General features: G+C 34.8%; 110 protein-coding genes and 1 other annotated feature (1 of these 111 only partly in view). Of the genes, 10 read left to right on the forward strand and 100 right to left on the reverse strand.

The features are described from left to right. The 17 genes from A9178_RS02945 to A9178_RS03025 all read right to left on the reverse strand — a co-directional run. Positions 1–190, reverse strand: the beginning of a protein-coding gene (locus A9178_RS02945; protein ID WP_068672411.1) for a ribonuclease HII. The gene continues 611 nt to the left of window position 1, outside the view; only the first 190 of its 801 coding nucleotides appear in the window; the start codon lies at positions 188–190; its stop codon lies beyond the left edge, outside the window. A 164-nt stretch (positions 191–354) separates the two neighbouring features. Continuing rightward, positions 355–1,197 carry a ribosome biogenesis GTPase YlqF gene (ylqF, locus tag A9178_RS02950; protein WP_068672412.1) on the reverse strand — a complete coding sequence of 281 codons (843 nt, stop codon included), beginning with the start codon at positions 1,195–1,197 and terminating at the stop codon, positions 355–357. 7 nt (positions 1,198–1,204) lie between these two features. Next, a complete protein-coding gene (gene lepB / locus A9178_RS02955) occupies positions 1,205–1,765 on the reverse strand; it encodes a signal peptidase I (RefSeq protein WP_068672413.1) in 561 nt (186 codons plus the stop codon). A 387-nt stretch (positions 1,766–2,152) separates the two neighbouring features. Beyond that, the gene (gene rplS / locus A9178_RS02960) at positions 2,153–2,497 is read right to left on the reverse strand and encodes a 50S ribosomal protein L19 (RefSeq protein ID WP_068672414.1); all 345 of its coding nucleotides are present in this window, start codon (positions 2,495–2,497) and stop codon (positions 2,153–2,155) included. Between the two features lie 139 nt (positions 2,498–2,636). Then, positions 2,637–3,377: a tRNA (guanosine(37)-N1)-methyltransferase TrmD gene (gene trmD / locus A9178_RS02965; RefSeq protein ID WP_068672415.1), complete on the reverse strand. Its 741-nt coding sequence runs from the start codon at positions 3,375–3,377 to the stop codon at positions 2,637–2,639. Continuing rightward, the gene (gene rimM / locus A9178_RS02970) at positions 3,377–3,892 is read right to left on the reverse strand and encodes a ribosome maturation factor RimM (RefSeq protein WP_068672416.1); all 516 of its coding nucleotides are present in this window, start codon (positions 3,890–3,892) and stop codon (positions 3,377–3,379) included. Before rimM ends, trmD begins: the two co-directional genes overlap by 1 nt. Positions 3,893–3,910: 18 nt before the next feature. Continuing rightward, a complete protein-coding gene (locus A9178_RS02975; protein WP_068672417.1) occupies positions 3,911–4,300 on the reverse strand; it encodes a YlqD family protein in 390 nt (129 codons plus the stop codon). A 246-nt stretch (positions 4,301–4,546) separates the two neighbouring features. After that, positions 4,547–4,774 (reverse strand): KH domain-containing protein, encoded by a 228-nt coding sequence (locus A9178_RS02980; RefSeq protein WP_068672418.1) that lies wholly within the window; start codon positions 4,772–4,774, stop codon positions 4,547–4,549. A 20-nt stretch (positions 4,775–4,794) separates the two neighbouring features. Next, on the reverse strand, positions 4,795–5,061 hold the full coding sequence (gene rpsP, locus A9178_RS02985) for a 30S ribosomal protein S16 (RefSeq protein WP_068672419.1): 267 nt from the start codon (positions 5,059–5,061) through the stop codon (positions 4,795–4,797). 134 nt (positions 5,062–5,195) lie between these two features. Continuing rightward, the gene (gene ffh, locus A9178_RS02990; RefSeq protein ID WP_068672420.1) at positions 5,196–6,539 is read right to left on the reverse strand and encodes a signal recognition particle protein; all 1,344 of its coding nucleotides are present in this window, start codon (positions 6,537–6,539) and stop codon (positions 5,196–5,198) included. A gap of 13 nt (positions 6,540–6,552) precedes the next feature. Beyond that, on the reverse strand, positions 6,553–6,870 hold the full coding sequence (locus A9178_RS02995; RefSeq protein ID WP_068672421.1) for a putative DNA-binding protein: 318 nt from the start codon (positions 6,868–6,870) through the stop codon (positions 6,553–6,555). A gap of 93 nt (positions 6,871–6,963) precedes the next feature. Next, positions 6,964–7,965: a signal recognition particle-docking protein FtsY gene (gene ftsY, locus A9178_RS03000; protein ID WP_068672422.1), complete on the reverse strand. Its 1,002-nt coding sequence runs from the start codon at positions 7,963–7,965 to the stop codon at positions 6,964–6,966. Between the two features lie 14 nt (positions 7,966–7,979). Further along, on the reverse strand, positions 7,980–11,546 hold the full coding sequence (smc, locus tag A9178_RS03005) for a chromosome segregation protein SMC (protein ID WP_068672423.1): 3,567 nt from the start codon (positions 11,544–11,546) through the stop codon (positions 7,980–7,982). A gap of 262 nt (positions 11,547–11,808) precedes the next feature. Next, positions 11,809–12,882 (reverse strand): isocitrate/isopropylmalate dehydrogenase family protein, encoded by a 1,074-nt coding sequence (locus tag A9178_RS03010; protein WP_068672424.1) that lies wholly within the window; start codon positions 12,880–12,882, stop codon positions 11,809–11,811. A 146-nt stretch (positions 12,883–13,028) separates the two neighbouring features. Beyond that, entirely contained in the window at positions 13,029–13,910 is an 882-nt protein-coding gene (locus tag A9178_RS03015) for a LysR family transcriptional regulator (RefSeq protein WP_068672425.1), read from the reverse strand. 20 nt (positions 13,911–13,930) lie between these two features. Further along, on the reverse strand, positions 13,931–16,627 hold the full coding sequence (acnA, locus tag A9178_RS03020; protein ID WP_068672426.1) for an aconitate hydratase AcnA: 2,697 nt from the start codon (positions 16,625–16,627) through the stop codon (positions 13,931–13,933). 148 nt (positions 16,628–16,775) lie between these two features. Beyond that, positions 16,776–17,648, reverse strand: coding sequence for a LysR family transcriptional regulator (locus A9178_RS03025; protein WP_068672427.1), 873 nt, complete (start codon positions 17,646–17,648; stop codon positions 16,776–16,778). A 281-nt stretch (positions 17,649–17,929) separates the two neighbouring features. On the opposite strand from A9178_RS03025, the gene A9178_RS03030 reads away from it, so the two are divergent. Then, positions 17,930–18,154, forward strand: a complete 225-nt coding sequence (locus A9178_RS03030; protein ID WP_068672428.1) for a DUF1128 domain-containing protein — start codon at positions 17,930–17,932, stop codon at positions 18,152–18,154. Positions 18,155–18,291: 137 nt separating this feature from the next. Here the strand turns inward: A9178_RS03030 and rnc are convergent, their stop codons facing one another. The 9 genes from rnc to A9178_RS03075 form a co-directional block, all read right to left on the reverse strand. Next, positions 18,292–18,975 (reverse strand): ribonuclease III, encoded by a 684-nt coding sequence (rnc, locus tag A9178_RS03035; RefSeq protein ID WP_068672429.1) that lies wholly within the window; start codon positions 18,973–18,975, stop codon positions 18,292–18,294. Between the two features lie 396 nt (positions 18,976–19,371). Then, a complete protein-coding gene (gene acpP / locus A9178_RS03040) occupies positions 19,372–19,605 on the reverse strand; it encodes an acyl carrier protein (protein WP_047186015.1) in 234 nt (77 codons plus the stop codon). Between the two features lie 137 nt (positions 19,606–19,742). Continuing rightward, positions 19,743–20,483: a 3-oxoacyl-[acyl-carrier-protein] reductase gene (fabG, locus tag A9178_RS03045; protein ID WP_068672430.1), complete on the reverse strand. Its 741-nt coding sequence runs from the start codon at positions 20,481–20,483 to the stop codon at positions 19,743–19,745. Beyond that, on the reverse strand, positions 20,483–21,421 hold the full coding sequence (gene fabD, locus A9178_RS03050; protein WP_068672431.1) for an ACP S-malonyltransferase: 939 nt from the start codon (positions 21,419–21,421) through the stop codon (positions 20,483–20,485). Before fabD ends, fabG begins: the two co-directional genes overlap by 1 nt. 5 nt (positions 21,422–21,426) lie before the next feature. Next, positions 21,427–22,425 (reverse strand): phosphate acyltransferase PlsX, encoded by a 999-nt coding sequence (gene plsX, locus A9178_RS03055; protein WP_068672432.1) that lies wholly within the window; start codon positions 22,423–22,425, stop codon positions 21,427–21,429. After that, the gene (gene fapR, locus A9178_RS03060; protein WP_068672433.1) at positions 22,409–22,996 is read right to left on the reverse strand and encodes a transcription factor FapR; all 588 of its coding nucleotides are present in this window, start codon (positions 22,994–22,996) and stop codon (positions 22,409–22,411) included. The genes plsX and fapR overlap by 17 nt, the downstream gene beginning before the upstream one ends. Positions 22,997–23,410: 414 nt before the next feature. Then, a complete protein-coding gene (recG, locus tag A9178_RS03065; protein ID WP_068672687.1) occupies positions 23,411–25,444 on the reverse strand; it encodes an ATP-dependent DNA helicase RecG in 2,034 nt (677 codons plus the stop codon). A 152-nt stretch (positions 25,445–25,596) separates the two neighbouring features. Continuing rightward, complete coding sequence (locus A9178_RS03070; protein WP_156520689.1) at positions 25,597–27,258, reverse strand: DAK2 domain-containing protein; 1,662 nt, start codon at positions 27,256–27,258, stop codon at positions 25,597–25,599. A gap of 24 nt (positions 27,259–27,282) precedes the next feature. Beyond that, positions 27,283–27,645: an Asp23/Gls24 family envelope stress response protein gene (locus A9178_RS03075; protein ID WP_068672434.1), complete on the reverse strand. Its 363-nt coding sequence runs from the start codon at positions 27,643–27,645 to the stop codon at positions 27,283–27,285. Between the two features lie 226 nt (positions 27,646–27,871). Here A9178_RS03075 and rpmB point away from each other — a divergent pair, with 226 nt between their 5' ends. After that, entirely contained in the window at positions 27,872–28,060 is a 189-nt protein-coding gene (gene rpmB / locus A9178_RS03080; RefSeq protein WP_047186008.1) for a 50S ribosomal protein L28, read from the forward strand. Positions 28,061–28,553: 493 nt separating this feature from the next. Here rpmB and spoVM read toward each other — a convergent pair whose 3' ends face one another. The 14 genes from spoVM to A9178_RS03155 all read right to left on the reverse strand — a co-directional run bounded on the left by spoVM (position 28,554) and on the right by A9178_RS03155 (position 44,003). Beyond that, positions 28,554–28,634: a stage V sporulation protein SpoVM gene (gene spoVM / locus A9178_RS03090; RefSeq protein WP_068672436.1), complete on the reverse strand. Its 81-nt coding sequence runs from the start codon at positions 28,632–28,634 to the stop codon at positions 28,554–28,556. A 29-nt stretch (positions 28,635–28,663) separates the two neighbouring features. Then, positions 28,664–29,323, reverse strand: a complete 660-nt coding sequence (locus A9178_RS03095; RefSeq protein WP_068672437.1) for a thiamine diphosphokinase — start codon at positions 29,321–29,323, stop codon at positions 28,664–28,666. A gap of 5 nt (positions 29,324–29,328) precedes the next feature. Next, positions 29,329–29,985 (reverse strand): ribulose-phosphate 3-epimerase, encoded by a 657-nt coding sequence (gene rpe / locus A9178_RS03100; protein ID WP_068672438.1) that lies wholly within the window; start codon positions 29,983–29,985, stop codon positions 29,329–29,331. A gap of 2 nt (positions 29,986–29,987) precedes the next feature. After that, positions 29,988–30,869: a ribosome small subunit-dependent GTPase A gene (gene rsgA / locus A9178_RS03105; protein ID WP_068672439.1), complete on the reverse strand. Its 882-nt coding sequence runs from the start codon at positions 30,867–30,869 to the stop codon at positions 29,988–29,990. Then, positions 30,870–32,906, reverse strand: a complete 2,037-nt coding sequence (gene pknB, locus A9178_RS03110) for a Stk1 family PASTA domain-containing Ser/Thr kinase (protein WP_068672440.1) — start codon at positions 32,904–32,906, stop codon at positions 30,870–30,872. Next, positions 32,903–33,661, reverse strand: coding sequence for a Stp1/IreP family PP2C-type Ser/Thr phosphatase (locus A9178_RS03115; protein ID WP_068672441.1), 759 nt, complete (start codon positions 33,659–33,661; stop codon positions 32,903–32,905). The genes pknB and A9178_RS03115 overlap by 4 nt, the downstream gene beginning before the upstream one ends. Positions 33,662–33,735: 74 nt before the next feature. Continuing rightward, positions 33,736–35,085, reverse strand: a complete 1,350-nt coding sequence (gene rsmB, locus A9178_RS03120; RefSeq protein ID WP_068672442.1) for a 16S rRNA (cytosine(967)-C(5))-methyltransferase RsmB — start codon at positions 35,083–35,085, stop codon at positions 33,736–33,738. After that, positions 35,086–36,024: a methionyl-tRNA formyltransferase gene (gene fmt, locus A9178_RS03125; RefSeq protein WP_068672443.1), complete on the reverse strand. Its 939-nt coding sequence runs from the start codon at positions 36,022–36,024 to the stop codon at positions 35,086–35,088. 33 nt (positions 36,025–36,057) lie between these two features. Next, positions 36,058–38,466, reverse strand: coding sequence for a primosomal protein N' (gene priA / locus A9178_RS03130; protein ID WP_068672444.1), 2,409 nt, complete (start codon positions 38,464–38,466; stop codon positions 36,058–36,060). Continuing rightward, complete coding sequence (gene coaBC / locus A9178_RS03135; protein WP_068672445.1) at positions 38,463–39,671, reverse strand: bifunctional phosphopantothenoylcysteine decarboxylase/phosphopantothenate--cysteine ligase CoaBC; 1,209 nt, start codon at positions 39,669–39,671, stop codon at positions 38,463–38,465. The genes priA and coaBC overlap by 4 nt, the downstream gene beginning before the upstream one ends. 127 nt (positions 39,672–39,798) lie before the next feature. Beyond that, positions 39,799–40,002: a DNA-directed RNA polymerase subunit omega gene (gene rpoZ, locus A9178_RS03140; RefSeq protein WP_082918067.1), complete on the reverse strand. Its 204-nt coding sequence runs from the start codon at positions 40,000–40,002 to the stop codon at positions 39,799–39,801. Next, complete coding sequence (gene gmk, locus A9178_RS03145; RefSeq protein ID WP_068672446.1) at positions 39,999–40,619, reverse strand: guanylate kinase; 621 nt, start codon at positions 40,617–40,619, stop codon at positions 39,999–40,001. The genes rpoZ and gmk overlap by 4 nt, the downstream gene beginning before the upstream one ends. Before the next feature lie 257 nt (positions 40,620–40,876). After that, complete coding sequence (gene remA, locus A9178_RS03150; protein WP_068672447.1) at positions 40,877–41,137, reverse strand: extracellular matrix/biofilm regulator RemA; 261 nt, start codon at positions 41,135–41,137, stop codon at positions 40,877–40,879. Positions 41,138–41,342: 205 nt separating this feature from the next. Beyond that, positions 41,343–44,003, reverse strand: coding sequence for a cation-translocating P-type ATPase (locus A9178_RS03155; protein WP_068672448.1), 2,661 nt, complete (start codon positions 44,001–44,003; stop codon positions 41,343–41,345). A gap of 110 nt (positions 44,004–44,113) precedes the next feature. Here A9178_RS03155 and A9178_RS03160 point away from each other — a divergent pair, with 110 nt between their 5' ends. After that, positions 44,114–45,817 carry an Rqc2 family fibronectin-binding protein gene (locus tag A9178_RS03160; protein ID WP_068672449.1) on the forward strand — a complete coding sequence of 568 codons (1,704 nt, stop codon included), beginning with the start codon at positions 44,114–44,116 and terminating at the stop codon, positions 45,815–45,817. A gap of 16 nt (positions 45,818–45,833) precedes the next feature. Here the strand turns inward: A9178_RS03160 and A9178_RS03165 are convergent, their stop codons facing one another. From A9178_RS03165 to A9178_RS03350, 38 genes are all read right to left on the reverse strand, one after another. Further along, positions 45,834–46,709, reverse strand: coding sequence for a LysR family transcriptional regulator (locus A9178_RS03165; RefSeq protein WP_068672450.1), 876 nt, complete (start codon positions 46,707–46,709; stop codon positions 45,834–45,836). 117 nt (positions 46,710–46,826) lie between these two features. Continuing rightward, positions 46,827–47,441 (reverse strand): orotate phosphoribosyltransferase, encoded by a 615-nt coding sequence (pyrE, locus tag A9178_RS03170; RefSeq protein WP_068672451.1) that lies wholly within the window; start codon positions 47,439–47,441, stop codon positions 46,827–46,829. Beyond that, positions 47,438–48,139, reverse strand: coding sequence for an orotidine-5'-phosphate decarboxylase (gene pyrF, locus A9178_RS03175; RefSeq protein WP_068672452.1), 702 nt, complete (start codon positions 48,137–48,139; stop codon positions 47,438–47,440). The genes pyrE and pyrF overlap by 4 nt, the downstream gene beginning before the upstream one ends. Continuing rightward, positions 48,132–49,049: a dihydroorotate dehydrogenase gene (locus A9178_RS03180; RefSeq protein ID WP_068672453.1), complete on the reverse strand. Its 918-nt coding sequence runs from the start codon at positions 49,047–49,049 to the stop codon at positions 48,132–48,134. Before A9178_RS03180 ends, pyrF begins: the two co-directional genes overlap by 8 nt. Then, on the reverse strand, positions 49,046–49,801 hold the full coding sequence (locus tag A9178_RS03185; RefSeq protein WP_068672454.1) for a dihydroorotate dehydrogenase electron transfer subunit: 756 nt from the start codon (positions 49,799–49,801) through the stop codon (positions 49,046–49,048). The genes A9178_RS03180 and A9178_RS03185 overlap by 4 nt, the downstream gene beginning before the upstream one ends. Further along, positions 49,798–52,998 carry a carbamoyl-phosphate synthase large subunit gene (gene carB / locus A9178_RS03190; RefSeq protein WP_068672455.1) on the reverse strand — a complete coding sequence of 1,067 codons (3,201 nt, stop codon included), beginning with the start codon at positions 52,996–52,998 and terminating at the stop codon, positions 49,798–49,800. The genes A9178_RS03185 and carB overlap by 4 nt, the downstream gene beginning before the upstream one ends. Continuing rightward, entirely contained in the window at positions 52,991–54,091 is a 1,101-nt protein-coding gene (locus A9178_RS03195; RefSeq protein WP_068672456.1) for a carbamoyl phosphate synthase small subunit, read from the reverse strand. Before A9178_RS03195 ends, carB begins: the two co-directional genes overlap by 8 nt. Further along, positions 54,084–55,376, reverse strand: coding sequence for a dihydroorotase (locus tag A9178_RS03200; protein WP_068672457.1), 1,293 nt, complete (start codon positions 55,374–55,376; stop codon positions 54,084–54,086). Before A9178_RS03200 ends, A9178_RS03195 begins: the two co-directional genes overlap by 8 nt. Beyond that, on the reverse strand, positions 55,330–56,253 hold the full coding sequence (locus A9178_RS03205; RefSeq protein WP_068672458.1) for an aspartate carbamoyltransferase catalytic subunit: 924 nt from the start codon (positions 56,251–56,253) through the stop codon (positions 55,330–55,332). Before A9178_RS03205 ends, A9178_RS03200 begins: the two co-directional genes overlap by 47 nt. Positions 56,254–56,402: 149 nt before the next feature. Continuing rightward, the gene (pyrR, locus tag A9178_RS03210; RefSeq protein WP_068672459.1) at positions 56,403–56,945 is read right to left on the reverse strand and encodes a bifunctional pyr operon transcriptional regulator/uracil phosphoribosyltransferase PyrR; all 543 of its coding nucleotides are present in this window, start codon (positions 56,943–56,945) and stop codon (positions 56,403–56,405) included. Positions 56,946–57,146: 201 nt separating this feature from the next. Then, positions 57,147–58,058 (reverse strand): RluA family pseudouridine synthase, encoded by a 912-nt coding sequence (locus tag A9178_RS03215; protein WP_068672460.1) that lies wholly within the window; start codon positions 58,056–58,058, stop codon positions 57,147–57,149. After that, entirely contained in the window at positions 58,058–58,525 is a 468-nt protein-coding gene (lspA, locus tag A9178_RS03220) for a signal peptidase II (protein WP_068672461.1), read from the reverse strand. The genes A9178_RS03215 and lspA overlap by 1 nt, the downstream gene beginning before the upstream one ends. Positions 58,526–58,710: 185 nt before the next feature. Then, positions 58,711–61,461 carry an isoleucine--tRNA ligase gene (gene ileS, locus A9178_RS03225; RefSeq protein WP_068672462.1) on the reverse strand — a complete coding sequence of 917 codons (2,751 nt, stop codon included), beginning with the start codon at positions 61,459–61,461 and terminating at the stop codon, positions 58,711–58,713. A 135-nt stretch (positions 61,462–61,596) separates the two neighbouring features. After that, positions 61,597–61,819, reverse strand: a binding site (T-box leader). Between the two features lie 53 nt (positions 61,820–61,872). Continuing rightward, positions 61,873–62,376, reverse strand: a complete 504-nt coding sequence (locus tag A9178_RS03230) for a DivIVA domain-containing protein (protein WP_068672463.1) — start codon at positions 62,374–62,376, stop codon at positions 61,873–61,875. Positions 62,377–62,604: 228 nt separating this feature from the next. Continuing rightward, a complete protein-coding gene (locus tag A9178_RS03235) occupies positions 62,605–63,381 on the reverse strand; it encodes a YlmH family RNA-binding protein (protein ID WP_068672464.1) in 777 nt (258 codons plus the stop codon). A 28-nt stretch (positions 63,382–63,409) separates the two neighbouring features. Continuing rightward, the gene (locus A9178_RS03240) at positions 63,410–63,676 is read right to left on the reverse strand and encodes a YggT family protein (protein ID WP_068672465.1); all 267 of its coding nucleotides are present in this window, start codon (positions 63,674–63,676) and stop codon (positions 63,410–63,412) included. A gap of 6 nt (positions 63,677–63,682) precedes the next feature. Further along, the gene (locus tag A9178_RS03245; protein ID WP_068672466.1) at positions 63,683–64,114 is read right to left on the reverse strand and encodes a cell division protein SepF; all 432 of its coding nucleotides are present in this window, start codon (positions 64,112–64,114) and stop codon (positions 63,683–63,685) included. 21 nt (positions 64,115–64,135) lie between these two features. Beyond that, positions 64,136–64,810, reverse strand: a complete 675-nt coding sequence (locus A9178_RS03250; RefSeq protein ID WP_068672700.1) for a YggS family pyridoxal phosphate-dependent enzyme — start codon at positions 64,808–64,810, stop codon at positions 64,136–64,138. A gap of 29 nt (positions 64,811–64,839) precedes the next feature. Continuing rightward, positions 64,840–65,649: a peptidoglycan editing factor PgeF gene (gene pgeF / locus A9178_RS03255; protein ID WP_068672467.1), complete on the reverse strand. Its 810-nt coding sequence runs from the start codon at positions 65,647–65,649 to the stop codon at positions 64,840–64,842. Positions 65,650–65,705: 56 nt separating this feature from the next. Then, complete coding sequence (locus A9178_RS03260; protein ID WP_068672468.1) at positions 65,706–65,978, reverse strand: YlmC/YmxH family sporulation protein; 273 nt, start codon at positions 65,976–65,978, stop codon at positions 65,706–65,708. A gap of 122 nt (positions 65,979–66,100) precedes the next feature. Continuing rightward, entirely contained in the window at positions 66,101–66,886 is a 786-nt protein-coding gene (gene sigG / locus A9178_RS03265; RefSeq protein ID WP_068672469.1) for an RNA polymerase sporulation sigma factor SigG, read from the reverse strand. A gap of 121 nt (positions 66,887–67,007) precedes the next feature. Then, positions 67,008–67,733, reverse strand: a complete 726-nt coding sequence (sigE, locus tag A9178_RS03270; RefSeq protein WP_369801936.1) for an RNA polymerase sporulation sigma factor SigE — start codon at positions 67,731–67,733, stop codon at positions 67,008–67,010. Positions 67,734–67,748: 15 nt separating this feature from the next. Further along, a complete protein-coding gene (gene spoIIGA / locus A9178_RS03275; RefSeq protein ID WP_068672471.1) occupies positions 67,749–68,669 on the reverse strand; it encodes a sigma-E processing peptidase SpoIIGA in 921 nt (306 codons plus the stop codon). A 272-nt stretch (positions 68,670–68,941) separates the two neighbouring features. Further along, a complete protein-coding gene (ftsZ, locus tag A9178_RS03280) occupies positions 68,942–70,087 on the reverse strand; it encodes a cell division protein FtsZ (RefSeq protein ID WP_068672472.1) in 1,146 nt (381 codons plus the stop codon). A 62-nt stretch (positions 70,088–70,149) separates the two neighbouring features. After that, a complete protein-coding gene (gene ftsA, locus A9178_RS03285) occupies positions 70,150–71,433 on the reverse strand; it encodes a cell division protein FtsA (protein ID WP_068672473.1) in 1,284 nt (427 codons plus the stop codon). Positions 71,434–71,654: 221 nt separating this feature from the next. Continuing rightward, complete coding sequence (locus A9178_RS03290) at positions 71,655–72,422, reverse strand: cell division protein FtsQ/DivIB (protein ID WP_068672474.1); 768 nt, start codon at positions 72,420–72,422, stop codon at positions 71,655–71,657. A gap of 176 nt (positions 72,423–72,598) precedes the next feature. Then, complete coding sequence (spoVE, locus tag A9178_RS03295) at positions 72,599–73,711, reverse strand: stage V sporulation protein E (RefSeq protein ID WP_082918068.1); 1,113 nt, start codon at positions 73,709–73,711, stop codon at positions 72,599–72,601. A gap of 132 nt (positions 73,712–73,843) precedes the next feature. Then, positions 73,844–75,190, reverse strand: coding sequence for a UDP-N-acetylmuramoyl-L-alanine--D-glutamate ligase (gene murD / locus A9178_RS03300; RefSeq protein WP_068672475.1), 1,347 nt, complete (start codon positions 75,188–75,190; stop codon positions 73,844–73,846). Beyond that, a complete protein-coding gene (gene mraY / locus A9178_RS03305) occupies positions 75,187–76,173 on the reverse strand; it encodes a phospho-N-acetylmuramoyl-pentapeptide-transferase (protein ID WP_068672476.1) in 987 nt (328 codons plus the stop codon). Before mraY ends, murD begins: the two co-directional genes overlap by 4 nt. A 76-nt stretch (positions 76,174–76,249) precedes the next feature. Continuing rightward, a complete protein-coding gene (locus A9178_RS03310; RefSeq protein WP_068672477.1) occupies positions 76,250–77,614 on the reverse strand; it encodes a UDP-N-acetylmuramoyl-tripeptide--D-alanyl-D-alanine ligase in 1,365 nt (454 codons plus the stop codon). A gap of 5 nt (positions 77,615–77,619) precedes the next feature. Further along, entirely contained in the window at positions 77,620–79,089 is a 1,470-nt protein-coding gene (locus A9178_RS03315; protein ID WP_068672478.1) for a UDP-N-acetylmuramoyl-L-alanyl-D-glutamate--2,6-diaminopimelate ligase, read from the reverse strand. 379 nt (positions 79,090–79,468) lie between these two features. Continuing rightward, positions 79,469–81,415: a stage V sporulation protein D gene (locus tag A9178_RS03320; protein WP_068672479.1), complete on the reverse strand. Its 1,947-nt coding sequence runs from the start codon at positions 81,413–81,415 to the stop codon at positions 79,469–79,471. A 232-nt stretch (positions 81,416–81,647) separates the two neighbouring features. After that, positions 81,648–83,879, reverse strand: a complete 2,232-nt coding sequence (locus A9178_RS03325; RefSeq protein WP_068672480.1) for a penicillin-binding protein — start codon at positions 83,877–83,879, stop codon at positions 81,648–81,650. 10 nt (positions 83,880–83,889) lie between these two features. Continuing rightward, positions 83,890–84,264, reverse strand: a complete 375-nt coding sequence (gene ftsL / locus A9178_RS03330) for a cell division protein FtsL (RefSeq protein WP_068672481.1) — start codon at positions 84,262–84,264, stop codon at positions 83,890–83,892. A gap of 166 nt (positions 84,265–84,430) precedes the next feature. Beyond that, complete coding sequence (gene rsmH / locus A9178_RS03335; RefSeq protein ID WP_068672482.1) at positions 84,431–85,393, reverse strand: 16S rRNA (cytosine(1402)-N(4))-methyltransferase RsmH; 963 nt, start codon at positions 85,391–85,393, stop codon at positions 84,431–84,433. A gap of 23 nt (positions 85,394–85,416) precedes the next feature. Beyond that, positions 85,417–85,848: a division/cell wall cluster transcriptional repressor MraZ gene (mraZ, locus tag A9178_RS03340; RefSeq protein WP_068672483.1), complete on the reverse strand. Its 432-nt coding sequence runs from the start codon at positions 85,846–85,848 to the stop codon at positions 85,417–85,419. 201 nt (positions 85,849–86,049) lie between these two features. Then, on the reverse strand, positions 86,050–87,666 hold the full coding sequence (gene bshC / locus A9178_RS03345) for a bacillithiol biosynthesis cysteine-adding enzyme BshC (RefSeq protein ID WP_068672484.1): 1,617 nt from the start codon (positions 87,664–87,666) through the stop codon (positions 86,050–86,052). Positions 87,667–87,778: 112 nt separating this feature from the next. Beyond that, complete coding sequence (locus tag A9178_RS03350) at positions 87,779–88,162, reverse strand: DUF3397 domain-containing protein (protein ID WP_082918069.1); 384 nt, start codon at positions 88,160–88,162, stop codon at positions 87,779–87,781. A 305-nt stretch (positions 88,163–88,467) separates the two neighbouring features. Between A9178_RS03350 and A9178_RS03355 the strand changes: the two genes are divergently transcribed. Continuing rightward, positions 88,468–88,950, forward strand: a complete 483-nt coding sequence (locus A9178_RS03355) for an N-acetyltransferase (protein WP_068672485.1) — start codon at positions 88,468–88,470, stop codon at positions 88,948–88,950. A gap of 258 nt (positions 88,951–89,208) precedes the next feature. Here A9178_RS03355 and A9178_RS03360 read toward each other — a convergent pair whose 3' ends face one another. The 4 genes from A9178_RS03360 to A9178_RS03375 all read right to left on the reverse strand — a co-directional run bounded on the left by A9178_RS03360 (position 89,209) and on the right by A9178_RS03375 (position 91,537). Further along, positions 89,209–89,688: an RsfA family transcriptional regulator gene (locus A9178_RS03360; RefSeq protein WP_068672486.1), complete on the reverse strand. Its 480-nt coding sequence runs from the start codon at positions 89,686–89,688 to the stop codon at positions 89,209–89,211. A gap of 68 nt (positions 89,689–89,756) precedes the next feature. Next, entirely contained in the window at positions 89,757–90,509 is a 753-nt protein-coding gene (locus A9178_RS03365; protein ID WP_068672487.1) for an enoyl-CoA hydratase/isomerase family protein, read from the reverse strand. Between the two features lie 296 nt (positions 90,510–90,805). Further along, complete coding sequence (gene rpmF / locus A9178_RS03370; protein WP_068672488.1) at positions 90,806–90,979, reverse strand: 50S ribosomal protein L32; 174 nt, start codon at positions 90,977–90,979, stop codon at positions 90,806–90,808. A gap of 30 nt (positions 90,980–91,009) precedes the next feature. Beyond that, on the reverse strand, positions 91,010–91,537 hold the full coding sequence (locus tag A9178_RS03375) for a YceD family protein (protein ID WP_068672489.1): 528 nt from the start codon (positions 91,535–91,537) through the stop codon (positions 91,010–91,012). A 205-nt stretch (positions 91,538–91,742) separates the two neighbouring features. Here A9178_RS03375 and A9178_RS03380 point away from each other — a divergent pair, with 205 nt between their 5' ends. Continuing rightward, positions 91,743–92,960 carry a nucleotidyltransferase gene (locus A9178_RS03380; RefSeq protein WP_068672490.1) on the forward strand — a complete coding sequence of 406 codons (1,218 nt, stop codon included), beginning with the start codon at positions 91,743–91,745 and terminating at the stop codon, positions 92,958–92,960. A gap of 25 nt (positions 92,961–92,985) precedes the next feature. Here the strand turns inward: A9178_RS03380 and A9178_RS03385 are convergent, their stop codons facing one another. Beyond that, complete coding sequence (locus A9178_RS03385; RefSeq protein ID WP_068672491.1) at positions 92,986–94,002, reverse strand: SepM family pheromone-processing serine protease; 1,017 nt, start codon at positions 94,000–94,002, stop codon at positions 92,986–92,988. A gap of 400 nt (positions 94,003–94,402) precedes the next feature. Between A9178_RS03385 and ylbJ the strand changes: the two genes are divergently transcribed. Then, entirely contained in the window at positions 94,403–95,620 is a 1,218-nt protein-coding gene (gene ylbJ, locus A9178_RS03390; RefSeq protein WP_068672492.1) for a sporulation integral membrane protein YlbJ, read from the forward strand. 13 nt (positions 95,621–95,633) lie between these two features. Here the strand turns inward: ylbJ and coaD are convergent, their stop codons facing one another. The 7 genes from coaD to A9178_RS03425 all read right to left on the reverse strand — a co-directional run bounded on the left by coaD (position 95,634) and on the right by A9178_RS03425 (position 99,707). After that, positions 95,634–96,119 carry a pantetheine-phosphate adenylyltransferase gene (coaD, locus tag A9178_RS03395; RefSeq protein ID WP_068672493.1) on the reverse strand — a complete coding sequence of 162 codons (486 nt, stop codon included), beginning with the start codon at positions 96,117–96,119 and terminating at the stop codon, positions 95,634–95,636. 19 nt (positions 96,120–96,138) lie between these two features. Further along, entirely contained in the window at positions 96,139–96,693 is a 555-nt protein-coding gene (gene rsmD / locus A9178_RS03400; RefSeq protein ID WP_068672494.1) for a 16S rRNA (guanine(966)-N(2))-methyltransferase RsmD, read from the reverse strand. A gap of 333 nt (positions 96,694–97,026) precedes the next feature. Then, positions 97,027–97,302, reverse strand: a complete 276-nt coding sequence (locus A9178_RS03405) for a YlbG family protein (RefSeq protein WP_068672495.1) — start codon at positions 97,300–97,302, stop codon at positions 97,027–97,029. 115 nt (positions 97,303–97,417) lie between these two features. Beyond that, complete coding sequence (locus A9178_RS03410; protein WP_068672496.1) at positions 97,418–97,849, reverse strand: YlbF/YmcA family competence regulator; 432 nt, start codon at positions 97,847–97,849, stop codon at positions 97,418–97,420. Positions 97,850–97,922: 73 nt separating this feature from the next. Beyond that, positions 97,923–98,156, reverse strand: coding sequence for a YlbE-like family protein (locus tag A9178_RS03415; protein WP_068672497.1), 234 nt, complete (start codon positions 98,154–98,156; stop codon positions 97,923–97,925). A gap of 12 nt (positions 98,157–98,168) precedes the next feature. Next, positions 98,169–98,582: a spore coat protein YlbD gene (gene ylbD / locus A9178_RS03420; RefSeq protein WP_068672498.1), complete on the reverse strand. Its 414-nt coding sequence runs from the start codon at positions 98,580–98,582 to the stop codon at positions 98,169–98,171. 75 nt (positions 98,583–98,657) lie between these two features. Further along, positions 98,658–99,707, reverse strand: a complete 1,050-nt coding sequence (locus A9178_RS03425) for a CAP domain-containing protein (protein WP_068672499.1) — start codon at positions 99,705–99,707, stop codon at positions 98,658–98,660. Positions 99,708–99,908: 201 nt separating this feature from the next. On the opposite strand from A9178_RS03425, the gene A9178_RS03430 reads away from it, so the two are divergent. Continuing rightward, entirely contained in the window at positions 99,909–100,277 is a 369-nt protein-coding gene (locus A9178_RS03430) for a YugN family protein (RefSeq protein ID WP_068672500.1), read from the forward strand. Positions 100,278–100,526: 249 nt separating this feature from the next. Here the strand turns inward: A9178_RS03430 and A9178_RS03435 are convergent, their stop codons facing one another. The 7 genes from A9178_RS03435 to cyoE form a co-directional block, all read right to left on the reverse strand. Then, on the reverse strand, positions 100,527–100,982 hold the full coding sequence (locus A9178_RS03435) for a DUF420 domain-containing protein (protein WP_068672501.1): 456 nt from the start codon (positions 100,980–100,982) through the stop codon (positions 100,527–100,529). Positions 100,983–101,015: 33 nt separating this feature from the next. Then, on the reverse strand, positions 101,016–101,927 hold the full coding sequence (gene ctaG, locus A9178_RS03440) for a cytochrome c oxidase assembly factor CtaG (protein ID WP_068672502.1): 912 nt from the start codon (positions 101,925–101,927) through the stop codon (positions 101,016–101,018). A 264-nt stretch (positions 101,928–102,191) separates the two neighbouring features. Beyond that, on the reverse strand, positions 102,192–102,509 hold the full coding sequence (gene ctaF / locus A9178_RS03445; RefSeq protein WP_068672503.1) for a cytochrome c oxidase subunit IVB: 318 nt from the start codon (positions 102,507–102,509) through the stop codon (positions 102,192–102,194). Between the two features lie 3 nt (positions 102,510–102,512). Then, positions 102,513–103,130, reverse strand: coding sequence for a cytochrome (ubi)quinol oxidase subunit III (locus A9178_RS03450; protein ID WP_068672504.1), 618 nt, complete (start codon positions 103,128–103,130; stop codon positions 102,513–102,515). 1 nt (position 103,131) lies between these two features. Beyond that, the gene (ctaD, locus tag A9178_RS03455) at positions 103,132–104,988 is read right to left on the reverse strand and encodes a cytochrome c oxidase subunit I (protein WP_068672505.1); all 1,857 of its coding nucleotides are present in this window, start codon (positions 104,986–104,988) and stop codon (positions 103,132–103,134) included. A gap of 42 nt (positions 104,989–105,030) precedes the next feature. Then, positions 105,031–106,092, reverse strand: coding sequence for a cytochrome c oxidase subunit II (gene coxB / locus A9178_RS03460; RefSeq protein WP_068672506.1), 1,062 nt, complete (start codon positions 106,090–106,092; stop codon positions 105,031–105,033). A 68-nt stretch (positions 106,093–106,160) separates the two neighbouring features. Then, positions 106,161–107,102, reverse strand: coding sequence for a heme o synthase (cyoE, locus tag A9178_RS03465; RefSeq protein ID WP_068672507.1), 942 nt, complete (start codon positions 107,100–107,102; stop codon positions 106,161–106,163). Between the two features lie 425 nt (positions 107,103–107,527). Here cyoE and A9178_RS03470 point away from each other — a divergent pair, with 425 nt between their 5' ends. Then, positions 107,528–108,505, forward strand: a complete 978-nt coding sequence (locus tag A9178_RS03470) for a COX15/CtaA family protein (protein ID WP_068672508.1) — start codon at positions 107,528–107,530, stop codon at positions 108,503–108,505. A gap of 284 nt (positions 108,506–108,789) precedes the next feature. Here the strand turns inward: A9178_RS03470 and pyc are convergent, their stop codons facing one another. From pyc to A9178_RS03485, 3 genes are all read right to left on the reverse strand, one after another. Further along, positions 108,790–112,224: a pyruvate carboxylase gene (pyc, locus tag A9178_RS03475; protein ID WP_068672509.1), complete on the reverse strand. Its 3,435-nt coding sequence runs from the start codon at positions 112,222–112,224 to the stop codon at positions 108,790–108,792. Between the two features lie 14 nt (positions 112,225–112,238). Continuing rightward, on the reverse strand, positions 112,239–113,369 hold the full coding sequence (gene ftsW, locus A9178_RS03480; protein ID WP_068672510.1) for a putative lipid II flippase FtsW: 1,131 nt from the start codon (positions 113,367–113,369) through the stop codon (positions 112,239–112,241). 233 nt (positions 113,370–113,602) lie between these two features. Beyond that, on the reverse strand, positions 113,603–113,884 hold the full coding sequence (locus A9178_RS03485; RefSeq protein WP_047186399.1) for an Fpa/YlaN family protein: 282 nt from the start codon (positions 113,882–113,884) through the stop codon (positions 113,603–113,605). A 154-nt stretch (positions 113,885–114,038) separates the two neighbouring features. Between A9178_RS03485 and A9178_RS03490 the strand changes: the two genes are divergently transcribed. Then, positions 114,039–114,536: a hypothetical protein gene (locus A9178_RS03490; protein ID WP_068672511.1), complete on the forward strand. Its 498-nt coding sequence runs from the start codon at positions 114,039–114,041 to the stop codon at positions 114,534–114,536. 158 nt (positions 114,537–114,694) lie between these two features. Further along, positions 114,695–115,303, forward strand: a complete 609-nt coding sequence (locus tag A9178_RS03495) for a YhcN/YlaJ family sporulation lipoprotein (protein WP_068672512.1) — start codon at positions 114,695–114,697, stop codon at positions 115,301–115,303. Positions 115,304–115,343 lie beyond the last annotated feature (40 nt).

Below are 115,343 nucleotides of genomic sequence, written 5' to 3' on the forward strand. Positions count from 1 at the left end.
TATTTTCTATTTGACACATTTCATGATACTTTACTTCTAATTCTATTTCTTTACGTTTTTGGTTTTCATAGCTCTTTATTAAATTTTGAACGCCTTTACGTTCATCTAGTTTTAGCTCACTAATTAGCTCCGCTGTTATTAATCCCTCTCCAAATAACCTTTTAAGCTCTGAAATAGGTTGCTTTTTCATGAATACACCTAACTCTCTCATTATCTATATTGACTTGATTTTCGCAGTTTTGCTGGGAGAATGCCTTAGTTGCACTATACAAAGAATGATAACTTTCCTCCTGCTAAACAATAAAACATCCATCAATTTTAGATGGATGTCATTATTGAAAAATCACTTGAATATTATAGCCTTTCAAGCGTTATTTTACCAAGTCTTCCGGTTCTTAAATCCCTTAATACAATATCGGCTACTTTGTCAAAATTCACATTCCCTCCACTTTCTAAAGCTCCGCGAAGTTTTCCGATTTTAACAAAGATTTCCCACATATCATCCATATCGTGTTCAATTTGATATCTTTCCACCAATTGATTCGGGTAGTGCTCTTGCATGAAGGAAATAACAAAAGCAACTATATCTTGTAGCGATAATAATTGATCTTTAATTGTTCCAGTTGCTGCTAAACGATAGCCAATTGTTTGATCTTCAAATTTAGGCCAAAGAATTCCCGGTGTGTCTAGAAGTTCAAAGTCTTTTTTAACTTTAATCCATAATTGATGTTTCGTAATACCAGGTCGGTCTCCTGTTTTCGCTACTTTTTTGTTCGCAAGTCGATTTATAAGTGTAGATTTCCCTACATTTGGGATTCCTACAATCATCGCTCTTGCTGGCCTAGGTTTAATACCCCTTTTTTCTAATTTTTTAATTTTTTCTTGTCCTAGTTGCTTTGCTAGTTGAATAACTTTCTTTATATCCTCTTTTTCATTCACATCCACCGCTACTGCGGGTATTCCTTGTTCTTGGAAATAAGCTAAAAATTGCTCCGTGATTTTCGTATCTGCTAAATCCTTTTTCATCATCACAATCATTTTAGATTTAGTTTGTAATACTTGTTGAAGCATTGGGTTCTGTGAAGATAATGGTGCTCTAGCATCAACTAATTCTATTACAAAATCAACTAATTTTAATTTTTCTTCTACTTCCCTTTTCGCCTTTGCCATGTGTCCCGGAAACCATTGTATAGTCATAATGTTTTTACTCTCCTACGATTTGCATTCTATCCAGAGGCCAATAAATTAAACTTGCTTTCCCTACAATTTGATCCATCGAAATAACCCCTAACATTCGACTATCAGTAGAGTTACCTCGATTATCCCCTAACACGAGCACATGACCCTCTGGAATAGTCGTGAATTCACCCGGTAACTCTTCCAATGTAAAATCATTTGTTAAGGTTTCATAAGGTCCCATATTCCTTTTTTGTTCATTTAAGAAGGGTTCTTCAACAGGATTTCCATTTATGTATAAAACCTCATCCCTAACTGCAACGTGTTCACCGGGTAAACCAATTACCCTTTTAATAAAATCTTTTTGAGCAGACGCATGAAATACTACAATGTCAAAACGATCTGGTTCTCCAATGTTATACCCAATTTTATTAACTATCATTTGGTCTTTGTCATGTAAGGTGGGTAACATCGATGGTCCATCGACAACGATTGGAGAGAAAAAAAACATACGTACAACAAGTGCCAAGCCCAATGCAAGTAATAATGCTTTTAACCAATCAAACCATTCTTTCTTTTTATTTGCCATGCGTTCTCCTCCACGTCACGCAATCTCTTTGTATTTTATTTTATCATATCAACCGAATTTAATGAGAACTAATTAATATAATAATCATATACCAAATCAGATACTTAGTTCTTAAGTAATAAAAAAAGAACTTGGTCCATTACGCAAGTTCCTTTTTTATTACTGTTATACAGTTTTTGTGTCTAGCTCAATCGCCCAACGACTAGCGAGACTTCCTTCACCTTCGTACGATAAGTCAACATCGACTCGAGGTACTTAAGGTAGGCCGACTAAAACCGGCCTTTGCGGCCAACGTCGGCACACCTCTATGAAGAGGCGTGTTTCCTTTATCTCCTACGGCTCAGTCCAGTCCGTACGTCGCTAAACGGGCGCTTACGCTTTTCTAAATTATCGGCGTTCTTTAATACGCGCAGCTTTACCACGTAGATTACGTAGGTAGTAAAGTTTAGCACGGCGTACTGCACCACGACGAACTACTTCTAGTTTATCCACACGAGGTGAATGTACTGGGAATGTACGTTCTACACCTACACCGTAAGAAATCTTTCTTACTGTAAATGTTTCACTGATTCCACCGTTTTGACGTTTAATAACAACACCTTCAAAAATCTGGATACGCTCACGAGTACCTTCAACAACTTTAACGTGAACCTTAACAGTATCTCCAGGACGGAAATCAGGATGGTCTGTACGTAATTGATCTTTCGTAATGTCTGCAATTAATTGTTGCATTTTAAACTCTCCTTCCAAACTAATGTTCATCATCCTCTAGGGACAGCGGAACATCGTTTTACGGCTTAAACGAACTTAAGCACAATCATTAATATAGCATAAATCAATTATTTATTCAACTATATTTAAAGTATTGTATTCAATTATTTTCATTCTTTATTTTATTTAATAGTTGCTTATCCTCATTAGACAATTGTGTTGACTGAAGTAAGTCTTGTCTTCGTTCATACGTTCTTTTCAATGATTGTTCTCTACGCCATTCTTCAATCTTTGCATGATTACCAGATAATAAAACAGGTGGGACTTCTATTCCTCGGAAACTTGCTGGACGTGTGTAATGTGGATGTTCCAACAAACCAGTAGAAAATGAATCTTGAACAGCAGACTCTTCATTTCCTAATACTTGAGGTAATAAGCGAACAACACTATCCACCACCACCATAGCACCTAGCTCTCCGCCAGTTAATACATAATCCCCAATCGATATTTCATCTGTGACAAGATGGGTTCTAATTCTTTCATCATAACCTTCATAATGCCCACAAATAAAGATAAGATGTTCCTCTTTAGCAAATTCCTCAGCCTTTTTTTGATTATAAGGTTCGCCTTGTGGACACATTAATATAATTCGTGGTTTTTTACCTTCTATATTTTTAGAGATAGATTCGACCGCATCAAAAACAGGTTGTGGGGATAAGACCATCCCAGCACCACCGCCATATGGATAATCATCCACTTTATTATGCTTGTTTTCTGTATAATCCCTAAAGTTCACTAATTTGTAGCTGAACTGTTCTCTCTCACTTGCCTTTTTAAGAATAGAACTCTGAAATACCCCTGTAAACATTTCTGGAAATAAGGTAAGAATATCTATATGCATTAATCTAGCAATCCTTCCATTGGTTCAATCGTAACGTTTTTTGCATCTATATCGACAGACTTCACTACTTCTTCAATATAAGGTACTAAAATATCCTTCCCTTTCAGCTGCTTCACAACCCATACATCATTTGCTCCAGGAGATAAAACTTCTTTAATTTTACCAATATACCGATCATCGGTAGTATGCACTTCACATCCAATAATTTCATGATAATAAAATTCATTATCATCTAATTCCGTCAATTGTTCTTCCTTTATTTTCAAAAATAATCCCTTAAAGTTCTCCACATCATTGATATTATGATACCCTTCAAATTGCAAAAGATCATACCCTTTATGTATACGGTGTCCATCAATGACTAATTTTAATGGTTCTCCCTTATTGTTATCTAAGTAAAGAATACCACCCGTTTGAAAGCGATCATCAAAATCACTAATCCGTAAAACTTTAACTTCCCCACGGATACCATGTGTATTTATAATTTTTCCAACATTAAACATGTTTATTGTCATATCAACACCAAACTTTCTCTATTTATCGACACGTACGATCATTCCATCTTTTATAACAATGGATTGCTCGCTCATTATTTCTTCCCAATGCATTCCTTCTGTGACCTCAACAAGAGCTTCAACTTCATCTTCTACAATTTCTACCCCTAAATCAAGCATCTCCATTTGTTCTATTTTAAAATCAATAAGATCCATTTTTTCCTTGCGTTTATTAATTTCATTTTGAAACCTACGTGTTACATCTTGTTTGGAAACACCTGATTTATTTTGTAATTTCTTTTTTTCAAACAGAAGTTGTTGACACTCTTGTTCAAGTCGCATTTTTTGATTATGAAACTGATCCATTATTTTTTTTCTACTTTTCTCAGTAACTATTTGTTTGACTAGGATTTTTTTTATTATCTTCATTCCTTTTCCTCACTCTCACAAAATGCACAAAAGCGCAAGCGCCCTTACAGTCTAAGAACGCAACGTCCTGTCGCAACGCCTGTACTCGCTACATCCCGTGCTTCGTAGTGACGTACGGAGGTGAAGGAAGTCTCGCTAGTCGCTGGGCGCCGGAGCTAGACGTGGCTAATATTAAGACTAAATTTTTATACTTATCTTATCAAACAGAAAAGGGAAAGTAAAACCAACCGGTTCCTTTCCCTTTGCTTACATAATATCTAAGTAAATGCGTTTTTTCCCATCTGATTTAGCTGCATATACAACTGTTCGAATCGCCTTTGCAATACGTCCGTTCTTACCAATAACCTTACCAACATCATCTTTATGAACAGTAAGATGATATACAATCTTACTATCTTCTTCTGTTCGATTTACAACAATGTCTTCAGGATTATCAACGAGCGGTGTTACAATCGATTCTATTAGGGCCTTCATGATATCACACTACTTTACTATTAGTTTTTTTGTTCGTGGAATTTTTTCATGATGCCTTGTTGTGAGAATAGGTTGCGAACTGTATCACTTGGTTTAGCACCTTTTTTCATCCAATCAAGTGCTTTTTCCTCATCTATTTTAATTTCAGCAGGGTTAGAAACTGGATTGTAAGTTCCAACCTGTTCAATATTACGTCCGTCACGAGGAGAACGTGAATCTGCTACAACAATACGATAGAATGGGTTTCTTTTAGATCCCATACGTTTTAAACGAATTCTTACTGCCATTTTTCATAGCACCTCCATTAATGTTATTCACAAGATATGATTCTAACAGATATTTTTTTGTCTGTAAAGTGTTTTTCCATTACATTATATAAAGTAGTAATGAATTAGTCAAATTACCGGGCGCTTACGCTTTTTTACATAAACGGAAGGTTAAATCCTTTGCCTTTTTTTCCTTTTTGCATATTGGTCATTTGCTTCATCATTTTCTTCATTTCGTTGAACTGTTTTAAGAGGCGATTAACTTGGGATACGGTAGTTCCGGATCCTTTCGCAATTCTTTTTTTACGGCTAGCATTAATAAGGCCAGGTTCTTGCCTCTCTTTTTTTGTCATCGATTGAATAATTGCTTCTACGTGTGAAAGTTGTTTCTCATCAATTTGGGCATTTTTAAGACCTTTCATCTTATTCGCACCTGGAATCATGTTAATAAGCTCGTCCAATGGCCCCATATTTCTTACTTGTCCCATTTGTTCAAGAAAGTCATCGAATGTAAAGGACATCGTACGCATTTTTTCTTCTAATTCTTTTGCTTGTTTTTCATCAACATTTGCTTGTGCTTTTTCGATAAGGGAAAGTACATCTCCCATACCTAAAATTCTGGAGGCCATACGCTCAGGATGGAATGGTTCTAACTGATCCAATTTTTCACCCATTCCGGCAAATTTAATTGGTTTATCAGTTACAGCTTTAATAGATAAAGCAGCACCACCACGAGTGTCCCCATCTAATTTAGTTAATACAACACCAGTTAAATCTAGCTGTTCATTAAAGCTCTCGGCAACATTAACTGCATCCTGCCCGGTCATAGCATCTACTACTAAGAATATTTCATCTGGTTTGACATTTTCTTTAATTTGCTGCAATTCATCCATTAAATCGGTATCAACATGGAGACGACCAGCGGTATCGATGATTACATAATCATTGTGTTCTTCTTTCGCTTTTTCAATAGCTTTTGTAGCAATATCTACCGGATTAGCTTCTGTTCCCATAGAAAAAACAGGCATACTTAATTGTTGACCAAGCGTTTCTAATTGATTAATAGCCGCTGGGCGGTATACATCGCATGCTACGAGCAATGGAGAGCGGTTATGTTTTTTACGTAGATGGTTAGCTAACTTTCCAGTGGTTGTTGTTTTACCAGCCCCCTGTAAACCTACCATCATAATAACTGTTGGTGGACGGTCCGCAACGGTTATTTTACTTTGCTCTCCACCCATTAAATTCGTTAATTCCTCTTTAACAACTTTAATAACCTGTTGTCCAGGAGTTAAACTTTCCATAACTTCCTGTCCAACAGCACGTTCTTTAATTCGTTTAATTAAGTCTTTAACAACTTTAAAGTTAACGTCTGCTTCTAATAATGCAAGGCGTACTTCACGAGTCATCTCTTTGACATCTTGTTCTGAAACCTTACCTTTACCAGTAATTTTTTTAATTGTACTTTGCAGACGGTCAGCTAATCCTTCAAATGCCATAGAAGGTGTCCCCCTAATCTAATTCTTTTAATTGCTGTATGAAAGATTGAATATTTTCATCTGAAGTGCATTCTTCCATTTTTCCTAATATAGAAGAACGTTTTAAAAAGCGTTCATATAAGTGAAGCTTCTTTTCATAGGACTCAAGCATCGATTCAGTTCGCTTAATATTGTCATAAACAGCTTGTCTAGATACTTGGTATAGTTCAGAAATTTCACCTAGAGAATAATCTTCCAAATAGTATAATTCCATATAGTTTCGTTGTTTTGAAGTTAATAAAGTTTGATAAAAGTCATATAAAAAATTGATCCGGGTTGTTTTCTCTATCAAAACGTCACCCCTTTGTTAAGTGAATCTCCTTTACATAATATCATACTTTAACAAGGTTGTCTGTCAAGGATTAAAGATTATATTGATACCAAATTATTCTTCTTCCTCTTCTTCTAACATATCTGCGAATAACCCGTAGACAAATGCATGAGCATCAAATTGCTGAAGGTCATCCACTTTTTCTCCAAGTCCAACATATTTTACTGGGATATTTAATTCATTACGTATTGCGAGTACAATACCACCTTTAGCAGTACCATCTAATTTCGTTAAAACTATTCCAGTTACATCTGTTGCTTCAGCGAAAGTTTTCGCTTGATTTAATGCGTTTTGACCTGTAGTCGCATCTAATACTAATAACACTTCATGTGGAGCACCTGGAATTTCACGTTCTATTACACGTTTTACTTTAGAAAGCTCATTCATTAAATTGACCTTATTTTGTAGTCTTCCAGCTGTATCACAAATTAAAACATCTGCATTTCTTGATTTGGCAGCTTTTATACCATCAAAAATGACAGCTGCTGGATCACTTCCAGCACTTTGTTTGATAACATCAACACCAGCACGTTCACCCCAAACCTCAAGCTGTTCAATAGCACCTGCTCTAAATGTATCTCCTGCAGCAAGTACAACATTTTTTCCTTGTTGTTTTAATTGATTTGCTAATTTTCCAATAGAAGTTGTTTTCCCTACTCCGTTCACACCAACTACTAGAATAACGGATAAACCTTCTTCTTGAATGTTTAATGTTTTAATTTCTTCCTCATCGGCACCTTGATAAATCTCAACCAACTTTTCCGAAATTACGTTTTTTACTTCACTTGTATCTTTAATATTTTGACGTTTTACTTCCATTTTTAATTCGTCAATCAAGTCCATTACTGTCATAACCCCTACGTCTGCAGTAATAAGTACTTCTTCCAATTCTTCAAAAAAGTCTTCATCAACTTTACGATATCTAGCGATTAGGTCGTTAATCTTTCCGGAAAAAGTATTTCTACTTTTTTTCATACCTTCTTTATATTTTTCACTTACCTCTTTTGTTTCTTTGTTTTGCGTAAACTTGCTTTTCAATTTATCCATAAACCCCATTATGAACTACCTCCTTAAGTATTAATTAATTCCTTCGTATCTTCAAGTCTGACAGAAACTAATCGTGAAACCCCTGATTCCTGCATCGATACTCCATAAAGTACATCCGCTTCTTCCATCGTTCCTTTACGGTGTGTGATAACAATAAATTGTGTGTTTTCACTATACAATTTAATATATTTTGCAAATCGAGCAACATTAGCTTCATCTAATGCGGCTTCAACTTCGTCTAATATACAAAAAGGTACTGGACGTGCTCGTAAAATAGCAAATAGTAAGGCTATAGCAGTTAAAGATCGTTCTCCACCAGATAGAAGTCCTAGGTTTTGCAGTTTTTTCCCAGGTGGCTGGGCGATAATTTCCACACCTGTATCCAATAAGTGTTTTGGATCGGTTAATTTTAATTCCGCATGACCGCCACCAAATAATTGCTTGAAAACAACTACAAATTCTTCTTTAATTTTAGAAAACGTATCATCAAACCGTTTTATCATTTCTTCATCCATTTCCGAAATAACGGAATATAGCGTATCCTTTGCTTCTACAAGATCGTTTCTTTGACCAGTTAAAAACTCATATCGTTCGGAAATTCTGTCGTACTCGTCAATTGCCCCTAAATTAACCATTCCTAATCTTTCAATTTTTGTCTTAATTTGGGTTACAAGGGCTATTGACTTCTCCATATCCGTTACTTTTTCATAAAGTTTTGATGCTTTTTCAAAAGTAATCGTGTATTCCGTTTGTAGATGGGTTAACCTATTTTCCAAATCTACGTCTATTCGATTCGCTTGGACTTCTTTTTGTTGTATCATTTGAACAAAAGCTTGATGTCTTTTATTTTCCTCTTTTAGTTCCCTTTCCTCATCTTGAATAATCTGTGTTAGTTGAGAACGATGTAAGCGTCTTTTTTGAATTAGATTGGTCAACTCTTCTTTTTTCTCACGATTTAATTCCAGCTTCTGATCAATTTCTTCCTCTGTTTCCTCGATATATGCCATTTCATACAAATTATTTAGGTCATTTTTATAGGAAACCAACAGATTATTGGACTCTGCTAATCTTGTTTCAATGGAATTCACCTTTTCCTTCTGGTTTCTAACCCTTTCTACCAGTTCTGCTAAAGAAATTTGAAATTGATGTAGTTCTTGTTGCATTACCTCTCTACTATCTCTAAGTTGCGTTTCTTCTTCACTTAGCCGATCCATTTTCTTTTGAATTTCTTCCAATTCGTGTTTTATATCATGCAATTTTTTTGTTAGTTCTTTATCCCTTTTTTCTAACCGCTCACTCTCTTCAATATATTGCTTATGGTCCTGATCATATATAGAGAGGTTGCTATTTAAGGAATCCAATTTCAGTTCTAATTCTTTGCAATAGGACTGAAGTTTTTGCAATGATTGTTGTTCTTGTACTAATGATTCTTCATTGTTTTTAAATTGAGTTTCTACATTGGAAACTTTTTCTTTTTGATTAGCCATTTTTTGTTCAAATAAGGTAATTTTTTGTTGAAATTGATTTATTTTTTCATTCAATTCTTTTATATCTTTATCTCTAGAAAATAAAGATTGATTCGTTTTCTTTAATGCACCACCAGACATAGACCCTCCAGGATTGACAACATCGCCATCTAACGTTACAACACGAAATCTCCGTTGAATCACTTTAGCAATTTCATTGGCATCCTTTAATGTTTTCGAAATGATTACATGCCCCATTAAATGATTAACGGCTCTATGATAAAGTGGTTCCGCTTGAACGAGGTTAGCAGCAATACCTATAAACCCTGGATGTTTGTTAACTTGTGAAAGTACATCATTCGTTATAAATCGTTCTTGAATAGACTCTAGGGGAAGAAAAGTTGCGCGACCATTATTCGTTTGTTTTAACCACTGGATTGCATTTCTAGCTGCAAGATCATCTTGTACAACAATATGTTGAGCCTGCCCACCAAGCACGGTCTCAATAGCTGTAATAAAATCTTTTGGAACATCAATCAGTTCAATAACTGCTCCATGAATATTTTCTAACTTTTTTTGCCCACGTGCTTTTAAAACAGCCTTAACACCATGGAAAAAACCTTGGAAGTCTTCTCTCATTTCTTCGAGCATTTCTTTTTTTGATTTCAACTTTTCTATATATTGATAACCCTGATAAAGCTTCTTTTGAGATTCTTGATACAGATTTTTCTCTTCTTCCAATTTCAATTTCATACCGGACGCTTCTTCTTTGGTCTTTGTCCATAATTTTTCTTGTTGAATTAATTTGGATTCTACTACTTCTTTTTCTAACGTAAGTTCTTCCCTTTGCCTTAATAGATCTTTATTCCTTGAAGCTTGCCTGTCTTTCTTTCCGGATATTTGTTGCTTTTGTTGTTTCATGGATTGTTTTTCATTTCTGATAGCTGCTTGGTTATTAAGAATTTCAATATAATCAGACTTTAAGCCTTCAATCTGTTCAGAAATAGACTCTTCACTGATTGCCAATTTCTCCTGTAACTCTTGTATTTGTTGCTTGGTTTTTTTTCTAGAATCTAATAAGTTCGTTAATTTTTTTTGCTCATCTAATAATTCATGTTCTAGATTCCTAATAATTTCTGCAGTTTCTTCTTTTAATCGTTCTAACTTTTGCTTATTTTCATCAAAGTGTTTCGACCGTTCGTTAAATAATTGTTTTTTACCATCAAATTTTTCAAGTAATTCCGAAGTCTGAAGTAATTCGTCTTGCCGTTTTTCAATATCACTATCCAATTTATCCATGTGTAATCTTTGTTTTTCAATTTTGGATTCTTTTTGCTGAATGGAGGTTTTGATAGTGATTTCTTCATTTCTTTCCTCATTAATTATATCCAACAATGTTTTCCATTCATTATGAAGCTTTTCAATTTCAGTAATTAAAAGGGATATCTCCTCTTGCTTCAGCTCTTCTTTTAGCTTCGTGTAATTTTTAGCCTTTTCGGCTTGTTCCCCTAAAGGCCCTTTCTGTTGTTCAATTTCATGAATAATATCTTCCACACGATTTAAATTCTCTTGAGTCTCAGCTAATTTATATTCTGCTTTTTTCTTTCTCTGTTTATATTTCAAGACTCCGGCAGCCTCTTCAAAAATCGTTCGTCTTTCTTCCGCTTTGGAACTTAAAATTTCCTCTACTTTTCCTTGACTAATAATTGAAAAGGCATCACGGCCAAGACCGGAATCCATAAATAAATCTATAATATCTTTTAAACGACATGATTGTTTATTAATATAAAATTCACTATCACCAGATCGATATACTCTTCTTGTCACACTTACTTCATCGTAATCTAATGGCAATGAATGACTTTGATTGTCCAAAACTAATGTTACTTCAGCTACATTTAACGGTTTTCTTGAATCACTACCTTGGAAAATAATATCTTCCATTTTGGATCCACGTAACGATTTTGCTGATTGTTCTCCAAGCACCCATCTGATTGCATCTGTTATATTGCTTTTACCACTACCGTTGGGACCAACGACAGCAGTAACACCTGGAACAAAATCAACACTGATACGTTCAGCGAATGATTTGAATCCAACACTTTCTAACCGTTTTAAATACATTTTCATTCTCCTATATCTAAAAAAGAACCATTTTCGTTCTTTCACAAAAGTCATTGGTTTTTTACCGCATTTATTTTACCATAAACATATGAAATAGGCATATTTGTATTGTACTCTAATACCATTATTTAGAACATATAAAACAAAAATTCATTATTCCCTTAAAACAAAGGGAGCCTCTCGTATTTCGAGAGGCCATTTAAACATTCAATATTGATTTTAGTGGTTTTATGGAGATAAAAGTAGAAATAGGGGTTTATCCCTACCGTCCCTCAATCTCATTTATAACGGCTTCAGTAAAAGAAGCCGTTGATTCTTTTCCAGTCAAGTCAACTGTCTTTATTCCTTTTGACATAACACTAAATATACTTTGCTCTACCCGATTAGCAATTTCAATTAATCTGTCATCTTGATGATGACTAGCAAGCCATTGAAGCAACATTACCGTTGATAGTATTATTCCGACAGGGTTGGCTTTATTTTGACCAGCTATATTTGGGGCCGATCCATGAGCAGCTTGAGCCATGACCTGATGATTATTTGTATTGATAGAAGGTGCCAATCCTAAACTTCCTGCAAGTTCTCCTGCTAAATCCGATAAAATATCTCCAAACATATTCTCCGTTACAATAACATCAAAGTGATGAATATTTCTTACAAGGTGCATCGTCATTGCATCGATATGGAAATCATCCACCTGAACATCCGGATAATCTTTAGCAACCTCTAAACAAATATCTTTAAACATACCTGTTCCAAGCTTAATAACATTAGCTTTATGTACAATCGTTACTTTTTTTCTTCTACTCATTGCCACTTCGAAGGCTGCTTTTGCAATTCTTGTAATAGCTTTTCTTGTGAAGACTCCAGTAGACACAGCAACATCCGGCGTTATTTGCCACTCACCAACTCCTAAATACATATTCCGATCCGGATAAAAACCCTCCGTATTTTCTCGATAAATAACAAGGTCTGCATTTTCTACCAGACCCTTTACACCTGGTAGAGATTTTGTAGGTCTAATATTCGCATACAAATCAAAAGTATGACGCAATTCTCCACTCGGGTTTCTTATCTCTTTAAATTTATCGGGATAAGAAGCCGAGTCATGGGGCCCCATAATCCAACCATCAAGCTTAGCTAATGCTTCTTTTGTCGTTGATGGTACCGGGTGATCCAGTTTATCAATAGCCTCCCAGCCAATTGGGAGATTTTTAAAGTCCAAAATGTTGAAATTTAACCGTTCGCAAGCTGCTATAACTATCTCAACAGTTGACTTTACAATTTCCGGGCCAATTCCATCACCATATAGAACACCAATTTTATACTGATTCATTCTCAATCTACTCCTTTTGCAGATTATCTTACCAATAAAAAAGTGTTGCCAAAATAGCGATAAGCGTTAAGAACGCACTTGAACTAGACCAATGATATATTGATCTTTTTTAACGAATAACTTTAATTCCTCAACGTAATTAATAGTCATTTTACTGCTCCCTTCGATTCACTTTCATATTTTTTTACAAATTCAACAAATTTGGATACAATCTTTGTATCTAATAAGGTTTCCGAATAATACATCCAAGTATTGGTATCAATAGGCTTTTTATGCTTATCAAACAAATCAACTCTATTAATATTCTTGTGACCTTCCAGCATAGAAGCAGGTAATATCCCATATCCCAGCCCCTTAATCACCATCTCTTTGCACGCTTCCATACTGTCAACCATCATTCCAACAGTTGGCGGTGTATCGTAATGGTCATTCCACCATGTTTCAATCAGCGAATGGATAACCATTCCTGTCTGATAATCAATTCTTGGCTGTGAGGAAAGCGTCGATAATTTAATCTCACTACTGGAAAACAAGCACATTGGATCCTTAAATAATAAATATTTACTACCAGCCCAGTCATAATCACCTCTAATAAAGCCAATATGAATATTCTCAGTATTTATGAGTTGGGAAATTTCTTTACCCAAGCCACTTTGAATTTTAAATTCTACTTCTGGATATACAGTTTTGAAATTTCGCAAAATAGACGGGAGATGATATTTAGCAAAATGATTGCTAACACCGATATTTAATTTACCTTTCATATGCTCATTCATCGTAGCAGTATTCTCTTTAATTCTATTGAGTTTCAAGTCAATCTCCCTTGCTTTTTGGGCTAGATATTCTCCCTCTCTCGTAAATACAATCCCTCTGCTTTTTCTTTCATAAATTTTTATATGAAACTCTTTTTCTATCTTTTTCACTTTCTTTGTGAGAGAAGGCTGAGATATAAAAAATTTTTCAGCTGTTTGTGTAACATTTTTATTTGTATATAAAGTTTTAATTATTTTCCAATCCGTATCATCCAAGAAAAATCCCTCACTTTAGTTTAAACGGTTGTTTTATTAGCATATGTTTGTACAATAGTTGGCAATATCCCACCATTGGTGTAATAATCTACTTCCACTGCATTATCCAATCTAGCTATTGCCTCAAAATAAAAGGATTTGCCACTTTCCCGAATAGCCTTTATTTTAATTATTTTACCTGGACACAAATTCTCTAATTGATCCTCGAAATAAAACGTTTCACCACCAGATAGATTTAAAGTCTCTTTATTCGTTCCTTTCTTAAATTGCAGTGGCAGTACTCCCATCCCTACTAAATTACTTCGATGGATTCTTTCAAAGCTTTCGGCAATTACTGTCTTAACCCCTAGCAGTAATGTCCCCTTGGCTGCCCAGTCTCGCGAACTTCCTGTCCCATATTCTTTTCCCGCAATGATTGTTAGGGGAGTACCAACCTGTTTATATCGTTCAGACGCCTCAAAAACTGTCATCGTCTCATTCGTTGGAAAATATGTTGTGTATCCACCTTCCATATCTGGTACAATTTGATTTCTTAAGCGTACATTGGCAAAAGCTGCTCGGTGCATGACCTCAAAATTTCCCCGTCTAGAAGGATACGAATTAAAATACCTTGGACTTACTTGATTCTCTTTTAGATAGTCTCCAGCAGGGCCGTGTGTCTTGATCCTTCCGGCTGGAGAAATATGGTCAGTTGTCACTGAATCACCCAGCATTAAAAGTGCTCTTGTTCCTTCCAGACAGGACTTATGAATTAATTCATTATCAATAAATGGAGGTTTTCTTATATAAGTTGATTTTGGATCCCATTTATATAATTGCCCATCAGCAATTTCCAGCTCATTCCAGTCATCGTTAAGTGAAAAAATGTTATCGTATCTCTTTTTAAACATCTCTGACTCTAGTGTACTCATGCGGACAGTCTCAATTTCCTTTGAAGTGGGCCAGATATCTCTTAGGTATACTGGTTCATTTTTATCATCATAGCCCATCGGTTCGTTATGAAAATCAATATCTACTGTTCCTGCTAGTGCATATGCAACAACTAATGGCGGAGAAGCGAGATAATTCGCTTTAACTTTTGGATGGATTCTTCCTTCAAAGTTCCGATTACCTGATAATACCGAGGTAACGGTTAAGTTATTTTCGGTAACTACCTTATCTACGGAATCTAATAATTCTCCTGAGTTGCCAATACATGTCGCACAACCATAGCCTGCAATGTTGAACCCTAGTTGTTCCAAGTAGGCGAGTAGTCCTGACTTTTGCAAGTAATCGGTAACTACCTTGGATCCCGGAGTTAATGATGACTTCACATAGTTTGGCTTTTTAAGTTGCTTCTTAATGGCCTTTTTTGCCACAAGGCCTGCACCAATCATCACGTTGGGGTTGGAAGTATTTGTACAGCTTGTAATTGCCGCAATAACAACACTACCTGCTTTTAATCGTTCCTCATTTACAATAACCTCTTTATTAACTTCATCCACTGTCAGCCCGTATCCACCATCTGAAATTCGTTTACGCAAACTTTTGGAAAAACTTTGCTTCATATCTGTCATATCCACTCGATCTTGAGGTCTTTTTGGGCCAGCTAAAGAGGTAACCACCGATGAAAGGTCCAGTTTTATCGTATCTGAATACGCGGCATTAATAGATTGTCCTTCATGAAACATAGTTTGTTTTTTATAGTAATTCTTGATTAAATTAATTTTATCTTCACTATGACCAATCATACGAAGATAATTCAGCGTTTCATAATCAACAGGGAAATAAGACATGGTCGCTCCAGATTCTGGTGCCATATTAGAAATGGTGGAACGATCAAATACGGTTAGCGACCCTACTCCTTCCCCGTAAAATTCAACGAACTTGCCAATAACATTTTTTTCCCTAAGCATATTTGTAACTGTAAGTGCTAGATCAGTTGCTGTAACACCTTCCGATAATGACCCTGTCAATTTAAAGCCAATTACTTCAGGACTAACAAAATAAAGTGGATCGCCAAGCATGGCCGCTTCTGCTTCGATACCACCGACACCATAACCAACAATTCCTAAACCGTTAATCATTGTCGTATGAGAGTCTGCACCGACCAGGGAATCAGGAAATATGATGGTTTCATTATTTTTTTCTTCCACAACAGCTACTTTAGATAAATATTCTAAATTAATTTGATGCATGATCCCCGATGAAGGTGGGAATACACGGAGATTTCTAAAATTAGACTGAGCCCACTTTAGAAATTGAAATCTTTCTCTATTTCTTTCAAATTCACGTTTTTCATTCATCATTCTTGCATTCTCAGTCCCAGCAAAATCTACCATTACGGAATGATCCACAACTAAGTCTACAGGTATTTTTGGATTCACTTTGCTTACGTCTTCCCCCAATTCATTCACTGCATCTCTTAATAACGCAAGGTCTACAATCGCTGGAATACCTGTCGTGTCATGTAATAAAACTCGATACGGCTTAAATGGCACTTCTTTTTTTGAATGTTTATTCGTAGCCCAGCTCACTAATTGATACACATGCTCTGCCGTAATTCTTTTACCGTCCGCATTCCTAAGTGCGGATTCTAAAATAACTTTGATACTATAAGGTAACTTTGATAAGTTTTCACCTGTTTCATTAGCCAGCTTTTTTAATGAATAGTAATGATAGTCTTTTCCATTAAACGTAAAGCTGTCTTTGCTGTTGGTAAATAGTTGTTCATTCATAAAAAGTTGACTCCTTTATACATTCCTTAAATTGGTTATTTTCAGTTTACTGCGAACGCTACCATAAATGAAATATCGACTTTTTATAAATAAACATAAATAAAAGGAATAACATATATATTTAATTCCTTTTTTAAGGATTCAAGTATTAAATTGGTTCCTGAAAATCGATTGTTTTGATAAAATCTACAAATGCCCTTACGATGTTAAGTTCAAATGACTCCTTTTTGTAAAGCATCCAGGAGGTACGCACAATTGGAACATTATACTTATCTTTCAAATCTACCTTATAGAGATTGGGAATATCATAGACTACCAATTTAGGTAAAATAGCATATCCAAGGCCCTTCTTTAACATTTCTCTACATATATCTGTTTGTCCAACAACCATATTAATATAAGGTGCGTCTCTATAATTTTCCATCCACCACGTATCAATCAATTCTTTTAATTTATAATCCGTTTTATATTCAATTCTAGGTGTACTAGGAAGATCTTCTAAATTAATTTTATTCGTAGAAGCAACACATATTGGTTCCTCGAAAAGTAGATGCTTTTGATCCTGCCAGGCATAATCCCCTCTGACAAAGCTAACGTGAACATCCTGATTCTGCATCATATGGAAGACATCACGGCTAAAACCACTAACAACGTTAAAATTAACCATCGGATGTTTTTCTTTAAATTGCTGTAAAATCTGCGGGATTTTATATCTAGTCATAAAATTAGACACACCAATCTTTAATGTTCCAACAAGTGGTTCCTTCATATTGGATAAGAAACTCCTGATATCTTCCACTTGTTTTAAATAATCGACGGCTTGTTCCGCCAAATATTCTCCCTGTGGTGTTAACTGAGCCCCACGATTCATTCGATATACTATGTTTACGTTTAATTCTATTTCCATTTTTCTAATTCGTACCGTTACAGCTGGCTGTGTCATAAATAATTTTTTTGCTGCTTTTGAAATGTTACCCTCTTTTTTAATCATTGATAAAATTTCCCAGTCTTTTTGATCCATTATGTTGGCCCCCCTTGGAGAATGTGAAATTCTCCAACTCTTACGTTTTACACTGATTCCTAGAGTAAATGTAGCTAAACTCAAATAATTTTGCTACCTCAACAGAAAATTCAAATATATTAAGGTGAATTTTCGTATTTCATTTAAAAATTTTATGATTCTTTCATAAAAGTAATTGGCTTTTTGTCGCATTTATCATATCATAAAATTAGTTACAAAAAGAAATATGGAGCCAGTACATAACGTGGATTAACAATTATATCCAAAATGGGGGATTGAAAATGAGTTTAGATGTCGCATCACAAGAGAATCTTAAAATTCTTCTTGATGAATTAGCAGATAAATTAAATGTAGTAAATCGAGGTTTATTAGATGCTGAGGATTATGATCTAAATAAATATGAGGATCTTAAACTAATGTACGATATTGTTAAAAAGAAAGGGAAACTCAGTACTTTAGAAACACAAGCATTTGTTGAAGAGTTAGGCTCTATTAGAAAGAAATAGCAGAAAAGCTGTTATTCACCAGAATAACAGCTTTTACATAAGATAAAAAAATATAAAATTTAACTCATTAAATTTTGTCAAAGGCAAGGCCATGTCCAGCTTTAGAACAATGCCGTAGCGAGATCGCTTTTGTTCTACTATGCATTAAAGGTATCTAGTGCAATCTTTGCCGCTCTTTGCTCTGCTTCTTTTTTGGTTCTACCAATTCCTTCACCAACAACTTCATCATTAATGAGCACATTTGCAATAAACTCTTTATTATGTGAAGGTCCTTTTTCATTCACTATTTTGTACTCGATAACCCTATGTTTATATTGCTGAATATATTCTTGTAATTGACTTTTATAATCCATCGCATGCGAAAAAGTACCAGCTTTTATTTTCGGAAAAACATGTTCTTTTAGGAAATTTAATGCTATTTCAAACCCTTGATCGACATATAACGCGCCGAGAAAGGCTTCAAAAACATCGGCTAAAATTGCTGGACGCTCTCTTCCACCGGTTTGCTCTTCCCCTTTACCGAGTAGCAAATAATCTCCAAAATGAAGATCCTGTGCAAATCCCACTAACGATGGTTCACAAACAATCGCAGCTCTTAGCTTCGTCATTTCCCCTTCTGGCATTTGTTTCTTATTTCGATACAAATATTGAGAAACACCTAATTCAAGGACAGCATCTCCTAAAAACTCCAACCGTTCATTATCCGAAAAAACTTCCTTCCGATGCTCATTCACATACGATGAATGTGTAAAAGCCTGCTTAATTAAATCATGATCATTAAATGACAGATTTAATTGCTTTTCTAGTTGTTCCATATCCATAATTTCACCTCTATGAAATAGATACGGAAAGTCTCGCAATAATTTGCAAGACTTTCCCCTATTATTGTGTTCAAAAAGAGGATGAAAAGGACCGAGGTCGGCTAAATTCGCAACGTCCTGTTGCAACGCCGACACTAGCACGTCCTGTACGTCGCAGTTCAAGGCGGCTTAGCTTTGAGCAGCGGAACGTATGAAGTTAATACGTGAGCAAACGTTCTTGCACGCGGGAAAAGTGATTTTCTTTTCCAAGGAGCGGAAAAGCAAAGCCAACGAGCTTCCACAGGATGTGGTGACTTCGACGTTCGTCACAGGACGTGACGGAACTTAGTCGAAGGTCCTTTGAACCGAAGTGTCATTTTCACCGGACTTTTTGAACAGCTTCTATTATTAGGATTGTTACTGTTGACTATTTATGTAATTAACAGCATCCCCTACTGTATTAATTTTTTCAGCTTCTTCGTCAGCGATTTCCATATCGAATTCATCTTCAAGTTCCATTACTAACTCAACAACGTCTAGTGAATCAGCTTCTAAGTCATCTTTAAAAGATGCTTCTAGCGTGATTTTTTCTTCATCTACATCAAGACGATCAATAATGATTGCTTTAACTCTGTCAAACACATCTGCCATTACCATTCACCCCCTTTCAAATAGTATCAATTATTTTAGCAAAACCTATTCTTAATTAAATTATTATTTTTCAAAGACTTTCCGAAGCTTTATACTAACATATCCATAAAATGAATGCCTAGTAAAAACTCTAAAATTTACATTACCATTCCGCCATCAATATGAAGGGTTTGTCCTGTCATATAATTTGCATCATCTGAAGCCAGGAATCGAACTACTTTCGCAACATCTTCTGGTTGTCCTAATTTGTGTAAAGGAATTAACCCTAACATTCCTTCTTTTTGATCTTCTGTTAGTTGATCTGTCATATCTGTAGCAATAAATCCTGGTGCCACAGCATTCACTAGAATATTGCGTGAAGCAAATTCTTTCGCTGTAGTTTTTGTTAAACCAATAACTCCTGCTTTAGCAGCTACATAATTAGCTTGTCCAGGATTACCGGATACTCCAACGATAGACGCAACATTAATAATCTTTCCTGCTCTTTGTTTCATCATTTGTCTAGCCACGGCTTTCGTACAAATGAATACCCCTTTTAAGTTTGTAGTAATAACATCATCAAACTCTTCTTCCTTCATTCGCATTAAAAGATTATCTCTTGTTATGCCTGCATTGTTCACAAGTATATCAAGACTACCAAATTGAGTGATAACTTCTTTTACCATGCCTTTAACTTCGGATTCATCCGCAACATTCGCTTGGATTTTGAATGCTTTTACACCATGTTTTTCAATTTCTTGTACAACTTGTTGCGCTTTTTCCTCACTGCCAGCATAATTTACAGCGACATTTGCACCCTTGCTTGCTAATTCCAATGCAATCGCTCGTCCTATACCCCGAGATGCACCAGTTACCAAAGCATTTTTTCCTTTTAACATTAGTTACCCTCCTTATACCATGAGATAAACTTATTCAACGAATCCATATCTTGTACTGCGAAAGTTGGCATTTTCCGATCAATTTTTTTCAAAAGACCGCTTAAAACTTTTCCATTACCAACCTCCACAAATGCATCTAACTCTTCTTCCATCATGTTACGAATGGACTCTTCAAATCTCACAGGAGAATACAATTGTTTAATAAGAAGATCTTTTATTTCAGCTTTTTCTGTAACAGGTTTAGCAGAAACGTTGGCGTAAACTGGAATTTTAGAATCATTAAACTCTATTTGATTTAAATAGTTAGAGAACTCTTCGTTTGCGGATTTCATTAATCTGGAATGGAATGGACCACTAACATTTAAAGGTAAGACTCTTTTCGCACCATTTTCCTTTAATAATTTACTAGCCATTTCGATCCCTTCTTTAGAACCAGAAATAACGATTTGCCCGGGGCAATTTAAATTCGCAATATCTACTACTTCATCTGTAATAGGTTGTATTGCTTTTGCGATTTCTTGTTCACTTAAACCTAATACAGCTGCCATGGTACCCTTTCCTTTTGGAAAAGCATTTTCCATTAATTTCCCCCTAGTGGCTACAAGTGGCAAAGCATTCTCGAAACTTATCGCACCTGCTGCAACTAATGCGCTATATTCACCTAGACTATGTCCAACTGTCATAACCGGTTCAATTTCCTCTTTAATAAGCAGCTGATGAATAGCAATACTTGAAAGTAATAATGAAGGTTGTGCATTTTCCGTTTCAGTTAACGTTTCTTTAGGTCCTTCAAACATTAAGTTTGTAATATCTTTATTTAATAATTCATTTCCTTTATCAAAAAGTTCTTGGACTTCAGTAAATGTATCATAAAATTCTTTTCCCATTCCAATATCTTGGGATCCTTGACCAGGAAACATAAAGGCAACACGTTTCATCCTCTTCACTCCTTCTCAAATTCCGTTGTTTCAACCGTCGTTTTAATAGTACTAGTAACATGATGATCCACCATATGTTTCGCTTGTTTCACAGCACTTACAATCGCTCTGTGTTTGGATGACCCGTGAGCTTTAATCACGGGCGCCGCTAGGCCAAATAAACCCGCGCCACCATATTCAGAGTAATCTAATTTTCCCTTTAAACCGCGTAAATCATTTTTCAGTATAGCTGCACCTAGTTTTGTTTTAAAAGAGGACATCATCGTATCTTTTAATATGGTAAATAAACCACTTGCTGTTCCCTCAATTGTTTTTAGCGCAATATTTCCACTAAATCCATCCGTAACTACAACATCCGCTACCCCATCAAGTAAATCTCGTGCTTCTACGTTTCCAATGAAATTAATAGGCGCGTTTTTTAATTGTTCAAATGTCTTTTTAGTTAAATCATTACCTTTTCCATCTTCGGTGCCAACATTTAATAATCCAACAGTAGGTTTAGTTATAGAACGTACATTTTCAGCATAAATGGAACCCATAATAGCGTATTGTACAAGATGTTGTGGCTTTGCATCTACATTAGCACCAACATCTAATAGTAAAAATCCTTTACCATCTATAGTTGGTAATGTTGGGGAAAGAGCAGGTCTATCAATTCCTGGTATTCTTCCTACAACAAACAACCCTGCACTCATTAACGCACCGGTATTTCCAGCAGAAATACATGCGTCTGCACGTCCTTCTTTTACTTCCTTAGCAGCTAAAACTAGAGAAGCATTTTTTTTACGTCTAACTGCTCTTACTGGTTCGTCATCACCAGTAATTACTTCTTCCGTATGTATAATTTCTATGTTCTTACGATTCGTTAATAGCGGATTAATTTGTTTTTCATCCCCTATTAGTGTGATATGTAGATCCTTTATTTCAGAGACAGCTTCCATAGCCCCTAAAACTATTTCTTTCGGAGCATGATCTCCTCCCATGGCGTCAATTGCTAATCTCATGATTGTCTTCTCCTTTATCTTTAGACCTGTACATATGGAATGTTCCAGTAAATACTTTTTCTTCTCCTACAAAACTATTTACTTTAACCATTGTTAATCCTTTTTGGTTCCCCTTAACCATTGCTTTCGCCACTACACGTTCGCCTTCTTTTACTTGCCTTGTAAATTTTATATCCGCCTTTGCCGTGAGTGCTAGTTCATCATTAATTAGTGCAACAGCAAGAGAATTCGCCTGAGCAAATAAATGATGACCACGAGCTATTTTATTTCGTGAGAATACTAAATCTGTATTTATGTCTAAAATAGATATAGCCCTTCTGTCTAATTCTAAATCAATAACTTCTCCAATGACTTCCTCAAGCGGGAGGGCTTTTACAGTCTCATTCCATTGATTCGTCGCTACATTTTTAATTCTTTCCCTTAATTCGGGAATGGAAAGCTCCATCCGATCAAGGCGAATGGTTTGTATGCTTACTGAAAAGTAATTGGCTAATTGTTCATCTGTTATAAATGGTGTTTTCTCTATTTTTTCTTTTAATAATTTTTGTCGTTCCGATTTTGTTCGCTTCATTGTATCACGCACCGTTCATCTATTAGCTTTGTTACTAGATAAGAAAGTATAAAAATTTACTTAATTTAATCCTATCTTAAAAAAGGCCGCCTCCAGCTACAGCGCCCAGCGACTAGCGAGACTTCCTTCACCTCCGTACGATAAAGAAGACTTGCCGATTGGTGAAACCAGAGGCTTAGTCGCCCTTATACCCCTGTGGTGAAAGTCAACATCGACTCCGGACACTAAGGAAGGCCGACTAAGAACGGCCTTTGCGGCCAACGTTGGCACACCTCTATGAAGAGGCGTGTTTCCTTTATCTCCTACGGCTCAGTCCAGTCCGTACGTCGCTAACCGGGCGCTTGCGCTTTTGTGCTTATGACTTGGTACTAATAGTAATATATTATACCATTAACATTTATGCAAGCAATGTTATTAATCTAATATATTTGCAAATGAAGGGTCATTTTCTAATAATTTTCTTAAATAATAATAATCCTGATCTGCGTAAAGAAGATTATTCTCAATAATTTCTTGTGCATCTGAGCGTGCCGTCTCAAGAGCTTTAAAGTCGTGAACCATATCCGCTACTTTAAATTCAGGCATGCCACTTTGTTTTTTACCAAAAAAGTCACCAGGTCCTCTTAATTTGAGATCTTGCTCAGACAGTTCAAAACCATTCGTTGTCTCGGTCATAATTTTCATTCTTTCCTTACCGACTTCTCCTTTTGGATCAGCAATTAAAATACAATAACTCTGTTTATCTCCCCTACCAACTCTTCCCCGTAATTGATGTAATTGTGACAAACCAAAACGTTCAGCGTCATAAATTACCATGATGGTAGCATTAGGAACGTTAACACCTACTTCAACTACCGTAGTCGATACTAAAACCTGTACTTCATTGTCAGCAAATTGTCTCATCACTTCTTCCTTTTCCACCGATTTTAATCGACCATGCATCAAACCAACTTTGATTTCAGGTGGAAAAATTTCTATTAATTGATGATATAAATCGACTGCATCCTGAATATCTAACGAATCCGACTCCTCAATAAGTGGGCAAATAACATATGCTTGTTCCCCCATAGCTATATGCTTCTCAATCATTCGTAATACACGTTCAAACATATTATCTTTCGCCCAATAGGTCTCTATTTCCTTTCTTCCCTTTGGCATTTCATTAATAGTTGATACATCCATATCTCCAAAAGCAGTTATAGCTAACGTTCGAGGAATTGGTGTGGCAGTCATGAATAGAACGTCAGGTTTCAATCCTTTATCTCGTAACATTCTGCGTTGTTCCACACCAAAACGATGTTGTTCATCAACAATAACAAAACCTAAATCAGAAAAGTTAACATCTTCTTGAATTAATGCATGTGTCCCTATTAAAATATCTACCTTATGCTCCTCTAACGCGGATAAAATCTCCTTCCGTCTTTTACCTTTAATGGAACCCGTTAGCAATGCTATATTAGCTTTATTCTTAAATAATTCAAGTAAGGACTCATAATGCTGTTCCGCTAAAATTTCTGTCGGCACCATAAGTGCTCCCTGTTTTCCCGCCGTTTTCGCTGCGTATAGTCCGATAGCTGCGACGGCCGTTTTTCCTGATCCTACATCCCCTTGTAATAAACGATTCATACGGTACGGGGATTTCATATCTTTCAATATTTCCTTTAAAGATTTCATTTGTGCTTTTGTTAAGGTAAAAGGGAAACCTTGAATAAATTGTTCCACTTCTTTTTCATCGTAAATTTGTGCATTTCCTATGGAAGCTTCACGGTTAATTTTACGTAATAATTGCATTTTTAGTTGAAAAAGTAAAAATTCCTCAAATATAAATCTTCTTCTAGCATGTTTTAATGCTATTCGATTCGAAGGGAAATGCATCGTTTTAATTGCAGTTTTTCGTTCAGGAAGTTTATAGGAGTTCAAATATTTCTCTGGAAGAATTTCAATCATTTCATTCAATGTATCATCCATTGCAGTTTGAATCGTTTTTCTTAATTTTACATTTGTTAACTTTCCTTTTAACGAGTACATAGGTTGAATCGTTGCGTCTTGATTAGCTGGCCCTATTTTATAATTACTGACAGTGATTTGAAGTCGATGGGCATCCCATTTTCCTGTTAAAGTCACTGTAGCATTCGAATGGATTTGTTTCTTAGCAAAAGCCCTATTAAACATAACTGCCTTAATTGCTACACCTTCGACTTCAACAGTAAAAGTAAGTCGTGACTTCTTTCTACCGTAATATTGAAGTGTTGGTTCATGTATGACCGTACCTTCAATCGTTACTTTATCCTCATGAATGAGTTCAATAAGCGGTTTTATTTCAAATACATCATAGCGATAAGGGAAATATTCCAATAAATCACGTATGGTATAAATATTTATTAATGCCAATTCTTCAGCGTACTTTTCACCTATTCCTGTTAATTCTGTGATAGACTCTTCAAGCAAAATAATCACTCTTTCCATTTTACATATCTACCTTAAATTATAACAAAAAGAATAAGAATCACCATTTATAGAACACAAAAACACCAAACTGACGAACCCAAAAGCTTTCATTTTGGGCTCTTTACAAAAATTTGGTGTTTTACTTATTACGATTATTCAACTGAAAAAATATAAGAATATATAGGCTGATCCCCGTTGTGTACTTCTACTTCAACATCTTCATATTCACTTTCAATATATTCCACAAGCTGATCAACTTCAGAAGATTTAACATCTTCACCGTATAATACGGTTAATATTTCATCATCATCTGATATCATTTCTTTTAACAATAATTTTACTGCTTCTTCTTTTTTAGGATGAGAAGATTTAATATCTCCGTCAATGATACCCATAAAGTTATCTTTTTCAATTGTAATACCATTAATTTGTGTATCCCGAACTGCATAGGTAATCTGACCAGTCTTCACTTGCTGTCTAGCCGAATCCATTGATTGTTTATTTGTTTCAATATCTGATTCAGGATGAAATGCAAGAATAGCACTAATCCCTTGTGGAATTGTAGTTGTCGGTACAACCGCAACCACTTCTTCAACCAATTCAGCCGCCTGATCCGCAGCCATTCTAATATTTTTGTTATTCGGTAAGACTATAACATTATCAGCATTTGCCTGTTTAATCGCATCCGCAATATCCTGTGTACTAGGGTTCATCGTTTGTCCACCTTCAATAACAACAGTAGCTCCAAGGCTTTCTAACAATTCCTTAATCCCTTTCCCCATTGCAACAGTTACGATAGCGTACTTTTTCTTTTCTCCCGCCACCTTTTTCTTAGGTGCGTCCCCAACAATTGCACTATGCTGTTCACGCATATTCTCAATTTTCATATTGATGAGGCTGCCATATCGTTGGCCTAATGTAAGACAAGTTCCTGGTGTTTCAGAATGTACATGAACTTTTACAATATCTTCATCGGAAACAACTAATAAAGAGTCACCTATTTCACTTAATTCATTTCGAAATTCATCTTCATTGTATGGATTTTCTTCTAACTTTTCTTCTTCAAACTTCACCATAAATTCCGTACAATAACCAAATTTAATATCAGAAGTATCCATAAAATCTTGAGTCACTTTATGATGTTCCGCATTGACCATTTCTTCCATATTAATGTTAGAAGGTTCATCAGGTAATTCTTCGCCCTTAAGCGCGGCTAAAAATCCCTCGTAAATAGTTACCAAACCTTGCCCACCTGAATCAACAACACCAACTTCTTTTAATACAGGTAAGAGCTCGGGTGTTCTTTTTAAGGAAGCCTTAGCTTCATTTAAAATAACTTCCATCAGTTTTATAATATCTGTTTCTATTTTTGCTGCTTCTACTGCCTTTTTTCCAGCGTCTTTAACTACTGTTAAAATAGTACCTTCAACAGGCTTCATTACCGCCTTATAAGCAGTTTTCACTCCAAAATCAACTGCCACGGCGAAATCCTCAGCAGAAAGGGATTCCTTTTTATCCATCCCTTTTGCAAAACCGCGAAAAATTTGGGACAAAATGACCCCGGAGTTTCCTCTGGCACCCATTAATAGACCCTTAGAAAATGCGTTCGCAACTTCTGAGGCATTGGAACTATTTAGTTTTTTCACCTCATTAGCACCCGAAGTCATGGATAAATTCATATTTGTCCCAGTATCACCATCTGGTACTGGAAAAACATTTAATGCATCAATCATTTTGGCGTTATTAGATAAATGATGTGCTCCCGTTAATATCATGTTTGTTAACATAACGCCATCTATTTTTTCAAACGTCACAATACTTCCTCCTACTAAAAGAACCTAATCTTGAGCTACCCTAACTCCTTGAATATAAATATTCACAGAGTCAATAGATAGACCAAGCGACTGATTCAGTGCGTATTTTACCTGAGACTGTACATTACTAGCAACTTCGGATATTTTTGTTCCGTAGCTAACTATAATATACATATCTATATGTAGTTTTTCGTTTTCTTGACGAACTATTATACCTTTAGAATAATTTTCTTTCCTAAGTATTTCAGCTATTCCGTCTCTAATTTGACTTTTGGAGGCCATACCTACAATACCATAGCATTCTTCAGCAGTGCCACCAGCAATTGTAGCAATTACATCATTTGTAATTGTAACTTGACCATCATTCGTATTTAGCTCTATGGACATAAAAATCCTCCTTAAACCCTGCTAATATATGAAAATTATACTATACATTAGCCTATTTTAAAAGAACGACTCTTTCTTTTACTATTCATATAGGTGTTGCGCCCTCTAAACCAGTATAATATTAAAGATAGTTCCTATTCAAAAATAAGCAATTGCATTCTTTTCTTCCTTATGGTAAATTATATAAGTATTATTGTCACATGTTATAGAGTAAGGAGGGAATAACATGGCTAGAAAATGTGTAGTAACTGGACGTAAAACTAGCACTGGGAACCTACGTTCTCACGCTATGAATTCCAATAAGCGTAAATGGAAAGCTAATGTACAAAAAGTACGTATTATGGTAGATGGAAAACCTAAAAAAGTTTATGTATCTGCTCGCGCACTTAAATCAGGTAAAGTTGAACGCGTTTAATATACGTTTTACATTAGTGAAATAAAAAGCACCCAGCTAATGGGTGCTTTTTATTTTACTTCTATTCCATTTTTACACCTTCTTATCTGCCAAAAAAAGAGCCCTTGCCTTTTTGTGGCAAAAGCAATCTTTTTATTAAATAAGAAAATATAAAAATTTAGCTTATTATATCTTGTCTTAAGGAAGTCCACGTCCGGCTCCAGCGCCCAGCAACTAGCAGGTCTTTTTGATGGGACAAGCTTTAGCGCAGTCCCAAACTTCACCCTCCTCCACTACGATAAAGAAGACTTGCCGATTGGTGAAACCAGAGGCTTAGTCGCACTTATACCCTTGCGGTGAAAGTCAACATCGACTCAAAGTACTAAAGGAAGGCCGACTAAGAACGGCCTTTGCGGCCAACGTCGGCATACCCCTATGAAGGGGCATGTTTCCTTTATCTCCTACAGCAGTGGAATGTCTATACGTTGCTAAACGGGCGCTTACGCCTTTGTTCTTAATCTTTCTTAAAAATACCTATAACTACTTTCACAAATCCACCAATGAATTTCGGGAGTTTTATAGTATAAAATTTCATAAGTGCCCTCCTCTAATGACAATTCCATTTTATTCAGGAATTGCACTGCGACTCTTTACAACTAATAATATGCCTTTCTCATAAAAAAAAGTACCAGAATTTGAAATAAGCTCATTAGAAATACATAGAGTCGAACCCCAGTGAATCGTTTTATCCTGAAGAGGATAGTAGAAATTGGTTAGTGTTAATCCTTCTACTTCTTGGGAAAATGGAATAAAAGATATATATCGATATCTTTGATCCTTTTTTATAATATGTTCTCCCGGAAATGTTAATTCCATTTCATTTAAATAATCAATTAATACCGCCCGAATTCCCTTTTTTCGAATTCTATATAATAATTGAATATTTATTAATTCATGGTCCAATCTTCCACCAGTAAACCCAAATAAATAAATAGTGGATGGATTTTGATCAAAAGCTTTACGTATTGCTAACTCTAAATCTGTTTCATCCTTTTCAATAGGATATTCTTCATAAACAATCGCATTTTCTTTAATTTTTAACTTTTCTTCCATATTAATGGAATCAAAATCACCAACTGCATAAGATACTTTGATATCATGCTTTAATATATAGAGCGCCCCACGGTCAGCACCAATCCACACATCCACTTCGTCCTTAAATTGCTTTAAATCCGGTAATGTGTCGATTGGACCATTTCCTACAATTCCTATCTTAGCAGCCATTTTCATTAACCTTTTGTCGCTTGAATAATATTTTGAATTGCTTCTTTACGGTTTTCGTGATTAAAAACGGCACTTCCTGCTACTAGTACATCTGCACCTGCATCTGTACATAGTTTAGCTGTTTCAACATTGACACCACCATCAACCTCAATTTCAAAATTAAGATTTAATTCAGCTCTCCATTTAGCAATTTGTTCAATTTTACTTAGTGTATTCGTAATAAAGGATTGACCACCAAATCCAGGGTTAACCGTCATAATTAAAACCAAATCCACATCAGGAAGAATAGGATAAAGAACATCAGCTGGGGTTGCTGGATTGATTACAACTCCTGCTTTTACACCTTGATCCTTTATTAATTGGATAGTTCTGTGCAAATGTACACAGGCTTCTTGATGCACAGTAATAATAGATGCACCACTTTTTGCAAAGGATGGAATATACAAATCTGGATTTTCAATCATTAGATGGACATCTAATGGTAAATTTGTTATAGGTTTAATTGCATCTACTACTAATGGACCAATCGTAATATTAGGAACAAAATGACCATCCATTACATCTACATGGATATAGTCAACCCCTCCTTGCTCTACCTCTTTTATTTCTTCTCCTAATTTTGAAAAATCTGCTGATAATATAGATGGTGCAATCTTTGTCATAATTAATACCTCGGCTTTCTCGTTTGTATTTCGTTTAGAAAATCTAAATAATGTTCATATCTAAATTCTTCAATTTCCCCATCGATTAATGCTTCTTTAATTGCACATTTTGGTTCCTTGTGATGCAAGCAACCACGGAATTTGCAATTATTTCTTCGTTCTCTCATCTCCGGAAATAGTTCAGGTAATTCCTCAAGCTCAATTTCATTAAAATCAAGAGCGGAAAATCCTGGGGTATCAGCAACTAATCCACCTTCTACTTCTAATAGTTCCACATGTCTAGTTGTATGTTTACCCCTTCCTAAGCTTTCTGATATTTCACCAGTAGCTAATAATAAACTTGAATCCAATGAATTGATTAAAGATGTTTTACCTACTCCAGATTGTCCTGCTATGACCGTTATATTATTCTTCAAATATAATCCAATGTCTGAAGAATGGGTGGAGTCCTTTGTTGATAATAATTCCACTTTGTAACCTAGATTTTCATAAACTTTTTTATATTTATTTAGTTCTTCCAATTTTTCTTCCGATAATAAATCTATCTTTGTAATAAAAATAACTGGTATTATATTTTTAAATTCAATTAGCACTAGAAACCGATCTAAAAGTGTAGTACTAAACTCCGGTGCTATGGCAGAGCTAACAATGATAGCTTGATTTATGTTTGCAATTGGTGGACGAACAAGTTCATTTTTTCTAGGCCTAATTTCCATTATGTACCCTTCGTTTGGGCCACTTATTTCGAATTGTACAATATCGCCAACCAAAGGAGTGATTTTTTTATTTCTAAATACCCCTCTTCCCCTACATTGGTAAAGATTATCATCCGATTTAACATAGTAAAATCCGCTTAGAGCTTTAATAATTCTTCCTTCTGCCATTTATTCACCATCCTCATAGTTTACTTTTTCTTCTTTAATTAATTGATCCTCCAACATTACTTTATATTCTGCTGAACTATCCGGTGCTATCGTCAATGTAAATGACACTTCTTCATCATCAGTTATTACCTTATCCTCATATAAATCTGAAATATTATGATCCGTATCTCCAATGTAGATTCTTACGACTTTTTCAGCTGGGTCTTCTCCCTCCGATTCAGAATCATCATCCTCCGACTGAGAAGGGCTATACTCTATTGGTACCGTAATGGAAACTGTTTTCGGTGGCTTAGGTTCTGGCCCAGTAGAAATATATACATCTACCGTATCACCATGCTGTAAACTTGTTCCTTTACTAGGATCTTGACTTATTACATAACCTGGTTCAACTGTATCAGAATTACTTTCAATCTTGTTCATTTGTAAGTTATTGTCCTCTAACTCTTTTCTTGCTTCTGTTTCAGTTAAACCTGTTAGATTACTTAAATTTACAGGTTCAGGTCCTAAGCTCACCTCAAATCTTACCGTTGTGTCACTTGGCACAACTTCACTATCTGGACTAGGGAAGATTTGCGTGATTATTTCACCTACTGGAAGATTTGAGTATTCCTCGTATGGAATAAAATCTTCAAATCCAGCAATTTCAAGTTCACGTTTTACCTGACTATAATCTTTTCCAACGTAATCTTCAAAAGTAACCTTCTCTTTACCAGAACTAATAAAAAGTGTAACGGTAGAACCTTCATTCACGATTCTGCCAGCACTAGGGCTTGTTTTTACAATGTGACCTTCATCTATGTCTTCTGAAGTAACCATTTCATCTTCTACTATTAGATTCAAACTCTCTAATAAATCCCTAGCCTCATCCGATTCCATTTCTATAACCTTAGGTACTTCTACCTCTTTTGGTTGAAGCAAACCCGGGACGAAAAACAATGCAATGGCACCAATTAAAAGCACAAATATAAAAAGAAAAATCGGCCATTTTTTCCTCTTTTTCTTTTGTTTCGCCTTTTTCTTTTGTTTGACTTTCTTATCTACCTTTTTTTTATGCTTCTTTGGAGCCTCTTCCGGATGATTCTTCGTTAAGCTATTCGTATGAATAATCGTTTCCTCATTAATATTACCTTGAATTTGATCATCTGTAATGATTGGTATTGCTTTTGTTTCATCCCCTACTTCTACAGGCGGAGTATAAGGTGCTTCATTTATTTTATCCGGATTGAGTGCGGTCTCAACTGCCATTTCCAAGTCGTAAATCGTCTCATAGCGATGAAAGGGATCTTTAGTTGTTGCTTTTAACACTATATTTTCAACACTTTGAGGGATATCTGGATTAAACCTTCTAACGGAAGGAGTGTCACTTTGCAAATGTTTTAATGCTATCGATACTGGAGACTGTCCAGAGAACGGTAATCTCCCTGTTAACATCTCAAACATAACGATTCCTAATGAATAGATATCTGACTTTTTAGTAGCCATCCCCCCCCGTGCTTGCTCGGGAGATAAATAGTGTACTGACCCTAGTATCGAATTAGTCTGAGTAAGTGCAGTCGCGCTTAATGCAATCGCTATTCCGAAATCAGTTACTTTCACTTTACCAAAATTATCTACTAATATATTTTGCGGCTTAATATCCCGATGGACTATATCATTCGCATGGGCATGAGCAATTGCAGACGTAATTTGTTTCATAATATCCAAGGTTTCGGTAACATCGACTGGACCAAAGCGTTGTATGTATTCTTTCAATGTCATCCCATCTACATATTCCATTACCATATATAATAAATGGTCCTCTTCTCCAACATCATAAATACTCACAATATTTTCATGTGAAAGACTGGTGGCAGATTGAGCCTCCCTATCAAAACGAGCGATAAATTCTTGATCATTAGCATATTCCATACGTAAAGCTTTTACTGCAACATCACGTTCCAGAATAGTATCCCTAGCTAAAAATACATCGGCCATTCCACCAGCACCAATTTTATTTTTAATTTCATACCGCTCATTCAAAAGGTGACCACTTCTCATTCATTCTCACCTTCTTTCAAAGAAGTATGATTTGAAAGTAGAATTAGAGAAATATTATCCTCGCCACCTCTATCATTTGCTAAGTCAACTAATTCTTTACCAGCCAAATTGATATCCTCGTGTTTGTTAATAATTTCAAACAACTCTTCATCAAACACCTTATCAGTTAACCCATCTGTTGCAAGTAATACTTTTTCACTTTCATCTATCAAAATCGTTTTAATATCGGCATCTACCTGTAGTTCAGAACCGAGTGCTCTTAACACAACATTTTTTCTCGGATGATGCTTAGCGTCATCTCTCGTTATTTGACCAGACTGAACAAGAGCATTGACTAGTGAATGGTCTTCTGTAACTTGTCTTTGTTTATCCTGATTAAGTAAATAACACCTGCTATCACCAATATGGGCTATCGTTAAAAATTCATCAATATGAACTACAACGACAAGAGTTGTTCCCATTCCTTCACATTCTTTGTTACTCTGTGCATGTTGATAAATAGATTCATTAATTTCTTGAATGGTATTTAACAACCATTCCTCAATTTCATTTGGCTTATCGAATTTTTTTGTACTTTTCCACTTTTCGTCTATTAGGGCTATAGCCATTTTACTAGCGACATCACCAGCAAGGTGCCCTCCCATTCCATCAGCAATGACTGCTAATAGTTGATTTGAAGAATTATAATAAATCCCACCGGCATCTTCATTATGACTTCTTACCCTACCCCTATCAGTTAAGAATGTACCTCTCATCAAATACCCCCAAGCATTAAGAGTCGCTCATATTACTCCAAGTATTACACAAATCCCAACATAAAAGAACAATATTATTGAATTTTTTTAAGACGAGTTAAGAAAAAGCCATCCGTTTGGAAATCTTGTGGAAATAATTGGAATCCATACTTCGAAATTCCGGTTAAGCCTTTTGTTTCATTTGGTAAATCACTGAAAAATGTCTCGTCTACCTTAAAGTTAGAATGACTTTTTAGAAATGCTTGAACAACATTTTCATTTTCACTCGTATCCACTGTACATGTACTGTATATCAATAATCCACCTGTTTTTAACAATGGGGAGACGCTATTTAAAATTTCAAGTTGAACTTTAGAAAGATTGCTTATATCTTCTTCCTTTTTATTATATTTAATTTCTGGTTTACCACGCATAACTCCTAGACCAGAACATGGCGCATCTACTAGAATACGATCAAAATTTTCCGCTTCATGAACTTCACCTAATTTTTTGGCGTCAGCTTGGTTCGCATTAATAATAGAAAGGCCGAGGGTGGATGCTTTCTCTTCTATTAAATTAACTTTTTTCTTATGTAGATCATAAGCATAAACGATTCCTTCATTTTCCATCTTCTCGGCAATATGGGTTGCTTTTCCGCCAGGTGCACTGCAAGAATCCAATACTTTCATATGGGGTTTTACTTGTAACATTTCCCCAACAAGCATCGAGCTTTGATCTTGTATCGTTAAAAACCCATTTTTGAATAAATCGGTAGTTAATACATTACCTTTCTTCACAATGATACCTTGTTCAGATAAGATGGAAGGTTCTACTACAAATCCTAATTCACTTAATGTTTCAATGGCCTTTTCCCGTGTTATTTTTAAAGGTTGTACGCGGATAGATTGTGGGCGTTTAGAAATATTTTCTTCACACATTTTCTTCGTAGTTTCGTAGCCATACTCTGAAATCCAGCGTTTGACAAGCCATTCTGGATGACTTGTTTCAATCGATAACCTTTTTGCATCGTCTTTAATCATAGCAGTATCCGGAATGCCGTTTCTCTGAATACTTCTAAGAATACCATTCACAAAACCAGCTATCCCCTTATGGCCACGCTTTTTAGCGATTTCCACTGCCTCATGTATAACTGCGTGGTCGGGAACTTTATCTAAGTACACCATTTGATAAATAGACATTCGTAAAAGCATTCTTACCCATAGATCCAATTTTTTCTTTGAATTCATATAGTAATCTATAAAATAATCTAAAGTTATTTTTCTTTGTAACGTCCCATATACAATTTCCGTCAGTAACTTCTCATCTTTCGGATTTATTCGATTCGATTTGATCTCATGATCAATTAATAAATGGCTAAATCCTTGATCTTTTTCAGTCCGAATCAATAAGTCTAAAATAGAATTTCTAAGCTGGTAAGTTTTCATTTAATCACCTAAAATTAATCCTGTTTTTATTCGATCACTTGCACCGCGAAGATAGTCTTTCACAAACATACGTTTTTTTCCAGCTGGTTGAATTTCCGTAATTCTAATACCGCAGCCATCACCACTAACAACAGTAAAGGAATCTTCTTCTACTTTCACTATTTCACCAGGTTTACCAGTATATTCAATTTGATCAGGTTCACCCCACCAAATTTTCATATTTTTATTTTCATAAGTAGTAAAGGCAACTGGCCATGGATGTAAACCACGAATTTGATTATATATTTCTATATTTGATTTATTCCAATCAATTTTTTCTTGTTCCCGTTTTACATTGGAAGCGAATGTAGCTTTCGTATCATCTTGTTTAATCGGATGAATACTTCTTGTAAAAATATTTGGTAATGTTTCCATTAATAATTTAGAACCCGCTTCGGAAAGCTTATCATGTAAAGTTCCGACATGATCCTTATTTTCAATAGGTACTTTGACTTGAGAAATAATATCACCGGCGTCCAGTTTCTCCACCATATACATAATGGTTATTCCAGTTTCTTTTTTGCCTTGAATGATGGAGTAATGAATCGGAGCGCCCCCACGTAATTCTGGAAGTAAAGATGCGTGTACATTAATGCAGCCAAATGGTGGTGTTTCTAATAATTCATTTGGCAGTAGCTGACCATATGCTGCTGTCACTATTAAATCCGGTTCATAAGATAAAATCTTCATATATTCGTCTTTTAGTTTTTCTGGTTGAAATACGGGGATACGATGTTTCTCTGCCTCAACCTTCACAGGCGGAGGAGTAATGACTCGCTTTCTACCCTTGGGCCGATCTGGTTGAGTTACGACTAAAACTATTTCATATTCTGATTCAACTAAAGACCTTAATACTGGTACCGAAAAATCAGGAGTTCCCATAAATACTATTCGTTTCATTATTTAACCTTCTTTCTCAAATTCTCTTAGAATCTACATAAAATGATATGGTTCTAAATCCACCGTAATCAAAAGATTTTTTTTTCTTATATCGTCCGAAAAATATTCCAATATTTTATTTAATAACGGTCGTAAATTTGGTTCATTTTTGTATTTTATCATGCATTGATATCGATATCTATCTTTGATACGTGGGATTGGCGATGGTGTTGGTCCTAACACGACTGTATTTCTTTTCACATACTTCATCAACAGTTGAACAATTGTTTGTGTCCTTTGTACTGCTAACACGTTATTTTCATGCGAAACCGTGATTAGCACAAGATAAAAATACGGTGGATACTTGAATTTCCTTCTCATCGACATTTCCTTTTCATAAAAGTCAAGAAAGTTGTAAACACTCGCAAGTTCTATACTATAATGATCTGGAGTATACGTTTGAACAAGAACTTCACCTGTTAATTCATGCCTTCCAGCTCTCCCACTAACTTGAGTTAACAGTTGAAACGTTCTTTCACTAGATCTGAAATCTGGTAGATGAAGCATAGAATCAGCCGTAAGAACACCAACTAATGTAACATTTTCAAAATCTAGTCCCTTAGCAATCATTTGTGTACCTAATAAAATATCAGCTTTTCGATCGCCAAATTCTTTTAAGATTTTTTCATGTGACCCTTTTCTTCTCGTTGTATCAACATCCATCCTTAAAATTCTTGCTTCTGGAAGCAGTTTACCTAACGCTTCCTCTACCCTTTGTGTTCCTGTTCCAAAATAACGGATAGAATCACTTGTACACTCTGGGCAGCTTGTAGGAAGATTCGTCTCATAAGAGCAATAATGACATTTTAGCCGATTGGAATTTTTATGATAGGTCAACGCGATATCACAATGAGGGCATTCCATGACGTGTCCACAATCACGACACATAACAAAAGTAGAATAACCCCTTCTATTCAATAGAAGCACTACTTGTTCCCCTCTTTGAATACATTGTTCCATTTTTTCCATAAGCTTTCTAGAAAACATCGTACGGTTTCCTGCATGAAGCTCTTTACGCATATCAATAATATCAACATGTGGCATCGGTTGATCATTAGTACGTTTACTCAGTGTAGCTAATGTATATACCCCTTTACTCGCTCTAGCATAAGATTCTAATGTCGGTGTTGCACTCCCCAGAACAACTGGACATTGATGATACTTCCCTCTCTCAATTGCTACATCCCTCGCATGATAGCGTGGTTGATCTTCTTGCTTATACGTTGTTTCATGTTCTTCATCGATGATAATTATTCCTAAATTTTCAAAAGGAGCAAAAATCGCGGACCTGGCACCGACTACAACCTGTACTTCTTTCCGATGGATTCTTCGCCATTCATCATATTTTTCCCCTGCGGATAAAGCACTGTGCATGACCGCTACCTTTTTACCAAAACGACCTTTAAAACGTTCTACCATTTGTGGAGTTAACGATATTTCAGGAACAAGTACAATCGCTTCTTTTCCTTTACTTATTACGTTTTGAATAGCTTGTAAATATACTTCTGTTTTTCCACTCCCCGTTACCCCATGCAGTAGAAATACTTCATGTCGATTTTCGTTAATAGTTGTATGAATTGGTTCGATTGCATTTTTTTGCTCTTCTGTTAATGGTAATGGTGTCGTACGTTTAATGGCATTATCATTATATGGATTGCGGAAGATTTCTTGTTTATACGTTTCTAAAATTCCTTTATCAACTAAATTCCTTATCGTACTAGAAGTAGTCTTCGCTTTATTTATTAATTCTTTTTGCGAAATTGGGTTTGGAAATTCTAAAAAATACGAAATTACCTGTTTTTGCTTATTCGCATTTTTGGGAATATCCATTAATGCTTCTTCAAGTAAATAGGATTCCTTGGAGGGTTTTACCATTACTATTTGTTTTTTTGTTATTTTTGACTCAACAAGATATTCAATGGATATTTCCCCTTCTTGAATTGCCTTTTGTAATTGATAATAACTAATATTTGCATTTTCAAATTCTTCATAATCTATAAAGTCTCTACCCGCAAATAAATGTTCCAATTCCTTAGTTAAAACTTCATCAGTTTCCCGAATTAATTGTTTCCTATACTTTGACTTTAAAACCTGTGGCAACATAGCCTGTAATGCAGTAATCGATAAACTTAACGTATTATTAGCAACCCACTTACCTAAATCAAGTAATTCTTTCGTTAAAACAGGAGTAATATCTAATACATCAACAATATCTTTTAACTTATCAAATGATGATTCCGAAATACGGTCAACGACAAAGCCCATAATCTTTCTAGGACCAAATGGTACAATTACTCGCATCCCCGGTTCTACTATCTCTTGAAACCTATTGGGAATGGAGTAGTCAAAAGTTTGATTGATGGCGCTCGATGGTACATCTACTATCACTTTTACTATATTCACTGGCTATCAGCTCGCAAATCACGGTCAATCAAAAGAAATAACTTCCTTGCTATTGCTTTTTTCGAAGCGATACTTAGTTCTTCCTTTTCATGAAACCTATTCACATAGGTAACAATATTGGTATCGGCTCCAAAACCTGCACCTTCCTCAGCTACGTTATTAATAACAATAGCATCTAAATTTTTCTTTTCCAACTTGTCTAAACCATATTCTAATGGATTGTTCGTTTCAGCAGCAAAACCAACTAAAAATTGATTCGTTTTCTTTTCTCCTAATGATTTTAAAATATCTTTCGTTCTTTCCATTTCGATATTCCATTCACCAGGTTGCTTTTTCATTTTTTGATTGTAAATTGTTTTCGGTCTATAGTCTGCAACAGCCGCTGCCTTAATAACGATATCACTTTCTGAAAAAAACTCATTCATCTTTTCATACATTTCTTCTGCAGTTTCGATATCTACTCTTATTATGCGATTATTATTCACTTTTTGTTCAGTAGGTCCAGAGACTAGTATTACTTCTGCACCCATTTCAGCAGCAACATGTGCAAGCGCAAAACCCATTTTTCCTGTTGAACGATTTGTAAAAAAACGAACAGGGTCAATCTTTTCCCTTGTTGGGCCAGCTGACACTAGAACTCTCTTTCCAGACAATAATAAATTATTATTTTGATGTTCTTCCAAAACCTCTATAATCGTTTCTGGCTCTTCTAATCTACCTTTCCCAACATAGCCACAAGCTAAGTAACCAGCACCAGGTTCAATAAAATGATACCCCCATTCTTCTAATTTCCTCATATTCTTTATAACAGCTGGGTGCTGATACATATGTACATTCATTGCTGGTGCAACGTAAACCGGTGCCTGAGAAGCTAATAATGTTGTAGTTAACATACTATCAGCCATTCCATTTGCTACTTTTCCGATTATGTTTGCAGTTGCAGGTGCAATGAGAATCAACTCTGCCCAATCAGCTAAATCAATATGAGCAATTTTTTCCGGATCCTTTTCATCAAAAGTGTCTGTATATACTGGATTTCTAGATAGTGCTTGAAACGTTAACGGTGAAACAAATTTACTTGCGCTTTCCGTCATGATTACCTTCACATTAGCACCCTTTTGCGTTAACTTACTCGTAAGTGCACATGCCTTGTACGCAGCTATTCCACCTGATACACATAATAAAATATTCTTTTGGATCACCACTTTTTCTCCTCTCCAAACGTTCGACATATTCTGCTTTATTTATACTATAAGTGCCAAATAATATTAAGACAAACGAAAAGTCTAGATACAGAAAACCCCCGCAAATTTGCGAGGGCTTTCCTATTATTTATTCATCATCAGCTTCTAAGTATAACTTTCCTGCAACGACTTCCTCAAGTGCCATTCCAACATATTTCTCAGACCTAGGATTTTCCACCTGTAGATCCTTCGTTTCACTCACTTGTCTTGCACGCTTAGCTGATAAAATGACGAGTTTATATTTTGATCTTACTTTTTCTTGTAAAACATCAATGGATGGTTCTAACATCATATTTGATCATCCTCCAGTATTTTTTTGTATTGTTTAGCAATTCGTTCTCTTTTTAAATGCTCACTTTGAATAATTGATTCGATTTTTTCTACAGCATGATCAACCTGGTCGTTCACCACAACATAATCATACGCATCCATCATATCAATCTCTTTCCTAGCTTCCTTTAATCGATTTAACACTAAATCACTCGATTCTGTACCGCGACCAAGTATACGATTCTTCAATTCATCTAGACTCGGTGGGAATAAGAAAATGAAAACACCTTCTGGAAAATTCTTTTTAACTTGCAAGGCACCTTGAACTTCAATTTCAAGAAAAACATCAAAGCCTTTTTCTAAAGTTTCCTCCACGTACTTACGCGGTGTTCCATAATAATTATTAACATACTTAGCATATTCTAAAAGCTCATTTTGTTCAATTAAACTTTCAAATTCTTCTCTTGTTTTATAGAAGTAATCTACACCATCAAATTCTCCTGGTCTTTTTTCTCTTGTCGTCATGGAAATAGAATACTTAAGATCAGTTGCCTTCTCAAATAATCTTTTTCTTACTGTTCCCTTTCCAACTCCAGATGGACCTGAAAGAATAAATAAGATTCCTTTCTCATCTTTCAAAACATTTCCTCCTATTAGTGCGTGTTCAAAAAGGAGGATGAAAAGGACCGAGCAGTTCGAGGCGGCGTAGCTTTGAGCAGCGGAACGTATGCGATTAATACGTGAGCCGCGGAAAAGCAAGCCAACGAACTTCCACAGGATGTGGTGACTTCGACGTTCGTCACAGGACGTGACGGAACTTAGTCGAAGGTCCCCTGTACCGAAGTATCATTTTCACCGGACTTTTTGAACAACCTCTAGTTTATCAAATACAGAATTTACTCCTCTGTAATTTCATCATTGCTTATGACACGTTGTCCAACAGTTTCTGGTTGAACAGCGGATAACACGACATGGTCACTATCAGTAATAATAACTGCTCTCGTTCTACGACCATACGTAGCATCAATTAACTTATTGTTATCTCTTGCTACAGTAATAATTCGTTTGATAGGTGCTGATTCAGGTGAGACAATCGAAATAATTCGATTTGCTGAAACTACATTTCCAAATCCGATATTAATCAAACTTAAACTCAAAATTTTTCCCCCTATATCTTTCTATGTAGATAACCAACCAGTCAAGCGTGATAATTCATTATACAATAGTTAATTAATAAAAAGATAGAATCTTTATCATTCATTATATAAAATTATTATACTGTGCATTATTATAGCATAACGTAGATTAAATATGAAAAAGGTTCGAGAAAATGTATCAATCAATTTCTCGAACCTTCACTATTTACTTATTGGATCTTTTAAAGGCAAATAATACGGTCGGTATTGCACTCAGCGCACCAATTAATAACCAATCTTTTAGCGGCAAGCTTGTAGTATGGAAAATTGGTTGTAATGGTTCCCAATAGATAACGACTAATAATAGTATAATGGAAGATAATACCGCTGCAACAAGGTATATATTTCCAAAGGGATTCCTATCGAAAATAGAATTCTCCGCTCTACAATCAAATACATGAATTAATTGAGCCATGACTAAAGTAGTAAATGCCATCGTTTGCGCATATACAAGATTTTCAGGATTATTTTGATATGCAACCATAAAGGCTATCAATGTAACTAAACCAATTACTATCCCACGGCTAATTATTTTGAACCCTAATCCTCTTGAAAAAACTCCTTCTCTTGGACTTCGTGGCGGTCTTTTCATCGAATTTTCTTCTGCTTTATCTAAACCCAGGGCCATCGCTGGAAGCCCGTCCGTTACTAAATTCACCCATAGAATTTGAACCGGTACTAACGGAAGTGGCAGTGCTAATAACATAGCAAATAGCATCACTAATATTTCTCCAACGTTGGAAGCTAATAAATAACGGATAAATTTCCTTATATTCTCATAAATATTCCTACCCTCTTTAATGGCAGATTTAATAGTAGCAAAGTTGTCATCCATTAAAACAAGGGAGGATGCTTCTTTTGTTACATCCGTACCATTTATTCCCATACTAATACCAATATCACTCGCTTTAATTGCTGGAGCGTCATTTACTCCGTCACCAGTCATAGCAACGATATGCCCTTTTTCTTGAAAGGCTTTAACAATTTTCAATTTATGTTCAGGAGTTACTCTAGCAAAAACATACGTATCATCGATAATGTCTTCTAATTCCTCTACTGACATTTGATTTAATTGGTGCCCTTCTAGAACTAGTCCATTTTCTGGTAACAAATTTAGGTTTCTAGCGATAGCACTTGCTGTATTTACGTGATCCCCAGTAATCATTACTGTCTTAATTCCAGCTTGTCTACATTCTTCTATCGCTGATTTCACTTCTTTTCTTGGTGGATCAATCATTCCATAAAGACCAATAAAGGTTAATTCATTTTCTAAAAACGCATCATCTAATGTATCTTTCGTGGTTAATGGTCGGATACCAACAGCTATTGTTCTTAGTGCTTTATTTGCCATATCTTCCATGGCCTTTTCAATTTTCACTTTATCTTCTTTTTTTAGAATTTCTCTATTCTTTTCTTTTAATTGATAGGACGTTCGAGGAAGCAATACATCTGGGGCACCTTTTGTAATTAATAATCGTTTTCCATTCTCATCTTCTATAATGACACTCATTCTCTTTCTATCGGAATCAAATGGAATCTCTTTTATAATTTTAAATCTTTCCTCATCCATTGGTTTTAAACCTATTTTCCTAGCAGCTACTAATAGCGCCCCATCTGTAGGGTCACCATCGATAAAATATTTACCCTTTTTAACCATTAAGGAAGAATTATTACAAAGCACCCCATATAAAAGCATATTCTTCAAATTCGGATAATCATTTTCTATCTTTTTATTATTTAGAAAAAAGTCCCCATGGATATCGTAACCATCCCCACTTACATATAGATGTTTACCATTTAAGAATATTTCCTTTACAGTCATTTGGTTTTCTGTCATTGTACCTGTTTTGTCGGAACAAATAACGGAAGCTGTACCAAGTGTTTCCACTGCAGATAATTTTCTTACGATAGCTTTTTTCTTAATCATTCTTTGTACACCTAATGATAATGCTACAGTCACAATTGCGGGTAATCCTTCAGGGATAGCTGCAACCGCAAGAGAAACTCCGGCTAAAAACATATCATATGTTGGTTTTCCTTCAAGAATTCCTAATACGACAACTAATGCGGTTAATAATAACGCAACTACAATGAGTATTTTTCCTAATTCAGCTAATCGTCTTTCTAGTGGGGTTGGACTTTTCTTAGTATTGGCCATCAATGAAGCGATTTGGCCCATAACCGTGTTCATACCTATTCCAACAACAACACCAATTCCTGATCCTCTTGTAACAAGTGTTCCCATAAATCCCATATTTACCTGGTCTTGGGCATCTAAATGTTCTTTACGAATGGCACTTGCATGTTTAACTACTGGAAGTGACTCCCCAGTAAGAGCGGATTCTTCTGTTTCCATACTATTCGACTTTGTAATTCGTACATCTGCGGGAACTCGATCCCCACTATTCATTCGAACAATATCTCCAACTACTACCTCTTTTGAAGGAACCTTCTCCCATTTTCCGTCACGAAGAACATTTGCCATTGGTGCAGATAGTTCCTTAAGTTTTTCCAATGACTTTTCTGCCTTTTGCTCTTGAAAATAACCGATAAGCCCATTTACTAATACTATGATCATAATCGCAATGGCATCGACATATTCCCCAAGCAATCCAGCAATCAATGTAGCCGCAAGCAATACTATGACCATAAAATCTTGAAACTGTTTTAAGAAAATAAGCCATTTTGGTGTATGTTTTTGTGATTTAAGCTCGTTTTCACCATATTGTTTCCGACGTTCCTGTACTTGTTTTTCATTCAATCCTTTACTTGATAAAACATGTAACTTTTGTTCTACCTTTTCTACATCTAATTGATACCACTTCATCCTCATTCCTCCGCGATCATTATAGTACATGAAATTCTTCCATAGCTCTATCTGATATCTATGCATACTTGTCCTAAAAAATGCTATAATTGCACATGGAGGTGAATCAAATGCCATTTGATGGTATTGTCACTAGAGCTGTTACAGAAGAATTAAAAAAGGAACTTATACCTGGAAGGATTACGAAAATATATCAACCAACTCCAACTGAACTTGTTTTCACCGTTCGTAGTAAGGGTAAAAATCATTCATTATTGTTATCCATTCACCCTACTTATGCTCGCTTTCATATAACAGAAGATATATACAAAAACCCTAAAGAACCACCTATGTTTTGTATGATATTAAGGAAATATTTATCAGGGGCAATTATTGAAGCGATAGACCAAAAAGGGATGGAACGAATTATAACGTTTACCATACAATCTAAAAATGAAATTGGAGATATTAGTCAAAAATTACTCATTTTTGAGCTAATGGGTAAGCACAGTAATGTAATGCTTGTCGATAAAGAAAAAGGACATATTTTGGACAGTTTCAAACACATCTCTATAGCACAAAATAGACATCGAACTATTTTACCGGGACAAAAATATATATTGCCCCCTAATCAAAATAAATTAAATCCATTAGAAATTAATGGTGAAGATTTTATTAAACGTTTAGATTTTAATGCTGGAAAAATGGAAATGCAGTTTGTTGAAACATTAGAAGGATTTTCGCCTTTTATTGCTAGGGAGCTATTACATCGGATTGATTTAGGTTCCACCTCTGTTTATATGGATACATTTGACAAGATAAAAGAACAATTAATCGATAACAAATATGTACCCGCGATTTATCGAAACAATAAAGAAGACTTTCACGTAATCCCTATCTCATCATTTTCGGGAGATGTAGAGTCATTCGAAGATGTGAATAAAATGCTTGATGCTTTTTACTCAGGTAAAGCAGAGCGAGATCGGGTTAAACAACAAGCAAAGGATTTATACCGATTTATCCATAATGAAAAAAACAAAAATGAAAGAAAATTAAAGAAACACGAAAAAACAATAAAAAAAGCAGAGAATGCCGAGGAGTATCAACGACTAGGGGAATTACTTACAGCTCACATGCACCTAATTTCCAAAGGGGATAAAGAAGTAAAAGTTTTAGATTATTATGATCCAGAACAAAAGGAACGAATGATTTCTATAAATCCTAATAAATCACCTAGTGAAAATGCCCAAAATTACTTTAAAACGTATCACAAATTAAAAACATCAAAACATGTCGTTGAAAAAGAAATAGAAAAAACGAAAGAGGAAATTTCTTATTTTGATCAATTGCTACAACAAATGGATGTTGCGGGAGTAGAGGATATTGAAGATATACGAGAGGAATTAAGGGAAGAAGGTTATTTGAAGAAACAAAGGAAAGATAAAAAGAAAAACAAGCCTTCTAAACCAGTTCTTGAAAAGTATATATCTTCCGATGGTACAGAAATACTTGTTGGGAAAAATAATAAACAAAATGAATACTTAACGATGCGATTAGCACGACGGGATGAAATATGGCTTCACACGAAAGATATCCCAGGTTCACATGTCATTATTCGTTCACCTGAACCAAGTCAAAAAACATTGGAAGAAGCAGCGGTCATTGCAGCATATTTCAGTAAATCCCAGAACTCTTCTACCGTCCCCGTAGATTATACAAAGGTAAGACACGTTAAAAAACCAAATGGAGCAAAACCAGGCTTCGTCATATATGAAAATCAGAAAACGTTATTCGTAACACCTTCCAAGGAAAATGTTGATCGTTTAAGAGCTTAAAAAGCAAGCATTCTAGTTAGGAATGCTTGCTTTTTAAATATTTTGTAGAAGTTAATGCAGTAATAAAATGGTCCACTTGAGGTAATTGTCTTACCCCTTCTTGAAAACAAATCCATGTATCACGTGTAACCGGCTTCCCATCTAATTTTAATGGTACATTCGGATACTCCTCTTTCATTGAATCCGATACACTCTCCGGCAATACTGCCATTCCAATTCCCTGTTTCATAAACTGCTTACACGTCTCAATTTGATCCACCGTCATCATTTTTAATGGCTTAATTTTATCTTGATGAAAATATAGCCAATTATCAACTTGGTCATGCATGCTATCATCACTGCTAAATGAGATTAGCGGGCGTTCCTTTAATTTGTCTTTGGGAAATTCCTCCGTATCAAAAATATATAAAGGGTCAGAAAACAAGTGAATGCAAGTACTGTTTTTTAATTTTTGTCCACGGATAATGCTCACATGGTATTTATTAAAATTTCTCATGATGTCTTCACTAATACCCGTGACTAAGTCAATCGTTACTTTTGGAAACTTTGTTGTATATTCTCCCAAGATACCTGGTAAAAATCGTTGACTTATAAGGGAGGAACAAGCAATCGATAATGTTCCTTGTACATCATGACTCGATTTAGCCAATTCATTTTTTAATTTCTTTTCTTTTTCAACAATTTCTTTCGCATAATTTAATATGATTTCACCACTTGGTGTTGGAATAAGTTCTTTAGATGTACGAATGAATATTTGTTCTCCAAAATATTCTTCCATATATTTTAACCTTTGCGTTACAGCTGGTTGAGAAACTAAAATAACTTTGGCTGTTCCCCTGATTGTTCCAATTTCATTCAACTTTAATAGTAATTCATAATCTTCTATTTTCATAGCGGTCTATCCTTTAATCACATTATTTATAACTAATTATATAGGATATATTTGCTTAATCCAATATCATAATAAAGAAACGTCCATGTGAACACAGTGTCCCATGAACGCTTGTTATTATAGATTATCACGCCACTCCAGTAATTCATTCTTTTGTTGACTATTTAATTTACCATCCTCTAGTAATGCACTAATTAATTCATCAAAATTGGTTATCGTTGAAAAAGAAAGATTTGCAGCTTCAAATTGTTGCGTTGATTTTTCCAAACCATACGTAAAAATAGCAAATACGTCTAAAATCTTAGCACCTACTTTTTCGAGAGCCTTTGCTGATTCAATGGAAGAACCACCAGTTGATATGAGATCTTCAATGACCAACACCTTTTGTCCTTCTTTAATTTCCCCTTCAATTTGGTTACCTTTTCCGTGGCCTTTCGGTTTAGAACGTACATATACCATTGGAAGGTCTAAACTTTCAGCCAACCAAGCAGCATGAGGAATACCCGCCGTAGCACAACCGGCAATAACTTCAGGTTTTTCATCCATTTCTTCTATTTTTTGAACAAATGCCTCCACAATTTTTTTACGTATCGCCGGGTGAGACATCGTTAATCTATTATCACAATAAATTGGTGATTTAATACCTGAAGTCCAAGTAAAGTATTCGTTCGGATTAATTTGTACTGCTTTAATTTCTAATAAATCACGTGCTATTTCATGACTTAATGTCATTTTATTCCACACTCCTTTAATGCTGTTTCATATGCCACACGGGGATTCTGAGCTTTTGTAATACTTCTTCCGATGACTAAAATATCAGCGCCATTTTCCTTTGCGTATGAAGGAGTAGCAACTCGTTTCTGATCATTTACATCTGTATTTTCTAAACGAATTCCTGGTGTCACTGTCAAAAAGTCATTCCCACATTGTTTTTTTATACCCATTGCTTCATGAACCGAACATACCACGCCATCCGCTCCACTCTGTTTAGCTAAACCTGCAAAATGCATTGCATTATTTAATACATCTCCAGGAATGAGAAGTTCATTGTTTAACGAATGTTTATCCATGGAAGTTAAAATAGTTACTGCGATTAATTTAGTCTCTGTGTTGCTACTTAAAAGACCCTCTTTAGCAGCTTTTATCATATCACTTCCACCTAATGCATGAACATTGACTATGTCTACACCTAATTTCCCTAGATTGCGCATAGCTTTCATCACAGTAGTTGGTATATCGTGTAATTTTAAATCAAGAAAAATAGGATGATTATTTTCTTTTAATTTTTCTATTACAGATGGGCCTTCTTGATAGAATAATTCCATTCCTACTTTAACCGGAACTCCTTTTAATTCATTATTTACAAGAAACTTTTCCGCTTCATTCCAATTTTCGAAGTCTAGTGCTATAAAAAACGATGGATTACTCATTCATAACCGCCTTTCCGATTGCATGTTCTACTGAGCCGAAACCATATCGTTCTAATGTTATAGATAATTCATCAATGATTTCCGAACAAATAAGAGGATTAGAAAAATTTGCAGTACCGACAGCAACAGCACTTGCTCCGGCTAATAAAAATTCCAAAACATCTTCTGCATTACTTATGCCACCCATTCCAATGATTGGAATTTGAACATGTTGTTTTACTTCATAAATCATTCGAATGGCGATAGGTTTAATTGCGGCACCAGATAATCCACCTGTTTTATTAGCGATTAATGGTCTTTTAGTTGGAAGATGAATTTGCATACCAGTTAAGGTGTTAATCATTGATAACCCGTCCGCTCCTGCACTTTCTACTGCTTTTGCCATCGTTACGATATCTGTTACATTTGGTGATAATTTAACGTATACAGGTAGATTGCTAGCCTTTTTCACTATTTCCGTCACTTTTGCGGCCATCGAAGGATCTGTTCCAAATTGGATACCACCTTCTTTGACATTTGGGCACGAAATGTTTAATTCAAGCGCATGAACATTATTTGTATGGTTAAAAGTTCTAGCAACATATTCATATTCCTCCACCGTACTACCAGCCACATTTGCAATGACACTCATATCATATTGAGCAAGAAACGGTACTTCATTTTCAATAATTTTTTCTACTCCTGGATTCTGAAGACCGATTGCATTAAGCATACCAGATGCTGTTTCAGCAACACGTGGAGTAGGGTTACCAAATCTCTCACTCCCCGTAGCTGCTTTCATCATAACAGCTCCTAATTTACTTAAATCATAGAATTGGCTATATTCTCGACCGAAACCAAAACAGCCTGACGCTGGCATAATTGGGTTCTTTAAATTAAGTCCGGGTAAGTTCACTTGCAACCGACTCATAATATAACCTCCCTGGCATCAAATACAGGACCGTCACTACAGATTTTTTTATAACCTTTTTCAGTATTAGTTGGTACTACACAAGCAAAACATGCTCCGACTCCACATCCCATACGTTCTTCTAAAGAAATAAATCCTTCTTTTTCGAATAGTTCATTGGTTATCGCTTTTAACATAGGAAGGGGGCCACAAGAGTAAAAACGATCAAATTCTCCTACTTTTGGAATTACATTTGTAACAAATCCTTTATCACCGTATGAACCATCATTTGTTACGACATAAGTTTTTGAAAATTGTTGGAACCTCTCTTCGTAAAACACATGTTCTTTCGATTGAAATCCAAGAACAGAAATGACATTCATATTTTGTTTGGCAAGGGATTTTCCTAAATAATACATGGGAGGGACCCCTATCCCTCCTCCTATTAATAGGACCGTATGAATCCCCTCTAAACTAATTTCAAATCCATTCCCACTAGGTCCGAGAACATTTAGAACGTCTCCCACTTTTGACTCGGATAATTTTTCCGTTCCAAATCCTAACTTTTTAAAAAGAATCGTTACCATTTCGTTTTCTTTATCAACATCTGCAATCGAGATAGGTCTACGAAGTGTATGACCATCTAATAATATATGGAGAAACTGTCCGGGAATTGCATTTTCACTAATGTAGCTGTTCTTTAGAACCATCTCTACCGTTTCTTTTGCGATTTCCTTAGTGGAAACAATTTTCATACTTTCCTTTCTAATCATAGTACCACTACCTCTTTATCTGTCATTGGTTTAGCACTGAAAGTTGTAGAATCAATCACGTTTAAAATTGCATTTGCCGTGTCTAAATTAGTTAAGCAAGGAATGCCGTGTTCTACAGATTGTCTACGTATTAGGAATCCATCCGAACGTGTTTTTTTACCGGAGTTTAATGTATTAATAACAAATTGTACGTGTCCACTTTCAATCGTAGAGAGGACATTTGGCTTAGTAGAACCAACCTTTTCAACTTTTGTTACTGGTATTGCAAATTGTCCTAAATACTCTGCTGTTCCCTTCGTTGCATACAGTTGGAATCCAAGTTGATCAAATCGTTCCGCAATTTCTCTAACTTCTTCCTTATCTTTATCTGCTACCGTTAAAAGAACTCCTCCTTCTTGTGGAATCTTAATCCCAGAAGCAATCAATCCTTTATATAGTGCTTTTTCTAATGTCTTATCATAACCAATCGCTTCACCAGTAGATTTCATTTCAGGCCCTAAGATTGTATCGACACTTCTAAGTTTTTCAAATGAGAAGACAGGAATCTTCACTGATACAAGATCTTGTTCTGGTAGAATACCAGTCTCATATCCCAAATCTACTAACTTAGTGCCTAAGATACATTTAGTAGCAATATTAGCCATCGTTACACCAGTTATTTTACTTAAGAATGGAATGGTTCTACTTGCTCTTGGGTTAACTTCAAGAATATAAACATCCTCATCGCGAATAATGAATTGAATGTTGATAAGCCCTTTTACTGCTAAAGCTTCCGAAATCAATTTCGCTGCAGATAAACATTTTTCTTTCACCGTTTGACTAATTCTTTGCGGTGGGTAGACAGCCATGGAGTCACCAGAGTGGACCCCGGCACGTTCAATATGTTCCATAATACCTGGAATGATAGTTGTCTCACCATCACTGATAGCATCTACTTCCACTTCAATCCCAGTTAAGTATTTATCAATTAAGATAGGATGTTCTGGATCAACCTTATCCGATTTTTGTAAGTAGTTTTGAAGTTCTTCGTCACTGTACACGATTTCCATTTTACTTCCACCAATTACATAGGATGGGCGAACTAATACTGGATATCCAATATTTTTAGCAACGTCAATTGCTTGGTCAAGTTTACGCACTGCTTTACCTGTTGGACGAAGTAAGTCGAGTTCATCAAGAAGTTCCTCAAATTTATCTCGGTCTTCCGCACGGTCAATCGATTCGAGTGAAGTTCCTAATAGTTGAACCCCTCTTCTTTCCAATCCGGCTGCAAGATTAATCGCTGTTTGTCCACCGAACTGAACGATAACTCCTTCAGGTTTTTCCAAATTCACGACATGCATCACATCTTCTAAAGTTAGTGGTTCAAAATATAACTTATCCGAAACACTAAAGTCTGTTGAAACTGTTTCTGGGTTATTGTTCATAATAATCGCTTCATAACCCATTTCCTTAATCGCCAATACGGAATGTACAGTAGCATAGTCAAATTCTATACCTTGTCCAATACGAATAGGCCCAGAACCTAACACAAGAATTTTCTTTCTATCCGATACGATAGATTCATTTTCTTCTTCATAAGTACTATAAAAATAAGGTGTTTCAGATTCAAATTCTGCTGCACACGTATCTACCATTTTATAAACTGGTGTTATTTTTTCTTGCACTCTAAATTCATATACTTCATCAAGCGTAACTCCCCATAATCTTGCAATTTGCGCATCCGCTACACCAAATTCCTTTGCTTTTTCAACGATATCTTTAGAAAATCGATTCACTTTTATTTCCATTTCAAATTCTATAAGATTATGAATTTTTTCTAAGAAAAAGCGATCAATCTTCGTTAAATCAAATAGTTCTTCAACAGTCATTCCACGACGGAAGGCTTCCGCAATAACAAATATTCTCTCATCATCTGCTTTTTTAAGACGTTTCACAAGAACATCTTTTTCTTCTTTCACTAAACTTCTTAACCAAAGCTCTTCTGTACCACTTTCTAATGAACGAATTCCTTTTAATAAAGCTTCTTCAAAGTTACGACCTATCCCCATGACTTCCCCGGTCGCTTTCATTTGTGTTCCCAATGTACGGTCACCTCGGTTGAATTTATCAAATGGAAAGCGAGGAAGTTTTGAAACAACGTAATCTAATGCTGGCTCGAACATGGCGTAAGTTTTGCCGGTAATCGGATTAATAATTTCATCTAGCGTGTAACCAACGGCTATTTTTGAAGCTACTTTTGCAATTGGATAACCTGTAGCTTTCGATGCTAGTGCAGAGGATCTGCTAACCCTTGGGTTTACTTCTATTACATAGTAGTTAAAACTATATGGGTCAAGAGCCAATTGAACATTACATCCACCTTCTATTTGTAGAGCACGAATGATTTTTAATGACGCATTACGTAGAAGATGATATTCGCGATCGCTAAGTGTTTGTGATGGTGCAACAACGATGGAATCTCCAGTATGAATTCCAACAGGATCTACATTTTCCATGTTGCAAATAACGATTGCTTGGTCATTTTTATCCCGTATTACTTCATATTCAATTTCTTTATACCCCGCAATATTTCTTTCGATTAAACACTGGTTAACTGGTGAAAGAGATAATCCATTTTTTGTAATTTCCATTAATTCCTCTTTGTTGTAGCACATTCCCCCACCGGTACCACCTAGTGTATATGCCGGACGAACAATTAGTGGATATCCAATTTCATTTGCAAAATCCACCGCCTCTTCCACCGTATGAACAATGCTACTCTCAGGAACTGGTTCATTAATTTCATTCATTAAGTTCCTGAATTGCTCACGATCTTCGGCTTTTTCAATGGCTTCTAAAGAAGATCCTAATAAAGTGACATTATATTTTTTTAAAACACCTGATTTTTCTAGAGTCATTGCTAAATTTAAACCGGTTTGTCCACCAAGTGTCGGCAGAAGTGCATCTGGTTTTTCTTTACGAATAATTTTCGTCAAAAATTCTACAGTTAGTGGCTCCATGTATACTTTATCCGCAACTGTATTATCTGTCATAATTGTAGCTGGATTAGAGTTTGCCAGGATTACGGTATATCCTTCCTCTTTTAGCGACTGGCAAGCTTGTGTTCCGGAATAATCAAATTCAGCTGCTTGCCCAATCACGATAGGTCCAGATCCGATAACAAGAATTTTTTCGATAGCAGTATTTTTAGGCATTTAACTCAACCTCTTTCTTGCTGTAATTTTCTTTCATCATTTCAACGTATTTATCAAATAAGAAATTTGTATCTTCAGGACCAGGTGATGCTTCAGGATGATACTGAACAGAGAATACAGGATAAAGTTGGTGACGGATACCCTCTACTGATTGATCATTTAATGAAAGTTGAGTTGGTTCTAGTCCTGTACCATCTAATGAATCCAATTTCACTGTATAGCCATGATTTTGTGATGTTAAATACGTCCTATTTTTATGTATATCTTTAACCGGATGACTAGACCCGCGATGTCCTACCTTTAATTTTTCCGTATCTGCTCCATTTGCGAGTGCTATTAATTGATGGCCTAAACCAATTCCGAAAATAGGTGCTTTTCCAAAAACTTCTCTTATCATCTCAATTGCTTCCGGAACATCTTTTGGATTCCCAGGTCCATTTGTCAACATAATTCCATCCGGTTTTAATCTTAAAATATTTTCAGCACTATAGTTATAAGGGACAACCGTTATATGACAATCTCTTTTTGTTAATTCCCTTAAAATGCCATGCTTCACACCAAAATCTACGACAACTACGCGTTCCCCACGCCCTGGTACAACATAAGGTTTAACAGTAGATGTTTGTTTAACTTGATCATTCGGTAATTTCATATTTTTAAGTTCTGAAACAATTTCTTCTATCGAGTATTCTAAATTAGTAATCATAGCTTTCATCGTTCCATTTTCACGGATTACTCTTGTTAACTTTCGTGTATCAATCCCTGAAATCCCAGGAATATGATGAGCTTTTAAGAAATGATCTAAGCTTTCATCACTTCTGAAATTAGATGGTGAGGTACTTACTTCCTTAACAACTAGTCCGTGAATAAAAGGGGTAATGGTTTCAAAATCATCTCTATTGATCCCATAATTTCCAATTAAAGGGTATGTCATAGTAATGATTTGTCCATAATTAGATGGATTTGAAATTAATTCTTGATAACCGGTCATTCCGGTATTAAATACGATTTCTCCAGATTTAGAATGCTCACTTCCAAATCCTTCCCCTACAAAAAATGATCCATCTTCTAAAATTAATTGTCGTTTAGCCATGTTGTATTTCCTCCTCATCTATATAACGAACTTCTCCATCAACCATCGTTAAGATTGGTTGTGCCTTTACTTCCCAATTATGAAATGGAGTGTTTTTTCCTTTAGAATAGAAAGTGTTTTTATCAATTACACTATTTTTATCTAAATTTACTACCGTAATATCTGCTATGGCATTTTCTTCTAGTCTGCCATATGGTAATCCAAAAACTTCCGCAGGCTTAATTGTCATCCAATCTACTAACTGATTAAGAGTAACTTTATTTGTTAAAACTAGATTAGTGTAAAGTAGCGGAAAAGCTGTTTCCAATCCTACAATTCCAAATGGAGCCTTTAACATACCTTGTTCCTTTTCATCAGCCGAGTGTGGTGCATGGTCAGTTGCAATGATATCAATTGTCCCATCGAGTAAGCCTTCTAGTAATGCCTGTTGATCTTCTTTTGCACGAAGTGGAGGGTTCATTTTGAAATCTCCGGAATCTGCTTTAATAGCCTCTTCATTCAATATAAGGTGGTGTGGTGATACTTCAGCTGTTACATGAATTCCAGCTCTCTTCGCGTCACGGATTACGCGTACAGATTCTTTTGTGCTAACATGGCAGACATGGTAATGACAGCCTGTTGCTTCAGCTAATAATACATCACGTGCAATTTGAACGGATTCACTTAACGATGGGATTCCAGGAAGATTAAGAGCTTTACTTACTTTCCCATCATGAACAACTCCACCATAGACGATCGAATTATCTTCACAATGGGCTACAATAGGACGTCCTGCTTTTTTAGCACGTTTCATTGCTTGTAACATGAAATCCGCAGTTTGAATTCCTACACCATCATCCGTAAAGGCGAATACTCCTAACTCGGCAAGTCTTTCAAATTCTACTAACTCTTTACCTTTTAAGCCCTTTGTAATTGCAGCATAAGGTAGTACACGAACTTGTGCATCTTCCTTTATTTTGTCCAATAAAGCTTTAACTGTTTCTACATTATCTGGAACTGGGTTTGTATTAGGCATCGAACAAACAGTAGTATACCCTCCCCGAGCTGCAGCCTTTGTACCAGTTAGGATAGTCTCTTTATGTTCTCCACCTGGTTCTCTTAAGTGTATGTGAACATCGATAAAACCTGGTAATACTAGATTACCCTTCATATCCATTTCACGGTCAGCTATCTCAGTTACAGAGGAATTTATTTCTTTAATTTGTTTATTTTCAATTAAAATTTCGCAGTTCTCTAATTTATTTGATGACAGTAAACGTTTGGCGTTCTTTAAAATGATTTTCATTGATTGTCCCCCACTCTTCTAATAAATGCATAATAATAGCCATTCTTACATATACCCCATTTGTCATTTGCTTGAATATACGAGATTTAGAACACTCTACCAACTCGGTATCTATTTCCACACCCCGATTAACCGGTGCTGGATGCATGATAATGGCATGTTTCTTCAACTTTTGTTCTCGTTCTTTCGTTAAACCATACATATCTAGATAATTTGAAGTTTCTGCTTTATGAAGATGTCTTTCATGTTGAATTCTTAATAACATGATGACATCACAAATTTCTACTGCTTGATCGAGAGAAATATATGGAACTTCCAATTCCTCATCCTCAAAACCGGGTGCAGCACAAAGATAAACTTTCGCTCCCAATTTTCGAAGTGCATGAACATTTGATCTAGCAACTCGACTATGTTTGATATCCCCTACGATAGCAATCCTTAGACCATCGAAGGTTCCATATTCTTGATAAATGGTCAATAGATCCAGCATGCATTGTGTAGGATGGTCTGCTTTCCCTGCACCAGCATTAATCACCGGAATGGAAAGATCTTTTAATTCCCTTGACCAATCATCTGATTGATGTCTTATTACAAGCATATTGGCACCAATCGATTCAAAAGTTTTTGCTGTATCATAGAGCGTCTCACCTTTGAGAACACTAGAAGATTCTGAATGAAAATCTAGTACTTCTAAACCTAATTTTCTTTCAGCAACGGTAAAACTCATTTTTGTTCTTGTGCTTGGTTCGAAGAATAAATTTGCTATAAATAGTTGTTCTTCTAATAAGATATTATTTTCACGATAATACTCTGCTCTTTTTAAAAGGTTATAAATATTATTCTCATCTAAATCTCTGACGGAAATAAAATTTTTCATCATTCCACCTCATTTTTTACTAATAAACAAAAAACCTCTTTGCAAAAAGATTGCAAAGAGGTAAGCATGCTAAAAATCATTCTAAGCACACACACAACTATTCACAACCTTTTAAATCTCTCTGGATTTAATTAAAAGTTGATACTTATTTATTTTTCATAAATCGATACTTGATCATCTTCGTCTATTTCATTTAAATGTACTACAATAATTTCTTTATCCGATGTTGGGATATTTTTTCCCACATAATCAGCGCGAATTGGTAATTCCCGATGTCCACGATCAACTAACACCCCTAATTGAATTAAAGCTGGTCTTCCAATATCCATAACTGCATCCATCGCGGCTCGTACAGTTCTTCCCGTGTATAAAACATCATCAATTAAAATTACATTTTTACCCGATAAATCTTCATCAATTGTTGCTGACTTAATTTCAGGTTCAGAATTCGTTGAAACCTTCTCTAAGTCGTCTCGGTAAAGGGTAATGTCAATTTCACCTACAGGGACTTCAATAGATTCTATTTGTTTAATTTTATCTTGAAGTCGCTTTGCAAGGGGAACCCCCCTCGTTTTAATCCCAACTAATATAATTTCTTCCCCACCCTTATTTTTTTCGAGTATTTCATGGGACATTCTGGTTAATGCTCGATTCATTGCAGCATTGTCTAAGATTTCTGCTTTTTTCTTCAAAATAATTCACTACCTTTCATGCTTTAAGAAACGAAAAAGATCCTTTTACCATGAGGTAAAAGGATCTTCTTAGATAGACTTTTTCAATTTATAATGAAAATACTTCGTCTATTATTCACGATTCCTTTTCTAGCCTCACGGGACTATAGTTAAAAGGGCTTTATTTAACTGTTAATATTATTTCAAACTTTAGTTCCCATGTCAATATATTTTTTCAATATATTGTAATACATTTTTAAAGGATTCTGGTGGCTCAATTTCGAATTCCATCCATTCGTTCTTCCTAGGATGCCGGAACCCAAGAATTTTAGCATGAAGGACTTGACCATCTGTTTCTAATGTCTTTCTAGGACCATATTTTGGATCCCCTACAAGAGGAAAACCTATATATCTCATATGGACCCGTATTTGATGCGTTCTACCGGTTTCTAATTGACATTCAATATGTGTATAATCCGGGTAACTTCTAAGTACCCTAAAATGCGTAACAGCTGGTTTCCCTTTATCTACAATCCCCATTCTCTGACGATCTTTAGGATCTCTGCCAATCGGTGCATCTATTACACCCGTTTCATGGGGAATTTGACCGTGTACGATTGCTTCATATTTTCGCTTAATCGTTTTTGAGGCTAATTGTTCCGATAAATCAGTGTGGGACAGATCATTTTTAGCTACTACTAATAAGCCACTTGTATCCTTATCTATACGATGTACGATACCCGGTCTTTCTACACCATTAATACCTGATAAATCTTTACAATGATAAAGGAGTGCATTAACTAAAGTACCTGTTTGGTGACCAGCTGATGGATGTACAACCATCCCCTTTGGTTTATTAACAACGAGCAAGTCATTATCTTCATAAATAATATCTAACGGAATATCTTCTGGTATTAAGTCCAATGGTTCTGTTTCAGGGATTTCCCATATAATATCATCACCAATTTGGCATTTATAATTCGCTTTAACTGGTTCACCATTTACTAATACGTGACCACTTTGAATCCAAGCTTGTACTTGGGAGCGTGAATTTTCTGCATTAAGTTCCGATAAAATTTTATCTATTCTTTTTTTAGCCTGTTCCTCAGTTATAGTGTGTTGAAAAGAACTCATTATTTTGTTTTTCCTTTCTTTCGTTCATCAATAATCGTAGCAATAATTACAAATATAACACCTATTGTTAGTGCAGAGTCAGCAATATTGAATATAGGAAAGTTGTAATTTAAAATGTAAGAATCAAAAAAATCTACTACTTCTTTTCGAAATAGGCGATCAATAAAATTACCAATCGCTCCACCTAATATAAAGCTTAACCCAAGTGCTAACCATTTATCATTTTTAGCAAATTTATTCATGTAATATACAACACCGATGATTACAATTATCGTAACAATATAGAAAAATAACATTTTCCCTTGTAAGATACCCCAGGCTGCTCCTTGATTTCGATGTGACGTTAAGTAAAACAAGCCATCAATAATCGGTATACTTTCACCAATTTCCATAAACCGAACTACAAGCCATTTCGTTAATTGATCAATTCCAATAAGGAAAAGAGCTATGATGTAATACCAATACATCTCATAATCCCCCGATTCTATACAAAGTTCTTTTTCATCTTATACGTTAATTCATTTATTTTCAAGCGTAAGTGGACAAGCTCTATTAACATGACAGATAAGTGAAACTTCAATCAGTAAGGGTCTTACAGCCAGTTAACCTACGATAAAAAATACTCCCCGCAATGGAGAGTATTTATATCTTTTTATGCACTATAGTTCTCTTTAACAATACTTGCACAACGAGTACATAGATGTGGATGATCTTGGTCCTCGCCAACAGTATTGGAAGAAACCCAGCAACGTTCACAAGTTTCAGCAGGATGCTTCTCAACGAATACATTCGTATAGCGATATTCCTTCGCATTTTCAGCTGATTCTACAACAACTACTTCTGAGACAATTAACAATTGATGTAAATGTTCAATGGAGTTAAGTACTTCTTTTGTTTCATTGTCTTTTGGAACAATCGTTACTTTAGATTCTAAAGATTTACCGATCACTTTGTTGTTACGGGCTTCTTCTAAAGCTTTTAATACATCATCTCTAACCTTCATAAATTGATCCCATTTTTCTTCATTGAAATTAGAAATTTTTCTTGGCTCAGGCATGTCCGTTAATTGAACACTTTCCTCCTCTACGCCAGGAATGAATTCCCAAATCTCATCTGCTGTATGTGGCATGATTGGAGAAAGTAGTTGAACTAAAGACTTAAGAATTTCATAATAACCTGTTTGTAAGCTTCTTCTACGTTTATTATCTTTCGCTTCGATATATAAAATATCTTTAGCAAAGTCTAAATAGAAAGAACTTAATTCAACGGAACAGAAATTATGAATACTATGATAGATTGGAGAAAACTCGAATTTTTCATAGTTTTCACGAACAGAAGCAATTAGTTTTTGTAGTCGATTAAGCATATAACGATCTACTTCTTCTAAATCTTCTTCTTTTACAATATCCGTATTAGGATCAAAGTCCGCCAAATTACCAAGCATAAATCGGAACGTATTACGGATTTTACGATAGCTTTCAGAGATTTGTCTTAAAATGTCATCAGAAATACGTACGTCAGCTTGGTAGTCTACAGATGCTACCCATAGACGTAAAATATCTGCACCGTATTGTTTCAATACTTTAGACGGTAACACAACATTACCAAGTGATTTACTCATCTTCCGTCCATCACCATCAAGAACAAAACCATGACTCACGATATTTTTATATGGTGCTTGTCCAGTAACTGCAACTGCTGTAGAAATAGATGAGTTGAACCAACCACGATACTGGTCACTACCTTCTAAGTAAACATCCGCTGGTCTTCTATGTCCTTCTCTATGAAGTAAAACCGCCTGATGTGATGAACCTGAATCAAACCATACATCCATGATATCTGTTTCTTTCGTAAATTCGCCATTTGGACTATGTTCAGATGTAAACCCTTCTGGAAGTAAATCTTTCGCTTCCCTCTCAAACCAAACATTTGAACCATATTCAGCAAACAAGTCAGAAACATGGTTAATTGTTTCGTCCGTAATAATTGGCGTTCCATCTTCCCCATAAAACACTGGAATTGGCACACCCCATGTACGTTGACGAGAAATACACCAGTCTTCACGGTCACGTACCATGTTATAAAGTCTAGTTTCACCCCAGCTTGGGTACCAATTAATTTTCTTTATTTCATCTAAGATATCTTGTCTGAAATCTTTAATAGATGCAAACCACTGAGAGGTTGCTCGGAAAATAGTAGGTTTCTTCGTACGCCAATCATGAGGATACGAGTGTTTAATGAATCCAAGTTTTAATAGAGCTCCAGCTTCTTCAAGCTTCTCAGTAACAACTTTATTAGCATCATCATAGAATAGTCCTTCAAATCCAGGAGCTTCTTTTGTAAATACACCTTTATCGTCTAATGGTGATAAAGCTTCTAAGCCGTACTCTTTACCAACGTAAAAGTCATCTTCCCCGTGGCCCGGTGCAGTATGAACACATCCTGTACCTGCATCTGTTGTTACGTGTTTTCCTAACATTACGATAGAATCACGATCATAAAACGGATGTCTAGCAACCGCTCTATCTATATCTTTTCCTTTAAAAGTTTTAACAACTTGAGGATTTTCCCAATCAAGTTCTGCCGCAACGGTTTCTAATAATTCCTGTGCAACAACGAAACGTTCTTCCCCAACTTGCACGCTAACATATTCTAAATCAGGATGGATACTAATACCTAAGTTTGCTGGAATAGTCCAAGGTGTAGTTGTCCAGATAATAATTTTATCGCCTTCTTCGAGAACACCTTTTCCATCTTGAACAGTAAAAGCAACATAAATAGAAGGAGATTTTTTATCATAATATTCAATCTCAGCTTCAGCTAAAGCTGATTCTGATGAAGGAGACCAATAAACAGGTTTCAAACCTTTGTAAATATATCCTTTCTTAGCCATTTCCCCAAATACTTGAATTTGAGCCGCTTCGAAGTCTTTGGATAATGTTAGATAAGGATTATCCCAATCACCACGAACACCTAATTGTTTAAATTGTTCACGTTGTCCATCTACTTGACCTAACGCATATTCTGCACATAACTGCCTAAATTCAGCGATACTTAATTTTTTACGATCTACTTTTTTACCCTTACTTAAAGCTACTTCAATAGGTAAACCGTGAGTATCCCATCCAGGTACATATGGTGCATGATAACCAGTCATTGATTTATGACGGATAATAAAATCTTTTAAAATTTTATTTAATGCATGCCCAATATGTAAATTACCATTAGCATATGGTGGGCCATCGTGTAAAACGAATGATGGCCTTCCTTTCGTTCTTTCTTGTACCTTCTCATATATGTTATTTTCTTCCCACTGTTCTTGTCTTTTTGGTTCTTTATTTGGTAAGTTTCCACGCATTTTAAAAGCTGTTTTTGGCATCAATAGCGTTTCTTTATAGTCCATTTTGTTTCCTCCTTATTCAGTTTTATAGAAAACTAAGGTTAAGCTACTAACCTTAAAGTATACCTTACTTTCAATATTGCAGGATAAAAGTTAACTAATACTTCCAACTGCTAAAAAAAGCCCTCTCAAATCCCAAAAAGGGACGAGAAGACTCGCGGTACCACCCTTATAAATTTAAAATACACGTTATTTTAAATTCACTCAATTTCCGTAACGTGGAATAACACGTCCAAAATTACTTTAGTTCATAATGGATACTTTGGAGTGATTTTCTAAAAGCATTACTCTCTAGGCTTTCACCATCCCTAGATCGCTAATCAGCAATTTACTTTTATACTGTCTCCTTCATCGTATTTCGACTTTTTAACCTTTTTTAAGAATTATATGTAAAATATTCTTATTCGTCAAGATTTAAGATTTACTTTCAATTAATTCAAGCTCTTCGCTCATTTCTTCTGAAAAAAGTTCGTCCCAATCATCTGTTTTTATCATTTCCAATTGAGCCTCGACTAACATTTTAAGTCTTGTTCGGAAAACTTTAGCTTGCTTTTTTAATTCTTCTACTTCTATTGAAATTCGTCGTGATTTACTTAATGCTTCGTTGATAATTCGATCCGCATTTTTTTCTGCTTCTTTAATAATTAATTTCGACTCTTTTGTGGCACTACCTTTTACTTCTTCAGCTGTTTCTTGAGCAACTAATATGGATTTATTTAAGGTCTCTTCTATATTAGTAAAATGACCTAATTTCTCTTCTAATTGAGTAAACTTTTCCTGTAAATCTTTTTTCTCTCTAATAACCATCTCATAGTCTTTAATAACTTGATCTAAGAATTCATTGACCTCATCTTCATCATAACCTCGGAAACTTTTTGTAAACTCTTTATTATGAATATCTAGCGGTGTTAATGGCACATTGGCCACCTCCTTAAAGAAAATTAAAAACTTGGCATTCGACACAATACTTTGAGCAAATGCCTTATTGTACTGATACAAATCATAATCATTATGATGGGGCGAGTATTCAGAATCCCTGGAAGAAAGTGTTATACTTTTCTGCCTGCTAAAAATACGTCCCTAAATATTTTAATCTAGTCCTATTATTCGACAAAAGATTCCTTTATCCTGCAAAAACCTAAAAATTTAATTTAGAATGGCAATTGTTATTTTCCATTTATTCTTTTTCGTTTGACCATTTACTTTTACTAATTTGCTTCTCCCTTTACCACGAAGTGAAATTAAGTCACCTTCTTGTAATTGAAAATTAACTTCTTCCACAACTTTATAGTTCACTTTAACAAACTGCTTTTTTATAAATTCAGCTGAATCCTTCCTAGAAATACGATAGATTTCCTTTAAAACTGCATCCAATCTTAATGAGGATATGGTTTTTTCAGATTCAATCCATTCATTTTTCATTTGAATTAGGTGGTCTAGCAGAATTTCCTCGAATGTAATATTCGCTTTTTTGATGGAGTGTAAATTTGTTAGGACATACGTAGATATTTCTTCCGCTACTACTATTTGAATTTTTCCATCCCCAACAAAAATATCACCTAATTTTTTTCTTTTAATACCTAATGATAAAAAAGCTCCCATTACATCGCGATGTTCAAGTGAGATAAATTTTTCATGATAATTAGCTTGAAGTAAACTAAGCTGATAAGATTCTTGTGTAATTTCTTCATAAAAAGGAGCGATAATAGCTCGTTTTCTTTCATTTTGATTTCCGCCACCAAACAGTGATAACTTCAAATCATCCTGTGCCGTTCCGATTAGCATTTCAATAATTTGTTGTTCTCTCGGATCGAGGAAATCCGTTAATTTTGGTATGAATGTTCTTTCAACTTGTTCTTTCCATGACAGAACTTGATCTATAAAACCATGTTCCTCTTTTCGAAAATGCTGATAAATATCCATAGTAAACTCCTAAAAAACACTATACTTATTAAAATAGGAACATTCTAAAGAATTCAAATAACCCTATTCTAGCTAAATGTAAAACAAAAATCGCGATAATTGGTGAAAAATCTATCATTCCTAGTGGCGGTATAAATTTACGAAACAATTCTAGATAAGGTTCACAAATTTTACCTAAGAGTTCTCCAAAAGTAGATTCTCTTGCTCCTGGAAACCAAGACATGAAAATATAAATAATAATTCCCCAACTATATAAATTGAGTGCTAAATCTAAAATTTGTAACAACTGATACATCAACTACTACCATCCTTTATCATAGTCATCTTCATTAATTAAAGTTTCTGTTATCGTGCCAGATACATCAATATTTTCAGGAGTACATAGAAAAGTTTCGGAACCTAGCTTTTGGATATCTCCATTTAAAGCATATACAGTACCACTTAGGAAATCTACAATTCGCTTAGCTTGATTTCGATCAACCCTTTGTAGATTTATAACAACTGCACGTTTACTTACAATATTATCTGCAATTTCTTGTGCTTCGTTATATGTTCTTGGCTCACAAAGAACTACTTTGGAATTCGGTTGCTGAATAGCTGCTAAACTTACGACATTCTGATTTTTCTTTTGTTTTTCCACAAATTTATTTTCCGGAACTTCCTCTTCTTCTACATATTCGTACTCGTAATCTTCTTCTACAAAGAAACTTTTCAGCTTATTTTTTATACTCAAGCCTATCACCCCAATTTATTTTTAGAGACTACCTACTAATTTAGATCCAATTCTTATATGGGTTGCACCTTCTTCAATAGCAATATCATAATCATTACTCATACCCATGGATAAAAATTGACAGGGTGCATAAGAGTAATTTTTTTGACTAATTTGTTCCCGCAATTCTGCCAGTCGTTTAAAAACTTTCCTTATTTCATCCCTATCTTCAATATGAGGTGCCATTGTCATTAAGCCGACAATACGTATTTTTTCATATTTTTCAATTTCCTTAATAAAATCAAAGACGTTTTCAGGTGCTAGTCCATGTTTTGATTCTTCGCCACTTACATTGACCTGAACAAAACAATTCACTGGTTTTTCCGATCTTTTATTTATCTCTTTTGCCAATGATAAACGATCGAGTGAATGAAGATAATCTATCTTTTGAATAATGTCTTTTACTTTTCGGGTTTGTAGTGTTCCAATAAAGTGCCATATTGCATTTTGTCCAATTTCTTTATGTTTTTCTAAAAACCCTTCATTACGATTTTCACCAAGATTTTTAATACCTGCGTCAATTGTCTCTTCTGCTCGTTCTATTGTAACATATTTCGTCACACCAATAACCGTTATTTCATCTATTTTCCGATTACTTTTTTCACAAGCTAATTTCATATTTTCTTGAATTTCTATTAAATTTGAAGCTACATCCATTGTTATCATTACTCCCCCTAGTATTATGATTAAGATATAATCCCAAGGAAGCCTAGCATTCTTCCTGTTTTCCCTTTATCTCTTCGATGAGAGAAAAATAACGATTCATCTTTAAAAGTGCAATAATTTGTCACATCTATATTATGACGTAATACGCCACTTTGTAAAAGGATTTCTACATTTAATTTCTTTAAATCTAACAAATAACGATTATTTTTACTTGGTTTTACACATTTTTGGCGATACTTATCCTTGATGTTATCTATAACCTTTTCATCTACCTCATACATTTCTTGGGAAATAGATGGTCCTATAACAACTAAAAGGTTCGATTCATTGACTCCTTGGTCTTTCATAGCTTGTACCATCGACCCTGCCATTTCATTAACTGTCCCTTTCCATCCGGCATGTGCAATTCCAATTATTTCGGTTACGGGGTCATAAAAGAAGAGCGGAACACAATCAGCAAAAAAAGCGGTGCAAAGGATATTTTTCTCATTAGTAATTAATCCATCAACCCCTTGTACAGAGCTAAAATAATCTCGTGTCCCTTTTCCTTTATCATCTGAGTTTATCATTCGTACTGTAGTCCCATGTACTTGTTCACCAGAAACCCAATTTTCAAGGGGAATGTTCAACCTTTTGGCTAATAGTTCCCTATTTTTAATTATTTTTTCTTGATTATCCGGTACATGCAATCCAAGGTTAAGTGATTGAAATGGAGGATCACTAACTCCTCCATTTCTCGTCGTAAAACCTGCTATTAATTTTTTGTTTAATTGATGCCATTTTTCAATTTGTAAAAAAGATGTGTCCTTTTGGTGGAAAACTTCCGACATTATTATCCTCCTGAAATCTTTTATTGTTATATTATCATATTTTATAGAAAAATTTGCTATTTATTAGTATGGGATTGTGTTAGTAATAATGGACCATTTGCTTCCCTTACTAATATAACATCTGATCCGATTCGAACAATCTGATTCCATCCGATGATCAGTTCATCCGATTTACTAAAAAGATTACCCTTTTTATCTTTTACAAATAAAATGATAGCTTCAATTTTCCCTGTATTAGGATTAATTTCAAGATCCGCTATGTTCCCCAACCGGCGTCCATCTTCCATTAGAATAACTTCTTTCAGTTGTAACTCTGTTAAAGTAACCATATAAATCACCCACCTTATTACACTATATGCACTGACAAGTATTTATATTAGAAAACTTGTCACATGCTTTAAGCCTGACGAAAGTTAAAAACAAAAAAGAAGAGGTATAAACCTCTTCCTTCTTATCCTTCAAACATCTGTTTATTCATTTGACTAATGGCCGCTTTTTCCAATCTTGATACTTGTGCTTGTGAAATACCAATTTCCTCCGCGACTTCCATTTGTGTTTTACCTTGAAAAAAGCGTTTATTTAATATCATTTTTTCTCTTTCATTAAGCTTATACATACCTTCTTTTAGTGAAAGCTTATCAACCCATGAAGAATCTTTGTCTTTATCATCACTTATTTGATCCACGACAAATATTGGATCTCCCCCATCATTATAAATAGGTTCAAATAATGATACAGGGTCTTGAATCGCATCCATAGCAAAAACAATATCTTGATGTGGAATCCCCATTTCTTCCGCAATTTCTGCTGGTGTAGGTTCTTTTGAAGTTTTATTAATTAATTTTTCTCTTACTTGTAAAGCCTTATAAGCAATATCTCTTAATGACCTTGATACCCTTATAGGATTATTATCTCGGAGATATCTTCTAATTTCTCCGATTATCATGGGAACAGCATAGGTGGAAAATCTTACATTATGTCCTAAATCAAAATTATCAATGGATTTCATCAATCCAATACAACCTACTTGGAATAGATCATCTACATATTCCCCACGGTTGTTAAACCGCTGAATTACACTAAGTACTAATCTGAGATTACCATTTACTAGTTCTTCACGTGCAGAAATATCTCCCTTTTGTTGCATTCTGATGAATAATTCTTTCATTTCTTCATTGGTGAGTACTGGTAACTTGGATGTATCAACACCACATATCTCAACTTTATGTCTAGTCATATGTTAACCCTCCCAGATGGTGATGCTGTTCAAGGACAGTATCTCCCCCTAGGAGGGTTTTTATGCAATAACGGATATTTGAAATGAATTCCAATAACTATAAAACCTTTGTAAAATAAGGCTAAACCATTTTATTAAATTCTTTTTTTAATCTCCTAATTATTTTCTTTTCTAGTCGAGAAATATATGATTGTGAAATACCTAACATATCAGCAACATCTTTTTGTGTTTTTTCCTCTTCCCCTATCAATCCAAATCTCAACTCCATAATCTGTTTCTCTCTATCATTCAGTTTGGATAGGGCAGATTTCAATAAAGTCTTATCAACATCTGATTCTAAACCTTTTGTAATAATATCGTCATCTGTTCCTAATACATCAGATAATAATAATTCATTTCCATCCCAATCAATATTTAGAGGTTCATCGAAAGAAACTTCTGATTTTAATTTATTATTTCTACGTAAATACATTAAAATTTCATTTTCTATACACCTAGAAGCATATGTTGCTAATTTTATATTCTTTTCTGGATTAAAAGTATTAACCGCTTTAATCAGTCCTATAGTACCTATACTAATTAAATCCTCAATATTTATACCCGTATTTTCAAACTTTCTAGCAATATATACGACTAAGCGTAAATTTCTTTCTATTAAAATAGAGCGTGCAGATTTATCCCCTTTTGGCAATAACACAAGCAATTCTTGCTCCTCCTGTTTAGATAGCGGTGGAGGTAGTGCTTCACTTCCTCCAATATAATAGATTTCGTCTGATTTAATCCCTAAACGAATTAGTAGATTATACCATTTTAAGCGTATGCGTAATCGTAGCTTCCAAAATTTCAATCTCATCTCCCCTTTTTATGCAGTATTAATAGTGGCTAATTGAATAATTTGAGGATGAAGCAAACAATGATAACTATTATCCTTCGTAAGCTCCGCAAATTGAATCCCGATTAATAGTTTGCGACTTTTAATTTGTTGTTCCCCATAATACACTATTAAGTGTTCGGGGCGTAATGCTAAAAGAAACATATTATTTCCCTGCACCCCTTGATATGGAACAACTTGAATATTACTTTCCCAATCTTTAGGAACCATTTCCATATCAAATGTTTCATATGCATTTTTCAAGCTAAGCCATTCTTCCTCTGTAAACCATTTTTTTAGAAATGTTTGATCACAAATAATTACTGGCTTTTTTGATAATGGATCAACAAGTTGATTACCACTATCGATATATCCCATAGTCGAAAAGCTTTTATCCTTCATTTTAATGGATACAGTATAAAGTTGGTCATAGCGGATTTTTTCAGAAGCGTGCTTGTCCATGCGTTTCTTCGTAAAATACCATACAAAAGGGAATCCAATTAAAACGAACAACCAACTTACCGGATCGCCATAACCATTGTTATACGTAATGAATCCGCTAGAAGACATGGATATTGGATTAGAAAACAGAAAATGTAACCCTACAAGTCCACCTCCAATAGCAAATGTTGTAAAATAAAACAATAAAACTAGTTTAAAGAAACGATAAATCGTTATAAAACCAAAAGAACAAAATATAATAAAAAGAGAATAAATGATTTTTCCAATAAAACTAGTTAAAAAGGAATTCGGATATAATAAAGTTATTGGCACAATTAAAGAAGCAATGAATGCTCCGAAAATAACTTGTCTAATTTTAGTATCTTCTCTTGCTAAGGCTTTCGTTAGTAGAAGTAACATAAAGTCTAAAAAGAAATTAAGTGCCCAAACTGCATCTAAATATATTTCCATTTCACTCTTCCTCCTAGTAGATAGAGGATGGTTTCTCCTTAAAATTTAATATTATATGTGGGTTCTATTGGTTAGATTTACAGAAAAGTATATCTGATATATTAAGCAAAGTCTGTCACTTCTTGTAAGTTGAATAGGGCTAATTTTAACTAGTTATCGAAAAGTTTGTCGGGGGAATGTAATAAGTAGATTCAAAGGAGCATCCTTGTCATAAAAAGAATTGTCGAAAGAAAAAAGCAAACGAGCATATGTCGTTTGCTTTTAAAGGTATATTATCTTCTATTTCGGTTTCGATTTCTTAAGAATGTTGGTATATCTAATTCATCATCTTCTTGAATTCTTGGACGTTGAACTTGCTCTCTTTGTTGTGGTTGTTGTGTTGGTGCTTCTTCTTTAGTTGCTGCATGTTGTTTTTGATTTAATGTTGGACGCTGTTGTTTAGAAGGCATTTCTGGTTTTTTACTCAATTCGTCAAAACCAGTCGCAATTACTGTTACAACAATTTCGTCGTTTAAATTCTCATTAATAACAGAACCAAAAATAACGTTTACTTCCTTATCTGCAGCAGATGTTACTAAATCAGCAGCCTCTTGCACTTCATATAGGCTTAAGTTTGTTCCACCAGTAATATTCATTAAAATACCGTGAGCTCCATCAATAGAAGTCTCTAATAAAGGAGAAGAAATTGCTTTTTTCGCAGCCTCAGTAGCACGGGTCTCTCCTGTAGCGATACCGATACCCATTAATGCTGAACCTTTATCGAACATAATTGTTTTAACGTCAGCAAAGTCAACGTTAATTAAACCTGGTTTTGCAATTAAGTCTGAAATCCCTTGGACACCTTGTCGTAATACATTGTCAGCTTCACGGAATGCCTCTAACATAGGTGTATTTTTATCAACAATTTCAAGCAAACGGTCATTCGGAATGACGATTAATGTATCAACAGCATTTTTTAGCGCTTCAATTCCAGATATTGCTTGTGTCGAACGTCTTCTACCTTCAAATGAAAAAGGTCTTGTTACAACACCAACAGTTAAAGCTCCTAAATCCTTTGCAACTTGTGCAATAACTGGAGCAGCACCAGTACCCGTTCCACCGCCCATACCAGCAGTAACAAATACCATGTCTGCACCTTGTAAAACTTCTTCGATCTGTTCTTTACTTTCTTCAGCAGCCTTCTTACCAACTTCAGGATTCGCACCAGCTCCTAAACCTCTAGTAAGTTTACCACCAATTTGTATTCTTAATTCCGCTTTAGATAAATTAAGTGCTTGAGCATCTGTGTTTACAGCTATAAATTCAACACCTTCAACGCCGTGTTCAATCATTCGGTTAACAGCGTTATTACCTCCGCCACCGACACCGATAACTTTTATCGTCGCTAATTCATCCATATTTGTATCAAACTCTAACATTTTCGTTCCTCCTAATTTCTACGCAAATCTCACGAGTTTTATAGATTTAAACATTCAAGAGTTTAATCAAAAAACCATTTGAATAAACTACTAACTTTTCCATTTTCTTTTTTCACTTTTCTTTTCGGTTGCTCAGGACTTTCTTGCTTCGAATGGCGCTTAGGACTAGGTTCGTCACTGTCATTACGAACAGCTGGATATAATTCTTTACCTTGAATTTTTGCGTTTCGGTATGCAAATTGCAGAATACCCACTCCTGCTGTAAACTGAGGCTCTCTAACACCGATATAATCTGGAATCGCAATACGAACATTAGAATGGAATAAATCCTGAGCTAATTCTAACACTCCTGGCATTGCCATTGTTCCTCCAGTTAACACGTAACCACCCGGTAGTTCTTGATACCCTATTTTACGAATTTCGCGTTCAGCAAAGGCATATATTTCTTCCATTCTTGCTTCTATCATATCAGAAATTTCAAGCTGATTGTATATTTCTCTTTGATTGCTTCCGATTACAGAAACCTCAAAAGTTTCATCCTCTTGTGCATCATCATAAAAAGCATGGCCATAGTTTAATTTAACGTCTTCAGCTTCTTCGGTCGTGGTACGTAAACCAATCGATATGTCCTTTGTAATATTATTTCCACCAAGACTAACAACACTTGTACCTTGCAAATAATCATTTTCAAAAACAGAAATGGTAGAACAACCTCCACCAACATCAATTAAGGCTACACCCATATCTTTTTCATCTGGTGACAGTGCTATCGTACCAGTAGCAAGTGGTTGTAAACAAATATCCAATACTTCTAAATTAGCACGTTCCACACATTTAAGTATGTTATGTAAAATGGTTCTTGAACAGGTAATGATTGTTCCTTCCATTTCTAAGCGAACACCAATCATTCCTCTTGGGTCGGTAATTTCGTCTAATCCATCTACTATAAATTGTTTAGGTATGACATCGATAATCTCGCGCTCTGGTGGAATGGAAATTACTTGTGCACCGTCAATTACTCTTCTGATGTCTTCATCCGTAATTTCACGATCTTCACTTTGAACCGCAACAACACCATGGCACGGTTGTAATTCAACGTGATTTCCATTTATACCAACAATAACCCTTTCTATATGCATGCCGACCATTCGTTCCGCTTGTTCGACAGCACTTCTAATGGATTGTACCGTTTGATCAATATCGACAATTGCTCCCTTTTTCATTCCATTAGATTTTGCTGTACCTACACCAATAATATTTAAAGAATCATTTAATACTTCTCCAATTATTACTTTAATTTTTGATGTTCCTATATCAAGACTTACTAGTATTTCACTATTATTCAAAGAAAGGCACCTCCAAATTCAACACGTCCATACAATATTACTTTCATTCGACTAAAATGATATATATAGGTATTATTTCCACAAAAAAGGCTATATTCCTTTAATTTATTAGAAAAAAGATTCCTATATACAATAAAAGCATATATTTTTAATAGATTGAAAGATTTTTCTCTTAATTAAATTTTCAACATTACCTTGGGTTACAATATAGAATCTCTCAATTATTCCGTTTCTTCAGAGTCATCATTAAAAGATTCAAAATATACCCCCACACCAATATGGATAATCCCATCAACACCTGGTTCTAATTGAGAAACTATTGAAGGATAAACTTCCATTTTCTCAGAAAAATTCCGAATCGTTCCATCAACTATGTATCCATCTGTCATAAAAAGATGAATTTTATTTTTATTATTGTCAGTTGGTTTCCAATGAATTTCAGAGATGAGATTTGTTATATTTTTGGGTAAATTATTTAACTCCTCAGCCATCCGTCGTAAATACTCATCCTCTGTAAAGCCAATTAACATTGGTGAGTTACCATTATATGTATCTTGTCCTCTTTGTTTCAATGATACCCCATTAGCTAAAATTGGATAGTATTTCCTTTCTTCTTTTACATAACCTACAACATTATGTTCTGTTAATTCAATTGAAACAGTCCAAGGAAGATTACGGTTAACTTCTACTTCCTTAACGATAGGATTTGTTTTTATAGCCTTTTCTATAGCATCAAAATTAACCATCCAAATATTCGTTTTAGTAGTAATTTCAGATAAATTTATTATTTCCTCATCCGTAGTATGCACATTCCCTTGAACATTTACTGTTTTAACATGACTTAATGGTGATTGCAAATAAACAATAATTGAAATCAAGAAGAAAAAGATTGATAGATAAAAAATCAAACGTCGATTAGCTTTTTTCTTACGAGCTTGTTTTAATTTAGGAATACGATCCTCAATTGAAACAATATTTTTATTACTCATCCCCATTTCTTCCTTTTTCAGAAATTAAAAGAATAAAACGGCATCAATTATGCCGCTTTTATTCAGTTACATGAATTATATCATAAAATATGGATAAACATATAGTGTCCTAGCATCAGATTAGCAAGTTTTTTCACAAATCTAATGGGTAATATTTTCCATTTTTTCCATTTGCTCTAAATTTTGGAATAAATACTGATGTTTAATAAAATTCCAACTGAACAAAGTGTTAAAGTTAATGAAGAGCCTCCGTAACTAAGGAATGGTAATGTAATACCTGTAACAGGTATTAATCCAATTACTACACTTATGTTAATCATTGCTTGTACAGCTAACATCGATACAATACCAAGAGCCAATAATCTTCCAAAAAGATCTGGAGCTTCTATTGAAACTTTAATTCCTCTCCATAAAAGAAGTAGAAATAAAAGAATGACAAAAGTGCCGCCGATAAACCCTAATTCTTCCCCTACAATCGCAAAAATAAAGTCATTTTGTGGTTCCGGTAAATAGAAATATTTTTGTAAACTATTCCCCAGCCCAAGTCCCATTAAACCACCAGGTCCAATAGCATAGAGAGATTGAATAATTTGGAATCCGTCACCTAATGGATCTTCCCAAGGATTTAAAAATGCTGTTATTCGATCAATTCTATAAGGAGCTGAAGCAATTAATCCAACCAATCCTAATAACCCTAAAGCAGCTAGTCCAAAAAAATGAGATAGTCTAGCACCAGCTACAAAAATCATTATAATGCAGGTTAGAACCAATACCATTCCTGTACCTAAATCTGGTTGAAGCATTATTAAACCGAACGCTGTAAAAACTAATAACAATGATGGTAAGAAACCATTTTTAAAAGATGTAATATACTTTTGTTTTGTAGCAAGCATATTAGCCAAAAATATAATTAATCCTAGTTTCATAAACTCAGATGGCTGTATACTAAAGGCCCCAACTCCTATCCAACTTTGCGCCCCTCCACGAATTAATCCTATTCCTGGAATTAATACAAGTATTAATAAAGTAAAACAGACTATTAATAGGATTTTTGAATAATTTTTCCAAGTGCCATAAGGTATAAACATAAAGAAAAACATAGCAAAAACCCCTACACCAGCAAATAATAACTGACGTTTCAAGTAAAAAAATTCATCACCAAACTTATACTCTGACCATACATGAGACGAACTATAAACCATTACTACACCGACCATTAACAGCGCTATAATTATCCATAATAAAATGTAATCAGGTTTACTTTGATCGTTTAGACGTTTTTTAAACAAAAAAACACCCCTTTGACTAGAATATAGACAGGGGCATTTTCTTCATATTAGAGCTTCTTCAAAAATTCTGGTATTTACCCTCTTTTTTTGAACACACTCTATTACTAAATAGAAACATTCATACAAGCCCCTCTAAACTAGTTTATGCACGGCTTGTATAAACATGTCTCCTCTTTCTTCAAACGTTCGATACTGATCCCAACTTGCACAAGCTGGTGATAGTAATATAACATCTTTTTCATTAGAAATTTCATAAGCCTTAATAACTGCTTCATTTACATCTTCCACTGTAATAGTTGAAATTCCATTTTCTTCGGCTAGTCTTCGTAATTTATCTTTCGTTTGACCAAATACAACCATAGCTTTTACATTTTGTAAATAGGCAGCTAAATCAGCAAACCCATTTCCCCTGTCCAACCCGCCAGCTAGTAAAATAACAGGATTATCAAATGAGGATAAAGCTTTTTGAGTAGCTAATATGTTAGTTGCTTTGGAATCATTATAAAATAAACGACCATGAACATTTTCTACAAATTGTAATCGATGACGAACACCTTGAAATGTAGTTAAAACCTTACTGATCCCTTGATTAGTGGCACCTTTAAGTTTCGCTGCTGCGACTGCCGCTAAGATATTTTCAAGGTTGTGATTACCAACTAAAACTATATCTTTTCGTGAAATTACTTTTTCATTTTTAAAATAAACATATTCATCATCTAGCCATGCCCCATTCTCCATTTTATTTTTTATAGAAAAAGGAACAAGTGTAGACTTAGCGTTTTTTGCTTCTAAAGTAATAATTTCATCATCAGCATTATATACTAAGAAATCATCCTTTGTATGATTTTTAAAAATATTGAATTTCGCTTGTTTATAATTGTCAAATGTTTTGTGATAATCTATATGTGCTTCAAATATATTCAATAAAACTGCAATATTAGGTTTGAATTTTTCAATGCCTTGTAATTGAAATGATGATAATTCTAATACTAATGTTTCATTACTCTTAAGTTGTTCAGCGACTTCACATGCAACAACTCCAATATTTCCAGCTACCTTAACTGGTCTTTCGCTTTCTTCCAACATTTTAGTGATTAAAGTTGTTGTTGTCGTTTTACCATTGGAACCTGTGATCCCAATAATCGAATCTCCCGCGAGTCTATACGCAATTTCTACCTCAGTGATTACGGGAATATTTCTTTCCCTTGCTTCAACAATAATTGGATTTTCATAAGGAATTCCTGGATTTTTTACAACAATCTCTATTTCATCCAAAACTGATAATGGATGTGAACCTACTACTACGTCTGCACCAAGGCTTTTTAATTCCTTTAGTATAGAATCATTTTCTTCTGTTTTCATATCATTAATACGAACATGTTTATTTTGCTTTAATAACAATTTAGCAACTGCCGTTCCACTTTTAGCTAGTCCTAAGACTAAAATAGTTGAATAAGGAAAATCCAATATTTTTTTCAATTTAAGCCCACCTCAATATATACGCCAAGCACAGCAAAAATAAGTCCAACTAACCAAAAAGTTGTTACAACTCTCCATTCTGACCAGCCTAACAGTTCATAATGATGGTGTAACGGACTCATCTTAAATACTCTTTTACCAGTTGTTTTAAATGAAATAACTTGAATAATAACGGATAAAGTTTCTAATACGAAAATTCCACCAATAATAACAAGCAAAATTTCTGTTTTTGTTAATATAGCAACTGCCCCAATAGCTCCGCCCAACGCGAGTGAGCCGGTATCACCCATAAATACTTTTGCTGGATGGGCATTAAAGACTAGAAATCCTAAAAGTGCTCCTACAACTGCTAATGAAAAAATGGAAACTTCTATAAATCCACCTATGAATAATGTAAGTATTGCATAAGCTCCAAATGCTATTGCTGCAGTACCCGCTAATAAACCATCTAATCCATCTGTTAAGTTTACCGCATTAGAAGCTCCAACTAAAATAATTATAATAAAAATGGCATAAAACCAACCAAAATCCCACTGTATGTCTGTACCAGGAATTTGAATGATTGTAGAAAATCCTTGTCCTTTTAGTATAAAGAAAAATACAAGTGCAATAACAATTTGTCCTAACATTTTTTGTTTAGAAGTTAAACCTAAATTACGCTTCATCGCTACTTTTATGAAATCATCTAAAAAACCCAATACTCCGTAGCCAAATAATACAAAAATTAATAGCCAGAACTCATAACCAACATGATTTCCGAGCACTTTGTAAGCCATAATAATAGACGTGATGACAATGCTAAGTACAATCATTGTACCCCCCATTGTTGGCGTACCCGTCTTTATCATGTGAGATTTAGGTCCTTCTTCTCGTATACTTTGGCCAAATTTCAACCTTCTTAATAATGGGATGAAAATGGGAGATAAAAGGACGGTGATTAGAAATGCTATTGCTATTGTTATAATTATCACTGTTAAATCCATTGTGTTTCCTCCTCTTACATGGACCGTCCAAACTAAAAATAGATTATTACCTTAACTTTTTAAAACAAGATAAAGATTAATTGACTAACTCATTTACAAAGGTTTCAAATTTTAATCCTCTAGAAGCTTTAAATAATACTAATGATTGATTATTCAAAAATGGTTGTAATGCTTCTAATAATTTTTCTTTTGAGTCAAAATGGGCGGTTTTGATTTTATTACCTTTGTCTTCTTTCACTTTATTAGAAATCACCTTTGACATAGAACCAAAAGTAAATAATACAGATATTGGAGCTTCAATCACTTCTGCAATTGTCTCGTGTAACGATTCGGAAAGTTGTCCTAGTTCAAGAACATCTCCAAGAATTAAAACTTTGTCCATAAACCCATCCATTTCCTTCACAACTTCAATAGCAGCTTTCATGGAAGTTGGTGATGCATTATAAGCATCGTTGATAATGGATACTTCGTTTTTTCCTTTTAATAATTCAAAACGCATGGATGTGTGTTGTACAGACTGCAATGCTCGTCGTCTTTCTTTTATATCAATTTCTAGACAGTCTGCTAACGCAATAGCAAAACATGCATTTTTCGCATGATGCTTTCCTAATAACGGAATGTGGTAAGTAGCTCCATCCGATAATGTAAAAATGGTATCTTTTAAAGTAACTTTAGCATCTTCAATTATAAAATCATTACTTTCTTTAAAACCACATTTAATAACTTTTGACTTTTGGTGTAACGATTCTAAGAGTTCCTCATCACCATCAATAATGATGGTGCCATCTTTCTCTAAACCGTTAATAATTTCCATCTTTGCATTTGCAATTCCTTCCCTAGAACCAAGGAATTCAATATGAGACTCTCCTATATTCGTTATTATGGCAAAATTAGGTCTAGCTATTTTAGATAATAAATCTATTTCGCCAAAATTACTCATTCCCATTTCTAATATTAATACTTCCGTATCCCTATTCATGGAAAGAATAGTTAACGGAAGACCAATATGATTATTAAAATTTCCTTTTGTAGAATGGGTAATATAGTTAGATTTCACTACAGCTGTCACAAGATCTTTTGTGGTCGTTTTACCATTTGAACCCGTAATACCAATAACAATTGGATTAATTTGATTTCGATAAAAAACCGCTAGTTTCTGTAGGGAATGTAAAGTATCCTCCACTAAAAATACCGGAAGATCCTTAGGCAGGGTTGATGGTAGCTTCTGATCTTTATTCCAAAATAAAGCAACCGCTCCGTTTTTAACCGCCTGTTCAACAAATTGATGACCATCAAAGTTTTCCCCGACAATTGGAATAAACAAAGAGTTTTTTGTTTCTTTTCTACTATCTGTCGTTATTTCTTTAATACCTATTTCTTTATTTATACTACCCTGATTTTTAGGAAACCATTTGGACAAATCTTTTAACGTAAACAACATATACATTACCCCTTAGCAATTATTGCGCTTTTAGCTATAACCCTGTCATCAAAATCATACTTAGTATGACCAATTTGTTGATAGGTTTCATGACCTTTTCCAGCAATTAATATAATATCATCGTCCTTCGCATACTGAACCACTTTATGAATTGCTTCTTTTCTATCCAAGATGACTTCATATCCATTTTCACCGATTAAACCTTCCGTCATATCGTTTAAAATAGAAACAGGATCTTCCGTCCGAGGATTATCAGATGTAAAAATTGCAAAGTCTGAGTATTCCATGGCGACTTTAGCCATTAAAGGGCGCTTCGTTCGGTCACGGTCCCCACCACAACCCACGACAACATATATATCATTTTTTGCAAATTCTTTTACAGTTTGTAACACGTTTTCTAATGAATCTGGTGTATGTGCATAATCAACAATAACCGTAAAATTTTGTCCAGCATCTACTACTTCAAAACGGCCATCGACTCCATTTATACTTTCTAAAGCTTCTTTTATAACTTCTAAAGAAACATTTTTAGCTATCGCTGCCCCAGTGGCCGCTAACATATTATAAACATTAAACATGCCAATTAATTTACTCTTAATTACGACTTCACCAACCGGAGTTTCTAATAAAAATGTTGTACCTGAAGCATCTAACTGAATTTCCTTAGCAACTATATCAGCATCTTGACGACAACTGTACGTTAAAATATGTTGCGCAGTACTTCTTTTTAATAAATCAGCTGAAGAGTCATCCTCATTAATAATCGCAAATTTTTGTTTTTCTTGATTAAAGTTATTTCCTAGTTGACTAAACAAGAGACTTTTCGCACGTAAATAATCATCCATATCTTTATGGTAGTCAAGATGGTCTTGAGATAAATTTGTAAATATGGCAACATCATAATCACAACCATATACTCTTCCTAAATCAAGGGCATGGGAAGATACCTCCATAATCGCTTGATTCACATCTTCATCGACCATTTTCTTGAAGAAACGTTGAAGTTCAAGGGCGTTTGGAGTTGTATTTTGTGTTGGAAAAGTATTTTCACCGATTTTCATTTGAATGGTTCCGATTAAGCCTGTTTTCTTCTTATCTTGATTAAATATTTTTTCTAGTAAATACGTTACAGTTGTTTTACCATTCGTTCCTGTCACACCGATAAGGGAAAGTTCAGTTGTTGGATAATTATAAAACCTAACGGCAAGCATGGACAAAGCCCTTGCAGAATCATTAACTATAATAACCGGTACACTAGTTGTCACTTCTTTTTCGGCAATAATTGCAACCGCACCATTATTAACTGCTTCTTTAACATATTCATGTCCATCCACAGTAAATCCGGAAATACATACAAATAAATTCCCATCCCTTACTTTTCTAGAATCCATTTCTATTTCTGTTATTTCAATATTACTAATATTCGTTTCTGTTTGATAAAACGGTATATTCGTTAGCAAATCTTTTAAATACATTATCGTAACATCCTTTTTTCTTTTATTATCCTACATAGAGATAATAACATCCCAAATATATGTACGTTACTTCATCCATTTTTTTAGAGGGTGTTAACACCCTCTAAAAAAAATATTTTATCACCATTTATTACATTTAAAAAGAATAAATACAAAATCAATGGGAAAGCATATTAATTTATCCCGCATTAACTAGCTGTAAGATCCCCCATTTCCACATCGCAAAATAATAGGAATTTTAAGTCAGGGATCAACAGCCAGTAAAAAACCGATTCGTTTAACTAACAATCAGTGGGGGATAAAAAGGCCGAATAAAACCGCAACGTCCTGTGCATCGCCCCCCACACTGATTGTTAGTTGAACTTTATTATATCAAATATTATTCCTCTTCACGATTTTTTTCTTCATCACTTAAAAAAATCCGAACCGTTGAACCTGGTTCTAATTTTGTTCCCGCTTTTGGCGCTTGATCTATAATTACATCTCCAGAACCACTCGTCTCTATTGATAAATTGGTCATCATTTCCATTAAGTCGCCCTTCGAATGCCCTATTAAGTTTGGAACTTCGACAGCTGGTTCCTCAGGCCACTGGTATTCTTTGTCTAATCCACCAGTACGTGGTTCAATCTCCATAGCTCGTAAACTGTCTCCGATAATAGTTCCAACTATCGGCGCTGCAACTACACCACCAAATTGAATCGTATTTTTTGGATTATCTACTGCTACATAAACTAATATTTCCGGATCGTCAGCTGGAGCAAATCCAACAAAGGATACAATATAATTATTCTCTAAATAGCCACCATTTGGACCTACCTTCTGGGCCGTCCCAGTCTTACCTCCAACCCGGTACCCTTCTACGTATGCCGGCCTACCTGAACCTTTAGCAACAACATTTTCTAAAGCCCGACGCACTTCTTCTGAAGTAGACTTAGAGATAACCTGTTCTTTTAAAGTTGGCTCCATTTTTTCTACAACTTTTCCAGTTTGAGGATCAAGCCATTCATCTGCTATATATGGTTCATATAAATAACCACCATTTACAGCTGCCGCAACAGCCATTACTTGCTGTATAGGTGTGACTGAAACACCTTGACCAAAAGAGGTAGTTGCTAACTCTACAGGTCCAACATTCTCTGGCTTAAATAAAATACCTGATGCTTCCCCTTGCAAGTCGATTCCGGTCTTCTGGCCGAAACCAAAATCTTTAATGTAAGAAAACAATCGTTCTGTTCCTAATTTTTGACCTAAATTTACAAAACCTGGGTTACAAGAATTTTGTACAACCTCTAAATAGGTTTGATGTCCGTGTCCACCACTTTTCCAGCAATGAATAGTAGCCCCTCCGACTTCTACAGAACCACTATCATTGAATTCATCCTTATTTAAATCAACTAACTCTTCTTCTAATGCCGCTGCTAATGTAATAATTTTAAAAGTGGAACCCGGTTCATAAGTAGACCAAACAGGTAGGTTTCTGTTAAATATCGATTGATCTACTTCTTTATAATTTTCAGGATGAAAGTTAGGTCTTGAAGACATGCCCAGGACTCCCCCTGTTTTTGGGTTAACCGCTATGGCAATGGCGGAATCTGGACTATATTTCGTTTCTACGAGATCTAGTTCTCGTTCTATAATTGTTTGCACCTTTGAATTAATAGTTGTCTTCAAGTGCAACCCGTCTGCTGGAGGACTATATATATCAGCTAACGTTTCTAATCTCCTCCCTTTAGCATCTGAGTAAAAAGAAAGGCTACCTTTTTCACCACTAAGCTTATCATCATAATAAAGCTCTAATCCCATAAGCCCCTGATTGTCTATTCCCGCAAACCCTAAAACATGTGATAAATCGTCCCCTAATGGATAGTGTCTTTTTGAATCCTTTGATAGATATACACCACTCAGGTTAAGGTTACGAATTGCTTTTTCTTGCTCGGCTGATATTTTAATACCTTCTGGGCGTAAATTTACACTTGATGCATTTTTTGTTATGGAATCATATACAGTACCTTTGTCCATATTTAAAATGCTTGCTATTTTCCCGGCGGTTGAGTCTGCATCTTCAATTTGTCTAGGAACTACTACAACAGAAGGTGCAGTAACATTTTCAGCCAACACTTCTCCTTCACTATCAAGAATTAATCCTCTTTCCGGTTCAAAAACAATGTCCCTCGTCCATAAATCCGTAGCTTGTCCAACTAATTCATCACCTAAGAAAAATTGAACATACCCTAAACGGATGACAATAATAGTTAAAATGAAAACAGCAAAAAGAAATACAGTGACTATTCGTTTTCTAACTGTTACAGTGGATACACGCTTCATTTTTCTAAATCCCCTTTTCATAGGTAGGCTTGTATCAACTATATGTTTTTAAGAAACTAAATAGAACACTGTACATATTAAAAGAGGATGTTCAAAAAGTCCGGTAAAAATGACATTTCGCATTTCTTCGTTGGCGATTGCGGAACTTCTACTAAGATTGCCCACGTCCTGTGAGCAACGTAGAAGTCCTTTTTATCCTCCTTTTTGAACACGCACTAAAATGGCATTAACATCATTCGGCTTGTTCTTCTGTATCTGTATTTTCATTTTCTTTATTGTTTTCTTCATTTTCATCTTGACCTGGTGGACTCAATTCTACCGCTAAGTATTCACCTTTACTTATTTCAGCATTCTTTTCAATACTCTGCGATGTTACATAACCATTGCCAAAGGTTTCAACTTTAAGTTCGAGTAAATCTGCCAGTTGTAAAACATCACGTTTGGACCAATTTGCAATATCTGGCATTTTAAGTTGATTCGTAACAAGAATTATTCTTTCTTGGGTAATAACCATATCACCTTCATGTACGTTAGCAGAAATAATTTTATCCCCATCACCAACTACTGTCACGTTCAATCCACTATCAACTAATTTTTGTTTTACATCTTCAGTACTTTTGTCTATTATTTTTGGAATTTCCGTTTTAATTAAGGAGTCTTCCTTTTCTTTATCAGGATTGATATTTAAATAATGCAAACTATTCTGCATGACATTTCGGTAAATGAATGATAAAGGATCAGAACCAACTTCGTGAGGTTCTAATTCTGGTTGTTTCACAGATACATACATTACTAATTGCGGATCATCAATTGGAGCCATACCTAAAAAAGAGAAAATATAGTTGTTTCTTCCCGTTAAGTAACCACCATTAGGATTAGGGATTTCAGCAGTTCCTGATTTCCCACCCGTTGAATAGTCATCCAATTTATATTTTTCTCCTGTACCATGTTCACTGTTTACTACGGAGTCCATTAAAGACAGTACTTTTGTTGCTGTTTCTTCTGATATCGGCTGACCGACAACAGTTGGCTCCTTCTGTTCTAGAATTTGTCCTGTTGTTGAATCTACTATTCTATCAACGACATATGGTTGAAGCATTTTCCCACCATTAGCAATTGCTGTTGCAGCTTTAACTTGTTGTATTGGAGTTAAAGTGGAACCTTGTCCAAATGAAGTTGTAATTTTTTCAAGTGGCCAATTGTATAGAATTTGTCCAGCTACTTCACCTGGTAAATCAATATCTGTCTTCTTATCAAAATCAAATGCATGTAAATACTCCAAAAACTTCTCCGTTCCTAACTTCTCCCATACCAATTTAGATGCAGCAACGTTAGACGAACGAGCAAATCCTTCATCAAAAGAAATGGTACCCCACCCTTTTCCTTTATTATGATCATGAATAGGTGTGATTTTTTCATTTACTTGATAACTACCGGAAGCAAATCCTTCGTCTCCATTATAAACGCCTTCCTCAATGGCAGAAGCCCAGGTAAATATTTTCATAGTAGATCCTGGTTCAAACGGTGTTGAAACTGCATCGTTGTACCAGTTCTTAACATTAGCAGGATTGTTTGGATTGTAGCTTGGCCTATTCCCCATTGCTAGTACTTCACCCGTTTTTGGATTCATTACTATTGCAGTGATTCGCTCTGGGTTATACTCTTCTTCTACTTGCGTTAATACATCTTCTACTAATGTTTGTATTTTTTGATCGATAGTAAGGTAAACATTATCACCATTTTCAGGTTGCTTAATGATTTCATTGGGATTTAGTAACTTTTTATTATATTTATCACGCTGATAGGAAATGTATCCATCTTTCCCCTCCAATAAATCATTCATTTCATGCTCCATTCCAGCAATCCCTTTTATTTCATTGATAAATTGTCCATCTTTTTCAATTTCTTCTTCTCTAGCGAAACCTATAATATGGGAAGCAAATGTACCATTGGGATAATAACGTCTCGAATGTTCCGCGAAATTTATTCCAGGTAAGTCTAACTCTTCAATTTGTTCTTTTACGTGCTGTGATACTTCATTACCGACTTTACCAAATTCTACTTGGAATCTATCATTTTCTATTCCGCTCTTAATTGGTTTAAGTATGGTGCTTTCATCAACATCTAAAATTGGCGCCAGAATTTCTGCTGTTTTCTTAGGGTCTACAACATGTTTAGGATCGTCAGAGTTCTCGGAGTACTCCTCACGAACAATTGCATACATTCGATAGACTGGCATGTCATAAGCAAGTGTCATTCCATTTTTATCAAATATTTTTCCTCTTTCTGCTTTTAACGTATAAGAAGAAGTGCGTTTTTGTTCAGCAAACTCTTTTAATGACACACCATCAATTTCACCTGTTGCCTGAATATACATAAATCTTCCAGCCAGGATAATAAATATAGTCGAAAAGAAAATAATTAATATGCCGGTCATGAAGTGTGTCGTTTTATTCTTCCTCATAAAAATCCCCTTAGTTGTTTAAAGCTTGGGCTTGTTTCACGTCTGCATCTTGGATTTTTAATCCTTTTTCTTTAGCGATTTGTAGAATTCTTTCTGGACGACTAAGTTCTTTTTTCTCAAATACTAATCCCTCATTTGTTACTTGTTGATTCTTCACTGTTTGTTCTAACGCTATTAACTCTCGGTTTAACGAATCAGTAGAGGATGAAAAAGAAACCATAAAAATACCAGAGACGATAAAACATAGGAAAACAATCGAATAAATAACTTTTTCTCCCTTTGTAATCCAACTCTTTTTATGAACTTTCACATGGGCTTTTTGTTCTTTTTTAGGAGTTTGCTGCGGGTTAAATTGTTGCCAATTACGAGCATGATTTGCACTCATTTTTATTTCTTCCACCCTTCTTCATATATAAAGTGATACTCATTCAGTGGGGTGTTCTTCCATCCCCACCGAATGTTAGTTGAACTTATCAGGGCGCTACTGGCTGTTGTCCCTACCTGGATTTCTTGGTTTAACTCGATTTCTCAAAGTGGGGGCTTACAGCCAGTTAAGACGTGATAAATTCTTCATTCCATGGATTAACCTTTTCCACAACTCTTAGTTTCGCTGAACGTGATCTTCTATTCTCTTCTAATTCATCATTGCCCGCTATAATTGGTTTCCTAGTAATAAGTTTAAATGGAGCTTCGAATTCTTTCGGTATAATAGGTAAATTCCTAGGTGTCGGTTTCGGAGTACTCCATTTCTTAAACGCTTGTTTACACAACCTATCCTCTAATGAATGGAACGTAATAACTGCAATACGTCCCTCTATATCCACTACTTTTGCAGCCTGATAAATCGCACTGTTAAACGCTTCCAGCTCATCATTAACCGCTATTCGCAAAGCTTGAAAAATCCTTTTCGCTGGATGACCACCTTTTCTCCGCGCTGGTGCAGGGATTGCATCTTTTATAATTTCAACTAGTTCATATGTTGTTTCAATGGTTTTTATATTACGAGATTCCTCTATTTTACGAGCGATCTGTTTAGAAAACTTTTCTTCACCATAGCGAAAGAAAATAGAGACTAATTGATTATAAGACCAATTATTAACAATATCATAAGCAGTAAGTTCAGCGGATTGATTCATTCTCATGTCTAACCTTGCATCTTGCTGATAACTGAACCCTCTATCTCCCCTGTCTAATTGGGGGGATGATACACCTAAATCAAATAAAATACCATCAACATGTTCGATGCGATGCTCTCTTAACTTTTCTTCCATTTCTCTGAAATTAGCATGGATGAATAATATTCTGTCTTGATATTTCTCTAATCGTTGTTTAGCAGCTTCTAAAGCATCCTGATCTTGATCAAATGCAATTAATAAGCCTTCCTCACTTAATTTTGATGCTATTTGTTCTGAATGGCCTCCGCCACCTAATGTACAATCTATGTATGTACCATTTTCTTTAATCGCTAACCCTTTAATCGATTCATCTCTTAGTACACTATAATGTTCAAACATAGTAACCCCCGCTTTTTTTAAACTTAGATATCAAAGTCCATAAGATTTTCGGCTATTTCACCAAATGATTCTTCGGAATTAGTAACATATTCTTCCCAATTATCATTTGACCAAAATTCAATACGGTTTGATACGCCTATGACTACACATTCCTTTTCTAAGGTTGCATATTTCCGTAAAGACTGTGGAATGTTTATTCTTCCCTGTTTATCAACTTCGCATTCAACCGCACCAGAAAAGAAAAAACGAGTGAAAGCCCTAGCATCTTTTTTTGTTAATGGGAGTTTTTTTAACTTTTCTTCCAAAACCTTCCATTCTTCCATAGGGTACGCAAATAAACATTTATCAAGTCCACGGGTTACAACAAACGATTCTCCAAGATCCTCACGGAATTTAGATGGGACGATAATTCTCCCTTTTGGATCGATGTTATGTTGGAATTCACCCATGAACATATAGTACGCCCCACTTTCTTATTTTTCATATTACCACATCCCCCCACAATTCACCACATAATTTCTATAAAATCATAAAGATTTTTTTTCCTTCTTGTTATTGCAGATAAATCAACAATAAAAAAGCCTGCCATTTCAATAAATGACAGGGCTTAAGTGATTTTTATAGTTTTAGTGGTGGATAGTGGGGGGATTTTCCCACTATAGGTAAACTAAGTAATGATCATTTGAAAAAGAATAGGGATTGTCTATTGTTTTCTTAATAAAATCTGCACCAAACTTATTTATAAACGGTAGCGGATTCCAAATACGTTCCTGTAAACCATCCGGATAAAGATTCACCTTAATCAAATCCATTTCCGTAAGTTCTTTATTATATTTTTCTTCAATCGCTTTTACCATTCTACCCTCTATAAACGAAATCTCTTTCTGTAAATAATAAAGATTTTTATCTGCCAGATCTCCAATATCTGCCCGAATTTCTTTTGCTAAGTCCCTTAGGGGTTTATGTGCCTTTTCTATTGTCTCTTTCATTTCCACCGCTAACTCATGAATGGGAGGTTTTGTTTTCGAATTAATCCAGTTCCTCTTATAATCTTGTATTCCATTATTCACCACTTCTTCAGTAGTAATAGTTAAACGCCCCATCAGTTTGCTTACTTTAGATTCAATATAAGTAAATGATAACCGCGGAAATATGGGTGGCATTTTAATTCCGAAAACATGGAATACTGGTTTTAGCGCTGACCAGTAACTAATTTCCCCGGGACCACCGATAAATGCTAAAGATGGAAATAGTAGTTCTTGCATAAGTGGTCTTGTCACGACATTATTGCTTAGTTTTTCTGGTTGGTTATTCGCTATAGTAATTAATTCCTTGGTTGTTAATTCAACTTCACCTTGTTTTCCGTTCCAACCACCATTTTCATTTCGGTATAATAATATTCGTTCTTTATTATGGTGATAAAATAGATTTCCACTATTCAAATCCGCTTCCAAAGGTACTTGATAATCATTTTTTCTTAATTTATTAAGTATTTCATTGACCCCACTACTAATCTCCCGCTGTTTTAGAATCATTTGTTCAAAATATTCTTTTTCTAGATTTCGAACTAATGGGTGATGCGAATCAATCAATACAAGACCTTCATCTGGAAATAGTTTAAATATTAATCGAGCAAAGAAATCTGTATAAGTTTCTGATTGTTCTAGACAAAGTAAAATTGAATGATATAAGTCTTTCGTATTTTCCGTTTCCTCTAAATAAGAAAACACTTTATCCAACCAATCGCGAATTATGTTTTTCTCCAATTGTATTTCTGACACAGAGCTTTTATTTATATTTTCTTGTCCTACTTTTAATTTTCTTAAGCGGGATTTCTCCTGCATAAATATATGATTAATTTCGTCAAAATCATGATCTTCTCCAGCTATCCAAAATACAGGTATTACTGGTATGTTTAATTTCTCTTCCTGTTGTTTAGCCAACTGTAGAACAGAGATTACTTTATTAATAGTGTACATTGGACCGGTTAATAACCCAGCTTGTTGTCCTGCTATAACTACAACACTATCTTCATTTGAAAAACGATCAATATTATGTAAAGTGGAATTTGGTGCATCCCAACCTTTATTTAGTTTATGTAAAACTTCTTGCAAGGATTCTCTTTGAAAAATTCGTTCGTGTAAATCCTTCACCCTACCTTCCAAATCTCCACTTGGAATGTAATCAAAGAAATCCATAATTTCTTCTTTTTCCAATCGATAATCAGAAATTAACTTATTCTGATTTTCCAGTTTTATTGGATGTATCCGCATAGATTATTGTTCTCCTTTTCGAGTTAGTCCACTTCATACATTCTACCTAATTTTTATCTCTTTTTCATTTAATCTGTTTTATAAAGTACAGTCTCATGAAACTTTATCATTATCATACAATTTCCATTATTATTCCAATAATACTAAAAGTAACATATAAGATAAAAAATAAAAGGAAACAAATCTTCCATAAAATCTTGAATGCTTTTTTTATTTCAATATCGACATTTGCTTTCCATTGATAAAAGATAATAACAGCCAATACAAAAAGCATAAAAATAAGTATAAATCCTGTAATAGAAGTATTAAAAAGATATTGAATAAGAATAATCGTGGATATTATATAGAAAATTGTTGACCAATTAACTGCTATATGAACAGCCTTTTTAGATGATCGGCTTAACTTTAGAACAATGATGTATACAATAACAGTAGCAATAATCGGAACCATAATAAAGAAGGACAGTAAATATATAATAAAATTAATAAAAATCACCCTCTATTCCATTAAACAAAATCCAGTTAAGACATACGTAACGTTTATTTCAACAACCCGATAATACTTTATCATAAAAGTAAAGAAAATAAAGCATTTATATTAACAGTACGGTCATTTAATGAATTTACATATAATTAATTTTATTTAAAAATTAACACTTTTATATTATAATAAAATTATTGGATTAGATAAAGAACTCATACAATTTTGTACTTGTAGGAATGAAGTCTATACCAGTTTCGTTATGTAAACACTATCATTATTTTTGATCTTATAGAACATGACCGGGAGAGTGAAGTTTTATGGAAAATATTAAAGTGGAACGTTTATTAATCAATTACAAGACACTTGACATGTTTAAACGGTTCAAAGCATATGGAAATCAAGAGTTATCCATGCACGAGGAATTACAAAATAATTTTATAGAAAACAATATTGTGTCACCTTTTTATGGCATTTACTATGCGAATAATCTTGCAGCCAGAATGTGTCTATATGAAATGAACAAACAATATGACTACTATTTTGAACCACCGCAGGATTATCTTACACTTTGGAAATTGGAAGTACTTCCAGACTATAGAAAAAAGGGTTATGGTAAAGCTTTAGTTGAATTTGCTAAAAGCTTTCAATTACCAATAAAAACAAACCCATTAATTAATTCCCAAGGTTTTTGGGAGAAGATGGGTTTTCAAAAAGCACACTATGACATGCAACGTGACTTAGGTGAGAATCCACTAATCTGGTTACCAGATGGAGTTAAAGAAAAAGAAACCGAAAATTAATTTTTAAGACATGAATGTAAACCCATTCATGTCTTAATTTATTTTAAGTAAGATAATATAAAATTTTAACGCTGGGTTTGATTTCTTTTTAGGAAAGGCCACGTCCAGCTTCAGTGCCCAGCAACTAGCAAACTTCACACTCCTCCACTACGATAAGTCAACATCGGCTCGTACCCTCGCCATGTTTCCTTTATCTCATTGCGGAGCGCTCCAGTTTGTACGTTGCTAAACGGGCACTTACGCTTTTGTTCTATATATTCATATTTTATTATTTTTAAACGTATTAACTTCAGAAATGATCTTTCCAAATTGGATAAATGTTTCCTCATAGCGTTTAAGATATTCTTTTAGTTGTCTATTTTCATTTTCTAACTGTGTAACAATCTCCTCATGTTTTTCTTTTGTGAAATTATCCTCCGTTTGGAAATTCTCTTTCATTTTTTCTAACAACAAAATAGCTGTTTCGATTGTATCCGTTTCACCCGTGTTAGCTGTTGAAACATCTTTCTTTGAACCATTTTTTCTTTCTTCCTTAGCATGTTCAATCGCCTCATGATATTGCTTACGAATCGTCGCGTTCCACCTGAACCCGCATGCTGCAGGTGTACGCGATAATTGATAAGATACCTCTTTAAAAGCTTCTAGTTGCGTTTTACCTTCCCTAATATAACGAAGTACAGTTTCTGCTAAAATAATATCTTCATTATTTGTCCATGCATCTTGACGTGTATCGTTCATAACACCCCTCCTTATTTCTTTGCTATAAAATGTATGCAAAAAATAGGAGTACTAGAATAACTGTTTGCTTATTTACGTAATAAAAATTTCTCAATAGCTTGTTTATGCTCTTCAGAACCCCATAAATTAGCGGTCCGTTTAACTTCTTCCGTCATTTCAAAAAATAAATTATGATTAGTCCAGCTTTTTATATATTGGGCTTTTAGCAACCCCATTTGTCGATAGGATTTGGAAATGTAGTCCTTTAATAGGACTTCCATATCTTCTATTTCATTTTCACTTACTACTCTATTGATCCATCCTTTCGTCTCTAAAGATTGGCTATCTAATACCTTCGCTTCGGTTAACCATTCTAGCGCAAATGACGAGGGAACTTTGTTATACAATAGGGTTCCTCCTCCCCATCCAGGCAAAATACCTAAATTCGCTTGAACAAATCCAAATTTCGTATTTTCTCTCGCAATCCGAATATCGCAAGCAGTAGCTAGTTCACATCCCCCACCCAAAGCATTTCCATTTAATAGTGCAATAACAGGGACAGGAAATAAAGCAATTTTGTATAATATTTCCTTCATAGGGGTTAACCTTAAATAAGCTTCTTCCGGACTTAAGTTACCGTGAAGGTAGGTTAAATCACCACCTGCACAGAACATCTTATTACCCTTACATGTTAAAACTAAAAATTTAATTTCTTCCTTTTTCGCATTATCAAGTATGGTACCAATCATTGCTCCCATTTCCTTTGATATAGCATTTCTTTTCTCCGGTCTATTAAGATAGATTACACCATAATCTTTCTTTTTTTGATATTCCACAATCATATATATATATCCCCCAAAACAAAGAATATTTATTATGTTTAGAATACCATATAATGTGAAACTTATTTAAAGGAAGTTTTGAGCCATATACAAATTCACAAAGAACAAAGGCGCAAGCGCCCGTTTAGTGACGTATAGACTGGACTGAGCCGTAGGAGGTAAAGGAAGTCTACTAGTCACTGGGCGCCGGAACCGGATGTGGCTATTTCGGTATCTAAGTTATCCATAGCCATACAAATTTTATAATTTCCTAGAGAATAAAAAAACAGACCACCAACGTGATCTGTTTTTATCGTTTAGCTATTAACAACATCTTTTCCATCATAATGTCCACAAGATTTGCAAACATGATGAGGTTTTGTTAATTCACCACAATTTGAGCATTCTACCATGCCAGGTACGTGTAATTTTTTATGAGTACGACGTTGATTCTTCACCTTTTTAGAAGTTCTTCTTTTAGGTACTGCCATGACTTACACCTCCTTTAACGGAAAAAGAAATTAATTTTCTTTCGTTTTTTTATCAAGTAATGATTGCAATTTTTGAAAACGTGGATCAACCTTACTTTTCTTATCATCTTCCGAGAGAAAATCCCATCCTTCTCCACTTAAAGAAGAATCATCTACTTCTTGATCAGAAAACACCCTAAATGGGGTTTCTAGCAAGATATTCTCCTTTATATACGGAGTCAAATCAATCAACTCTCCGGTAACTGGATGGATTTCCAATTCTTCGTCTTCTGCACTAATATATGAGGATGTTGTAAAAATTTCCCTTGCCTTTATATTAAAAGGATAGGTAACATCGACTAATGTACGAGCATCAGGCAAGATCATTTCTCCCTCTATCCTAAAGGTAAAAATGTACTCTTCCCCACCACTTCTCACACATTCTCCATAGACATGAACAGAATCAATATTTCGTATGTCATTATTCATTGTTTTAAGTTCGGAAACATCCACATGATCATCAAATGTGAAAGGTTTTTGATTCGCGTGTTTTCTAATTTCACCTAAAGTAAATTTCATTTTTTTCACCTCAAGGCAACAAGAGTAATTTTAAAAGAAAAAAGGGAATTTGTCAATAAGTTTTTCTTTACACCATCCATATTATTCCCTATTTAAAATGGATGTAATCACTTCACTTTTTTAGAAATAACAAATAAGAGAGCAAAGATGCGTTAATGAATTTTTTTTGTTACAATGTTTATCAAAATATTTGGGAGTGGAATGAATGAAAGCTTGTGGTCTAATTGTTGAATACAACCCCTTTCATAACGGTCATGTCTATCACATGAATCAAGCAAAAAAAATAACGAAAGCCGACTGTATGATTACTATAATGAGTGGTTCTTTTCTTCAGCGTGGAGAACCTGCGATTATTGACAAATTTCATCGAACAAAAGCTGCTCTACGAACCGGGATTGATATCGTCATCGAACTTCCTTATGTCTACGCTGTACAGAATAGTGACATTTTTGCGAGTGGTGCGGTACAAATACTAAATCAGATAGGTGTTTCTACTATTTGTTTTGGAAGTGAATCTGGTAATGTATCCTATTTTATAAAAGGCTATGAAAACTATAAGGAAAAAGAACCACTATTTAAACAGGAACTAAAATTCGGCCTGGCAGCTGGGCTATCATTTCCAGAAGCTAGTAAATTAGCTTATCAACGTATTGGTTTAACAACTGATGCGTTGGATTTAGCGCGGCCAAATAATATTTTAGGATTTAGTTATGTAAAAGCCATTATGGATCAGAATCTGGCTATCAAACCATTCACTATTCAACGAACAAAAAATGACTTTCATGATCAAGTAATTACCGATAAAATCGCCAGTGCTACTAGTATACGAAAGAATCTTATAGAAAACAATGAAATCGACCTTTCTGTTAAAGATACAATGCCTAAAGCAACAATCGAACAACTTCATCTATATAAGGAAAGTTCTGGTTTATGGCATACTTGGGAACATTACTTCCAACTTCTACAATACCGGGTTCTAACTATGTCATTGGAAGAATTAAGAGAAATCCATGGTGTCAATGAAGGCATAGAGCACCGCATTATAAAAACAGCTACTAAGGCTTCCTCTATTCATCATTGGATTGAGTTAATTAAAACTAAACGCTATACATGGACCAGAATTCAGCGGATTTTTACACATATTTTAACAAATACGACAAAAAAAGAAGTACAAAGGTCCTTAAATAACCCTCCCCCTTATATCCGAATTCTTGGATTATCTAAGAACGGACAAGCTTATTTAAATAAGAAAAGAAAAGAAATCACTGCGCCAATTATTTTCGGATTAAAAAGAAATACAAATCCTATGCTCGTAATGGAGGAAAGAGCTACAAAAGCCTATTATAGTGTTTTAAACCCAAATACTCGAAACCGGTTGTTCCACCAAGAAATTACTGGACCAATTATTTCCCATAAAAAGTAGGCTAACTGTTACGTTAGCCTACTTTTTATCTTAATTGCTCTAGATAGGATAATGCGTCATCGAACGTATCAACGGGAATAATCTTCATATCTGTCCCAATTTCTTCTGCCTTTTTCTTAGCAATCTCATAATTAGAATCTTTTGCTCCATTTTCATTTGGGGCAAAGAAGATGTCAATCCCTTCTCTCTCTGCTGCAACTATTTTCTTATCAATTCCACCTATTCGATGGACAATACCATCATAGTCAATTTCCCCCGTCCCAGCAATTTGGTATCCTTTCGTTAAATCTGTTTCCGTAAGTTGGTCGTAAATTTCCAAAGAAAACATTAACCCTGCACTAGGACCACCTATGTTTCCACTTGAAAATTCTACATCAGGTTCTACTGTTACACTTCGGTCTGTAACCAAACTAATCCCTACTCCAACCTTATCATTCAAATCATCAAAGGTTTTCAAAGTTATGTCTTTCGTTAATGTTTTATCATCCCTAACAAATTCTAAAGATACTACATCATTCTCCTGTTTTTGCTCCACGTAATGGATTAAATCATTTGCCTCCTTAACCGGCTTATCATCTATTCCGATAATACGATCTCCCATTTGTAAAATTCCATCTGCTGGCATTCCTTCTACAACAGTGACAACATATACCCCGTTATATTCTATCGCAATCTCATCTCCAGATGCTGTGTAAGCAACAACCGTAGCCGCTTCTTGAGAACTTTCCATTACTTGTAACTGGGCTTTCATGTATTCTTTTTGTGAAACTCCTTCTGGAAAAACATGATCTAATGGAAGAATTTCATTATGTGGCATAATTTTTGCAAGTGCATATTGAATTGGGGTAGCTTGAAGACCACTAACAGTAACTAAATGCATGTCCCCCATACTTTCATAACCATCCTCGACTTTAACGACTGGATTTAATGCATCCGCCCCGCCTGGTCTTTGAATATAGTAAGGTAATTGATAAGAAGCTAAAAAATAAGCTATTAAAATCACGAGGATGAAACTAATAACATTCTTTTTAGAAAAATTCATTATAACGGCTGTCTCCTTCCATTCGATTCCCAAGTATGTAAAACAAATACCTCCATATGCTATTAAACTTGGCAAAAACCCTAGTTACGCTTATGCAAGTAAGAAAGTTTACATGATCCTATTTACTAAATAATCTATTTATAAAAGTGTATGGCATAAATAAGATATGTATGTGCGTATATTGATATAGACTTGTACAAAATTAATTCTTGATCTAAAAGCCGTAAAGTTTTCATTTAGGATTATTCTACTACTATCAACTTCTTATGTACAGAAAAGAGAAAGTTAGAAAACTCAGTGTCCGCTATCAGGCTGGACGATTGTATAAGTTGTATTAATGGGGGGAGAGAGTTTTATTCCATCTGCCAACAAAAAGGAAAGTAACTAGGGGGCATTATACTTGAAATCAATCTTTAAAACTTTATTATTTTCTGGAATAACGGTCTTTATAACTTTTTCGTTAATCAAATTTCCTGATCCCGCTTTAGAAGCCAGTATCCGTGGTCTTAATCTATGGTGGGAAGTGGTTTTCCCTTCTCTTTTACCGTTTTTTATTGCCGCAGAATTACTTATTTCATTTGGTGTAGTTAAATTTGTCGGAGTATTATTTGAACCAATTATGCGCCCACTGTTTAACATTCCAGGTGTAGGAAGTTTTGGTTGGATGATGGGGATGGCAAGTGGTTATCCAACAGGCGCTAAAATAGCAGCACGCCTAAGAGAAGAAAATCAAATAAGTAAGGTGGAAGCGGAACGACTCGTGTCATTCACTAATAACTCAAGTCCTTTATTTATTTTTGGTGCGCTATCTGTCGGTTTTTTTCATGATCCAAAAATAGGCATATTACTAGCAACTTGTCACTATGTAGGTAATGCTATCGTTGGGTTTGTCATGCGATTTTACAAGAGAAACGATAAACATCACACAAGGGATAAGAAAAAACCAGTATCGCTTAAAAGAGCTTTTAGAGAAATGCATGAAACAAGATTGAGGGACAAGCGTCCATTCGGAGAAGTCCTAGGGGATGCAGTTTTAAATTCTATTAAAACATTAGTAATGGTCGGAGGCTTTATAGTTTTGTTCTCTGTACTCATTAAAATTCTATTTCTTGTTGGAGTCTCATCTGTTATTGCGGGTATTTTAGGTAGCTTGCTAAGCATAATTACTTTGCCAGCAGATTATGGATTACCCTTGTTATCGGGTTTATTTGAAATTACAATTGGTGCAGATATGATTTCTAAGATAACAACAGATTCTCTGTTTCAACAAGCAATTCTTATCAGTTTTATTCTGGGGTTCAACGGATTTTCCATACAAGCACAAGTAGCCAGTATTTTAGCAAAAACAGATATTGATTTCACTCCGTATTTTTTCGCGCGTATCCTCCATGGAACTATTGCCAGTTTACTAGCTATCATTCTGTATAAACCTTTATATCTTGATAGACAAGTTGCGGAGTTGAAAGATATGCCTGTATCCGGAGCAGTGTCAGATAATATCTGGATTACTATTTATAGTACAATACAAAACACCGGACCTCTAATTACATTTGTATTCTTAGGTATTGCAATATTAATCCTATTCAAAAAGTATGATAAAAGGATGTTGCGTAAATGAACGCAACATCCCTTTATACGGTTTTGTATTTTTCTCTTAGTGCTGATTGTACAATATCAGGTACTAAACCCGAAATATCCCCATGGTATTTCGCAATTTCCTTAACCATACTGGAACTTAAGAAGGAATATTGATTATTTGTCATCACAAATAAAGTTTCTACCTCAGGATTTAACTTTCTGTTCATCGATGTAATTTGCATTTCATATTCAAAATCACTTACTGCGCGTAAGCCTCTAATAACTGCATCTGCATTTATTTCTTTTGCATAGTCCATCAAGAGACGATTAGAAGAATCAACGGATATATTAGGTAAATAACTGGTTGATTCTTTTATCAAAGCCTTTCTTTCTTCAACTGAAAACAACGGTGATTTTGCTTCATTATTAAATACTGCAACAATGACTTGATCAAAAATCCCAGATGCTCGTTCAATTATGTCCAAATGACCATTTGTTACCGGATCAAAGCTCCCTGGACAAATAGCTAACTTTCCCATCATATAACCCCCTAATTTATCAGCTTTTTTTATAAATAGTTAATCCTATAGTTCCGCCAAAATTATCTTGTTTTATCATTTCTAAAGAGGAATCCATATCAGATAAATCCTCATTCCATTCATGTTCACAATAAATAATTCCATTTTCATTTATTAAATTGGATTCCAATAACTGATTTATTAATTTTACATAATCCATTTTTCCATAGGGAGGATCAAGTAGAACTAGGTCAAATACTAATTCTCTTTTCGCAGCCGCTTTCACCGCCCTAAATGCATCTGCGCGGTAAATCTCAACCTTATCTTCTATCTTTAGTAATTTTATATTTTCTTTAATCGTATGTATTGCTTTAGGATGCTTATCAACGAAAACCCCATTTGTCATCCCTCTACTTAAAGCCTCTATCCCTAACGATCCACTTCCTGCAAATAAATCTAACACACTACCACCATCAAAAAAAGGACCTATCATTTGAAAAACAGCCTCTTTTACTTTGTCTGTAGTTGGTCTTGTAGATTTACCCGGAACGGCTTTTAATTGTCTTCCTTTAAAACTCCCAGCAACGACTCTCATTAGCACACACCTCAATTAGAACAACCTAGTAACTCGTTTTAATCCTATCATAAAAATACCACACTGAAAACAAATAATAAATTTATATTTAAAATGTATATTATAAAATCAAAACGTACATAATACATACTGATACAACTAATAATTGGTTGTTTCAAACACGGAGAAGACTTAAACTTCCCCATAAGTTCTTCCTCCGGTTTCTCCTCTCCCTTTGCCTATTTGTTTTTCTTAGAAAAACAAAGGGAACCTGCAGAACAGAGTTTCTGCAGGTTTATTTTTTGAGTAAGTAGGGAGTATAGGCCTTACTTTATGATTTAATTTTCTAAAAAACTAAATTCCCATCTTGTAATCATATTGTTTAGCTTTATCAGGTTTTGCATTTTCGTAATCGGTTCGAACAAATGGCTTATAAGACCTTTCAACCTTTGATATAAAGGGTAGTTTTGTTAATTTTGTTTCAACATACGCCACATCAGTTTGATCTACATAGATTACCGCATATTTTAACCTTTTTGAAGCATAAATTAAATTGCCATGTCTCTTAATTTGTTTTAAATTCTTCATATGTTGAAACCAAACAATTAAACCTTGTCGATTAATCCTCATGTTCTAATCCTCACTAAATATTATTATAATCTTATGTATATCATTTTTACCAGACTTTCTATAATCGTAATAAATAACTAACCCTCAGTATAACTGAAGGCTAGCAATATATAATTTATGAGTTACACCCACATGCTCCTCCGTGTCCACAACCACTGTCTGTAAATACAGCACCATCTTGTGGTGCTTTGATTTGTACACTAACACTTTGCGCAACGAAAAGACTTATTTCATCTAGTAACTTTTGTAGGTTGCGTTCGGCAATTTTAAACGTGGCAACTTTATCATTCATATCCATTTCACGTTTCGTGGATCTAACTTTTTTCATTATTTCATTGTAATCTGGGTGATATCTTCCAAAACGCTGAATATCGTCGTAATGTATTTTCATATCATTAAAGGCTTTAATAAGCACTTGCGCTTCTTTGTCTTCATCAAGAGCAACTCGTGATTTCTTATAATCCTCCATCACTTCAGAATCTAGTACCATTTTTCCAAGTTTTTCGGAATGATCTAGAATATCTACGTATTCTAAAGTTGCTATCATCAAAACACCTCCAGACTTATTTTAGCATTTATTTATCGTTCTGAAAACATATTCGAAATTTTCCACCTATTATTTAGTCCTTCATTAAACCAACAAATTGGGCAAGCATATTTATCATTTGAACATTATTTCCAATTTTTTCAACCCGTTGAGGAAACGTTTTTCCATAAAACATTTTCGCTTCTTTTTCCATTTCTCCTAGACGATTCGGATTCCTTGATAAATATCGGTACCAAATTGGATTATATCTTAAAAAACGAAGTAAATCATCCCTAGTTGAAAGATATTGATAAAGAGTCGGATCCATATCTATTCCCTCCTAATCTTGAAACCAGTTAAATGGCTGAGATTTTTGAGGTTGTTGTTTTTTCGATTGTTGAAATTGATCCACCAATTCTTGGACTGCTCCAATTGTTTTACTTAAATTCGCTACTTGTCCTTGAATTTTATTAATATCAATATTCTCAGTTAGCTTCATTATTTGATTTATTAATTCAAAGTTTTTCGACTCTGATTTATCTTTTGGCTCCTTACTATTTGAACCGTTATCTGTATCTTCCTTATCATACTTTTGCCAGTAGGGGTCTTCTTCACCTAGTAAAACCCATTTCTCATAATAATCTTGCCATGACCTGCCATTTTTTCTTATCTCTCTTAGTAGTAACGGTTTTTCATTAATAAAGTTTTTAAAAGAAGTAACAGATGGATGCAATTTATGTTCTTCTTTCTCCAACGATTTCACCCCCGGTATAGTCTTTTATACTATAAATTATGCTTTGTTCTTTTATCTGTGCGAAAGCGAAATCTTTTATGACGCTTGTGCTAAGAAGTTCTGTGTATAGTATAATCGATATACTCCGACCCCAATATGCGTATAATCATCACTTAATAAAGCTTCACGATGCCCTTTACTGTTCAACCAACCTTCCATCGCTGCCGGAGCATCGGTATATTGCGCTGCTATATTTTCACCTGCTGATAAATAAAATACCTCTTTATCTGCTAATCTTTCCTTTAAACCTTCACCATCTAACCCAAAATGCGAAAAGTAATTATTTTCTGCCATATCTTTACTATGATCATATGCTACATCTCTTACTGTATGTTCCCACTCTAGTGGTTTACTTCCCTGCCTGACCCTCATAACATTCGTTATATCAAATATCTGTTTCTCCATACCACTTTCCACTTCTTCCCATTGCTGTTCATCTAATTTTGGGGCTTCTGGTAGACTTCCACGATAAACAATTTCGTATGGTTGGTGCATTAATAACACATTCGCCGCCAAAATCCTTATAGATGATAATTCTTCAGTAAAGGTATCAAAATATAATTGCATGAACGTATCAGATGAAAGTTTTATTAATGGTCTTGTTTTTAAATCCTCTTCGGTTAAACGAAATGTATAGGAAGACATGGACTCATTGTATTCTACTTCATTTGCAAAATCATATTTACTAGATAATTCTTTATAGGATTCACCAATAGATATAGAATCATATTCCAATTGATTGCCTATTACATAAACTGTAATAATTTCTTCATTTAATATACCAAACTGTAGATAATCTGAATAACCTTTTTGATAAACCCACCATTCATAACCATAAGCACTTGGATCTTTACGTTCGGGTTCACCGAACTCATTTAACAGCTCACTTTTTGATTGCCCTATCCAACGAGTCATATTTTTCTTAAAATAATTCTCTAAATTTGACTTTGATTTAAGTTCTACAATTTTACTAGAATATTCGCTTACTAGATCCCTTTTTTGATTCGAAATATCGTATGGTTTAACAAAGAATATAATGAATAACACCAAAACCGAAATGATAAGCATTCCCTTCAAAACCCGCACTGGTTGAGCCCCCTCTTCTAACCAAATACATTTATATTTCATTCTATGTTAATGGAAGGGGATTCATTCTATATTCTCTATCATTTTTACTATAATCCTTTTTAACATTCCAATATTCTATTATTAAAAATATTATCAATTGCATCTTAAGCGTTTTCGTACTATTATAAGTTAATGAGGACTATTATGGAGGTGGATAATATGAGAATTGAGAACACTGGTATTGATGATATGGTTCTAGATTTAAAACCTTTAGATCATCTTACAGGTAAAAATGCCTTTATTCGCGCTGGTCAATGGGATTATGAACGTGTAACGTATGATTACAAAATTGGTTCAAATGAAAAGAATATTACATACTATATTCGCATTCAAGGTTATGCACTAGAAGGTGATGTTGACAGTGGAAATGCAGTAATTAAATTACTTACTCCTTTATTAGGTAAACATTATTACCCTCATGGTATCGAATATGGAGAAGAAGAAAACTTCCCGGCTGACATTGTAGAGCGTGCAAACACATTACTTACTAAAGTAGCTTCTGATTTAGTACCTTATAAAAAGGATTAATAGAAAAGGTGAGAACTTAAACTAAGTTCTCACCTTTTTTCTAATTCAGGAAATTATAAAAATAACTCCTTTGTTTATAACTTATTCGCGGGATAGCCACGTCCGGCTCCAGCGCCCAGCGACTAGCGAGACTTCCTTCACCTCCGTGCGATAAGTCAACATCGACTCACTCCGTTCGTCGTGTTTCCTTTATCTCCTACGGCTCAGTCCAGTCCGTACGTCGCTAAACGGGCGCTTACGCCTTTGTTTTTAAAACCCCCAAATTGCTCTAAATAGATTTGTAGTTTCTCCTACACCCCAAAAAACATATAGAAATAGGTAAACCATTATTCCTGTAACAGCCGTTCCAAACCAAATAATAGCGGTATATGGTCCAATTTTTCTATGTTTGGTAATATTACGCTTAAAAGCAAGTGTCAAAGAAATGATCCCAAAAACCGCTCCAGTCGTTGCTAGTATAATGTGAAAAACCAAGAAGATTGTATAATATATCTCTAATTCCTTAGGCCCTCCAAATGCGGTATTCCCCATAAAAATCGTTCGAGACATATAAATAATAAAAAATAGCAATGCACTAATTGAAGCTGCAATCATAGCATTTTTGTGTGCTTTTTCTTTCCCTTTAGCTATAAAGTTCCAACCAAAGGCCATAAAAATCGCACTTAATAGAATAAAAAGTGTACTTATCGTTGGTAAAAAAGGCATATTTTACTGATTTCCTCTCTTAGAATTAGTTGATTAATGTGTTTCAATAGTCGTTTCGTTACTCGGCAAAGGATCAATTTTAGTTCCTTCTGATTTAAACCAATTTGAAAGTATGCTAACTAAAACTGAACCATATACAATTTCCTGAATCACCTTCATAATGATTCCACCAAATTGTTGATCAAGTATAGTGGATAATGGAGAGAACATCTCCGGTCCAGATAATGTGGAAGAAATCCCATTTAACACATCTGTCGGAACGCATAAGCTTAACGCTGTTAACCAAGCTCCTTCACTCGTATATGCTGCATACAATGGCGATGACGCAAAAATAATTAAAGCACAAGCGGGTGTAATTAATACGCTATTTGCAAAAATATACCCTATCTTAAGTAATGGTTTTAACTGATCATATTTTTTAACAGGATTTAAAAGTGGTAACCACATGATAAACGCTGCAAAAAATAAAACTAAATGAATCAGTGTATGGGCAATTGGTGTTGATTTAGAAAAATTAAATACGATTGGAATATGATAGATACTAAAAAGACCGTTAAAAAATAACATAGAGATAATTGGTCTTGTTAAAAATCGAACAATATTACCAATTACTTTTGCTTCGTAAACTTTTTTCCAAATCCATATCGGTAACCCCTTAATAATTAAAATGGGAACAAATATGATGAATACAGCCATTTGTATCATGTGTGTTAATAACATGATATGTGATAACAAATCAACGGGAGAGCCTTTTGTAATATAAATCAATACTAAACTTAAATAAAAAGAAAATTGCTGATTTACTGTAGGCCTAGTATCTCCTCCAAATCTCTCACGGTACGGTCCTGTAACCAAATAGTAGACTAGGGCTAGACCGACAAGAAACAGTAGAAAATAGGGACTCCATAATGCACGGAATCCAAATATTTGCAGTTCCAACCACATTAGCATTCACTCCATAAAGGATTTTATCTTCATTATACAATATCGATTTCATATAAACCTATTAATATTGTGAAGAAATACAAACAAATAACAAAAACCTGAACCTTAGTCGCCCTTTTTTCGAAGCTTGGGCGCTTATCTCCCGCCTGTAGAGGCGGGAGTTTTAATAACGCCGCGTAAATAAAATTTAGAATATCATTTTGAAATAAGTAGAAAATAATAAAAAGATCGGGACACTTCCCCGATCTTTCTTAAAATATCATTCTACCACCAAATAATTGTTGTGAAAGTAAGAACTGCTAAAATAGCAACCCATACTCCACCATAAATCATAGAAGAAATAACCGCATGCCCTTTATCCTTCATATGCATAAAATAATAAAATTGGAATCCTACTTGTACTACAGCGAGTATCAAAATAAGTGGTAGTACATATGTCTTATTCATTCCTGATCCTACCGCGATAAAAGCAATTAAAGTGAAAATAATCATTAACGCGAAAGTAATTACTTGATGTTTCATTTCTTCTTTTTGCTTTTGCTTTCGGAAGGAATTAATTTTGTTGATATTTGTACCAGTCATAAATTAACTCACCATCCCCATCAAGTATACAACTGTAAAGATAAATACCCAAACAACATCAATGAAGTGCCAGTAGATAGCAAACGTGTTGTATTTTGGTGCGTTGTAAAGACTTAATCCTCTTTTCGCATTTCGTACCATAAGTGCAATTAACCAGCTAAGACCAAATACTACGTGACCACCATGAAATCCTACTAATGTATAGAAAGCTGATCCAAATGCTGAAGAACGGAAAGTAAAACCATAATCAGTAATATAATGTGTAAACTCGTAAATTTCAAAGCCTAAGAATCCTAGACCAAGCAATGCTGTAATCCCAAACCATAATTGCATCTTTTTGAAATCATGGTTTTTCATATGATAAATAGCATATACACTAGTCAAAGAACTTGTTAATAAAAGAATCGTCATAACGAATACAAGTTCTAAACCGAATAGGTCTTGAGACGATGGACCACCAGCGGTTGAGTTTCTTAATGACAAGTATGTTGCAAATAAAGAAGCGAAAAGAACTGTTTCACCACCAAGGAAAAACCATAAACCAATATATTTATTTTTCCCCTCATGAGTGGCTTTAGCCGGATCTTGAATTTCTGGATTCAAGGAAAAATCTTGACTCATATTAGTCAGCCTCCTTTTCTAAATCTTCTTTATGAATATGATGACCGTGATCATCCTTCAAGGATCTGATAAGCATAGAGCCGATTGCAATTACCATACCCGTAAATAAAACAATTAACCATGCTTTATTATCTACTTGGTAAATAAATCCTAATGATGCGATAAAGAATCCAATTGTTATAACCAACGGTAAGATAGAGCCATTCGGCATATGGATATCATTAACAGGCTCAGCTGGAGTCATCTTATCATTTCCATCCATTTTTTCAATCCAATACGGATCTAATCCGCGAACTAACGGTAATTGCTTAAAGTTATATTCAGGTGCTGGTGATGAAATAGCCCATTCTAGTGTACGTCCACTACCCCAAGGATCGTTGGTAGCCTTTTCAGCCTTCGTATGTGTATAAATAATATTAATTACAAACACAATTGAACCAGCAGCCATAAAGAAAGCACCGATTGTACTAATTAAGTTTCCTGTATCTAAGCCTTGATTTTCAAGAAATACCCAGTAACGACGAGGCATCCCCATTAAACCAAGAAAATGTTGGATAAAGAAAGTTAAATGGAAACCAATAAAGAATAACCAGAAAGCAATTTTACCCATACCTTCATGTAAAACTTTCCCAAACATTTTTGGCCACCAGTATTGTAGTCCAGCTAAAATACCAAATACTACCCCACCAACAATTACATAGTGGAAATGAGCAATAACGAAATATGTGTCGTGATATTGGAAGTCCGCAGTTGATGCACCCAACATTACACCTGTCATACCACCAATAGTAAATGATGGAATGAACCCTAAAGCCCATAACATGGAAGCGCTCATGCGTATATTTCCACCCCACATAGTAGCAAGCCAGTTAAAAATCTTGATTCCTGTAGGTACTGCGATAGCCATCGTACCTACAGCAAAAATAGAGTTAGCTACAGGTCCAAGTCCTACTGTAAACATGTGGTGTGCCCATACCATAAATCCTAAAAACGCAATCAGAAATGTTGCAAATACCATAGATGTATAACCAAATAAGCGTTTTTTCGAAAAAGTAGCAAATATTTCACTAAATATACCAAAGGCTGGCAAAATCAAGATATAAACTTCTGGGTGCCCAAAGATCCAAAATAAATGTTGCCAAATAATGGAGTTACCACCTAAAGCAATATCAAAAAATGCTGAGCCAAACATACGGTCGAACTGTAATAAAAATAATGCAACAGTAAATGCCGGAAAGGCAAAAAGTATTAGAATACTTGCAATAAAAGTAGTCCAACTAAATAATGGCATACGCATATATGTCATACCAGGTCCACGCATTGTAACAATAGTAACAAGGAAGTTAATACCCCCCATTAGCGTTCCTGCACCAGATAACTGTAGACCCATTACATAAAAATCCATACCGTGTCCTGGTGACTGAGTCGATAGTGGAGCATAAGCTGTCCAACCTGCATCAGGTGCGCCACCTAAGAACCAACTAAGGTTCATTAATATTCCACCTAGGAAAAATAGCCAAAATCCTAAAGAGTTTAAAAATGGAAATGCAACATCACGCGCTCCTATTTGGAGTGGCATAATAGCATTCATAAATCCTAGTAACATAGGCATGGCCGCAAAGAAAATCATTGTAGTACCATGCATGGTTATCATTTCATTATATAAACCCGCACTAATAAAATCATTCTCGGGTTTAATTAGTTGAATACGAATTATTAGGGCCTCAATACCACCAAGTATGAAGAAAAATGCACCACATGCTAGGTACATATTTCCAATTTTTTTATGGTCAACAGTTGTTAAATAATCCCATAAAATTGCACCGAAGCCCTTTTTCTGAGTAGATGCTATACTCAAAACTTTAACCTCCCTTTTGTAAGTCTTTCATCCCAAATAACATTAGTCAATAATTCCGCCTGCACTTTCAGGAGTAACATCTGAATGATTTAATTGCATTAAGTACTCTGCAATTTTTTCAGCTTCATCCTTTGAAATTTCAGGGTAATTACCAGTCATCTTATTTCCTGGTTTAATGGACTCAGGATCCACAATCCAGTCTACTAAGTTTTCTTTTGTAGGTTCTAAAATACCTGCAACCGTAGTACGGTTCGCATAGTTAGTTAAGTTCGGACCAACTGCTACTGGTGAAGAACCGATAGCATGACAAGCCATACAATTATTAGCTTCAAATAATTCTTGACCTTCGGTTGCAACTGCATCCTGTGGTGCTTCTTCAGGATTCGCGCTCTTCATATCTTCAACCCACTGATCAAATTCATCTTGGCTAACTGCAACAACTTTAAAATCCATCAATGAGTGTGATGGTCCACAAAGTTCCGCACATTTACCCCAATATACCCCTTCTTCATAAGCTTCAATAAACATTGTGTTTACGTTCTCGGGGTTAGCATCCATTTTTCCAGAAATAGTTGGTACCCAGAATGAATGGATAACATCAGATGATTGTATGTCTAGGTATACTTTTTCTCCAACTGGAATGTATAAGTCCTGACTAGTTTGAATTTCTTCACCTTTGTAATCAAAATGCCACCAGTATTGATTACCGGTAACCTCAACTGTAATAGAACTCTCAGCATCTGCAGTATCGGCTAAATCAAAAATAGAGATAACTGTTGGAATAGCTAATACAAATACTAGTATAATTGGTATCCCAGTCCATACAATTTCTAAAGTGTGATTACCCTCTACTTGTTTTGGAATATAATCTTCTTTCCCCTTCTTTTCGCGGAATCGAATTATAGCTATCGTAAAAATAATTGCTACAATTATAAATACCGCAGTCATTACAACGATAGAAAGAATCATAATATCCATTGATTTTTCTGCTCCATAGCCTTTCGGATCTAGAGCTGTTAAGTTTTCTTTACCACATGCCGACAAGACAATTGCAGTAAAACTTAACAATAGTAAAGTTTTAAGTTTTCCCATCCAATGACTCATGTATTCATACCTCTCTTTCTCCTTATGTCTGATACATATATAAATTTTTATAAAACAACAAGGTAGAGCTAATTAAAAATTGGTAACGTTACGATAATCATTAGTAAAAACACAATTGTTAAATAGTTTAAAGAATATATAAACATCATATTCGCCCACTTTAAATCATCTTTGACAAAAAAACCTTTAAAACCAATGATTAACCACCCAATATTTAATAGCGTGGAAATTACTACGAATACCATACCAAGAGATGTCATAAAAAAAGGCAATGGTAATAAGCAAAGTGTGTATATTACTATTTGTCGTTTAGTAATTGTAAAGCCATAAACGACAGGTAACATTGGTACCCTTGCTTCTCTATAATCTTCCGTCTTTTTCATAGCTAAAGATAGGAAATGTGGTGTCTGCCATATAAACATAATTAAAAATAATGCTAAAGGAATAACGTGGAATTCTGGACTTATAGCAGCCCATCCAATTAGTGGTGGCATCGCACCGGAAAAACTACCAACAATTGTATTTAAGGTTGTTTTTCTTTTGGACCACATTGTATACAAGATGACATACACAAACCAGCCAAATAAGGCAAAAAGCGCTGCTTCTATCGTTGTGAAATATAATAGAAGTAAACCGATTGCTGTGGTTACAAGTCCTATTAATAAAACAGTTTTAAGCGGAAAGAACCCCGTTACCGTAGGCCGATTTTTTGTTCGTTCCATTTTCGGATCAATATCTACATCGAACCAATTATTAACTATACATCCACCTGCTATAACTAAAGCGCTTCCTAGCAAGGTCAAAACGAGCACTTCCCAATGAAATTTCAAGGAAGAATCGGTAAAATATATTGCTAACCATAAACCAGTAAAAGTAGTTATTAAATTAGAATTAATAATTCCAATTTTAATTAAGGCTTTTATTTCTAAGATTAACTTCTTGAATTTTTGTCGCGAAGATACTGTAGAATCTTGTATCATTTCCGTGTACGGCGTACCCGCTTTATTCATACACCCCTATACCCCCTTTATCACAATGTCAATGTTGTAAAATCTCAGAATCCATTAAAAAGGACGACTAATTAAATAATATCACGAAAAGACAATATAATCCATAAACCCATACTGAATACTATCTTAGCACGGTGTACGCCTCTAAAGTGTGACAAAAATTCGAACTTTCGCAAAACATTGCGAATATTCCACGAAACTATGTATCCTTACTACATTTGTACTGTTTTAGCAATTATTCCCTAATCTATTTCTAGCAAACTATAAGCAATTATGCAAGGTTTTTTACAATTTACATAGTGAAAATAAGAATTTGACGTGTTATATTATGATGTAAGAGCTTTTATTGGATTATTTATAAAACAAATATTAATATTAAGGGGATTGTATCTATAATACATCACAAAGTGAGGCATACATATACTATGATGAAACTTTTAAAATGGTTATCTGTACTAGCGACAATTGGTATGCTGCTAGTATTACTAGGTGGAGCACTTGTAACAAAAACGGGCTCTGAAGATGGTTGTGGAGATAGTTGGCCTTTATGTGAAGGACAATTAATACCTTCCGAGTTTACTTTCGAGATGGTTATCGAATTGAGTCACAGATTAGTTTCAGGGGGAGTAGGAATTGTAGTTGTTGCATTAGCAGTTCTTGCTTGGAAACGGTTCGGGAATATTCGTGAAGTGAAATTCCTATCCATTACCTCTGTTTTCGTCCTTATTCTACAAGCTTTAATTGGAGCAGCTGCAGTAATGTGGGGTCAGTCTGATTTTGTTTTAGCAGCTCATTTTGGTATTTCATTAATATCTTTTGCAGCAGTGTTTCTACTTACGTTACTTATTTTTGAAATTGATAAGAAATGGGATACAAAATCTTTGTCTATACAAAAAAAAGACCGAATTGAAATTTACTTTCTTACCGGTTATTCCTTAATAGTTGTATATACTGGGGCGTTAGTACGTCATACAAATTCAAATTTAGTATGTGGAAGCTGGCCATTCTGTAATAATAATGCTCCACTTTCCTTTATGGATTATAATTTCCAACAATGGGTACAAATGGGACATCGATTAATGGCAGGTATCTTATTTATATGGACAATTACTTTATTTATCAAATTGATAAAGCGGTACAAGTCAAACCATGTTATGTACTGGAGCTCGATTATTACGATTTCTTTAATTACTTTACAAGTCTTTTTTGGTGCTATGATTATTTTTACCCTACTGAATCTTGGAGTCGCTTTAATGCATGCGCTCTTTATATCTTGCTATTTTGGAATGTTAAGTTACTTCCTATTACTTTCAAGTAGAAGTGCAAAAGTAGAAAGTATAAACTTACAAAAGGAAAAAAATATATATCAACAATCAGAAGAATCAGCATTAAAAACTTTATAATATAGTAGAAAAGGAAGCATTCCATTTGGATGCTTCCTTTTCTACTTTCTAGGAATTATAAAATTTGTAAGTTGTAAATAATCTAGATACCAAAATATCCACGTCCGGATCCAGCGCCCAGTGACTAGCAGACTTCCTTCACCCCTGTGCGATAAAGAAGACTTGCCGATTGGTGAAACCAGAGGCTTAGTCGCGCTTATACCCTTGTGGTGAAAGTCAACAATATCTCCTACGGTGTGGTATGTCTATACGTCACTAAACGGGCACTTACGCCTTTGTTCCTTTTATTCGAATTCAATTAGAAGATCATCTACAGCAATGCTATCTCCTTTGACAACATGAATTTCTTTAATAACACCTTTATATGGAGCTTGAATTGTTGTTTCCATTTTCATCGCTTCTGTTGTTAATAGGTAATCCCCTTTATCAACGTGATCCCCTTTTGAACAGTTAACTTCTAAAACTGTCCCTGGCATAGTTGCACCAATTTGTTTCTCATTTCCTTTGTCTACTTTAGCTCTTGTCGCGACAGAAGATTGTATACTTTCGTCTTTGACAGTTATTTGTCTAGGCTGACCGTTTAATTCAAAGTAGACTGTACGAGTCCCATCTGGTTCTGGTTGAGAAATAGAAATTAATCGTACAAAAAGCGTTTTTCCTTTTTCAATTTCTACTTCAATTTCTTCTCCTAGGTTCATTCCAAAGAAGAATGTTGGAGTGTCTAACATAGACATATCACCATATTCTTCATAGAATTTTTGGTAATCTATGAACACTTTTGGATAAAGTGCGTAAGAAAGGACATCAAAACTTGTTACTTGTCTGTTTAAAGTTTTAAATAACGTGTTTCTTAATTCTACAAAGTCAACTGGATCTAGTAATTCACCAGGTCTTACTGTAATTGGTTCCTTTCCTTTAAGAATAATTCTTTGTAATTCTTTAGGGAAACCTTGATATGGTTGACCAATCATTCCTTGGACAAACTCAATAACGGAATCTGGGAAATCAATAGATTCTCCTCGTTCATAAATCTCGTCCTCCGTTAAATTATTTTGTACCATAAATAACGCCATATCCCCTATCACTTTTGAAGATGGAGTAACTTTTACTATGTCACCAAACATATCGTTCACATGGCGATACATCGCTTTTACTTCATCCCAACGTTCACCTAACCCAACAGCTATCGCTTGTTGTTGGAGGTTACTATATTGACCGCCTGGCATTTCGTGGAAATAAACTTCAGTGTGTGGAGCGTTCATACCATTTTCAAGGTCTGAATAGTATCCACGAACACCTTCCCAATAAGTAGAAAGTTTTTCGTAGTTTTCTACATTAATTTTTGGTTGACGATCTGTACCCTCTAATGCATGATATAAAGTTTGTGCACTTGGTTGAGAAGTATGTCCAGCCATTGAACCAACCGCTACGTCTACAACATCTACTCCCGCTTGAATAGCACGTGCATAAGTATAGATACCATTACCACTTGTATCATGTGTATGAAGATGGATAGGTAAATTCGTTGCTTCCTTTAAAGTGGATATTAACTGATATGCTGCCTCGGGCTTTAACAAACCAGCCATATCTTTGATACCTAAAATATGCGCTCCAGATGCTTCAAGTTCTTTAGCCATATTTTTATAATAGTCTAGATCATACTTTGTTCTACCCTTATCCAATATGTCACCTGTATAACATAAAGTAGCCTCAGCAATTTTATTATTTTCCCTTACCGATTCAATTGCTAAACGCATACCTTCTATCCAGTTTAAGCTATCAAAAATACGGAATACATCAATTCCTGCACTAGAGCTTTTTTGAATGAATTCGCTTATTACGTTATCTGGATAGTTTTTGTAACCCACTGCATTACTTGCTCTTAATAACATTTGGAATAAAACATTCGGCATTTTCTCACGTAGTTTTAATAATCTATGCCATGGATTTTCATTAAGGAAACGGTAAGCTACATCGAAAGTTGCTCCTCCCCACATTTCTACAGAGAATAAATTAGGTAATAATTTAGCTGTAGGCTCAGCAATATTCAACATGTCTCTTGTTCTAATTCTTGTTGCTAAAAGGGATTGATGAGCATCACGAAACGTGGTGTCTGTTAGCAATACTTCTTTTTGATCCTTTAACCATTTCGCAAGACCTTCTGGACCTTGCTCATCTAAAATTTGCTTCGTTCCGAAAAGTTCTTCGTTTGAATTTTTTACTTTTGGAACTTTTAATTCTGGATAGTTAGGCTTTTCTTTTCCACCCACACCATTTACTGTTGTATGCGCAATATACGAAAGCATCTTCGTTCCACGGTCTTTTCGTTTAGGGAAAACAAATAATTCAGGTGTATTATCTATAAATGTTGTGTCATATTCACCAGACAAGAAACTTTCATGCATAATAACATTTTCAAGGAAGTGAATATTTGTTTTTATTCCACGGATACGGAATTCTTTTAAATTTCGAACCATTTTATGTGCAGCTTGTTCAAAAGTTAACGCGTGTGTAGATACTTTTACAAGTAAAGAGTCATAATATGGGGAAATAACTGAACCTTGATAAGCATTACCTGCATCCAATCTTACCCCAAATCCTCCACCAGATCGATATGCCATAATTTTTCCGGTGTCTGGCATAAAATTATTTAACGGATCTTCTGTAGTTATACGTGATTGGATGGCATAACCATTAGTTCGAATCTCATCTTGTGATGGAATGCTTATTGTTTTACTGTGAAGATCATAGCCTTGAGCAATTCTTACTTGTGTTTGAACAATATCGATACCTGTAATCATTTCAGTAATTGTATGTTCAACTTGAACCCGAGGATTAACCTCGATAAAATAAAATTCATTGTTCGTAACAAGAAATTCTACAGTACCAGCATTAATATAATTTACATTTTTCATTAATCGAACAGCAGCATCACAAATTTCGTGACGTAACTCTTCTGATAAGGATAAACTTGGAGCTACTTCTACTACCTTTTGATGACGTCGTTGTACAGAACAATCTCTTTCGTACAAATGAACAATATTTCCATGTTTATCTCCAATAATTTGAACTTCTATATGTTTCGGATTTTCAATTAATTTTTCTACGTATATTTCATCATTACCAAACGCCGCTTTTGCCTCTGATTTAGCACGTTCATAAGCTTCCTTTACACTATTTTCATTCCGAACGATGCGCATACCACGTCCACCACCACCAAGTGAAGCTTTGATGATAATTGGGTAACCATGATCTTCTCCAAATTCGACTACTTCATCCAGCGTATGAACCGGGCCATCACTACCAGGTATGACAGGAAGCCCCGCATTTACAGCTTGTTCTCTTGCTTTAACTTTATCACCAAACATACTTAAATGTTCACTATTTGGTCCGATAAAGATAATTCCTTCCTCTTCACATCTCTTTGCAAATTGGATGTTTTCGGATAAGAAACCATAACCTGGATGGATTGCATCTACATCTACTTTTTTTGCTAAAGCAATTATTCCTTCAATATCTAAGTAGGCATCAATTGGCTTTTTACCTTCTCCTATTAAATAAGCTTCGTCGGCTTTAAATCGATGATAAGATCCAGTATCTTCTTTTGAGTAAATAGCAACTGTACGAATATTTAATTCTGTACAAGCACGAAATACACGGATTGCTATTTCTCCACGGTTTGCAACTAGTACCTTATTAATTCGTTTGATTTCTCCCATAATATACCTCCTATTTATTTATGTTTAATAGTTGTTTGATTTCCATTTCTGTTAGAAGTCATCGCAATGTTGTTTAATATACCCATCGAAGTTAACAACACCAACAGAGAGGAACCACCATAACTTACGAACGGTAATGGAACACCTGTTATAGGTAGAAGCCCACTAATTGCACCTAAATTAATAAATGCTTGAATACCTACCATGGAGGATATTCCAATTGCAAGTAATGATCCAAAGGTATCACTACATTTTCTTGCTATGAATATACCTCGCAAAACAATGATAGCTAATAAACCAATTACGATAATTACACCTATAAGCCCTAACTCTTCTGCGACTATTGCCATGATAAAGTCCGTATGAGCTTCCATCAGATACCCCAATTTTTGAACACTTTGACCTAAACCTGTTCCTGTTAAACCACCTGTTCCAATCGCTAAATAGGACTGTATTAAGTGGTATCCATCTGTATCAGGAGTTTGAAACGGCTGGTAAGCTCCAGTAAATCTAGATAGGCGCTCTTCCGTTACCATAAAAGGGATGGTTAATAGGACTAACCCAATCCCTACAGCTATCAATATGGATAAATGTTTTAACCTTATTCCCGAGCTAAAAATAACGGAACATGCTATTAAGAAAATAATGGCAGCTGTTCCAATATCGGGTTGTAGAACGATTAGTCCTAGAATAATACCTGTCATTACTAACGGTGGTAATACCCCTCGATAAAACTCATTAATATAAGATTGCTTCTTAGAATATACGGATGCTAGATACATAATTAGAGCTATTTTCGCAAATTCCGCAGGTTGGAAACTAGCTGGTCCAAAGTTATACCATGATTTAGCATTATTTATCGTATTTCCAAATGGGAATAATCCTATTAGAAGGATAATAACTAAAATAATGATCAATTTCATTAATTTCTGATACTTTTTATATGGAAAAATCGAGGTGAATACAAATCCCGCTAATCCAAAAGAAAACCAAATTGCCTGTCTAATCAAATAGTGATTACTCTCAAAACCTTCTACTACCGCTGTAACCATACTAGCACTATATATCATGACAAGTCCGAATGCAGCTAACAGTAACGGGGCAATGATAAGTGTGTAATCATAATCTTTTATTCTTTTTATCATCTTACTACTCCCTATTAATCTATGTATTTTAAATAGTAGATGAAAATAGAAATATTTTTAATAGTTTACCACATGAATGATATTTATGTAAAATCTATTGAAGAATAAAAATTTTCAACCTACTGTTTGATAACGATTATTTTGTTTTAGTGCTTAAAAACAAAAAAACCTTGCCAATAACTATATGTGGGCAAAGTTTTTGCTTTCTCTTACTGATTTTTGGAACAAAATAATTATAATGAATTTTGAGAAGCCTCATGGAGTATATTAAGCTTTTTTTCCAGATTTTCCAGAAGTTCTTTTCCTTCATTCTCACTTATTAAGTCCAAACGTACTGCAAAATCAATTTCCCTTGAAAGACCAAACATTTGAGTATCTAATACATCTTCGTATACGGGACATTGTGGCATAGTTAAATTTTCTATTTGAACTTCTATAAGTCTTAAAATTTTTTCAGCATCAGCCTTAAGTAGAGCATGAGCTTTATCGCGGTGATTCACAGTAACCTCAGGCATCAACATTATCCCCCCCGCTAGAGACTTTTCTTATATTATATTAAAGCTAGGACTTAAAAAATGCAAATAAAATAAAGTCTTCTTTTATAGTGAAAAATATAATTTTCTTTGCTATTCTTAATAAAGATACATAAAATGAGGGAGAGAGAATAAAATGATTGTACCAATTATAGGGAATGTAACCTACTCTATTACCCTAGATCCTACTGTTTGGATTTTTGACGAACGAAAAATATTGCTTGATAAGGCATTCACGAAAAATATAAAATCAGACGAGGATTTCTCCAAGACAAAAAAATTAGCAGAAAGATATAACAGAGAAGTATTTCAATCTAATGCGAAAGTTCCTCCTGTTAATAAGGGCCTAACGAAAAAGGAAGGAGAAGAAATACTAAAAAATTCCTACGTTATGCCTCTTTACGATTTTATAAAAAATGCGGAAATTAAAGATTCCGCAAAAAGCGCCACCTTTCTGTCCGGAGATAATCAAGAGTTAATTACTATCGATATTAATCAATTACTAAATGGATATTTTTTATTTGCTATTAATGGTAAGCCAATTAAAGAAGATGGTCCTGTTCACTTTTTCTATGGTGATGGTATTAATAAAAATGATCCTATTAAAAACATTAACAAAATAAAAATTAATTAATTTTCAAAGTTGCTATTGTATAGCAGCTTTTTTTGTTAGGAAAGGTATCAAAATTAGGTAAAGAATTTTACTGACGGAGTAAAATTTTTAATGTACAAAGTATAAATTATTTTATTCCATCCAAAATAAACATATACGCAAGTTTGAGGAGGAATGAAATGAGTATAAATAGAAAGCTCCTTTTAATAATTTCGCTTTTAACGCTATTTATTTTCGCTGGATGTGCTGAACAAAATAAAGAAAGCTCTTTAGAATCAAGGGAAACAAACGATCAATTTGTTCAAGTGAAAAACTCAAGTCCAAATGAACAGGCAGAATTATCCAATTCAGAAATAGCAGCACATTTATCAAATGTTGCAAGTAGAATTCCGGAAGTTAATGATGCGACGACAGTTGTTGCTGGACCTTATGCAGTAGTTGGAATAGACGTCGATAAAGATTTAGATAGATCACGGGTTGGTACAATTAAATATACTGTTTTAGAGTCTTTATACCATGACCCCTACGGAAAAACAGCAGTAGTTGTTGCTGATGCGGATGTAACAGAGAGGTTAAAGGGCATAGCCGAGAAAATAAGACAAGGACATCCTGTTCAAGGCTTTGTCGATGAATTATCTGCAATCGTAGGTAGATATATGCCTGATTTCCCAATAAGAGATGATGTTCCAGTACAGCCGGATCAAAATAAAGAAAACATTTCTGAAGACAAACAACAACAGCTAGAGGAAATTGAAAAAGAACAATCTAATCATAAAATAAATAATTAAAAACTCGGCATTCGCTATTAGATTGGCGAATGCCTTAGCT

The organism is Oceanobacillus sp. Castelsardo (assembly GCF_001659985.1).
Taxonomy (GTDB): Bacteria; Bacillota; Bacilli; order Bacillales; family Amphibacillaceae; genus Oceanobacillus.

What these genes read in the sequence shown, in the direction of transcription:
- A9178_RS03360 (WP_068672486.1), bottom strand. Translation starts at nt 89,688, where the DNA reads ATGAACGATACACGTCAAGATGCATGGACAAATAATGAAGATATTATT.
- A9178_RS03450 (WP_068672504.1), bottom strand. Translation starts at nt 103,130, where the DNA reads ATGAGTCAAGATTTTTCCTTGAATCCAGAAATTCAAGATCCGGCTAAA.
- A9178_RS03320 (WP_068672479.1), bottom strand. Translation starts at nt 81,415, where the DNA reads ATGAAGCGTGTATCCACTGTAACAGTTAGAAAACGAATAGTCACTGTA.
- A9178_RS03205 (WP_068672458.1), bottom strand. Translation starts at nt 56,253, where the DNA reads ATGAAAAATTTTATTTCCGTCAGAGATTTAGATGAGAATAATATTTAT.
- A9178_RS03470 (WP_068672508.1), top strand. Translation starts at nt 107,528, where the DNA reads ATGATGAAACTTTTAAAATGGTTATCTGTACTAGCGACAATTGGTATG.
- bshC (WP_068672484.1), bottom strand. Translation starts at nt 87,666, where the DNA reads ATGCGGATACATCCAATAAAACTGGAAAATCAGAATAAGTTAATTTCT.
- A9178_RS03195 (WP_068672456.1), bottom strand. Translation starts at nt 54,091, where the DNA reads ATGGCTAAACGACAATTAATTTTAGAAGATGGATCATTTTTTGTAGGG.
- A9178_RS03030 (WP_068672428.1), top strand. Translation starts at nt 17,930, where the DNA reads ATGAGTTTAGATGTCGCATCACAAGAGAATCTTAAAATTCTTCTTGAT.
- A9178_RS03495 (WP_068672512.1), top strand. Translation starts at nt 114,695, where the DNA reads ATGAGTATAAATAGAAAGCTCCTTTTAATAATTTCGCTTTTAACGCTA.
- A9178_RS03155 (WP_068672448.1), bottom strand. Translation starts at nt 44,003, where the DNA reads ATGAAGTGGTATCAATTAGATGTAGAAAAGGTAGAACAAAAGTTACAT.
- A9178_RS03010 (WP_068672424.1), bottom strand. Translation starts at nt 12,882, where the DNA reads ATGAATCAGTATAAAATTGGTGTTCTATATGGTGATGGAATTGGCCCG.
- mraZ (WP_068672483.1), bottom strand. Translation starts at nt 85,848, where the DNA reads ATGTTCATGGGTGAATTCCAACATAACATCGATCCAAAAGGGAGAATT.
- A9178_RS03325 (WP_068672480.1), bottom strand. Translation starts at nt 83,879, where the DNA reads ATGAGGAAGAATAAAACGACACACTTCATGACCGGCATATTAATTATT.
- sigG (WP_068672469.1), bottom strand. Translation starts at nt 66,886, where the DNA reads ATGACTAGACATAAAGTTGAGATATGTGGTGTTGATACATCCAAGTTA.
- A9178_RS03375 (WP_068672489.1), bottom strand. Translation starts at nt 91,537, where the DNA reads ATGAAATTTACTTTAGGTGAAATTAGAAAACACGCGAATCAAAAACCT.
- A9178_RS03165 (WP_068672450.1), bottom strand. Translation starts at nt 46,709, where the DNA reads ATGAAAATAGAAGATTATGAATTACTATTAAAGTTGAATGAAATTGGA.
- lepB (WP_068672413.1), bottom strand. Translation starts at nt 1,765, where the DNA reads ATGGCAAATAAAAAGAAAGAATGGTTTGATTGGTTAAAAGCATTATTA.
- ftsL (WP_068672481.1), bottom strand. Translation starts at nt 84,264, where the DNA reads ATGAGTGCAAATCATGCTCGTAATTGGCAACAATTTAACCCGCAGCAA.
- trmD (WP_068672415.1), bottom strand. Translation starts at nt 3,377, where the DNA reads ATGCATATAGATATTCTTACCTTATTTCCAGAAATGTTTACAGGGGTA.
- A9178_RS03185 (WP_068672454.1), bottom strand. Translation starts at nt 49,801, where the DNA reads ATGATTAGAAAGGAAAGTATGAAAATTGTTTCCACTAAGGAAATCGCA.
- A9178_RS03250 (WP_068672700.1), bottom strand. Translation starts at nt 64,810, where the DNA reads ATGGATGTAGCTTCAAATTTAATAGAAATTCAAGAAAATATGAAATTA.
- ctaF (WP_068672503.1), bottom strand. Translation starts at nt 102,509, where the DNA reads ATGACTGGTACAAATATCAACAAAATTAATTCCTTCCGAAAGCAAAAG.
- ylqF (WP_068672412.1), bottom strand. Translation starts at nt 1,197, where the DNA reads ATGACTATACAATGGTTTCCGGGACACATGGCAAAGGCGAAAAGGGAA.
- rpoZ (WP_082918067.1), bottom strand. Translation starts at nt 40,002, where the DNA reads ATGATGTTAGAACCATCCATTGATGTTTTACAAGAAAAAGTAAGATCA.
- A9178_RS03490 (WP_068672511.1), top strand. Translation starts at nt 114,039, where the DNA reads ATGATTGTACCAATTATAGGGAATGTAACCTACTCTATTACCCTAGAT.
- ileS (WP_068672462.1), bottom strand. Translation starts at nt 61,461, where the DNA reads ATGGACTATAAAGAAACGCTATTGATGCCAAAAACAGCTTTTAAAATG.
- A9178_RS03310 (WP_068672477.1), bottom strand. Translation starts at nt 77,614, where the DNA reads ATGTTGTTTACGTTAAAAGATTTGTCCAAATGGTTTCCTAAAAATCAG.
- pknB (WP_068672440.1), bottom strand. Translation starts at nt 32,906, where the DNA reads ATGAGAAGTGGTCACCTTTTGAATGAGCGGTATGAAATTAAAAATAAA.
- A9178_RS02975 (WP_068672417.1), bottom strand. Translation starts at nt 4,300, where the DNA reads ATGAAGATAATAAAAAAAATCCTAGTCAAACAAATAGTTACTGAGAAA.
- A9178_RS03115 (WP_068672441.1), bottom strand. Translation starts at nt 33,661, where the DNA reads ATGAGAGGTACATTCTTAACTGATAGGGGTAGGGTAAGAAGTCATAAT.
- A9178_RS03365 (WP_068672487.1), bottom strand. Translation starts at nt 90,509, where the DNA reads ATGATTGTGGAATATCAAAAAAAGAAAGATTATGGTGTAATCTATCTT.
- cyoE (WP_068672507.1), bottom strand. Translation starts at nt 107,102, where the DNA reads ATGAATAAAGCGGGTACGCCGTACACGGAAATGATACAAGATTCTACA.
- ffh (WP_068672420.1), bottom strand. Translation starts at nt 6,539, where the DNA reads ATGGCATTTGAAGGATTAGCTGACCGTCTGCAAAGTACAATTAAAAAA.
- pgeF (WP_068672467.1), bottom strand. Translation starts at nt 65,649, where the DNA reads ATGTCGGAAGTTTTCCACCAAAAGGACACATCTTTTTTACAAATTGAA.
- A9178_RS03430 (WP_068672500.1), top strand. Translation starts at nt 99,909, where the DNA reads ATGAGAATTGAGAACACTGGTATTGATGATATGGTTCTAGATTTAAAA.
- A9178_RS03095 (WP_068672437.1), bottom strand. Translation starts at nt 29,323, where the DNA reads ATGGCTGCTAAGATAGGAATTGTAGGAAATGGTCCAATCGACACATTA.
- A9178_RS03025 (WP_068672427.1), bottom strand. Translation starts at nt 17,648, where the DNA reads ATGGATCAAAAAGACTGGGAAATTTTATCAATGATTAAAAAAGAGGGT.
- smc (WP_068672423.1), bottom strand. Translation starts at nt 11,546, where the DNA reads ATGTATTTAAAACGGTTAGAAAGTGTTGGATTCAAATCATTCGCTGAA.
- A9178_RS03290 (WP_068672474.1), bottom strand. Translation starts at nt 72,422, where the DNA reads ATGAGTAATAAAAATATTGTTTCAATTGAGGATCGTATTCCTAAATTA.
- mraY (WP_068672476.1), bottom strand. Translation starts at nt 76,173, where the DNA reads ATGGATTTAACAGTGATAATTATAACAATAGCAATAGCATTTCTAATC.
- ftsW (WP_068672510.1), bottom strand. Translation starts at nt 113,369, where the DNA reads ATGATAAAAAGAATAAAAGATTATGATTACACACTTATCATTGCCCCG.
- A9178_RS03405 (WP_068672495.1), bottom strand. Translation starts at nt 97,302, where the DNA reads ATGAGGATTAATCGACAAGGTTTAATTGTTTGGTTTCAACATATGAAG.
- A9178_RS03235 (WP_068672464.1), bottom strand. Translation starts at nt 63,381, where the DNA reads ATGGATATTTATCAGCATTTTCGAAAAGAGGAACATGGTTTTATAGAT.
- A9178_RS03385 (WP_068672491.1), bottom strand. Translation starts at nt 94,002, where the DNA reads ATGAATTTTTCTAAAAAGAATGTTATTAGTTTCATCCTCGTGATTTTA.
- rsgA (WP_068672439.1), bottom strand. Translation starts at nt 30,869, where the DNA reads ATGGCAGAAGGAAGAATTATTAAAGCTCTAAGCGGATTTTACTATGTT.
- rsmD (WP_068672494.1), bottom strand. Translation starts at nt 96,693, where the DNA reads ATGAGAGTCGTTGCTGGGAGTTTTAAAGGAAGACAATTAAAAGCCGTT.
- A9178_RS03160 (WP_068672449.1), top strand. Translation starts at nt 44,114, where the DNA reads ATGCCATTTGATGGTATTGTCACTAGAGCTGTTACAGAAGAATTAAAA.
- rimM (WP_068672416.1), bottom strand. Translation starts at nt 3,892, where the DNA reads ATGACAATAAACATGTTTAATGTTGGAAAAATTATAAATACACATGGT.
- A9178_RS03355 (WP_068672485.1), top strand. Translation starts at nt 88,468, where the DNA reads ATGGAAAATATTAAAGTGGAACGTTTATTAATCAATTACAAGACACTT.
- carB (WP_068672455.1), bottom strand. Translation starts at nt 52,998, where the DNA reads ATGCCTAAAAATACTGCTATCGAAAAAATTCTTGTTATCGGATCTGGA.
- fabD (WP_068672431.1), bottom strand. Translation starts at nt 21,421, where the DNA reads ATGAAACGTGTTGCCTTTATGTTTCCTGGTCAAGGATCCCAAGATATT.
- A9178_RS03215 (WP_068672460.1), bottom strand. Translation starts at nt 58,058, where the DNA reads ATGAGTTCTTTTCAACACACTATAACTGAGGAACAGGCTAAAAAAAGA.
- pyc (WP_068672509.1), bottom strand. Translation starts at nt 112,224, where the DNA reads ATGGGAGAAATCAAACGAATTAATAAGGTACTAGTTGCAAACCGTGGA.
- A9178_RS03435 (WP_068672501.1), bottom strand. Translation starts at nt 100,982, where the DNA reads ATGCCTTTTTTACCAACGATAAGTACACTTTTTATTCTATTAAGTGCG.
- A9178_RS03180 (WP_068672453.1), bottom strand. Translation starts at nt 49,049, where the DNA reads ATGAGTCGGTTGCAAGTGAACTTACCCGGACTTAATTTAAAGAACCCA.
- spoVM (WP_068672436.1), bottom strand. Translation starts at nt 28,634, where the DNA reads ATGAAATTTTATACTATAAAACTCCCGAAATTCATTGGTGGATTTGTG.
- A9178_RS03075 (WP_068672434.1), bottom strand. Translation starts at nt 27,645, where the DNA reads ATGTCCATAGAGCTAAATACGAATGATGGTCAAGTTACAATTACAAAT.
- A9178_RS03380 (WP_068672490.1), top strand. Translation starts at nt 91,743, where the DNA reads ATGAAAGCTTGTGGTCTAATTGTTGAATACAACCCCTTTCATAACGGT.
- rpe (WP_068672438.1), bottom strand. Translation starts at nt 29,985, where the DNA reads ATGACAAAGATTGCACCATCTATATTATCAGCAGATTTTTCAAAATTA.
- rpmF (WP_068672488.1), bottom strand. Translation starts at nt 90,979, where the DNA reads ATGGCAGTACCTAAAAGAAGAACTTCTAAAAAGGTGAAGAATCAACGT.
- plsX (WP_068672432.1), bottom strand. Translation starts at nt 22,425, where the DNA reads ATGAGATTAGCAATTGACGCCATGGGAGGAGATCATGCTCCGAAAGAA.
- lspA (WP_068672461.1), bottom strand. Translation starts at nt 58,525, where the DNA reads ATGTATTGGTATTACATCATAGCTCTTTTCCTTATTGGAATTGATCAA.
- A9178_RS03315 (WP_068672478.1), bottom strand. Translation starts at nt 79,089, where the DNA reads ATGTATTTAAAAGATTTGCTAACGAATATACCGTTTTATCAAACAGAA.
- rpmB (WP_047186008.1), top strand. Translation starts at nt 27,872, where the DNA reads ATGGCTAGAAAATGTGTAGTAACTGGACGTAAAACTAGCACTGGGAAC.
- A9178_RS03485 (WP_047186399.1), bottom strand. Translation starts at nt 113,884, where the DNA reads ATGCCTGAGGTTACTGTGAATCACCGCGATAAAGCTCATGCTCTACTT.
- fabG (WP_068672430.1), bottom strand. Translation starts at nt 20,483, where the DNA reads ATGTTAAAAGGAAAAAATGCTTTGGTAACTGGTGCATCTCGGGGTATA.
- ftsY (WP_068672422.1), bottom strand. Translation starts at nt 7,965, where the DNA reads ATGGGGTTTATGGATAAATTGAAAAGCAAGTTTACGCAAAACAAAGAA.
- ftsZ (WP_068672472.1), bottom strand. Translation starts at nt 70,087, where the DNA reads ATGTTAGAGTTTGATACAAATATGGATGAATTAGCGACGATAAAAGTT.
- A9178_RS03415 (WP_068672497.1), bottom strand. Translation starts at nt 98,156, where the DNA reads ATGGATCCGACTCTTTATCAATATCTTTCAACTAGGGATGATTTACTT.
- rpsP (WP_068672419.1), bottom strand. Translation starts at nt 5,061, where the DNA reads ATGGCAGTAAGAATTCGTTTAAAACGTATGGGATCTAAAAGAAACCCA.
- rsmH (WP_068672482.1), bottom strand. Translation starts at nt 85,393, where the DNA reads ATGTTTGAACATTATAGTGTACTAAGAGATGAATCGATTAAAGGGTTA.
- pyrE (WP_068672451.1), bottom strand. Translation starts at nt 47,441, where the DNA reads ATGACATTAAGTCATGAAATAGCACGTGATTTATTAGAAATTAAAGCA.
- acpP (WP_047186015.1), bottom strand. Translation starts at nt 19,605, where the DNA reads ATGGCAGATGTGTTTGACAGAGTTAAAGCAATCATTATTGATCGTCTT.
- A9178_RS03410 (WP_068672496.1), bottom strand. Translation starts at nt 97,849, where the DNA reads ATGATAGCAACTTTAGAATACGTAGATATTCTAGATCATTCCGAAAAA.
- rnc (WP_068672429.1), bottom strand. Translation starts at nt 18,975, where the DNA reads ATGGATATGGAACAACTAGAAAAGCAATTAAATCTGTCATTTAATGAT.
- acnA (WP_068672426.1), bottom strand. Translation starts at nt 16,627, where the DNA reads ATGAATGAACAACTATTTACCAACAGCAAAGACAGCTTTACGTTTAAT.
- fmt (WP_068672443.1), bottom strand. Translation starts at nt 36,024, where the DNA reads ATGAAACGAATAGTATTTATGGGAACTCCTGATTTTTCGGTACCAGTA.
- rplS (WP_068672414.1), bottom strand. Translation starts at nt 2,497, where the DNA reads ATGCAACAATTAATTGCAGACATTACGAAAGATCAATTACGTACAGAC.
- A9178_RS03200 (WP_068672457.1), bottom strand. Translation starts at nt 55,376, where the DNA reads ATGAAAATCATTTTAAAGAACGCCAAACGTTTACTGTCATCAAATAAA.
- A9178_RS02980 (WP_068672418.1), bottom strand. Translation starts at nt 4,774, where the DNA reads ATGAAGGCCCTAATAGAATCGATTGTAACACCGCTCGTTGATAATCCT.
- fapR (WP_068672433.1), bottom strand. Translation starts at nt 22,996, where the DNA reads ATGAAGCGAACAAAATCGGAACGACAAAAATTATTAAAAGAAAAAATA.
- coxB (WP_068672506.1), bottom strand. Translation starts at nt 106,092, where the DNA reads ATGAGTCATTGGATGGGAAAACTTAAAACTTTACTATTGTTAAGTTTT.
- spoIIGA (WP_068672471.1), bottom strand. Translation starts at nt 68,669, where the DNA reads ATGGAAATATATTTAGATGCAGTTTGGGCACTTAATTTCTTTTTAGAC.
- coaD (WP_068672493.1), bottom strand. Translation starts at nt 96,119, where the DNA reads ATGGGAAAGTTAGCTATTTGTCCAGGGAGCTTTGATCCGGTAACAAAT.
- rsmB (WP_068672442.1), bottom strand. Translation starts at nt 35,085, where the DNA reads ATGAAAACTTACCAGCTTAGAAATTCTATTTTAGACTTATTGATTCGG.
- pyrF (WP_068672452.1), bottom strand. Translation starts at nt 48,139, where the DNA reads ATGAGTAATCCATCGTTTTTTATAGCACTAGACTTCGAAAATTGGAAT.
- A9178_RS03240 (WP_068672465.1), bottom strand. Translation starts at nt 63,676, where the DNA reads ATGTATCAGTTGTTACAAATTTTAGATTTAGCACTCAATTTATATAGT.
- ctaG (WP_068672502.1), bottom strand. Translation starts at nt 101,927, where the DNA reads ATGTGGTTGGAACTGCAAATATTTGGATTCCGTGCATTATGGAGTCCC.
- A9178_RS03260 (WP_068672468.1), bottom strand. Translation starts at nt 65,978, where the DNA reads ATGGTTACTTTAACAGAGTTACAACTGAAAGAAGTTATTCTAATGGAA.